The sequence below is a fragment of the Pantoea sp. KPR_PJ genome, assembly GCF_041386365.1.
Lineage (GTDB): Bacteria > Pseudomonadota > Gammaproteobacteria > Enterobacterales > Enterobacteriaceae > Pantoea.
This window is the reverse complement of sequence record NZ_JABMIK010000005.1, coordinates 1-115,343: the sequence shown is the minus strand read 5'-3', so window position 1 is coordinate 115,343 and position 115,343 is coordinate 1. Positions and strand designations below refer to the sequence as shown.

102 protein-coding genes and 1 pseudogene (1 of these 103 running past the window's edge) are annotated in these 115,343 nt (G+C 57.8%); 45 read left to right on the top strand and 58 right to left on the bottom strand.

Going from position 1 to position 115,343, the window contains the following annotated elements; genetic code table 11:
• The 3 genes in view from HP564_RS12710 to rhaM are tightly spaced (at most 9 nt apart) and all read left to right on the top strand, a layout consistent with a single transcriptional unit that may run on beyond the window.
• Positions 1-183, top strand: partial view of an L-rhamnose isomerase gene (locus HP564_RS12710; protein WP_371243555.1) — the final stretch only. The gene continues 1,074 nt to the left of window position 1, outside the view; the window shows 183 of its 1,257 coding nt (coding positions 1,075-1,257); its start codon lies beyond the left edge, outside the window; the stop codon is at positions 181-183.
• Positions 184-192: 9 nt separating this feature from the next.
• Complete coding sequence (rhaD, locus tag HP564_RS12705; RefSeq protein WP_371243553.1) at positions 193-1,035, top strand: rhamnulose-1-phosphate aldolase; 843 nt, start codon at positions 193-195, stop codon at positions 1,033-1,035.
• Positions 1,025-1,339: an L-rhamnose mutarotase gene (gene rhaM, locus HP564_RS12700; protein ID WP_371243552.1), complete on the top strand. Its 315-nt coding sequence runs from the start codon at positions 1,025-1,027 to the stop codon at positions 1,337-1,339. The genes rhaD and rhaM overlap by 11 nt, the downstream gene beginning before the upstream one ends.
• Positions 1,340-1,401: 62 nt before the next feature.
• Here the strand turns inward: rhaM and HP564_RS12695 are convergent, their stop codons facing one another.
• The gene (locus HP564_RS12695) at positions 1,402-2,052 is read right to left on the bottom strand and encodes a TetR/AcrR family transcriptional regulator (RefSeq protein ID WP_371243550.1); all 651 of its coding nucleotides are present in this window, start codon (positions 2,050-2,052) and stop codon (positions 1,402-1,404) included.
• A gap of 291 nt (positions 2,053-2,343) precedes the next feature.
• On the opposite strand from HP564_RS12695, the gene HP564_RS12690 reads away from it, so the two are divergent.
• Both HP564_RS12690 and HP564_RS12685 read left to right on the top strand, forming a co-directional pair.
• The gene (locus HP564_RS12690; RefSeq protein WP_371243548.1) at positions 2,344-2,601 is read left to right on the top strand and encodes a YdgH/BhsA/McbA-like domain containing protein; all 258 of its coding nucleotides are present in this window, start codon (positions 2,344-2,346) and stop codon (positions 2,599-2,601) included.
• Between the two features lie 28 nt (positions 2,602-2,629).
• A complete protein-coding gene (locus HP564_RS12685) occupies positions 2,630-2,887 on the top strand; it encodes a hypothetical protein (RefSeq protein ID WP_371243546.1) in 258 nt (85 codons plus the stop codon).
• A 40-nt stretch (positions 2,888-2,927) separates the two neighbouring features.
• Here the strand turns inward: HP564_RS12685 and HP564_RS12680 are convergent, their stop codons facing one another.
• From HP564_RS12680 to HP564_RS12665, 4 genes are all read right to left on the bottom strand, one after another.
• Positions 2,928-4,112 carry a sugar transporter gene (locus HP564_RS12680; RefSeq protein WP_371243545.1) on the bottom strand — a complete coding sequence of 395 codons (1,185 nt, stop codon included), beginning with the start codon at positions 4,110-4,112 and terminating at the stop codon, positions 2,928-2,930.
• Positions 4,113-4,287: 175 nt separating this feature from the next.
• Positions 4,288-4,824 (bottom strand): cytochrome b561, encoded by a 537-nt coding sequence (gene cybB, locus HP564_RS12675; protein WP_371243543.1) that lies wholly within the window; start codon positions 4,822-4,824, stop codon positions 4,288-4,290.
• A 117-nt stretch (positions 4,825-4,941) separates the two neighbouring features.
• Entirely contained in the window at positions 4,942-5,199 is a 258-nt protein-coding gene (locus HP564_RS12670) for a hypothetical protein (RefSeq protein ID WP_371243541.1), read from the bottom strand.
• A 163-nt stretch (positions 5,200-5,362) separates the two neighbouring features.
• Positions 5,363-6,622, bottom strand: coding sequence for an MFS transporter (locus HP564_RS12665; protein WP_371243539.1), 1,260 nt, complete (start codon positions 6,620-6,622; stop codon positions 5,363-5,365).
• A 92-nt stretch (positions 6,623-6,714) separates the two neighbouring features.
• Between HP564_RS12665 and HP564_RS12660 the strand changes: the two genes are divergently transcribed.
• The 5 genes from HP564_RS12660 to HP564_RS12640 all read left to right on the top strand — a co-directional run bounded on the left by HP564_RS12660 (position 6,715) and on the right by HP564_RS12640 (position 13,357).
• Positions 6,715-7,611 (top strand): LysR family transcriptional regulator, encoded by an 897-nt coding sequence (locus HP564_RS12660; RefSeq protein WP_371243537.1) that lies wholly within the window; start codon positions 6,715-6,717, stop codon positions 7,609-7,611.
• A gap of 137 nt (positions 7,612-7,748) precedes the next feature.
• Entirely contained in the window at positions 7,749-8,966 is a 1,218-nt protein-coding gene (locus tag HP564_RS12655; protein WP_371243535.1) for an ROK family protein, read from the top strand.
• A gap of 104 nt (positions 8,967-9,070) precedes the next feature.
• On the top strand, positions 9,071-9,769 hold the full coding sequence (gene bioD, locus HP564_RS12650) for a dethiobiotin synthase (RefSeq protein WP_371243533.1): 699 nt from the start codon (positions 9,071-9,073) through the stop codon (positions 9,767-9,769).
• Positions 9,770-9,951: 182 nt separating this feature from the next.
• Positions 9,952-11,331, top strand: coding sequence for a nucleobase:cation symporter-2 family protein (locus HP564_RS12645; protein ID WP_371243531.1), 1,380 nt, complete (start codon positions 9,952-9,954; stop codon positions 11,329-11,331).
• Positions 11,332-11,890: 559 nt separating this feature from the next.
• Positions 11,891-13,357 carry an MDR family MFS transporter gene (locus HP564_RS12640; protein WP_371243529.1) on the top strand — a complete coding sequence of 489 codons (1,467 nt, stop codon included), beginning with the start codon at positions 11,891-11,893 and terminating at the stop codon, positions 13,355-13,357.
• 28 nt (positions 13,358-13,385) lie between these two features.
• Here the strand turns inward: HP564_RS12640 and HP564_RS12635 are convergent, their stop codons facing one another.
• Both HP564_RS12635 and HP564_RS12630 read right to left on the bottom strand, forming a co-directional pair.
• A complete protein-coding gene (locus HP564_RS12635; RefSeq protein ID WP_371243527.1) occupies positions 13,386-13,682 on the bottom strand; it encodes a DUF1161 domain-containing protein in 297 nt (98 codons plus the stop codon).
• 55 nt (positions 13,683-13,737) lie between these two features.
• Positions 13,738-14,073 carry a DUF1283 family protein gene (locus HP564_RS12630; RefSeq protein ID WP_371243525.1) on the bottom strand — a complete coding sequence of 112 codons (336 nt, stop codon included), beginning with the start codon at positions 14,071-14,073 and terminating at the stop codon, positions 13,738-13,740.
• A 130-nt stretch (positions 14,074-14,203) separates the two neighbouring features.
• On the opposite strand from HP564_RS12630, the gene HP564_RS12625 reads away from it, so the two are divergent.
• Positions 14,204-14,533 carry a YnfA family protein gene (locus HP564_RS12625; RefSeq protein ID WP_371243523.1) on the top strand — a complete coding sequence of 110 codons (330 nt, stop codon included), beginning with the start codon at positions 14,204-14,206 and terminating at the stop codon, positions 14,531-14,533.
• Between the two features lie 33 nt (positions 14,534-14,566).
• Here HP564_RS12625 and ydfG read toward each other — a convergent pair whose 3' ends face one another.
• Positions 14,567-15,313 carry a bifunctional NADP-dependent 3-hydroxy acid dehydrogenase/3-hydroxypropionate dehydrogenase YdfG gene (gene ydfG / locus HP564_RS12620; RefSeq protein ID WP_371243521.1) on the bottom strand — a complete coding sequence of 249 codons (747 nt, stop codon included), beginning with the start codon at positions 15,311-15,313 and terminating at the stop codon, positions 14,567-14,569.
• Positions 15,314-15,962: 649 nt separating this feature from the next.
• Between ydfG and guaD the strand changes: the two genes are divergently transcribed.
• Together guaD and dcp are read left to right on the top strand one after the other, a co-directional pair.
• Positions 15,963-17,282 (top strand): guanine deaminase, encoded by a 1,320-nt coding sequence (gene guaD, locus HP564_RS12615; RefSeq protein WP_371243519.1) that lies wholly within the window; start codon positions 15,963-15,965, stop codon positions 17,280-17,282.
• 60 nt (positions 17,283-17,342) lie between these two features.
• Positions 17,343-19,391 carry a peptidyl-dipeptidase Dcp gene (gene dcp, locus HP564_RS12610; protein ID WP_371243516.1) on the top strand — a complete coding sequence of 683 codons (2,049 nt, stop codon included), beginning with the start codon at positions 17,343-17,345 and terminating at the stop codon, positions 19,389-19,391.
• Positions 19,392-19,419: 28 nt separating this feature from the next.
• Here dcp and hpxO read toward each other — a convergent pair whose 3' ends face one another.
• A complete protein-coding gene (hpxO, locus tag HP564_RS12605; RefSeq protein ID WP_371243514.1) occupies positions 19,420-20,577 on the bottom strand; it encodes an FAD-dependent urate hydroxylase HpxO in 1,158 nt (385 codons plus the stop codon).
• A 283-nt stretch (positions 20,578-20,860) separates the two neighbouring features.
• Between hpxO and HP564_RS12600 the strand changes: the two genes are divergently transcribed.
• Positions 20,861-21,121 carry a hypothetical protein gene (locus HP564_RS12600; RefSeq protein ID WP_371243512.1) on the top strand — a complete coding sequence of 87 codons (261 nt, stop codon included), beginning with the start codon at positions 20,861-20,863 and terminating at the stop codon, positions 21,119-21,121.
• Positions 21,122-21,279: 158 nt separating this feature from the next.
• Positions 21,280-21,609 carry a multidrug efflux SMR transporter gene (locus HP564_RS12595; protein WP_371243510.1) on the top strand — a complete coding sequence of 110 codons (330 nt, stop codon included), beginning with the start codon at positions 21,280-21,282 and terminating at the stop codon, positions 21,607-21,609.
• Between the two features lie 7 nt (positions 21,610-21,616).
• Here HP564_RS12595 and HP564_RS12590 read toward each other — a convergent pair whose 3' ends face one another.
• Positions 21,617-22,678, bottom strand: coding sequence for an NAD(P)H-dependent flavin oxidoreductase (locus tag HP564_RS12590; RefSeq protein WP_371243508.1), 1,062 nt, complete (start codon positions 22,676-22,678; stop codon positions 21,617-21,619).
• A 474-nt stretch (positions 22,679-23,152) separates the two neighbouring features.
• Between HP564_RS12590 and HP564_RS12585 the strand changes: the two genes are divergently transcribed.
• On the top strand, positions 23,153-24,169 hold the full coding sequence (locus HP564_RS12585; RefSeq protein WP_371243506.1) for an XdhC family protein: 1,017 nt from the start codon (positions 23,153-23,155) through the stop codon (positions 24,167-24,169).
• Positions 24,166-24,750: an NTP transferase domain-containing protein gene (locus HP564_RS12580; RefSeq protein WP_371243505.1), complete on the top strand. Its 585-nt coding sequence runs from the start codon at positions 24,166-24,168 to the stop codon at positions 24,748-24,750. Before HP564_RS12585 ends, HP564_RS12580 begins: the two co-directional genes overlap by 4 nt.
• 61 nt (positions 24,751-24,811) lie before the next feature.
• Here HP564_RS12580 and HP564_RS12575 read toward each other — a convergent pair whose 3' ends face one another.
• Together HP564_RS12575 and HP564_RS12570 are read right to left on the bottom strand one after the other, a co-directional pair.
• Positions 24,812-25,006 (bottom strand): 4-oxalocrotonate tautomerase family protein, encoded by a 195-nt coding sequence (locus tag HP564_RS12575; protein WP_371243503.1) that lies wholly within the window; start codon positions 25,004-25,006, stop codon positions 24,812-24,814.
• Positions 25,007-25,409: 403 nt separating this feature from the next.
• Positions 25,410-26,342, bottom strand: a complete 933-nt coding sequence (locus HP564_RS12570) for a LysR family transcriptional regulator (RefSeq protein ID WP_371243501.1) — start codon at positions 26,340-26,342, stop codon at positions 25,410-25,412.
• A 95-nt stretch (positions 26,343-26,437) separates the two neighbouring features.
• Here HP564_RS12570 and HP564_RS12565 point away from each other — a divergent pair, with 95 nt between their 5' ends.
• A complete protein-coding gene (locus tag HP564_RS12565) occupies positions 26,438-26,926 on the top strand; it encodes an N-acetyltransferase family protein (RefSeq protein ID WP_371243499.1) in 489 nt (162 codons plus the stop codon).
• Positions 26,927-27,062: 136 nt separating this feature from the next.
• Here HP564_RS12565 and HP564_RS12560 read toward each other — a convergent pair whose 3' ends face one another.
• Both HP564_RS12560 and HP564_RS12555 read right to left on the bottom strand, forming a co-directional pair.
• On the bottom strand, positions 27,063-28,688 hold the full coding sequence (locus HP564_RS12560) for an MFS transporter (RefSeq protein WP_371243497.1): 1,626 nt from the start codon (positions 28,686-28,688) through the stop codon (positions 27,063-27,065).
• Complete coding sequence (locus tag HP564_RS12555; RefSeq protein WP_371243495.1) at positions 28,675-29,097, bottom strand: DoxX family protein; 423 nt, start codon at positions 29,095-29,097, stop codon at positions 28,675-28,677. The genes HP564_RS12560 and HP564_RS12555 overlap by 14 nt, the downstream gene beginning before the upstream one ends.
• Positions 29,098-29,518: 421 nt before the next feature.
• On the opposite strand from HP564_RS12555, the gene HP564_RS12550 reads away from it, so the two are divergent.
• From HP564_RS12550 to HP564_RS12535, 4 genes are read left to right on the top strand one after another with little or no spacing between them, the layout of a single operon-like run.
• A complete protein-coding gene (locus HP564_RS12550; protein WP_371243493.1) occupies positions 29,519-29,770 on the top strand; it encodes a DUF1427 family protein in 252 nt (83 codons plus the stop codon).
• A 2-nt stretch (positions 29,771-29,772) separates the two neighbouring features.
• Complete coding sequence (locus HP564_RS12545; protein WP_371243491.1) at positions 29,773-30,027, top strand: DUF1427 family protein; 255 nt, start codon at positions 29,773-29,775, stop codon at positions 30,025-30,027.
• A 44-nt stretch (positions 30,028-30,071) separates the two neighbouring features.
• A complete protein-coding gene (locus tag HP564_RS12540) occupies positions 30,072-30,458 on the top strand; it encodes a response regulator (RefSeq protein WP_371243489.1) in 387 nt (128 codons plus the stop codon).
• Positions 30,455-36,001, top strand: a complete 5,547-nt coding sequence (locus HP564_RS12535; RefSeq protein WP_371243487.1) for an AAA family ATPase — start codon at positions 30,455-30,457, stop codon at positions 35,999-36,001. The genes HP564_RS12540 and HP564_RS12535 overlap by 4 nt, the downstream gene beginning before the upstream one ends.
• Before the next feature lie 761 nt (positions 36,002-36,762).
• Here HP564_RS12535 and HP564_RS12530 read toward each other — a convergent pair.
• The 3 genes from HP564_RS12530 to HP564_RS12520 all read right to left on the bottom strand — a co-directional run bounded on the left by HP564_RS12530 (position 36,763) and on the right by HP564_RS12520 (position 39,932).
• Entirely contained in the window at positions 36,763-37,896 is a 1,134-nt protein-coding gene (locus HP564_RS12530) for a thioredoxin domain-containing protein (protein ID WP_371243485.1), read from the bottom strand.
• 146 nt (positions 37,897-38,042) lie between these two features.
• Complete coding sequence (locus tag HP564_RS12525) at positions 38,043-39,164, bottom strand: lactonase family protein (protein WP_371243483.1); 1,122 nt, start codon at positions 39,162-39,164, stop codon at positions 38,043-38,045.
• 441 nt (positions 39,165-39,605) lie between these two features.
• The gene (locus tag HP564_RS12520; protein WP_371243481.1) at positions 39,606-39,932 is read right to left on the bottom strand and encodes a hypothetical protein; all 327 of its coding nucleotides are present in this window, start codon (positions 39,930-39,932) and stop codon (positions 39,606-39,608) included.
• 712 nt (positions 39,933-40,644) lie between these two features.
• Here HP564_RS12520 and HP564_RS12515 point away from each other — a divergent pair.
• Complete coding sequence (locus tag HP564_RS12515) at positions 40,645-41,385, top strand: nitroreductase family protein (protein WP_371243479.1); 741 nt, start codon at positions 40,645-40,647, stop codon at positions 41,383-41,385.
• Positions 41,386-41,536: 151 nt separating this feature from the next.
• Positions 41,537-43,015: a catalase gene (locus HP564_RS12510; RefSeq protein WP_371243477.1), complete on the top strand. Its 1,479-nt coding sequence runs from the start codon at positions 41,537-41,539 to the stop codon at positions 43,013-43,015.
• Between the two features lie 52 nt (positions 43,016-43,067).
• Here the strand turns inward: HP564_RS12510 and HP564_RS12505 are convergent, their stop codons facing one another.
• Entirely contained in the window at positions 43,068-45,419 is a 2,352-nt protein-coding gene (locus tag HP564_RS12505; RefSeq protein ID WP_371243475.1) for a membrane-bound PQQ-dependent dehydrogenase, glucose/quinate/shikimate family, read from the bottom strand.
• A gap of 617 nt (positions 45,420-46,036) precedes the next feature.
• Between HP564_RS12505 and HP564_RS12500 the strand changes: the two genes are divergently transcribed.
• Positions 46,037-47,356, top strand: a complete 1,320-nt coding sequence (locus HP564_RS12500; protein WP_371243473.1) for an MFS transporter — start codon at positions 46,037-46,039, stop codon at positions 47,354-47,356.
• 751 nt (positions 47,357-48,107) lie between these two features.
• On the opposite strand, the gene HP564_RS12495 is transcribed toward HP564_RS12500, so the two are convergent.
• The 6 genes from HP564_RS12495 to HP564_RS12470 all read right to left on the bottom strand — a co-directional run bounded on the left by HP564_RS12495 (position 48,108) and on the right by HP564_RS12470 (position 52,980).
• Positions 48,108-49,400 (bottom strand): sorbosone dehydrogenase family protein, encoded by a 1,293-nt coding sequence (locus HP564_RS12495; protein WP_371243471.1) that lies wholly within the window; start codon positions 49,398-49,400, stop codon positions 48,108-48,110.
• A gap of 12 nt (positions 49,401-49,412) precedes the next feature.
• Complete coding sequence (locus HP564_RS12490) at positions 49,413-49,820, bottom strand: DUF2231 domain-containing protein (RefSeq protein WP_371243469.1); 408 nt, start codon at positions 49,818-49,820, stop codon at positions 49,413-49,415.
• Between the two features lie 127 nt (positions 49,821-49,947).
• Positions 49,948-51,063: an ABC transporter substrate-binding protein gene (locus tag HP564_RS12485; RefSeq protein WP_371243467.1), complete on the bottom strand. Its 1,116-nt coding sequence runs from the start codon at positions 51,061-51,063 to the stop codon at positions 49,948-49,950.
• Between the two features lie 101 nt (positions 51,064-51,164).
• A complete protein-coding gene (locus tag HP564_RS12480; RefSeq protein WP_371243465.1) occupies positions 51,165-51,488 on the bottom strand; it encodes a hypothetical protein in 324 nt (107 codons plus the stop codon).
• Between the two features lie 15 nt (positions 51,489-51,503).
• Positions 51,504-51,989 (bottom strand): MBL fold metallo-hydrolase, encoded by a 486-nt coding sequence (locus HP564_RS12475; RefSeq protein ID WP_371243463.1) that lies wholly within the window; start codon positions 51,987-51,989, stop codon positions 51,504-51,506.
• Between the two features lie 352 nt (positions 51,990-52,341).
• Complete coding sequence (locus HP564_RS12470) at positions 52,342-52,980, bottom strand: RpiB/LacA/LacB family sugar-phosphate isomerase (protein WP_371243461.1); 639 nt, start codon at positions 52,978-52,980, stop codon at positions 52,342-52,344.
• A 128-nt stretch (positions 52,981-53,108) separates the two neighbouring features.
• Here HP564_RS12470 and HP564_RS12465 point away from each other — a divergent pair, with 128 nt between their 5' ends.
• The gene (locus tag HP564_RS12465) at positions 53,109-53,450 is read left to right on the top strand and encodes a cupin domain-containing protein (RefSeq protein ID WP_371243459.1); all 342 of its coding nucleotides are present in this window, start codon (positions 53,109-53,111) and stop codon (positions 53,448-53,450) included.
• Here the strand turns inward: HP564_RS12465 and HP564_RS12460 are convergent.
• The 11 genes and pseudogenes from HP564_RS12460 to HP564_RS12410 all read right to left on the bottom strand — a co-directional run bounded on the left by HP564_RS12460 (position 53,444) and on the right by HP564_RS12410 (position 63,277).
• Positions 53,444-53,869 carry a thiol-disulfide oxidoreductase DCC family protein gene (locus HP564_RS12460; protein ID WP_371243457.1) on the bottom strand — a complete coding sequence of 142 codons (426 nt, stop codon included), beginning with the start codon at positions 53,867-53,869 and terminating at the stop codon, positions 53,444-53,446. The genes HP564_RS12465 and HP564_RS12460 overlap by 7 nt on opposite strands.
• A gap of 108 nt (positions 53,870-53,977) precedes the next feature.
• Positions 53,978-54,463, bottom strand: a pseudogene (locus HP564_RS12455) (glucokinase); the annotation flags it as partial.
• Positions 54,464-54,472: 9 nt separating this feature from the next.
• Entirely contained in the window at positions 54,473-55,057 is a 585-nt protein-coding gene (locus HP564_RS12450; RefSeq protein WP_371243455.1) for a YceI family protein, read from the bottom strand.
• 132 nt (positions 55,058-55,189) lie between these two features.
• A complete protein-coding gene (gene pqqF / locus HP564_RS12445; RefSeq protein ID WP_371243453.1) occupies positions 55,190-57,484 on the bottom strand; it encodes a pyrroloquinoline quinone biosynthesis protein PqqF in 2,295 nt (764 codons plus the stop codon).
• Between the two features lie 2 nt (positions 57,485-57,486).
• The gene (pqqE, locus tag HP564_RS12440) at positions 57,487-58,629 is read right to left on the bottom strand and encodes a pyrroloquinoline quinone biosynthesis protein PqqE (RefSeq protein WP_371243451.1); all 1,143 of its coding nucleotides are present in this window, start codon (positions 58,627-58,629) and stop codon (positions 57,487-57,489) included.
• Positions 58,616-58,894 carry a pyrroloquinoline quinone biosynthesis peptide chaperone PqqD gene (gene pqqD, locus HP564_RS12435; protein ID WP_371243449.1) on the bottom strand — a complete coding sequence of 93 codons (279 nt, stop codon included), beginning with the start codon at positions 58,892-58,894 and terminating at the stop codon, positions 58,616-58,618. Before pqqD ends, pqqE begins: the two co-directional genes overlap by 14 nt.
• A gap of 4 nt (positions 58,895-58,898) precedes the next feature.
• Complete coding sequence (gene pqqC / locus HP564_RS12430; RefSeq protein ID WP_371243447.1) at positions 58,899-59,654, bottom strand: pyrroloquinoline-quinone synthase PqqC; 756 nt, start codon at positions 59,652-59,654, stop codon at positions 58,899-58,901.
• Positions 59,655-59,657: 3 nt separating this feature from the next.
• The gene (gene pqqB / locus HP564_RS12425) at positions 59,658-60,575 is read right to left on the bottom strand and encodes a pyrroloquinoline quinone biosynthesis protein PqqB (protein WP_371243445.1); all 918 of its coding nucleotides are present in this window, start codon (positions 60,573-60,575) and stop codon (positions 59,658-59,660) included.
• 53 nt (positions 60,576-60,628) lie between these two features.
• Positions 60,629-60,700 (bottom strand): pyrroloquinoline quinone precursor peptide PqqA, encoded by a 72-nt coding sequence (gene pqqA, locus HP564_RS12420; protein WP_010617686.1) that lies wholly within the window; start codon positions 60,698-60,700, stop codon positions 60,629-60,631.
• A gap of 148 nt (positions 60,701-60,848) precedes the next feature.
• Positions 60,849-61,868 (bottom strand): dipeptidase, encoded by a 1,020-nt coding sequence (locus tag HP564_RS12415; protein WP_371243443.1) that lies wholly within the window; start codon positions 61,866-61,868, stop codon positions 60,849-60,851.
• 476 nt (positions 61,869-62,344) lie between these two features.
• Positions 62,345-63,277 carry an ABC transporter substrate-binding protein gene (locus HP564_RS12410; RefSeq protein ID WP_371243441.1) on the bottom strand — a complete coding sequence of 311 codons (933 nt, stop codon included), beginning with the start codon at positions 63,275-63,277 and terminating at the stop codon, positions 62,345-62,347.
• Between the two features lie 184 nt (positions 63,278-63,461).
• On the opposite strand from HP564_RS12410, the gene leuA reads away from it, so the two are divergent.
• Positions 63,462-65,174 (top strand): 2-isopropylmalate synthase, encoded by a 1,713-nt coding sequence (leuA, locus tag HP564_RS12405; RefSeq protein ID WP_371243439.1) that lies wholly within the window; start codon positions 63,462-63,464, stop codon positions 65,172-65,174.
• Here the strand turns inward: leuA and HP564_RS12400 are convergent.
• Together HP564_RS12400 and HP564_RS12395 are read right to left on the bottom strand one after the other, a co-directional pair.
• The gene (locus HP564_RS12400; protein WP_371243437.1) at positions 65,095-65,877 is read right to left on the bottom strand and encodes a helix-turn-helix transcriptional regulator; all 783 of its coding nucleotides are present in this window, start codon (positions 65,875-65,877) and stop codon (positions 65,095-65,097) included. The genes leuA and HP564_RS12400 overlap by 80 nt on opposite strands.
• 2 nt (positions 65,878-65,879) lie before the next feature.
• Positions 65,880-66,809 (bottom strand): NAD(P)-dependent oxidoreductase, encoded by a 930-nt coding sequence (locus HP564_RS12395; RefSeq protein WP_371243839.1) that lies wholly within the window; start codon positions 66,807-66,809, stop codon positions 65,880-65,882.
• Positions 66,810-67,008: 199 nt separating this feature from the next.
• Between HP564_RS12395 and pqqU the strand changes: the two genes are divergently transcribed.
• Positions 67,009-69,117 carry a TonB-dependent receptor PqqU gene (gene pqqU, locus HP564_RS12390; protein ID WP_371243435.1) on the top strand — a complete coding sequence of 703 codons (2,109 nt, stop codon included), beginning with the start codon at positions 67,009-67,011 and terminating at the stop codon, positions 69,115-69,117.
• A gap of 29 nt (positions 69,118-69,146) precedes the next feature.
• Here the strand turns inward: pqqU and HP564_RS12385 are convergent, their stop codons facing one another.
• From HP564_RS12385 to HP564_RS12370, 4 genes are all read right to left on the bottom strand, one after another.
• A complete protein-coding gene (locus tag HP564_RS12385) occupies positions 69,147-70,184 on the bottom strand; it encodes an AbrB family transcriptional regulator (protein ID WP_371243433.1) in 1,038 nt (345 codons plus the stop codon).
• A gap of 25 nt (positions 70,185-70,209) precedes the next feature.
• Positions 70,210-70,767 carry an isochorismatase family protein gene (locus HP564_RS12380; RefSeq protein WP_371243431.1) on the bottom strand — a complete coding sequence of 186 codons (558 nt, stop codon included), beginning with the start codon at positions 70,765-70,767 and terminating at the stop codon, positions 70,210-70,212.
• A gap of 12 nt (positions 70,768-70,779) precedes the next feature.
• Positions 70,780-71,211, bottom strand: a complete 432-nt coding sequence (locus HP564_RS12375) for a MarR family winged helix-turn-helix transcriptional regulator (protein WP_371243429.1) — start codon at positions 71,209-71,211, stop codon at positions 70,780-70,782.
• Between the two features lie 77 nt (positions 71,212-71,288).
• Positions 71,289-71,834, bottom strand: coding sequence for a helix-turn-helix domain-containing protein (locus HP564_RS12370; RefSeq protein ID WP_371243427.1), 546 nt, complete (start codon positions 71,832-71,834; stop codon positions 71,289-71,291).
• Positions 71,835-71,924: 90 nt separating this feature from the next.
• On the opposite strand from HP564_RS12370, the gene HP564_RS12365 reads away from it, so the two are divergent.
• From HP564_RS12365 to HP564_RS12350, 4 genes are all read left to right on the top strand, one after another.
• Entirely contained in the window at positions 71,925-73,100 is a 1,176-nt protein-coding gene (locus HP564_RS12365) for a benzoate/H(+) symporter BenE family transporter (protein ID WP_371243425.1), read from the top strand.
• 163 nt (positions 73,101-73,263) lie between these two features.
• Positions 73,264-74,535 carry an SrfA family protein gene (locus HP564_RS12360; RefSeq protein ID WP_371243423.1) on the top strand — a complete coding sequence of 424 codons (1,272 nt, stop codon included), beginning with the start codon at positions 73,264-73,266 and terminating at the stop codon, positions 74,533-74,535.
• Positions 74,536-74,537: 2 nt separating this feature from the next.
• Positions 74,538-77,501, top strand: a complete 2,964-nt coding sequence (locus HP564_RS12355; RefSeq protein ID WP_371243421.1) for a virulence factor SrfB — start codon at positions 74,538-74,540, stop codon at positions 77,499-77,501.
• Positions 77,498-79,873, top strand: a complete 2,376-nt coding sequence (locus HP564_RS12350) for a virulence factor SrfC family protein (RefSeq protein WP_371243419.1) — start codon at positions 77,498-77,500, stop codon at positions 79,871-79,873. The genes HP564_RS12355 and HP564_RS12350 overlap by 4 nt, the downstream gene beginning before the upstream one ends.
• On the opposite strand, the gene HP564_RS12345 is transcribed toward HP564_RS12350, so the two are convergent.
• From HP564_RS12345 to HP564_RS12335, 3 genes are all read right to left on the bottom strand, one after another.
• Complete coding sequence (locus tag HP564_RS12345) at positions 79,870-80,139, bottom strand: barstar family protein (RefSeq protein ID WP_371243417.1); 270 nt, start codon at positions 80,137-80,139, stop codon at positions 79,870-79,872. The two genes, HP564_RS12350 and HP564_RS12345, sit on opposite strands and share 4 nt — an antisense overlap.
• A 2-nt stretch (positions 80,140-80,141) precedes the next feature.
• Complete coding sequence (locus tag HP564_RS12340) at positions 80,142-80,576, bottom strand: ribonuclease domain-containing protein (protein ID WP_371243415.1); 435 nt, start codon at positions 80,574-80,576, stop codon at positions 80,142-80,144.
• Positions 80,577-80,662: 86 nt separating this feature from the next.
• Positions 80,663-81,007 carry a helix-turn-helix domain-containing protein gene (locus HP564_RS12335; RefSeq protein ID WP_081137479.1) on the bottom strand — a complete coding sequence of 115 codons (345 nt, stop codon included), beginning with the start codon at positions 81,005-81,007 and terminating at the stop codon, positions 80,663-80,665.
• Between the two features lie 309 nt (positions 81,008-81,316).
• Between HP564_RS12335 and HP564_RS12330 the strand changes: the two genes are divergently transcribed.
• Positions 81,317-82,477, top strand: a complete 1,161-nt coding sequence (locus tag HP564_RS12330) for an efflux RND transporter periplasmic adaptor subunit (RefSeq protein WP_371243414.1) — start codon at positions 81,317-81,319, stop codon at positions 82,475-82,477.
• 17 nt (positions 82,478-82,494) lie between these two features.
• On the top strand, positions 82,495-85,647 hold the full coding sequence (gene oqxB, locus HP564_RS12325; RefSeq protein ID WP_371243412.1) for a multidrug efflux RND transporter permease subunit OqxB: 3,153 nt from the start codon (positions 82,495-82,497) through the stop codon (positions 85,645-85,647).
• A gap of 80 nt (positions 85,648-85,727) precedes the next feature.
• Here oqxB and HP564_RS12320 read toward each other — a convergent pair whose 3' ends face one another.
• From HP564_RS12320 to HP564_RS12310, 3 genes are all read right to left on the bottom strand, one after another.
• A complete protein-coding gene (locus HP564_RS12320) occupies positions 85,728-85,871 on the bottom strand; it encodes a hypothetical protein (RefSeq protein WP_371243410.1) in 144 nt (47 codons plus the stop codon).
• Positions 85,872-86,242: 371 nt separating this feature from the next.
• Positions 86,243-86,731, bottom strand: coding sequence for an Rrf2 family transcriptional regulator (locus tag HP564_RS12315; RefSeq protein WP_224481430.1), 489 nt, complete (start codon positions 86,729-86,731; stop codon positions 86,243-86,245).
• Positions 86,732-86,923: 192 nt separating this feature from the next.
• Positions 86,924-88,105, bottom strand: a complete 1,182-nt coding sequence (locus tag HP564_RS12310; RefSeq protein ID WP_371243407.1) for an MFS transporter — start codon at positions 88,103-88,105, stop codon at positions 86,924-86,926.
• A 214-nt stretch (positions 88,106-88,319) separates the two neighbouring features.
• Between HP564_RS12310 and tus the strand changes: the two genes are divergently transcribed.
• Positions 88,320-89,246 (top strand): DNA replication terminus site-binding protein, encoded by a 927-nt coding sequence (tus, locus tag HP564_RS12305; RefSeq protein ID WP_371243405.1) that lies wholly within the window; start codon positions 88,320-88,322, stop codon positions 89,244-89,246.
• A gap of 43 nt (positions 89,247-89,289) precedes the next feature.
• Here tus and fumC read toward each other — a convergent pair whose 3' ends face one another.
• Positions 89,290-90,687 (bottom strand): class II fumarate hydratase, encoded by a 1,398-nt coding sequence (gene fumC, locus HP564_RS12300; RefSeq protein WP_371243403.1) that lies wholly within the window; start codon positions 90,685-90,687, stop codon positions 89,290-89,292.
• 190 nt (positions 90,688-90,877) lie between these two features.
• Between fumC and manA the strand changes: the two genes are divergently transcribed.
• Both manA and HP564_RS12290 read left to right on the top strand, forming a co-directional pair.
• Positions 90,878-92,053: a mannose-6-phosphate isomerase gene (gene manA, locus HP564_RS12295; protein ID WP_371243401.1), complete on the top strand. Its 1,176-nt coding sequence runs from the start codon at positions 90,878-90,880 to the stop codon at positions 92,051-92,053.
• A 129-nt stretch (positions 92,054-92,182) separates the two neighbouring features.
• Positions 92,183-93,682 (top strand): YdgA family protein, encoded by a 1,500-nt coding sequence (locus tag HP564_RS12290; protein WP_371243399.1) that lies wholly within the window; start codon positions 92,183-92,185, stop codon positions 93,680-93,682.
• A gap of 119 nt (positions 93,683-93,801) precedes the next feature.
• Here the strand turns inward: HP564_RS12290 and malI are convergent, their stop codons facing one another.
• The gene (gene malI / locus HP564_RS12285) at positions 93,802-94,818 is read right to left on the bottom strand and encodes a Mal regulon transcriptional regulator MalI (protein WP_371243397.1); all 1,017 of its coding nucleotides are present in this window, start codon (positions 94,816-94,818) and stop codon (positions 93,802-93,804) included.
• A 560-nt stretch (positions 94,819-95,378) separates the two neighbouring features.
• Between malI and add the strand changes: the two genes are divergently transcribed.
• Positions 95,379-96,377: an adenosine deaminase gene (gene add, locus HP564_RS12280; protein ID WP_371243395.1), complete on the top strand. Its 999-nt coding sequence runs from the start codon at positions 95,379-95,381 to the stop codon at positions 96,375-96,377.
• A 57-nt stretch (positions 96,378-96,434) separates the two neighbouring features.
• Here add and HP564_RS12275 read toward each other — a convergent pair whose 3' ends face one another.
• From HP564_RS12275 to HP564_RS12255, 5 genes are all read right to left on the bottom strand, one after another.
• A complete protein-coding gene (locus HP564_RS12275) occupies positions 96,435-97,475 on the bottom strand; it encodes an oxidoreductase (RefSeq protein WP_371243393.1) in 1,041 nt (346 codons plus the stop codon).
• Between the two features lie 78 nt (positions 97,476-97,553).
• Complete coding sequence (gene araC / locus HP564_RS12270; protein WP_371243391.1) at positions 97,554-98,471, bottom strand: arabinose operon transcriptional regulator AraC; 918 nt, start codon at positions 98,469-98,471, stop codon at positions 97,554-97,556.
• Positions 98,472-98,532: 61 nt separating this feature from the next.
• On the bottom strand, positions 98,533-99,519 hold the full coding sequence (gene araH / locus HP564_RS12265; RefSeq protein WP_371243389.1) for an L-arabinose ABC transporter permease AraH: 987 nt from the start codon (positions 99,517-99,519) through the stop codon (positions 98,533-98,535).
• Between the two features lie 14 nt (positions 99,520-99,533).
• Positions 99,534-101,054 carry an L-arabinose ABC transporter ATP-binding protein AraG gene (araG, locus tag HP564_RS12260; protein ID WP_371243387.1) on the bottom strand — a complete coding sequence of 507 codons (1,521 nt, stop codon included), beginning with the start codon at positions 101,052-101,054 and terminating at the stop codon, positions 99,534-99,536.
• Between the two features lie 62 nt (positions 101,055-101,116).
• Positions 101,117-102,100: an arabinose ABC transporter substrate-binding protein gene (locus HP564_RS12255; RefSeq protein WP_371243385.1), complete on the bottom strand. Its 984-nt coding sequence runs from the start codon at positions 102,098-102,100 to the stop codon at positions 101,117-101,119.
• 368 nt (positions 102,101-102,468) lie between these two features.
• On the opposite strand from HP564_RS12255, the gene HP564_RS12250 reads away from it, so the two are divergent.
• On the top strand, positions 102,469-104,154 hold the full coding sequence (locus HP564_RS12250) for a ribulokinase (protein ID WP_371243383.1): 1,686 nt from the start codon (positions 102,469-102,471) through the stop codon (positions 104,152-104,154).
• 11 nt (positions 104,155-104,165) lie between these two features.
• Positions 104,166-105,668, top strand: coding sequence for an L-arabinose isomerase (araA, locus tag HP564_RS12245; RefSeq protein ID WP_371243381.1), 1,503 nt, complete (start codon positions 104,166-104,168; stop codon positions 105,666-105,668).
• A 584-nt stretch (positions 105,669-106,252) separates the two neighbouring features.
• On the opposite strand, the gene yjfF is transcribed toward araA, so the two are convergent.
• Genes yjfF through ytfQ form a run of 4 tightly spaced genes read right to left on the bottom strand, consistent with a single transcriptional unit; the run spans position 106,253 to position 110,769 of the window.
• On the bottom strand, positions 106,253-107,239 hold the full coding sequence (gene yjfF, locus HP564_RS12240; protein ID WP_371243379.1) for a galactofuranose ABC transporter, permease protein YjfF: 987 nt from the start codon (positions 107,237-107,239) through the stop codon (positions 106,253-106,255).
• Entirely contained in the window at positions 107,236-108,246 is a 1,011-nt protein-coding gene (ytfT, locus tag HP564_RS12235; RefSeq protein WP_371243377.1) for a galactofuranose ABC transporter, ATP-binding protein YtfT, read from the bottom strand. Before ytfT ends, yjfF begins: the two co-directional genes overlap by 4 nt.
• Positions 108,239-109,759 (bottom strand): sugar ABC transporter ATP-binding protein, encoded by a 1,521-nt coding sequence (locus HP564_RS12230; protein ID WP_371243375.1) that lies wholly within the window; start codon positions 109,757-109,759, stop codon positions 108,239-108,241. Before HP564_RS12230 ends, ytfT begins: the two co-directional genes overlap by 8 nt.
• Before the next feature lie 53 nt (positions 109,760-109,812).
• Positions 109,813-110,769 carry a galactofuranose ABC transporter, galactofuranose-binding protein YtfQ gene (gene ytfQ, locus HP564_RS12225; protein WP_371243373.1) on the bottom strand — a complete coding sequence of 319 codons (957 nt, stop codon included), beginning with the start codon at positions 110,767-110,769 and terminating at the stop codon, positions 109,813-109,815.
• A 718-nt stretch (positions 110,770-111,487) separates the two neighbouring features.
• On the opposite strand from ytfQ, the gene ydgT reads away from it, so the two are divergent.
• The 5 genes from ydgT to rsxC all read left to right on the top strand — a co-directional run.
• Positions 111,488-111,703, top strand: coding sequence for a transcription modulator YdgT (gene ydgT / locus HP564_RS12220; protein ID WP_371243371.1), 216 nt, complete (start codon positions 111,488-111,490; stop codon positions 111,701-111,703).
• A 95-nt stretch (positions 111,704-111,798) separates the two neighbouring features.
• Positions 111,799-112,242, top strand: coding sequence for a DUF2569 domain-containing protein (locus tag HP564_RS12215; RefSeq protein WP_371243369.1), 444 nt, complete (start codon positions 111,799-111,801; stop codon positions 112,240-112,242).
• A gap of 123 nt (positions 112,243-112,365) precedes the next feature.
• Positions 112,366-112,947: an electron transport complex subunit RsxA gene (gene rsxA, locus HP564_RS12210; protein ID WP_033747388.1), complete on the top strand. Its 582-nt coding sequence runs from the start codon at positions 112,366-112,368 to the stop codon at positions 112,945-112,947.
• A complete protein-coding gene (gene rsxB, locus HP564_RS12205) occupies positions 112,947-113,525 on the top strand; it encodes an electron transport complex subunit RsxB (protein ID WP_371243368.1) in 579 nt (192 codons plus the stop codon). The genes rsxA and rsxB overlap by 1 nt, the downstream gene beginning before the upstream one ends.
• Positions 113,518-115,343 (top strand): electron transport complex subunit RsxC (rsxC, locus tag HP564_RS12200; protein WP_371243367.1); only part of this gene is annotated, 1,826 nt, incomplete at its 3' end. The genes rsxB and rsxC, both read left to right, overlap by 8 nt.

Here is a 115,343-nt window from a genome sequence, read left to right as displayed (position 1 = left end):
CGTCTGCGCGAGGCCGAAGCCGTAGGGGATTACACCACGCGTCTGGCGCTGCTGGAAGAGCAAAAGTCGCTGCCATGGCAGGCGGTGTGGGAAGCCTGGTGTTTGCGCCACGATGTGCCCGCCGACGCCAGCTGGTTAAGCGATGTCCGCCATTACGAACAACAAATTCTGAATCAACGTTAAGGGTTCACTATGCAAAGCATTCTGTCTTCCTGGTTTGTTAAAGGGATGGTTAAAGCCACCAGCGATATGTGGCTGAAGGGCTGGGACGAACGTAACGGCGGCAATGTTACACTGCGCTTGCTTGAGGAGGAGGTCAGGCCTTTCGCCAGCGATTTTTATTCTGAGCCGCGCTGCGTTGAGCTGACTAAACCGGCACCGGCGCTGGCGAACTGCTGGTTTTTGGTGACTGGTTCCGGCAAGTTTTTCCGCAACGTGCAACTCGATCCGGCGGACTGCCTGGCGCTGTTGAAGGTCGATGAAAAGGGGCTCTCCTATACCATTCACTGGGGCCTGAGCAACGGCGGGTTGCCGACCTCAGAGCTGGCGGCCCATTTCCAGTCACACAGCGTGCGCAAAGCCGTTACTCAAGGGGCAGATCGCGTCATTATGCACTGCCATGCGACCCACTTTATGTCGCTGAGTTATGTGGTGGAGCTGGATTCAGCGCGCTTTACCCGGCTGTTGTGGGAAGGCAGCACGGAATGTCTGGTCGTCTTCCCGGATGGCGTCGGAATTCTGCCGTGGATGGTGCCAGGCACGGATGAAATCGGGCAGGCCACCGCTGAGGCGATGGCGTCACACAGCCTGGTGATGTGGCCGTTCCACGGTATCTTTGGTGCCGGCCCAACGCTGGATGAGACCTTTGGGTTGATCGATACCGCTGAAAAATCGTCAGAAGTGATTGTGAACGTGCTGTCGATGGGCGGAATCCGTCAGAGTATCACCACTGAGCAGCTGGTGGCGCTGGGCAAACGTTTTAACGTTAAGCCATGGCAGGCGGCTCTTGATGCAGGGCCTGCCAGTGCTTCGTAAAGCCTTTGTGATGCAGGTGAATGCCGACTGCCATGCCGAATATGAGCGTCGCCATTCACCCATCTGGCCGGAGCTGGCAGCGACGCTGAAAGCCCATGGCGCGCACAATTACGCTATCTGGCTGGATGTGGAACGTAACTTGCTGTTCGCCAGTGTAGAAATTGAGTCGGAGGAGCGCTGGAATGCGGTTGCACAAACGGAGGTGTGCCAGCGCTGGTGGGCGTCAATGCGGGCGTTAATGCTGAGCAATCCCGATAACAGCCCGGTCAGTCAGCCGCTGAAGCCGGTGTTCTTTCTTGAGTAGTGCGGCAGTGATCACCATGGCGGTAACCCTCCGCCATGGTTTTCTTCATTAAGCAAAAATAGTCAGCTTTTTCTCTGGCACTGGCCGGTTAAGACGGGCCACATCGCCATCAGCGTATCAATAATATTATCCAGATCCGCCTTCGGTGCGCCTTCACGCGCCCGCACTGACATACCCTGCAGCAGGCAGGCCAGATAACGCGCCAGCGAGGTAATGTCGGTCTGATCTGCAATATCCCCGCGCTGCTGACGGCTGGTCAGAAAATCAAGCAGGGTTTGTTGCTGGGCAGCATGCTGCTGACGCAACATCTGGGCAATCTCACCCGATGATGATGAAAGCGCCGTTGACGTGCAGATGAAGAAACAGCCAGAAGGGGTATCACAGTTGGTAAAGCAGGCTGCGGAAGCACGAAACCAGCCCTCAATGGCTTCGGAAACGGACTTGCTCTCATCCTGAAGAGCGGCATTGCGGTAAGTGCTAAAACGTTCGATATAGCGCTCCATCGCTGCGCGGAAAAGCCCCTCCTTATTTACAAATTCAGCATAGAGCGTGGGGGCTTTTGCTCCTGTGGCGGCAACCAGATCGGAGAGTGAGGTTCCTTCGTAGCCGTGCGTCCAGAACAGCGTCAGGGCTTTATCCAGTGCAGCATCACGATCAAACGTTTTAGGTCGACCGCGGCATTTTTTCAGGGCTTCATCACAGTGCTGGCTCATAGATCCTCACTTCTGGAAAACACTCCAATAAATTACCGATCATTAATAAAATATGCAAGCCAGTCTGCAGGCCTGTGACAGCAGGTTATCATTTTGTGCCTCGTCGACTGATTATCACCCTAATGGTTAAGTCATCTCGAAGGCTGGAGCCCATAATCACGCCACTTCCGCATTAAAATAACGATCGATAAAAAAATGTTGACGCTTCATCGTACAATGCTCTACCATTTATTTAACGATCGTTAATTAATTTAACGACACTTTTAAAAACCGAACATGAGAGCCGATACCATGAAAACCATCAAACTGACCCTGGCCGCGCTGGCCCTTAGCACCCTGACTTTTGGCGCATTTGCGGCTGACCAGGTTAACAGCGATCCGCTGCATCAAACGGCTGTAGGCACCATCTCTGCACAGGGTGGTTCAAACCTGGATTCGCTGGAAGCACAGCTCAATGCGAAAGCCGATGCGGCAGGTGCAAAATCATTCCGCATTACGTCAACGTCAGGCCAGAACAACCTGCACGGCACCGCAGTGATTTATCAGTAATTCTGTGGTGGCGGTAAGGAGGAGAAAGATGAAAAGCGTGAAATTTGCCGTAGTTGCACTGCTTCTGGGCACGGTTTCGTTTGCTGGCGCGGCGGCGCAATCTTTGGCCGTTGCACCTGATGACCAGGCTATGACCTCTGCGGTCAAGGTCAGCGGCAGCAGCAGTTTAATTTCGCTGGAGCAGCAGCTGTCGGGAAAGCAGGACAACCTGCGCGTAAAGCCTTTCCGCATCACTTCGACTTCTGGAGTCAGCAAGCTGTCTGGCACCGCTACCAGCATTAATTAATAAAACGGGCTTCAGTGACATAACACTGAAGCCCGTTTTTTTATCCGTTACTGCGCAGCTGCGGATATTTACGGAAGCTGTAGATACACCAGAACAGCGCCACCAGCCCCAGCAAACCACCAGTATTTCCCACGTCCGCCATACTGAGGTGGGTGCTGACCTGATTTCCCAGCAGCGCCCCTGCGCCAATGCCAATATTATAAATACCGGACATCAGTGACATTGCCACATCGGTCGCATCCGGCGCCAGCGACAGCACACGTACCTGCATCGCCAGACCGATCATCATCATTGCCATACCCCACAGGATACAGAGCGTGGCAATGGCTGCCGGTCTGACCGCAGCAAACACCAGCAGCCCCATGCAGAGCGTAATCATGGCGATAGCTACAATCAGCAGCGCTGACGGAAATTTATTGCCCAGCGAGCTGAACAGCAGGCTGCCAACGATACCGGCAGAACCAAACAGCAGCAGCAGCAGGGTAGTAAAATTCTCATCAGCGCTGGCGACAAACTGCATAAAGGGTTCGATGTAGCTATAGGCAGTGTAATGCGCCGTAACCACTATCGTTACCAGCAGGTACATACTCACCAGCGCCGGACGGCGGAACAGCATCGGTACGCTGCCGAGCGAACCGGTATGCTCGCTGGGCAGGCGGGGCAGAATACGTGCCAGCAGCACCATCAGGACCAGAGCGGAAAGACCGATCATGCCAAACGTGGTGCGCCAGCCCAGATACTGGCCGACTATGCGGCCAATAGGGACGCCCAGCACCATTGCCAGCGCGGTGCCGGTTGCCAGCATACTCAGCGCCTGCGTTTTTTTCCCGGCAGGCGCTACGCGAATCGCCAGCGAGGCGGTGATCGACCAGAAAACCGCATGCGACAGCGCAATGCCAATTCGCGATATCACCAGCGAGGTAAAACTCCAGGCAAAGGTGGACAGTATGTGGCTGGCAATAAATATCAGGAAGAGCACGGAGAGCAGCATGCGGCGCTCAACGTTGCGCGTCAGTAGCATCAGCGGCAGCGAAAGCAGGGCAACAACCCAGGCATAGATGGTGAGCATAATGCCTACATCGGCGCTTTTCATACTGAAGCTGGCACCAATGTCTGTCAGCAGGCCAACTGGCACAAATTCAGTGGTATTAAACACAAAGGCGGCGATAGCCAGTAGCACCACGCGGAGCCAGGCCGTTTTACGGGAAACAGTAGTCGATTGCATGTCAGTCAGGTCAGTCAGAACAACAAACGGATGCAGCATTAACATCCACGAAAGTGATTTGCGTCACAAATTATCGACTATTGTGAGGGAATTGCACGGTCAGGGGAACGCTGAAACACGGTTTTATTTCGCAAACGGGGTTATCGCTCTGTATCAGAGCGATAACCCGGCAGCGTCAGGACGGTTTGCCCGGCATCATGCGCTTAAGCGTGCTGTCTTTAAGAAAATAGTGGTGGAACAGCGCGGCAGCTGCGTGCAGACCAATCAGCCAGTATCCCATCGGAGCCAGCGTCTCGTGCCAGTCGATCAGACTGTCGGAGAGATCAAAGTCAGGCTCGTCCGCCACGGGCATCGGAATACCAAAAAGCCACCAGTCGCGTCCGCGCAGGTAACGGGAAGTCAGGCCCAGAACAGGCAGGATAATAAATAACGCATAAATTAGCGTATGTACCAGGTGCGCAAGGCCGGTTTGCCAGCGCGGCGCGGCAGGCGTAATCGGCGGTGTGCGATAGCGGGTGCGTAAAAAAAGACGCGCCAGCATCAGTAGCATAACGGTAAATCCCGCGCTGAAGTGGGTCACGATCATCACATAACCCTGCCATGAGCCGCGCTGGGCAAAGCCACGCAGCTCAATGGTGGCGTAGGCCAGGGCAACCAGTAAAAACGTCAGCCAGTGAAGGGCAACTTGTGAGGCGGCATATTTTTCGCGCATAGTCTGCTCATGCAACAGGAGATGAATACCTAATATACCGGAAAACCATGCCTGATTTTAACAAACTGACGCAACGATAAAAACGGCAGCCTGACACAGGTGGACAGGCCAGCATAATCAGAGTGTGGCGATATGTTTTAGCGCCACGCTATTCTGGGTGTTCAGGTTTTTTTTTAACGGCAGTGGGCAGCAGCACTCACAGCCCAGCGCGCTGGCATAGTACTTACGTGCCTGCTGGATAGCCGCATTAGCGGTATAGAAGGTGCCAAGAAAGAGTCTGGCGTCGAGCGGAGGCAAATACTGGCAGCCAGCTGCGTGAACAACATGGTTATCGTTGTAACCTGAATTTTTAGAAACGTAGTAGTAAAGGCCCATAAGGGGCATCCTCATTGCTGTGAATAAACGTGCATTTATTGTTGGAATGGAAGGGATTATAGCGGGGTATTGCGCGTCTGGTTGATATTGGCACTAATTTGTCAGGTAGCCGGAGAGGGAGAGGTAAAAAAGGGCGCAGACGGCCCCTTTTCCCCCCGGGGGGCTATATTTTCTTCCGCTGTAAGCGCCAGCCCACCAGCAGCGCCAGCAACAGCAGGGCAGAAATAAAGCCGGTGATGCCTGCCCAGCCGAAACTGTGCCAGAACAGGCCACCGAGCGTGCCAGCTACGCTGGAGCCCGCGTAATAGCAAAAAAGATAAAGCGAAGAGGCCTGGCCTTTCGCGCGACGCGCACGGGGGCCAATCCAGCCGCTGGCAACCGAGTGCGCCGCGAAGAAACCGGCGGTGAAGAGCATCATCCCCGGCAAAATCAACCACAGCGTGCTGAAGGCGGTGAGCAGCAATCCGGCCAGCATCGCGGCTGTCGCACCCAGCAGCACCGGACCGCGTCCCAGCTTCATGGTCAGCGCCCCTGCTTTTGGCGAACTCCATGAGCCGGTGAGATAGACCACGGACAACAAGCCAACAACAGCCTGACTGAGGTGGTAAGGCGCACTAAGCAGCCGGTAGCCGATGTAGTTAAACAGCGTAACGAATGCGCCCATCAGCAGAAATCCTTCAGCAAACAGAAGCGGCAGACCAGCATCGCGCCAGTGCAGGCGGAAGTTGATAACCAGGCTGCGAGGCTTTAGCGATGCCGGTCGGAAATGGCGCGAAGCCGGTAGTATGCGCCAGAACATCAGCGCCGAGGCGAGTGCGCAGCAGCCGATGGCGGCAATGGCGACACGCCACGAGAAGAAATCAGTCAAAACGCCGCTCAGCAGGCGACCGCTCATCCCGCCAATTGAGTTACCGCTGATATAGAGTCCCATAGAGAAGGCAACGACGCTGGGGTGGATCTCTTCGCTCAGGTAAGTCATGCCGACGGCAGCAACGCCGCTCAGGGCAAGGCCAGTCAGCGCTCGCATGACCAGGATCCCCTGCCAGCTGTCCATGGCCGCAGAAACAAGGGTACAGAGGGCGGCCAGCATCAGCGCTGTCACCATCACATTTTTACGGCCAATGGCGTCGGAAAGCGGGCCGGTGACCAGCAGCCCTAATGCCATCAGTGCGGTTGAGAGTGAGAGTGAGATGCTGCTTTCAGCGGGCGAAATGCCAAACTGCGCTGACAGTACAGGCAAGATGGGCTGGACGCAGTAAAGCAGGGCAAAGGTTGCCAGACCCGCTGAAAACAGCGCCAGAGTAACACGCATAAACTGCGGTGTGCCGCGTTTAATCCTGACGGGTGATGACGCCGTAGAGGCGGCGGGGGATAAGGTTAACGCTTCATCTTTAAGCGCAACCGACTGAGAAGAGTGACGCACATCTAATCCTCACCTGAAACAGTCTGAATACCTTAGGAAAAGGAAAGTATGTTGTCTAATATATTAATCATCTCAATTGATATGTTGAAAATATGAATATTGAACTGCGCCATTTGCGTTACTTTCTGGCGGTTGCGGAAGAACTGCATTTCGGTCGCGCAGCGCAGAAACTGAATATTTCTCAGCCGCCGCTCAGCCAGCAAATTATGCAGCTGGAGCAGGAGATTGAAGCGAAGCTGTTTTTACGCACTAACCGCAGCGTGCAGCTGACGCCAGCCGGTCAGCAGTTTCTCAGCGATGCACGCACGATATTACAGCAGGTGGAACTGGCCGCCGGACGAGCCGCGCGCCTGCAGCGGGGCGAAGAGGGCGAACTGCGCATCGGCTTTACCTCTTCTGCGCCGTTTACCGGGCTGGTCTCAGACGCGCTCTATCAGTTTCGCCAGCGCTGGCCACAGGTGCATATCCAGATGCAGGAGATCAATACTCGCCAGCAGCTGGCGCCGCTGCATGAAGGCCAGCTCGATTTAGGCGTGATGCGCAATACTTTGCTGCCCCCCGATCTGCGCCACCAGCTGCTGCTGCGTGAACCGCTGCGTGCGGTGGTGCACTGGGCACATCCGCTGGCCGATGCGGAAACCATCTCTGTGAGCGCGCTGGCAAACGAGCCTTTTATCTTTTTCGACCCGCAGGGTGGGACAGCGCTACATGGCGAAATTCTCAGCCTGCTGCATCGTTACCATATTCAGCCCTATATCATGCAGGAAGTAGGCGAAGCGATGACCATTCTTGGGCTGGTGGCAACCGGCCTGGGTGTATCAATTTTGCCCGCCTCTTTTGCCCGCGCGCGGCTGGCCGATGTGGTCTGGCTGCCGCTCAAAGAAGAGGATGCGCAATCGGAAGTCTGGCTGGTGTGGTCTGGCGAACGCCAGCCCTCCATGCAGATGCACAATATGATGCAGCTTTTGCAGCCAGTGGTGCACAAATAAGAATCAGACCCGAATCACGGCCCGATTTTTTATGTGCTTCAAATCACATTTCAAATCAAATGTTTGACGCCCGCGCGCAATCTGCATCACCATAGTCGGTGTTTATTTAGAAGCGCGAAAATAACCGGGAGCAGGGTGTGAATCTGGACAATCAGCCTGGCCATATTGACCAGATCAAACAGACCAATGCAGGCGTCGTTTATCGCCTGATCGATCGCCATGGCCCCATCTCGCGTATTGAACTCTCCAGACTGGCGCAGCTCGCGCCTGCCAGCATTACCAAAATCGTGCGTGAAATGCTTGATGCCCATCTGGTACAGGAGACCGAGTTTCAGGAACCCGGCTCGCGCGGCAGGCCGGCAATTGGCCTGATCCTCGATACGCTGGCCTGGCACTATCTGGCCGTTCGCCTGCATCGCGGCGCGCTTACCCTGACGCTTCGTGACCTGAGCAGCCGGGTGTTGGTGGAGGAGTCGCAGCCGCTGCCCAAAGAGGCGCAGCAGCCGCTGCTGACCTCGCTGATTGAACAGGTAGATGCTTTCTTTATACGCCATCAGCACCGGCTGGAGCGGCTGACGGCCATTGCTATCACCCTGCCTGGCCTGATCAATGCCGCTTCCGGCGTGGTGCATCGGCTGCCGGGCTACAGCGTGCGTGAGATGCCGCTGGGAGACACGCTGGCGCACCGTACCGGTGTTCCCGTATTTGTTCAGCACGATATCTCGGCCTGGACGCTGGCGGAGTCACTGTTCGGCGCGTCGCGTGGTGCCCAGGATGTTATTCAGATTGTCATTGACGATACCGTGGGTGCCGGTGTGATCAGCGGCGGCCAGCTGCTGCACAAAAGCGGGCGGGCGCTGGTGGAGATTGGCCACACGCAGATCGATCCCTATGGGCAGCAGTGCTATTGCGGTAACCATGGCTGTCTTGAGACGGTCGCCAGCACTGGCAGTCTGCTGGCGCTGGCGGCACAGCGCCTGACCACCCAGCCGGACAGCATACTGCATCAGCAGCCGCTATCGCTTGAGTCGCTTTGCCTGGCTGCCCAGCAGGGCGATCGGCTGGCGCGCGACGCCATCGCGGGCGTGGGCTATCACGTCGGTCGCATGCTGGCGATGATGGTCAATATCTTTAATCCGCAGCATATTCTTATCGGCTCCCCCCTCAATCAGGCCGCTGAGGTACTCTTTCCCGCCGTCAGCAGCACCATTCGTCAGCAGGCGCTGCCCGCCTACAGCGACATCCTGCAGCTTGCTCCCACTGAATTTCGCGAGCCCGGAACCCTTGGTGCCGCCGCGCTGATCAAGGATGCGCTCTACAGTGGCTATCTGCTGGTCAAACTGTTGCAAGGTTAAGCGCGACTGAACTTTGCGCTAACGCAAGCTGCCCGCTGTCGGCATTCCTTACAATGCGCTTTGCATTTTTGTAAATCAAAAACGTAACGTTGAGGAGGAGTGAAGTGAAAAACCTGTTCATTACCGGCACTGATACCGCAGTGGGGAAGACCATTGTCACACGCGCGCTCCTGCAATACCTCGCACGCGCTGGCCTGAGCGCTGTTGGATTCAAGCCCGTTGCCCGTAACGCCGTCCAGAGTGCAGAGGGCCTGCGCAGCAAAGATGCGCTGATTTTACAGAGCAGCTCAACGCTGTCGCTGCCCTACGATGCCATTAATCCCCTCATTTACGAAGAAGATGAGGTCAGCACCCGGCCACGCGAACCCATGAACTATGCGCTGCTGAATCAGGGGCTACAGCGGCTGGAGCAGCAGGCGGATTGCGTCGTGGTAGAGGGCACCGGCGGCTGGCGCAGCCTGATGAATGATGCAAAGCCGCTGTCAGGCTGGGTGGCGCAACATCAGATCCCGGTTGTGCTGGTGGTGGGTATTAAGCAGGGGTGCCTTAACCACGCCCTGTTGACCGCCGAAGCCATCGCCCGTGATGGTCTGCCGCTGGCAGGCTGGGTCGCCAATCGTATCAATCCCGGTCTGGCGCACTACGCCGAGCTCATTAGCGTACTCAGCAAGCACATTGACGCGCCGCTGCTTGGCGAACTGCCTTATCTTCCGCGCGCCGAACAGCGCGATTTATCTGGCTATATCGATCTCGCCTCGATGGGTATCGCCGCCTTGCCCAGTTCCGGTGCAAAGATTGCCTGATATTGAAACACCGTCTGTCAAAAAGGCCAGGGCTGAATCAATAGTTCCAGGATTCAGCCTGTTCATGTTTAACTTTAAACCCATGCAAATCAGATAATTAAGGTTTACATTTACGCAACAAATTGCTCATGGCGTGATTCATGCATCAGCAGAAATCATTATATCCCTGCCGGAGCACCACCATGTCCCATCCCGAAGAGAAAGCACTGCTGTACGGTCTGGACGAACCCATTCGACCCGCACCTGCCTTTTTTGCCGCGCTTCAGCACGTTCTGGCCAGCGTAGTCGGCATTATTACGCCGCCTTTAATTATTGGTTCGGTGCTTGGGCTCCAGGCGTGGATACCTTACCTCATCAGCATGTCGCTGCTGGTGTCAGGCATGGGGACCTTTATTCAGGCGCGACGCATGGCTGGCATTGGCGCAGGGATGATCTGTTTGCAAGGCACCAGCTTTGCCTTTCTGGGGGTGATCCTTTCAGGCGGAATGATAGTTAAAGCGCGCGGCGGATCACCGGAAGAGATTATGGCGATGATTTTCGGCTGCAACCTGGTTGCTGCACTGATCCCGCTGTTGATTAGCCGTTGTGTCGCGCAGCTTCGTCGTGTGTTGACGCCCGTAGTCACGGGGACGGTGATTACGCTTATCGGCATCAGCCTGATTAAGGTCAGTATTACCGACTGGGCGGGCGGACATAACGCGGCAAATTTTGGTGCACCTGCGAATCTGGCGCTTGGCGCGTTGACCTTGTTAGTGATTATCGCCCTGAACCGCATGCGCAATCGCTGGGCGCGGCTGATTGCGGTTATTGCCGGTATACTGGCGGGCTGCACGGCGGCAGCCTTGAGTGGCAATCTGGTGTTCAAACCATTGCCAGAGACCAGCTGGCTGGTGTTGCCTGCATTCTTCCGCTTTGGGTTTGCCTTCGACTGGACAATTTTCCTGCCAATTGCTCTGGTTTCAGTAATCTCTGTGATTGAGGCCGTTGGCGATTTAACCGCTAACTGTATGCTGTCGCAGCAGCCGATTACCGGGCCTCATTTTCAGCGTCGTTTACAGGGCGGTATCTGCGCTGATGGCGTCAGCTGTGTGCTGGCTGCCATGTTCTCTGCTTTTCCCAACACCACGTTTGCGCAGAACAACGGCGTGATTCAGATGACCGGTGTAGCAAGTCGTTACGTCGGCATGGTGATAGGCATCATGCTGGCGCTGCTGGGCCTGTTCCCGGTAGTGGGCGCGCTGATGCAGCAAATTCCACCACCGGTGCTGGGTGGGGCGACGCTGGTGATGTTTGGCAGCGTGGTGGCAGCGGGTATCCGTGTGATGACGCAGACGCCGCTCGGCCGCCGTGAGATGCTGATTGTGGCAGTGTCGTTTGGCCTCGGGCTGGGTATTGAGGCGGTGCCGGAGGTGCTGAAGCAGTTCCCGCCGCTGGTGAGCCAGATCTTTGGTCATGCGGTGACCACTGGCGGCATACTGGCCATTCTGTTGAATATTCTCTTGCCCAGCGAACAGCGTGCAGTGGCATTGCCGCAGGGTGATGCGGCTGAAAAAGGGCTGTAAGGGCAGGCTGCCGGTTGAAGCCGGCAGCCACCTGCTGGCGCGCTGGTGATTCAGGCAGCGAGCAGCGCCAGCACTGTCATCCTGAAAAATCTCGCTACGATAAGATCCCTCCTTATCAGCGTTCTCAGCTCTCCGCGACTACCCCACGCAGATGCGTCTCTGCGTTGTCCCTTAGCCAAAACGCATACAGCATCGCGTTATCCATGCCAGTAGTGCCGCTGTGCGCCTCATGGCACGCAATGAAACCGGATGCCTTGTCCAGCTTTTCAGGCCTGCCTGTCGCTCATCTGCATGTGAACCATCAGAATAACGGGCAGGCCTGGCGCAGTTGTTACTTATCACCTTCGACACATCAATGTTGCAGACCTGCCTCATCACGCTCTCCAGCTAAACAGTCAGTCGGAAGACAGAGAGCAGGCAGAATGAAACTGCCTGACCATTCAACGGGTCACTGACGCGCGCCTTCAGCAATGGGCAGAGCGTCACGCGGTGAGCGCACAACAGGCACACCGACGCCGCAAATTTAGGCTAGCCTTGCTGGATAACAAAAGGGAGATGTATGACTGAAAGCGCACACCTGAACGTAAGCCACCGGGGCTGGATCCTGATAGCCTGTATGCTCGCCATGTTTATGGCCGCCATTGAGGTCACCATTGTGGCAACGGCGATGCCCACGATCATTGCTGACCTGGGCGGTTTTTCCCAGTTCGGCTGGGTTTTCTCTGTCTATCTGCTCACGCAGGCGGTAAGCGTGCCGCTCTATGGCCGTCTGGCCGATATGTGGGGACGGCGCAAAATGTTTTTTATCGGCACCTCGCTGTTTCTCGTCGGATCGGTACTGTGCGGCTTTGCCCACTCTATGCTGTGGCTGATTTTGTTTCGCGCGTTTCAGGGGCTGGGGGCCGGTGCCATTATGCCGCTCAGCTCGACTATTGTGGCCGATATTTATTCCCCGCGCGAACGCGCCAGCGTTCAGGGCTGGCTTTCCAGCGTCTGGGGCGTGGCGGCGATCGTCGGTCCGTTGACCGGAGCCTGGCTGGTGGAGCATTTTAGCTGGTCGCTGATTTTCTGGGTGAACCTGCCGATAGGGCTGCTCAGCATGGCCATGCTGGCGCGTTTTCTTCCTGCCCACAGCATAGAAGAGAAGCCGCAGCCGCTTAACGTCACGGGCAGCGTCTGGCTGATGCTCTGCGTCAGCGCACTGCTGATGGCGTTGTTGCAGGCAGAGTGGCTGGGGTACTGGCTGATTGCCTTTTTGCTGCTGGCGCTGTTCGCAGGCTGGCAGCTGAAAAAGCATGAGTTGCGCGCCGCTGCGCCGCTGTTTCCGCTGGAAATCTGGCGCAGTCGACTGATTATTGCGGGTAATGCCGGCAACCTGATTATCGGTGCAGCGATGATGGGTATCAGCGCCTTTTTGCCGACCTGGATCCAGGGCATAACCGGCGGCACGCCGCTACAGGCGGGCAGCGCGCTGGCGATGATGTCGATTGGCTGGCCGCTCGCCAGCACCCTGAGTGGCCGCCTGATGCTGCGCACGTCCTATCGTTTCACCGCACAGCTGGGTGCGCTGCTGCTGATTACTGGTAGTGCACTGCTGCTACTGCTGCGCGCTGACAGTTCGCTGATACAGGCGGGCGCCACCGCCTTTGTGATTGGCACCGGCATGGGGATGACCAGCACGACCTTTCTGGTTTCGGTACAGAATCACGCGCACTACGATATTCGCGGTATCTGTACCGCCTCAATCATGTTTAGCCGCATGATGGGATCGGCCATTGGCACAGCGCTAATGGGGGCCGTTTTGAACCTGAATCTGACACGGCGGTTGCCCGATGCGCAGGATCCGGTACAGCAGGTTATGTCTTCTCCGTCGCGCGAAGCACTCTCCAGCGAAACGCTGCATCATATGGTGCTGGCTATTGCCGCCTCGCTGCACTGGGTGTTTATTGTGGCGCTGGTGATTGCGCTATTCGCGCTGGGTGTGGCGTGGATGATGCCGCGTCAGCGGCCGGATCATGCGGAATAGAACAGGGCGACGGTGTCGCCCTTAAACGCTATTGCGCAGGCGCGTCCTGCGAACTGCCTGCACTGTCAGGGACGCTGCTGTCATCGCCGCGACCTACGCGCTTATAAACGATTTTCTGGGTGTCATTTTCGCAGTGGCCCACGACCTGACCACCTGCCTGATCAACCTGATCGTTAGGCACGACATCCAGCGAAAAGCCTGACTCAGGGACGCCATTCTGAATAATTTTCTGGCTGATATCCGCCTTGACTGATTCGCAGGAGGCCTGCGCCAGCATGGGCAGAGCCAGTAAAGTTGCGAGTAACATTCCAGACTGTTTCTTCATCTTCTTCTCCTTTTATACAGTGAACCTTACTGACTATAGCATCCGGCAGGGAAAATCAGGGCGCCACCGCGCGGCCGGTGCGGCGATCCAGACAGCGCAGCGTGTTTGGTTCCCAGTAGGCGTTAACGTTGTAGCTCTTTTCACAGGCGTCGCGGGTATCGAAGGCGGTATCGGCCTTATCAAACTCCTTCTCAACGCGTGAATTGACCTTATGACGCAGGTTGCGCGTGTCGTTCCATTGCTCTTTGCTTTGACGTGCCGCTTCATTGCTGGCGGCGCTGTTGCCATTTTCAATAATCAGGCGGCTGGTGTTCGCGCTTGCCTGAACGGCAGTCAGCATTGTGCTGCCGGCGAGCAGGGTGGCGAGCAGCACAGGAAACAATTTTTTCATGATCTTTTCCTTCAGTTGATACCTGATGCACAGGGAGGATCCGGGTTACGGCAGACGAGGGTTAGTATATCATCGCGCTTTATTTGCTCACCAGTAGCGAGCTCGCTGTTTATCTTTCTGAGAGGAAGCCATGCTGTTCAACACCGTGGTGTTGTTTTTCATTACCGCCATCGCGGAAATCGTCGGCTGCTTTCTGCCCTGGCTGTGGCTAAAAAAGGGCGGTCCCGCCTGGCTGCTGCTCCCGGCCGCGCTGAGCCTGATGACCTTTGTCTGGCTGCTGACGCTGCACCCTGCAGCCAGCGGGCGTGTTTATGCTGCCTACGGTGGGGTTTATGTCGTGACGGCGCTTTTGTGGCTGCGTGTTGTTGAGGGGATCAGGCTGACCGTATGGGACTGGAGCGGGGCGCTGATCGCGCTGTGCGGCATGATGGTCATCGTGGCGGGCTGGGGGCGAGCGTGAAAACAGGCCAGCCGAAGTGGCCGGCCTGCTGCATCAGGGTTTATGCACTTTCAATCCCGCCAGCGTCTGACTGACCGGCATCATTTCAAGGGTATTGATATTGACGTGCTTCGGCAGCGTTGCGACCCAGTAAACCGCCTCGGTGACATCCTCCGCCGTCAGCGCCGTGGCGCCCTCATACACTTTGTCCGCTTTTTCGTCATCGCCCTTAAAGCGCACGTTGGAAAATTCCGTACCGCCAACCAGGCCCGGCTCAATGTCAGTCACACGCAGCGCGGTGCCATGCAGATCGGTACGCAGATTTAAGCTGAACTGGCGCACAAAGGCTTTGGTGGCACCGTAAACGTTGCCGCCCGCATAGGGCCAGCTTCCGGCGATAGAACCAATATTGATGATATGACCGACGTTACGTTCCACCATCGCTGGCAGTACGGCGCGCGTCATATAGACCAGACCTTTGGTATTGGTGTCGATCATGTTTTCCCAGTCTTCAACGCTGGCACGGTGTGCGGGTTCAATCCCGAGCGCCAGGCCCGCATTGTTCACCAGTATGTCGATATTGCGCCACTCAGCAGGCAGTGAGGCGATCGCCTCTTCAATAGCGGCACGGTTGCGCACGTCCAGCTGCACGGTGTAGAGGTTATCGCCAAGTTCCTCTTTCAGCGCTTGCAAACGCTCGGTGCGGCGTCCGCTGGCGATCACTTTGTGGCCTGTTTCAATGAATCGGCGGGTGATACTTTGACCAAAACCGGCGGTGGCGCCAGTAACAAAAATAATCATCTCACTGTTCCTTCAAGAATGTTGGGCTTAAAGTAGCTATTTGATATTACGAGCAAAATTTCAAATATAAAAGGGCTAATCCGTACTTAAAGGACAAAAGCGGACAGGAACGAGAAGGAAGAGTAAATCTTTCTCATACCAGGCTCGCCCTGGCGAGATCTTTTTATTCAGTCAACGCCATGCTCAGGGCTGAGCCATTGAATAAGCGAGGAGTGAACGCTGCCACTGACCGGCACGATCTTAGATCAGGAAGCTACGCCGGTTGATAAGCGGAATGCGCTGGGTATGTTTACGGCATTACGGCATGAATTAATAACTTTCGCCACCTGGCTGGCAGCAAGCGCGGCAGGCCAGGCCAGCGTAATACTGCATAACCGATTGCTGACAAGTTGCGCCATATTGAGGCACATTGCACCAGCACCGGGCAAGGCATCTCAATAAGACGCTGGGGCGGATAACAAGGGCAAGCAGCGCGATAAAAGGTAATCGGTTGCGCATACGATACCTTTTCATCAATCGCCGACGTAATACGTTTTTCATATAACGTATTGAATAACGGTCAGATATGCGGATTTCTGGCACAGGGGTTGCAGAAGAGTAAGCCTGACTCAACGCCAGTCGCGCCTGCCTGCGCGAAAAAAGGAACGCCATGCCATCTGAAATTACCGCGCTTCGCGCCAGCTTTTTTGATTTTACCGGGGTGGTAAGCCGGCCCGAAGAGATTGCCGATCGGGCGCGTTATCTTGAGGATGGCGTGCTGCTGCTCGAAGCCGGGCGCATTGTTGGCTTGTATGCCTGGGACGCGCGCCCGCCACTGCCTGACGAGGTGATCGACCTGCGCGGCAGGCTGATCGTACCGGGTTTTATTGATACCCATATCCATTATCCGCAAACGGAAATGATTGGGGCCTATGGTGAACAGCTACTGGAATGGCTTAATCACTATACCTTTCCGGTAGAGAGCCAGTATCACTGTCCTGACCACGCCGCCACTATGTCTGAATTCTTTCTGCAACAGCTGCTGGCAAACGGGACCACCAGCGCGCTGGTGTTTGGTACTGTCCACCCGCAATCGGTCGACGCGCTGTTTAGCGCCGCCGACGCCATCAATATGCGTATGATTGCTGGCAAGGTGATGATGGATCGCCATGCGCCGGATGCTCTGCTGGAAACGCCTGAGCAGAGCTATGCTGATACCCGCGCACTGATTGCGCGCTGGCACGGACGCGGACGCCTCAGCTATGCGCTGACCCCACGTTTTGCCCCCACTTCAAGCAGCGCGCTGCTTGAAAAGGTCCAGCAGCTGCGACAGGAGTTTCCTGACGTCTGGCTACACACTCACCTGAGCGAGAACCCACAGGAAGTGGCCTGGGTCAAAGCGCTGTTTCCCGAGCGTCAGGGTTATCTTGATGTCTATCACCATCATCAGCTGACCGGTCGGCGCAGCCTGTTTGCGCACTGTCTGCATCTGGACGATCGCGAGTGGCAGTGTTTGCATGAGACCGATTCCGCCATCGCCTTTTGTCCGACCTCTAACCTGTTTCTTGGCAGTGGACTGTTTAACCTGAAACGCAGCTGGGAGCAGGGCGTGAAAACAGGTATCGGGACGGATGTCGGTGCCGGCACCACCTTTAATATGTTGCAGACGCTGGGGGAAGCCTACAAGGTCGGACAGCTGCAACAGTATCGACTCAGCGCGGCTGAGGCGTTTTACCACGCCACGCTTGGCGGTGCCTGCGCGCTCGATCTGCACGACCATATCGGCAATTTCAGTGCAGGTAAAGAGGCGGACTTTGTGGTAATCGATCCCGCCGTCTCGCCTTTGCAGCGGCTGCGTCTCAGTCACAGCAAAGATATCTGGGAGCAGCTTTTTATGCTGATGACCCTGGGCGATGACCGCAATATCGCCCAGACGTGGATCAATGGTCGGGCAGTGTGGTCGCGCGATGCCGGCTGCACGCAGCGCTGAGTTGTCCAGCGCGCCGCAACCTGCCAGGATAGTTTTTTGCACAGCGATCAGGAGCGAGGCATGAACGTCAGACAAAATCCGTTTTTCCAGGCCAGTACGTTGCCCTGTCAGACGCCGCCGTTTGACCAGATTCAGGAACAGGACTTTTTGCCTGCGCTTCAGGCGGGGATTGAGGAGAAGCGCCGGGAGGTGCAGGCGATTGCAAACAGCACCGAGACGCCGACCTTCGCCAATACCTTTGAGGCGCTGGAGCGCAGCGGACAACTGCTGGAACGCGTCAATCTGGTATTTGGCGCAATGACCTCCGCACATACCAGTGATTATCTGCAACAGGTCGATGAAGAGATTGCGCCCCAGCTTACCGCATTAAACGATGAGATCGTGCTGAACAGCGCCCTGTTTGCGCGTCTGGATGCGGTCTATCAGCAGCGCCAGACGCTGAATCTCGATCCGGAGTCGCTACGGCTGGTGGAGGTCACCTGGCAGCATTATCAGCTGTCTGGTGCCCGTCTGGACGAAGAGAGCAGACAGACACTCAAGGCGCTGAACCAGCAGGCGGCCCGCCTGAGCACGCGTTTCACAAACAAACTGCTGGCCGCCACGAAAGCGGGTGGGCTGGTAGTAGAGACGTCAGGTGAGCTGGACGGGCTGAGTCAGGCGGATAGGGCTGTGGCGCAGGCGGCGGCAAAAGCACGTGGGCTGGAGAATGCCTGGCTGCTGGTGCTGCAAAACACCACGCAGCAGCCCGCGCTGCAGGCGCTGCGCTCACGTGAAACGCGTAAGGCGCTGTTTGACGCATCCATCCACCGCAGCGAAAAGGGCGATGAGAACGATACCCGCGCACTGCTGCTTGAGCTGGCGCAGGTTCGTGCGCAGCAGGCGCAGCTACTGGGCTTTGCCACTTTCGCAGAATGGCAGCTCACCGACCAGATGGCTAAAACGCCCGATGCGGCGTTTGCCTTTATGCGCAATATTGTTCCGGCCGCGCGCGCGCGCGCTGAACGCGAGGCGGCGGCGATACAGCAGACGATTGACCAGCAGCAAGGCGATTTCACCCTGGCCGCGTGGGACTGGACCTTTTATGCCGAGCAGGTGCGTAAAGCCCAGTACGATCTCGACGAGAGCCAGATCCGTCCTTATTTCGAGCTGAACAACGTGCTGGAAAAAGGGGTATTCTGGGCGGCGAGTCAGCTTTACGGCATTCGCTTTAGCGAGCGCCACGATCTGCCGGTTTATCATCCGGACGTGCGTGTCTATGAAATTTTTGATGTAGACGACGCTCCGCTGGCGCTGTTTTACACCGACTATTTTAAGCGTGACAACAAGGGTGGCGGTGCCTGGATGAGCAACTTTGTCCATCAGTCAAAGCTGCTGGCGACACGCCCGGTTATTTACAACGTGTGTAACTTCACCCGCCCGCCAGAAGGGGAACCGGCACTGCTTAGCTGGGATGATGTCATTACGCTTTTCCACGAGTTTGGCCACACCCTGCACGGACTGTTCGCCACTCAGCGCTATCCCAGCCTCTCTGGTACGGCAACGCCGCGTGATTTCGTAGAATTCCCCTCACAGTTCAACGAGCACTGGGCGAGCGAGCCGCTGGTATTTCTGAACTACGCGCGCCACTACCAAAGCGGGGAGGTGATGCCTGATGCGCTGCATCAAAAAATCGTGCGCGCCAGCCGCTTCAATAAGGGCTATGACATGAGCGAACTGCTGGCCGCCGCGCTGCTCGATCTGCACTGGCACAGCATTGCCGCCGGGGAAGCACCTCAGTCGGTAGAGGGTTTTGAACAGCAGGCGCTGCAAAGCGATAACCTGGCGCTGGCAGCGGTTCCGCCGCGCTATCGTTCCAGCTATTTTCAGCATATCTGGGGCGGCGGCTACGCAGCCGGTTATTACGCCTACATCTGGACCCAGATGCTGGCTGATGACGGCTATCAGTGGTTTGCAGAAAACGGCGGGCTGTCGCGCGAGAACGGCGATCGCTTCCGTCAGATGATTTTGTCGCGCGGCAACAGCAGCGATCTCAAACAACTGTATGAGAAGTGGCGCGGTGGCGAGCCGCAGCTTGCGCCAATGCTGAAAAATCGCGGTCTTGCCGACTAAGGCTGAGCGGGCGTAGTGCCCGCTTTTTTTATCCCAGCGGGCCGCCTTCAATGGTTTCACACATCCCGGCCAGCACGCGTGCGCCGGTCTCCTGGCGTAGCTCCTGATACCAGGCCGAGGTCGCCTGGGGATCTTTGCCGTGGGTGACATCGCAGCGTTTGCGTGCCTTCAGCACCAGGTCACGCGTGCGTTCTACCCGACGCGCCTCATAGCGTAGCAGCGCATCCTCAATGCTCAGTGAATGGGCAGCCAGGCAGTTGGCCAGCACGACAGCATCCTCCATGGCTGCGCAGCCGCCCTGACCAATATCGGGTGTCGTGCTGTGTGCCGCATCGCCCAGCAGCGCCACGCGGCCCCTGACAAAGCGGCTAAAGGGTTCAATATCATGGATCTCCACGCGGTTAGTGGTAGCGGGATCGAGGGCGTCAATCAGCCGCTGCACCGGATCTGCCCAGCCGTGAAAGTAACGACGCAGATCGGCTTTCACCGTAGTGCGATCTTCCGCCAGACCTTTCGGCAGGGGCACATCAAAGAAGAAATAGAAGCGGTTCTGGCTTACCGGCATCAAGGAGACGCGTTTGCCTTCGCCGACAAAGGTGGTCCACTGATTGGCGGGCGCAAGCGACTCGTCAATCGTCACCAGGCCATTCCAGTTCACATAACCGGCGTAGCGACGTTCAACCTGTTCGCCCAGCACGGCGTGGCGGATCACCGAGTGCGCACCGTCAGCGGCGACCAGAAAATCACCCTGCGCCGTTGAGCCGTCATCAAAATGTGCGGTGATGCCGTCGCACTGTTCTGTCACCTGCGTCACGCGCTTGCCGAAGCTCACGCGTTCACGGCCATAGCTGTCGATCAGCATGGCCTGAAGTTCGGCACGTGCCACCGGGTAGGGGTATTCACCCACCTGTCTGATCAACGGATCCATACTGAAGCGCGTTAACGTCGTACCGCTGGCAAAGTCCTGATAGGCCATATAAGCCATATTGCCACCCAGCGCGCGTAGCTGCGCTTTCAGGCCCAGGGTGTTCAGGCATTTAACGCCATTAGGCCAGACAGAGATGGCCGCGCCTACGGGTTTCATCTCTTTTACGGCTTCAAACACCGCAGTGGTAAAACCCGCCTTTTCCAGTGCAATCGCCGCGCTCATACCGCCGATGCCGCCGCCAATTACAATCGCTTTCATGAGGTGCTCCTCTCCTTGTTTAGACTGTAGAAGCTGCAACTTTTGTACCAACCATGAGAATCCCTCCTGATGCGGTGGTCAGCGTCGATCGCAGATGGAAAGGGGGCGAAAGTGTGCAAGGAGGCGCGTAAGATGCACTACTTTAGTGCGATTTTTCTGGTCTGAATCCTTTGTTTCAGGCCGGGCAAGAGTGTGATGGCTGGAGGCTTTTGCGCAACGCGTTAAGACGTTTAGCGCATTGCCAGCCATACTTAGCCTGTGTTGAATTCGGGGGAGCATCAGAATGAAACTGCCTTATGCCATACTGCTGTTGAGCACCATGCTGCTGGGACACAGCGCAATTGCGCAGCCGACAGCCTCACAAACGATCTTTGCCCAACGGACACCGGTTGCCCAGCTTACGCCGATTGCGGCAAAGTGCGATCTCGCCAGCTGTCAGCAGAATTGTTATGTAGAACGTTCCCACTGCAATACGCGGGGAAACGGTTCCTGTAGCAGTCAGACGCAAATTTGCGTGCAGAATTGTGCCAGCCAGTGTCGGTAAATCTTAAACGGCAGATCGACAGGTTTGCCGTTTTTTGATTCATATCAAACCACTCCCTTGCCGTTTCCCTTTCTTTGATTTCCTCAATTAAAATAGGTCATTCCGTCACCCGTACCGATATAGCTGTGCGGCAATCTCTCTGCTTAAGAATGAGGGTTATGAGTTACGTTTATCTGTTTATCGCCATAGTGGCAGAGGTGATCGCCACCAGCAGCCTTAAAGCCTCCGAGTCTTTTACCCGACTGTGGCCGTCAGTGGTGACGGTGGCGGGGTATATCATCGCGTTCTATTTTCTGACGCTGGTGCTGCGCACCATGCCGACCGGTATTGCCTACGCCATCTGGTCCGGTGTCGGCATTGTGCTGATCTCAGCGGTAGGCTGGATCGTGTTTAAGCAGAAGCTCGATCTGCCCGCCATGCTCGGACTGGCATTGATTATCGCGGGCGTGCTGGTCGTGAATCTGTTTTCTAAAACCGTCGGGCATTGAGTAACAGCTACTGCGCGGCGTGATATTCCGCTTTCAGTGTATTAACCAGCTGATGTGCTGACATCTCCCGCGCCAGCATCGCTCCCTGACCCGCCCACTGCGCGCCGAACCCGTGCGCATTCTGAGCGGCGGCCGCGTCAGCAAGCGCCTTGCCTAACGAGTAGGCCAGCGGATAGGCAGGAATAGCATCAGGACTCACGTCCCGCGTAAACTGACAAAAAGCGTTACTGATGCAGCGCGCAGGTCGTCCTGAAATAGCAGCAGTGAGTTCGGTAAAGGCAGCCGCATCGCTTTTCAGCGCTGAACGCCACGCCTCGCTTGCCGCCGACTCCGGACAAAGAATAAACGCGGTGCCCATCTGGACCCCGGCAACGCCCAGCCGCATCATTGCGGCGATCCCCTGACCATCCATAATGCCGCCGGCGGCAATCACGGCCCTGTGACTATGGCGCTTAATCGCCTGAACCAGCGTCAGGGTACTCATTTGCGCATCCGCCTTTTCCAGATCAAAAAGGCCGCGATGGCCGCCTGCTTCAATGCCCTGTGCAACGATAAAATCGATGCCTGCGGCGGCTATCTGGCGTGCTTCATCCACCGAGGTGGCGCTGGCCAGCGTTACGATGCCGTTTTGTTTCAACTGGTCGATAAACGCCTGCTCAGGCAAACCAAAATGGAAGCTTACCGCCGCAGGTGCAGCATGCAGGATCACTTCAGCCATGGGGGAGCCGGCATGAAAGCAGGGGTATATCTCCTCCAGAGAAGCGGGCGGTGTGGCGCCAAACCGGGCGAACAGCGGTTTGAAGCGTGCGATCCAGGCGTTTTCACGCGCTGCATCGCGCAACGGTGGCGTATGGCAAAAGAGGTTAACGTTAAAGGGTGCACGGGTCAGGGCACGCAGTTGCGTCAGCATGAGTCGCGCCCGGGAGGGATCTGACGCGCCGACGCTAACGGAGCCCAGTGCGCCGCTGTTGCTGACCGCTGCGGCCAGTTCGGGCGTCGATACGCCCGCCATCGGCGCCTGAATCAAAGGAAAGCTCAGCTGAAGCGCCTGGCAGAGGCGGTTGTCCATAATCAGTCCTGCTGGTGGAAATAACCGCAAACAGCATCGCGTCGTGTCAGGCAAAACGCAACACCCGTGCCAGACTTTGCGGCGCTGCCAACAAAACAGCGTTAACGCCTTCAGAGTGATGCCGGTCATTAAGGAGGGAGAGAACGCCTGCCGCGAACCTGTTCTACAACACATCCCTCAAGGAGGGAATGTCATTAGTTACATCATACAGAATAAACCCTAAATTTTCACCGTCAGACTTCGGCGCTGCCATTATTTCAACCAGTTAAAGAGAAAAAGCGCCCGCGAACTGTCACATTTGCGCCAGACGGACTAACTTTTATGATCTGTGTAGCGGGCAGCATAGGGTTATCACACATTGCCGTAACAATAACCAGCCGCCTGTATGCGATTACGCCGGTAAAACAAGCCGGAATTCTGTGTTTTTTGAGCGCCTGAGGTTGCACGGGCGCATGTTGCCGGAGAGAGCAGGTCATGCACAACCTTGATATGCAGGTGTTAAGCGCGGGATTGCAGTGGGTCAGCGCGCATGAGGTGTGGCTCTGCACGGTGCTTTCGACCTATGGATCGTCACCGCGCCCGCCTGGCGCGATGATGGTTATCAGGAAAGGGGGCTACCACTGTGGTTCACTTTCGGGCGGCTGTGTGGAAGAGAGCTTCATTGAGCGTATTCGCCAGGACGCCTTTTCTGCGGCCAGTCAGGTGGTGCGCTACGGTGAGGGCGGTTTTGAGCCGGACAGGGCGCTGCCTTGCGGTGGTGTGCTCGATATTCTGGTAGAGAAACTCCCGCCCGGCGAGGCCAGCATCGCCTACCTGCAACAGATGCACGATGCTCTGACGGCGGCAACGGCGGTTAAAAAGAAAATTATCCTGCCGCATCCCTGCTATTCGATTTCACCGGCGACCTATACCAGCCGCACGCTCACCAGCCGGGACGGCGCAACCGTTACGCTTACGCTCTCAACTGCGCCACGGCTGGTGATTGGCGGACTCTCGAGCGTGGCGCTTTTTTGCGCTAATTTTGCCGTCGCGCTCGGCTTTGAAACCGTGGTGTGCGAACACCGTGAAGACGTTCTGGATAATATGACTGCTTCACTGGACAGCCACGTTATCCTGATTAAACAGTTTCCCGCCGTGTATCTGGAGCGCGAGGGTTGCCACGCCGGCACGGCGATCCTGTCGCTTACTCACGATCCTCGCATTGACGACCTGACCATGATGGAAGCAGTCAATCTGCCCGCTTTTTATATCGGCGCGATGGGGTCAAAAAAGAACAGCATGAGGAGAAAAGCCAGGCTGGGTGAGTATGGTGATTTGCGGCCCGAACAGATTAGCCGCATTCATGCACCGGTTGGCATTGATATTGGCAGTAAAACCCCTGCGGAAATTGCGCTCTCCGTTCTGGCCGACATTGTGCGTCATAAAAATGGCTGCGCGCTCCCGGCCGAAGCGCCGGTGGAGCCGCTGATGGCACAGGAAGGCCTGGGGTGAGGATTGCGATCCTGATGATGACGGCTGGCTTCAGCCGCCGTTTCCGGCAAAACACGGGGAAACATAAGCTGCTGGCGTTGCTGAACGGTAAACCCGTTTTACAACACAGTCTGGAGCAGGCAGCGGCAACAGGACTGGACCTGTTTGTCGTGACCCGGCCAGAGGATGCTGCTATTCATGCACAAATTACCGCTGGCCAGAGGGTGATCTGCGACAGCAAAGGACTGGGTGACTCTATCGCCGCCGGAGTAAAAGCCAGCGCAGCCTATGATGGCTGGCTGATTACGCTGGGCGATATGCCTTTTATCGCCTCAGGAAGTTTGCTGGCCGTGGCTGCCGCACTGCACCATTCACCGCTGGCGCGTGCGGTGGTGCACGGGCAACCCGGTCATCCTGTCGGCTTTCAGCGCGGCTTTTATCAGGCTCTGTCTGAGCTGCAAGGGGACACGGGCGCACGCGCTTTGTTACAGCACACGCTGTGTCATGCCGTTGAGGTAGAGGATACAGGGTGTGTGCAGGATATTGATACCGAGGCCGATTTAATCCGTTTCAACAGCCTGATGGCAGCCGGTAGCCGGTAAGGTCAGGACGCACTGGCGGGTCGGGGGCGGGTATAGCGCACCATCCCCGCCAGTAGCGAAATCACGTCTTATTACGTTCGCTGTAAGGGATGCCACCGCGCGCTTTGTCAGTGGCTTTGGTTTCAATAATAGACACCACCACCACATCGCGATCTACGCCAAAGCTTTCCACCACGGCATCCGTAATCTTTACCATCAGGTTTTTCTTCTGCTCGGCAGAGCGACCCTCTACCGCATGCACCACAATCTCAGGCATCCTGTTATCTCCTTTGTTAGCAATAATCGCAGCTTAGTCTGTCACAGCCGGCCGCGTGTCGCCGGTTTTTACCCGCACAGGGACGTTTCCGGCAAATTCTGATTATCGGCACAGTATCCGATACGTTTCATCCTCGTGTATGACACCAGCAGAAAACGTGACGTCGAGAGACTGAATGGCAACAAACGTGTTGTTCCTGTTCAACAGCCTGTCTCTCTCATCCGTCGCGCCCTTTTTACATTGCTGTAAACAGGGAATGGCTCCCCTCTGGCAAATTCAGTATAACCAGTGATACCGCGACTGTAACTCACGGCGTCAGGCTGGCGCAGGCCGGAGAGCTGAGGGCGAAACCGGTGAGTCTGGCACTGTAGTGACTACCGGCCAGACGCGCTTCTGCACAGGCTCACGCGACCAGGGGGGCAGTGCTTTCCTGCGGCTTAACACACTCGGCGATCACGCCTTTGAGCCAGTCAGCAGAGGCTTTTTTACCACTTCGTTTATGAGAGTAAATTTTTACCGTAAAAGGTGGGGCAGAAAAGGGTAACTGAAAGGTTTTCACCTGCGTTAAATCGGCCATTTTGCCGGCCACAAAGGAAGGGATTGCCATCAGCAGTTCGCTCTCAGCAATGATGTAAGGGGAACTGAGCATTGACGGGGTTTTAATAACGATGCGTCGCTCCAGCCCCAGCTGGGCCAGATGCGGGTCCAGCAAGCCTCTTTTTTCATTCCAGGGCGTGACCACCAGATGGCCTGCGGCAAGATAGTCATCGAGCGTCAGGCTCTGGCGGCGGCCGTTGGCGATCACCACAAATTCATCGCTGAATAGCTCCACTTCATCCAGATCCTGGTGGATGACGTCGTCCGGCTCGCTGAAGCTCAATGCCAGGTCAACCTCACCGGCAAGCAGTTCATTCAGCGCGGGATTATGGGGCAGGTGACAGAGCTCAAAGCGCAGAGCGGGCGCACGGCTTTCGAGCTCTTTCATCAGCGTCGGAAAGATGCAAAAGGCCGTGTAGTCGGTGACGGCGATGCGAAAGGTCTCGCTACTTTTCTGCGGCTCAAAGGGATGTACCGGGCTCAGCCGCTGGTTCAGCGCGCACAGCGTCGCCGCTATCTCAGGGGCAATCTGCTCAGCATAGACGCTGGGGCACATCTTATGTCCTTCGCGGTAAAAAAGGGGATCGTTCAGAAAATCACGCAGGCGCGTCAGCGCATGGCTTAGCGCGGAGGTACTCATTGCAAGCTCTGCTGCTGCCAGCCGCACAGATCGATGACGGTAAACCGCATCAAAGACTGGCAACAGGTTAAGGTCAAGACGTCGCAGAACATGATGCATGAAATTCACCTTTAATTGATTTTATTGCACTTAATTCATTGAAGGATAGCGATTATTATGGCTCTCATCAATCTGCCCTCAACAGAGAAAAACGTATGACGGTTATTATTCGGCAGGCCACCCCGGACGATATGGATGCCATCTATAACATGATTAACGGATTATCCGTCTACAGTGAAACGCCGCAGCAGGCTGCGCCCGATATCGATGAGATCCGACGATCTCTTTTTTCTCAGAAAACCAATGCCGAAGCCTATATCTGCGAAATCGACGGCCACATTGCTGGCTATTGTGTGATTTCCATGAGCTTTTCAACCTGGCTGGGACGCCACAGCCTGAACATGGAAGATCTCTATTTTACGCCTGATTATCGCGGGCGCGGCGCCGGCAAGGCGATACTGCAGTATATTGCGCAGCTGGCCGTCAGCCGCTGCTGTAGCCGTATTGAATGGAATGCGCTGGAGTGGGATACGTCGGCGAAAGCGTTTTATCACAGTATCGATGCGCTTCCGCTGAGCGAGTGGGTACGCTATCGCCTTGATGGACCGGCACTGGAGCGGTTCGCGTCGCGCGAACTCAGCTGATCGCCAGGCCCGACGTGCTGGCGACGCCAAATATCGACAGGTATGGCCAGCGTGTCGGAGAGACTACAGGCGCGGTTCGGATAAAAGGTCATCAAAAAGGCTGCCCGCAGGCAGCCTTTTATCAGGGGACATGACATTACTCCGGGGCGACCAGGTAGCGTGCTACTGGCATGTCCGGCTTCTGGTGAAAGGCATAAACGCGTGTCTGTATCTTCTGATCATTCATGGTGTAGCGTTCAATCTGGCGCAGATGCTCCATCCAGGATCCCACCACAAACGTCTCTACAAATATGCCGGGTTGCAGAATATCTTCATAAACAGCCCAGTTGATGGCACCGCCGCGTCGGCGAACGCGACGCATATCCTGCATACAGAGAATGAAATCATGCGCGTCCTGCTGACGGATATGATACTCATAGCTCACCCGAACCGGCCCACGATCGTGATCGATATCCAGCGTCGGAACGGGCTCGCCGCTCTCGCTGACATCAAGATTCAGATCGGGATCCTTATCCAGGCGCCAGCGCAACACGGTCAGCGAGCCCAGCACCATACCCACGGTCGCCACGCAGAGTGACACCGGAATGCCATAGTGAGAGGCAAGCTGCCCCCAGATGGCACTGCCCACGGTCATTGAGCCAAAAAACACCGTCAGGTAAACCGCCAGCGCACGCGCTTTCACCCATCTGGCGGCGCTGCGCTGCGCGCCGAGGTTCAGGGTTGAGAGGACCGCAATCCAGGCGAAACCGGTGAAAAACTCAAACGCATTGAGCAGCCAGATATGCCGCACAAACGCCAGCGCGAGCAGGGTGGCAGCAAACAGCAGGCTTGCCAGCACCATCAGTTGGTCAGCGTTAAAGCGTTTGCGCAGACGAGGCAACAGCACCGCTCCGCAGATCGCGCCTACGCCGATAAAGGCCAGCATAATGCCGTATCCACCAGGGCCTAAGCCAAGCTCCCGGCGGGCAACCAGCGGCAGAAGCGCCCAGCCAGCGCTGCCGAATATAAAAAAGGCGAGGGTACGAACCAGAACGTTGCGCAGCACCGGGGCCGCGTGCACGTAGCGAATACCGGCCCGTACCGCCGAAAAAAAATGCTCGGGCGGCAGACGCTGCACGCTGGGCGCTTCTTTCCAGCGATAGAGTACCCACGCCACCCCCAGCACAGAGAGGGCATTAAGCAGGAAAACCATCCAGGGACCCGCGAAAGAGAGGATCAGTCCCCCCAGTGCAGGACCAATGGCGCGGCTGATATTAATGCCCAGTGAGTTCAGGGCGATCGCCGGGCCCAGCTCCCGCTTTTCCACCAGCTCCGGCACAATCGCCTGAAACGGCGGTGAACTCATGGCAGCACCTGCACTCATCAGGAAGGCGGCAATGAGCAGCACCAGCGGCGTCACGTGCCCGGTAAAAGAGAGCAGCGTCAGACCCGCCGCCGCGATAAACACCCACAGCTGCGAAAAGAGCAGGTATTTTCGTCGGTCAATGATGTCAGCCAGTACGCCAGAAGGCAGGGCAAACAGGAACATAGGCAGGCTGCTGGCCGCCTGCACCAGCGCCACGCTGAGCGGATCGGCGCTGAGCGTCAGCATCGTCCAGTTAATGCCGACGTCATTCATCCACGAGCCGATATTGGATACTACCGTGGCGATCCAGAGCAGGCGAAAAACCGGCTGCCGTAGCGGCTGCCAGGGTGAGGCGGTCACAGCGGGCAGGCTCTCTTTTTCCGGGGTGACGTCGTGAATATCGTTAACCTGCGCCATAGCGTACCTCGCGGGACTGGCTTGCACCGACTCGCCACCGGCCTGGCCCGGCGATCGCCAGCGTGGTAAAGATAATTAACAGCAGCCAGCCAAACTGGCCCTCTGCAATACTCCAGTCGGGATGCACAAACAGCATCGCGACCAGCAGTACGGCAATAATGGGCAGGCAGGCCAGGCGGGTAAATGCGCCAACCAGGATAAACAGCGGGCAGATGACCTCAGCAACAATGGCGGACAGTAAACTCACCCAGGGGCCGAGACCAAACGGATCCTCAATATGTGTCAGCTCTTCGCTGAAGTGGAATATTTTTGGCAGACCGTGCACGTGCAATAACAGCAGGCAGCCGGTAAAACGCAGGAAAAATAACCCTGCATCAATGCGGGGCGGCTGAGAGTAGAGACGCGTCATGATCGCTTTCCCTCCCGACGTTGCCTCGATACGCTGCGCGCGATCCCTGCGATCTGCGCTTGCATTCGGTCGGCTTTACCAGATGTCACCATACATTCTCCTGAGACAAGGGACCTGACACGGCCATCAGCGCCGTGGACAGATCATTGTCCTGCTGGGTCAGCAGGATAGCGGAATGGCAGGATTATGATCAGGCGGATCGGGAAGCGTCTAGTTATACAAAGGGATAGGTATACCTTCGTATAGTTATCCCTGAAGATAATAGTCTGAAAACGGAAAGATTCTTACACTGTGCTCAGACAGTGACCCTCGCAACAGCCACAGCAGCAGGGTGCTGCTCAGCGGACAGGGCGTCTGTTAACGCCATTATTCAGTTTACTCTCTGGCCTTCGGTGCCGGACGGCTATTTCCAGGAGATGCGATGCATCCATTACTTATTTCTCTCGGTGCAGGCATGCTGATTGGCCTGATCTATGCGCTGCTGAAGATTCAGTCACCCGCACCGCCGGCGGTTGCGCTGGTTGGGCTATTGGGGATGGTAATTGGCAGTTCGTTAGGCGGTAAGCTGCTGCACACGGCATCATCCGCCGCCATTCCGTCACACGATCAGACGCAGGCGGTGGTAACGCAGCAACCCGTTTCGCTCTCCCCGGCAACGAAAGAGGCGGGCTGACCATGTTGAAGCGCTACTCCCTTTCGCTGGCCGCTGGCGTACTGGCTGGCGTGATTTATGCCATCCTCGACGTCAACTCCCCGGCACCGCCGGTAATTGCTCTGGTAGGCCTGCTGGGTATGCAGGCTGGTGAACACCTTATTCCGCTCATCAAATGCCTGATCGCGCGCCAGCCGGTCAGCCTGCGCTGGTTTCGTCATGAATATCACCATAAGATTGGTGATACCTCCTCAACCTCAGGAGACAGACCCTCCTGAAGACATGCCTGATCCAGGCCTGAGTTTTATGTAAGGAAAACCGCATGCAGCTGTCGCAGCGCATTGTCGTCGTTGATGACGAACGTTCTGTCCGCAGTGGGCTGACCAATCTGCTTCAGTCCGAAGGCTATCTGACCGACGCCTTTGAATCGGCGGAATCTCTGCTCTGCGATGAAGCAGCGATGGCGAATGCCGCGCTTTTTATCATTGATGTGCAGCTCAAGGGCATGAATGGTTTTGAGCTGTTCATCAATCTTACCCGTCGAATCGAAAACCCACTGGGTATCATCATTTCCGGAAACGGTGATGAGGCCATGCTGCGCTATGCCATCAACCTGGGGGCCATCGCCTTTTTATCAAAGCCCGTTGAAATTGACACCCTGTTTGAGCATATCCGCCAGCAGTTCTTGCTTAAGGCGGCACATCCATGACGGACTCAACGCTGGCGCAGGAGAGCAGGCAGACCGATGAGCTTTTGCTCTCCGGAGAAATGACGTTTACGTTGCTGGCGCAGGAAAGCGATACCGACTGGCTGCTGTGTCGGCATACCGTTACCGGTGAAACCTTTGTGCTGACCACCGCCTGTAATGAGGCCTCAATTTTACCCGTGACACAGCGGCTGAAAAATGAATTTGCACTGCGCGATCGGCTGGCCGCCAGTGGGTCACTTACGCCGCTGAAGTACAGCAGTTATCAGGGGCGCTATGCGCTGATTTACAGCACGTTCACCTGGCGTACGCTGGCAGACGTGCTCGCTGAGCCACCCGGCACCCTGGCTGATTTTCTTTTGCTGGCTGCCCGGCTCTGCGCCTCGCTTAGCCGGGTGCATCAGCAGGGACTGGTGCATGGGGATATCAAGCCTGCGCACCTCTTTCTTTCCGATGACGGCTGCGTGCAGCTGGGCGGTTTCGGTCTGTCAATACTTCATAACCCTTTGCAGCAGCCGCGCCTGCCGGTAGCGGGCGGAACGCTGGCCTATATGTCGCCAGAGCATACGTCACGTTCGACGCATCCGGTCAGCCGCGTCAGTGACTTATACAGTATGGGGATTGTGCTGTACGAGCTGCTAACCGGCAGGCTGCCTTACGGGAACCTTGAGGGCAGCTACGCAGAGTGGGTTCATCACCACATCGCTTCAGAAGCGGTACCGCCGCATCTTATACGACAGGATGTCCCGCAGGTGCTTTCCTCCCTGATACTCAAGCTGCTGACTAAATCGCCTGAGCAGCGCTATCAGAGTGCGGAGGGTGTGGTGGCCGATCTGCGTCGCTGCGCTGCAAATCTGATGCCGGACGGCACGATCGCAGCGTTCCCTTTGGGGACGCAGGATATGCAGCCTGAGCATCACGCTACCGATGCGCTCTTCAGCGAGCATCCTCAGGCGAGTGAGATAGTGGCTGCTTTTGATGAGGTCAGCCTGAGCGGTAAACACCGTCTGGTCGCGATAGCCGGCGTGCCAGGGGCAGGGAAGTCATCGCTGATCGCGTCGTCGCTCCGACTGCTACGCAATAAAAACGCGCTGCTTACGCTGGTAAAGGCGGACCCGTACTCGCCCGTGTTACCCTATGCCATTTTTACCGCCGCGTTCAGAACGCTGACGCTTCAGGTGCTGGGTCGACCGGCGGAGGAGATGGCGCGCTGGAAATCGCATATTCTACGCCTGCTGGGCGATCACGCAGGGCTGGCCGTGAGTCTGGTTCCCGAGCTGGGCATATTGCTTGAACAGAAAGCCGCCGTACAGGCACATTCTCGTGCCCTGGATGCCAGAGAGCGTGTCAATCAGGTCGCCTGCAACCTGGTCAGGGCATTTACCGCGCCAGGGCGGCCACTGGTCATGTTGATTGACGATCTTCACTGGGCCGATCAGGCGACGCTGAATCTGCTACAGAACCTGCTGGGCCTGAGCGAAGAGATCCCCATGCTGCTGGTGATCACACATCGAGATCACGATTCTTTAGCCTGCGCCGCGATGGCTACCCACCTGAACCAGCTACGCACTCGCGCTGCGCGTATCACCGACATTACCCCGCAACCGCTGTCCGAAAAGCGCATTGCTGACTGGCTGGCAGGGCGGTTTCACACCCGCAGCGCGGCGACGGCCGATCTGGCGAAGCTGATCCATGAAAAAACCGACGGGAACCCCCTGGCGACCTTTGAGTTTTTCCGGCAGGCGGTGAGCGATGGCCTGATCACGTACAGTGCCTCATCCCGATGGAGCTGTGATTTGCGCGCGCTGGAAAACAGCCACTATACTGCCAACGTCGCGGCCAGCGTGTTGCTGAACCTCTCTTCACTGCCGCATCGCACCCGACAGATGCTGGGCCAGCTCGCACTCCTGGGAAGCACGGGGGAGCTGGAGACCCTTAACGGCATCACTGGGGACGACGTGGCGGCGATCGCGCTGTCACTGTTGCCAGCCGTCACCGCCAGGTTTATCACGCTGAACAAGGCGGGGTATGCGTTCAGGCACGACAGCATGCATGAGGCCGCGCTCAGGCTTCCTGATGAAAATGAGCAGGAGGCGTTTCACTATGCAGCGGCCTGCTATTTTATGCGTGAGTCCACACGCGATCACGCCAGCACGCTGCTCTTCAGGGCTGCTCACCATCTGCTCTCTGTGAAAAACGGTGCCCGCCTGATGCACGACAGATCAGGATTCAGTCAGCTGATGCTTCGTGCCAGCCAGCGGGCAAAAGCCAGTGGTGACTATGTCTCTGCGTTACGCTATCTGCAGACGGCCCGCGCGATCCTTGCTGAAGCGGAGCAGGATGAAACCGCCCTGTTTTTGCTGGAAGAGGCGGAGTGTGTGTTTCTTAACGGGGATCTGCCTCTGGCTTTGGCACTCTGCGCCCGCATTCACGCATCGCCGGGCGAGGTAGCAGATAAAGCCGGTGCCGCCTGCCTGATTGCAGAAATTCATCTGCGCCAGTCTGACAGCCAGCTGGCGCTGGAAACGGCGCTGGCGTGGCTCGCCGCATTGGGTATTCACCTCAATCGTCATCCGACCCAGCAAGAATGCGACGCGGCCAGAATCGCCCTCAAAAAAGACGTAGGCAAAAATCCCTACGTCCGTTTCCGCTCACTGGGCCCGGTGGACTCTAAAAATACGGAAGCGGTGATGAACCTGCTGGCAAGCGCCAGCACCTTTGCAGCATTTATCCATCCCCGCCTGCACTTTATGATCCTCTGCAAGCTGCTGCACCTGTCGATGGCGCATGGCCTGAGCGGCGCCTCTACGCTGGCGCTCGCATGGTATGGCGTGGTTTGCGGCGACCAGTATGCGGAGTACAGCCGCGGCTTCGCCAGTTCGTTACTGGCGCGCGAACTGGTTTATAAACATAACTTTGTCAGCTTCAAAGCGCGCACGCTGCTGCCGCTCGATCAGGTCAGTGTCTGGACCATGCCGCTGAGCTACGCCATTGAGCGGGCAAAAGCCGCCTTTGACGTTGGCGTCGAAACGGGCGATCGAACCTCCGCCTGTCTGGCACTGCGCCATATGATCATGAATTTTCTTGCCAGAGGCGATCATCTTGACGGCGTCCACACCGCAATCACGCGCGGGCTGCTGTTCGTCAGAAAGGCACAGTATCGGGATGTTGAGGCGATCCTGAGCATGCAACAGGACTATGTGCAGTTTCTGCGTAAACCGCACGGGAACACCTTTAGCGGCGACAACTTCACGCCGCCTGTGCTGGAGCCAGAACTGACCGTCGAGCCCATGTTCCTGATGCAGTTCTGGTCGCGGCTTTACAAAGCCATGGCTTACTTTTTTGCTGGTGAATATGCTGTTGCCTGCCGAGGGTTCGAGGAGGCAGGGCGATTTACTGCATTCATCCCCGGGCATATTCATATGCTCGATTACCATCTTTACAGCGCGCTCGCTCTGACGGTGCCACGCGCCGCCGGGAGCATGACCCGCGATTTACGACTGGCGCTGCAACCTCACCTTGACCGAATCGCTCTCTGGTCCAGTGAAAACAGCAACACTTTTGCTGACAAGGAGGCGCTGCTGCGTGCTGAGCTTTGTCGCCTTGAAGGAGAGGATACGGCACAGGCACTCGAACTGTTTGAAAAAGCGATTGCGCTGTCACGTGAGGGGCAGTTCCCGCATATCAACGGGCTAGCCTGTGAGCTGGCTGCGCGTCTGGCCTATGCAAGAGGTATGGCTTTTGCCGGAGATGCCTATATTAAAGGGGCCATCACCGCATGGGAACGCTGGGGCGCAAAGGCAAAAGTTCACCAGCTGGAATCGGACTATCCAGCCCTGGCAAGCCATAGCATGCAAACAGCGCTGAGTACCGTGTCGTTTGAGCAAAGTCCGGTGACGGGCGATCTGCAAAGCATGATGACCGTTATGCGCGCGCTGACAGAGGAGATCAATCTCGATCGGCTGATCCACATACTGATGATGATGCTGGTCGAGCGGGCCGGGGCGCAGCACTGCATGCTGATACGCCTGACAGAGGGCAATGTCCCTGAAATTCAGGCCAGAGCCTCTACCACCGCGGAAGGCGTCAAGGTAAAAATCGTGCGCGAACTGCCTGTGGCGACCGATCTTCCTCTTTCGGTGCTCTCTGCGGTGATCCGCACCGGGCAGGAGATCCGCACCGGGAAGCCAGATGAATTCAGCCCGTTCAGTCAGGATAACTATCTTGTTGCATCCGGTGCTGCGGTGATGTGCGTGCCCATGTTCAGGCAGGCGCAAATGGTCGGGGTACTTTATCTGGAAAATCGTCTGATGCCCGATGTGTTTACCGCCGATCACTCCAGAATTGTTGCCATGCTGGGCGCACAGGCTGCCGTCTCACTGGAGACGGCTCGTTTATACGCCGAACTGGTGGAAGAAAACATCCAGCGGCGCAATATAGAGAAGCAGCTTCGCGCCAGTCAGACATCGCTGATGCTCGGCGAAAAAATCAGCCATACCGGCACCTGGCACTGGCTCATTGAACCCGACATTCAGTATATCTCTGATGAATATAAACGCATTATGGGGTTGCCCGATCACCAGTTGACGACCTCGATGGCCGAGTTTCAGCGCCGCGTGCATCCGGACGATCTTCCCTGTCTGAAAGCGCAGATAGACGACTGGGCACGCAAGGGAGAGGTGATGCAGGCGGAGTTTCGCATCATCCGCGATGATGGCGAATGCCGGTATATTAAAGGGATTGGCGAACCCAATGAAAACTGGCCGGACGTAGCCGAATACTTTGGCACACTGACGGATATCACCGCACAGCGACAGGCGGAGGATGCCGTCAGGATCGCCCAGGCGGACCTTGCCCGCGTAGCCCGCGCCACCACCGTTGGCCAGCTGACCTCATCCATTGCTCATGAGATTAATCAGCCGCTGATGTCGATCGTGGCCAACGCCGGTGCAAGCCAGCGCTGGCTAAAGCGCGATCCTGCGCACCTGGAAAATGCCTGCCACAGCCTGGATGAGATTATTCGCGAAGGACAGCGCGCCGGGAATATTATTCGCAGCCTCCAGTCGCTCACACGTAACCAGAACAATGCGTTTGCATCGGCAAAACTTCATCTTATTGCCCGGGAGATCATTGTGCTGTCGCGTCTGGAACTGGAGCGGCGCTCGGTGTCGCTGGAGCTGGATTTAGCGGCAAAAGAGGATGGCGTGTTTTGCGAGAGCGTGCAGATTCAGCAGGTGCTGCTTAACCTGGTGATTAACGCGATTGAGGCGATGGCAGATAATCCGGGTCCCCGCATGCTGCGGATTGCCTCATCTCATCCTGCGTCAAACCTGATTCGTATTGAGGTCGCGGATAACGGCACTGGACTCTCTGAAGAGGTCATCGGCAAAATCTTTGATTCGTTCTACACCACAAAAGCACAAGGCATGGGAATGGGACTGACCATCAGCAATGAAATCATCAAGCGGCATGGCGGTGTGCTCAGTGCAGAAAACCGCACGCACGGGGGCAGTCTGTTCTGGTTTACGTTGCCCCTGGAGAGCTGAACCCGATCTCGCCATCCGATTCCGACGCGGTCAGAAAACAACAGAGAGCAGGGTGCGTACCGGTGTTACGGCCAGTTGACCGCAACGCGACTGGCGTCTGCATCTGGTTTCTCCGGGGATGTAAAGCCCAATAAACAGGCCTGGACGATCAGAGTGAAACCGTTTGGTCAATTTACGGCAATCTGTTTATCCAGCGGCGACGGGCCTGACGGGACCTGACGTCTGCTGAAACCACAGGTTGATGCCATTATTGCAGCGGCGCAGGCAACAATAATGTCGGTTGAGTCCCGGCAGTCACGCATTTTCTGCTGGCTCACGGCAGAGACCGATCGCCGAACCTCAGCGAGGCGCTTTGTAATGCAATGCTGAAGCCTCAGACCGATCGTCAACGCAGACGCGGTATGTGCGCCGTTTTTGGCAAGGCACAATCGGAAGGAGGTTTGCAGCTAAAGACGAGGCGTGATCAATCCGTCCACCATCGGCAACCGATCTGTCAGCGCCTGGAAAAGACGGGACCAGGTTTGTCAGCAATCAGTCAGGCGCATCGTTGTGTCAGCGTCACGCCAGAAAAAGGGATAACGGAAATGCGTAGCGTCAGGCCATGATTTTAGATGATCTTTCCGGCGGCCACCTTGGTTCGCATAATGTATATTATGTTAAATAAGATATCGGCGTGGCAAGGACGCCATGATATTCTGGCTTCAGGTTCACCATCTTGCCTGCCCTGTCTGAACCTGAAGCCTGTGAGGAAATAAAAGCGGTTAACTACCGGTGCCTGCTGCTTTGGTGATAGCGGCCTCAAGCGCTGGCTGGTTCACGCCCCCCGGGAAAACCGTGACGTTATGCGCACCAGCGCCCGTGGCTGGCATCACGATAATGCCTGGCGTGCCCATGAAACCCAGGTTTTGCGCCAGCGCGTCGGTTCGCGCAATCACATCCAGCATCGTCTGTGCTTTGCCCTTTAGCTTACCCGCCGCTTTTTTAATATCTGCCTGCGTCAGCTTGCCTTCCTGGTGTCCCGTTGCAAACAGAGCGTGATGATAAGCCAGGTAGGCTTCTGCCCCTTTTTGCTGCCAGACCATCAGGCCGGTCTCCGCTGCTGTCAACGATGTCTCCCAGCGTGAAGCAAAGATGGGCCACTCCATAAAGATGTAACGTACCTCTGGATGGGCTTGCATAAGTGAGTTGACGATCGGTGCCTGCCTTGCACAAACGATGCACTGATAATCGAAGAATTCGATCACCGCGACTTTTGCCTCTGCCGGACCTGCCGTGGGTATGGCTTTGTCGTTGAGCAGCGCGTCCTGATGTTCAATCACCGCAGCGGTAATCCTTTCAATCTGTTTTTCATGCTGCAATGCATCGAGCTTCTCACCCGCTTCCATAAGCACCTCTGGGTGAGCCAGCAGATAGGCTTTTGCAATCTGACCGATGCGCGCCTCCTGCTCAGGAGTAAACATGCGCGACTCTGCGGAATTTTCTGGCGAAGTCATTTGCTTTTCAGTGGCTGGCTGAGCGGCAGCTGTCTCAGCGGTTCTGGCCGGTGCCTCCGCCTGGGCTGGCTGAGCCGCAGCCGTCTCTGCGGTTCTGGCTGATGTTTCCGCCTGTTCTGCCTTCTGGACAGCGTTCTCACTCTCTTGTGCAGCGGCTTTTGCTGGCAGGTTTGAAGGTGTAGCTTTGCTTTCTGACCCGCTCTTTACCTCTTTTACGCCTGCGGCCATCTCCTGATGTTGTGCACTTTGCGCAGCCTCATCTGGCATCGCAATGCTCGCGTTTCTCTCTGCCGAGATAACCGGCACGGCGCCCGGCGCTGAATGATCTGTTGCATTTTCTTCTGCGGCGCCAGCAATCCCGGCTGTCAGCACCAGGGCCAGAGCAAGATTATGTCTTTTCACTACGTAGTATGATCCTTTGAAAACAGATGAAGCCTGCCAGCAGGCAGGCCGTGAACACCCATTATCACTGGCTCACATTTGCGCAGGTTTGACTGACGTCATTTGCAGACTGCGTTTATGACGAAAACCACTCTTATTTGCCAGCGCTAATCCCTGCTGACGATGGTAACCCAGTTGGCATCTTTGCCTGCCGGAGCCTCAGCCATACGTTGCAGGTCACCGCTCTTTTTAGCTATCGCATAGCTACCGATCACCCCGCTCTTTTCACCGCTGACAATCAGCCAGCGCCCGTCTGGCGAAACGGCGATGCCACGCGGCTGTTTCTCTACCGGCCAGCTGTTAATCAGCCTGAGCCTGCCCTCTGTGCCGACGCGATAGCCGGACACCGTGCTGCTGGTACGTTCGGACACATAGAGAAAGCGGCCGTCAGGCGTAAGCGTAATATCCGCAGCCCAGATGCGCGGCGTGGGATCGCTGTAGTGGGCTGTACGCTCTACGCCGTGCTGCAAATGAAAGGTGTCGGCCACCGGGCTCGGGTAGTCCGCAACCTGTTGTAGCGCACCGTCTTTCTGGCGAGCAAACTGAGTAATCTTGCCGTTCATTTCGCCAATGTTGTACAGGTAGCGATTGTCCGGTGACATAACCGAGTGGCGCGCGCCGCCCTTTTCTTCCGTCGTGGCAAAGCCCTTACCAACAGGCGTGAGCTGACCATCAGGGTGAAGGCTGAGCTGCAATACGCGATCGCGCCCCAGCACGCCCACATAAACTGACTGTCCGGTTGCATCGGTGATCACCGAGTGCGCCGCGTGACCTGTCTGCACCTCCGCGATAAACGGCGTAATCACCTTACCCGCAGCGCCCAGCCGGTAAACGTGTACCACGCCACCGTCATAGGACGCTGCCAGTAAAAAACGTCCTTGCCTGTCAAGACTGATATAGGGATAGCTGGCGGCGGCGCTGCTTTCAGAGACAGGCGTAAGCGCCCCACTTTTTCCGTTGATCGACCAGCTGAGCAGTCGCACTGGCTGGCTACGTACCGCCGCATAAAGCGTCTGTTTGTCTGGGCTGACAGCCATTGGCATTACTTTGCCGCCCGCTGCGGTATCCCCCAGATGGGTCAGCGCGCCGGTTTGTTCATTGAGCGCATAGCGGCCGATATTGCCATCCTCTGCCGCTGAAACGTAGACAAACGTCTGCGCCAGCAGCGTACTGCTGAAGGCCATTCCCAGCAGCAGTACCGACTGACGCAGCGCCAGATGTATATTCATTATTACCTCAGGATGAAAGGTGACCCGCGGCTTCAGGTATACACAGCCGAATACGGCGGCGCGATCTGTTTTTGCCTGAGGGCTCTGTAATTTTGCACAAAAGGTTATTGCGATCATATTGTTACACAATTGTTTCACTTTGGCACGGGTTCGGAAAGGTGTGCTGGCTTATTGCGCTGCTGTTAGTCAGAGGCGAGCAACAGGCAGGAGAAGAAGACAGGTATGCGCGACCGCGAGCGTCCGGCAGAAAGCAGACGGTAATTTGCGGGCTCACGCAATCAATCGATTCGGTCAAAACGCTTATAGCACCGACGCGCAGAAGAAAGAGAATGGAAAATGCCGCACATTAAATTTCCCCTGTGCGGCCTGAAACGCTGTGTATATGGATTTCGTTATTAACGCAAAAACATCCTGTTAAGAGAATCCTTTTATCTGTTTTTCTTATTGCCAGCAGTTTAAATGCTTCACTGGCACATAGCCTTTTTTGGCTTTTCCTTTTGTCGGCCTTGAGGCCGGCTCTAATATGAATTCCTTTTTCTTTATTATTTTTTCTTTAACAGCTGGCGTTGCATTTTCTTTTGTACAGAGGGGACATGGCGTAACGTCGCTGAACTGAGAAGCAGAAACCGTTAACGCCTGCCTGACCGTATAGCAACTGCCAATAAACGCGCGGCTGGTTATATCGGGTAAATGTTTGCAGCGGGCGCTGTGCAGCAGCAGCCCCTGCAAATGATGATTGCTGACGTAATATTTTACTGCCTTATACATACAATTCCTTATGGCGTTACCAGGGCGTAATTTTTGCGAATAACATAGCTGCTAACTGATAAAGATTATCAGTCTCATTCTTGATTGTAATATTAAGATGTTTGCTGTGGTGCAGTCCTTAATTCTCTTGCTGTGAAGATTATCACTGATAACGTAGATGAAAAGTAGTATTGCGCCACACCTAAAGTTAGCAGTTGCATTAAAAGAAATATTTATCTGGCAATGATTAGCAAATCAGATATAACTAAATTACTGATTAACCAGCAACAAACTTATTTCGTTTTAAAAATGAATTCATTTCACTAAGAAAGTCCTTAATGAGAAAAAATCCATTTTCTTCTGAGTGAAAAATTTTCTCTTAGGACTTAATTAACGCTCTTTCAAATTTTATGGTGTTAAATTCGATTGCTCGTTGAAATAAACTGAAACACTCCTCTTGTCGGCATTGATGTCACATCGTGACACCCGATAATACTCCCCTCAGAACGCCCTTTTCTTTCACGACCTGCAGAGAGGCTGTCCCCTTCTTTAATCTGTCGGTCACAGGCCTGCCGATGCTGAACGCAGAAGCCCGCCAGACTCACTCTGCAGAGAGTTCGGCGAGCTTCTCCCGGCAGGCAGAATCTGACATTGCGAATACACCAATGACCAATCCGGTTAAATCTGGCCCTGCCGATTACTGCTACTCTTATCCTCCTTACCAGGAGGATGCATGAATTCAATTATTGATATTTTCACCAGCCACAAAAGTGAACGCAGCTTTACCGAACAAGCCGTGGAGGATGCAAAGCTGGATCGCATCATCAGCACCGCCTATCGCGCGCCGACGTCGGTCAACTCGCAGCAGGTCTCTGTGGTCGTGACGCGCGATGCGGCGAAGCGCGCGCAGATTTCACAGATCGCGGGTGGGCAACCGTGGATTGCGAAAGCGCCGGTCTTTCTGACCTTTGTCCTGGATATGCATAAATCCCGCGTTGCGATGGAAGCCATCGATCGCGAGCAGATTGCGCAGCAGAGCATCGAGAGCATTGTTTCCGGCGCAACCGACGTCGGAATTGCGCTCGGCTCGGTTATGGCCGCTGCGCGCGCAGAGGGCCTGGGCATTGTCCCTATTGGCGGTATTCGCCGCGATCCAGAGGCGCTAATCAGCCTGCTGTCGCTGCCGGAATACACCTTTCCGGTTGCTGGCGTGGTGATTGGCTACGTAGATGAGCCGTCACACCAGAAGCCGCGTTTGCCGCTGGAAACCTTCCGCCATGAGGAAACGTACAAAACGACGGGACTGGAAGCGCAGATCGCCCGTTATAACCAGGAGATGGTGCAGCACTGGCAGAACATCGGTCGTGCTGACGGCGAGAGCTGGAGCGAAAGCGTCAGCGGCTATTATCAGCATATTTATTTCCCGCACGTGCTGGGCGCGCTGAAAAAGCAGGGTTTCGGCACGGACAAATAACCGTTTTTACGCTCAGGCATTCTGTCTGGGCGTCTCTCCTCGCTTTTTTCTTGCCCTTCCTTTCGTCATCATCGTCAATCTGCTACGGCAGAGCCGCAATTCTTAACTACGCTTAATGGTTGCTATATCCCTATAAAAATGGAGAGAACCCATGAGCAATGATGAGCGTAAACCGACAACCACGGATGCCGGCATTCCTGTTGCCAGCGATGAAAATTCACTGTCGGTTGGCCCGGATGGCCCGCTGGTGTTGCACGACCACTATCTCATTGAGCAGATGGCTAATTTTAACCGCGAACGTATTCCTGAACGTCAGCCGCACGCCAAAGGCAGCGGCGCGTTCGGCTACTTTCTGGTGACCGATGACGTCAGTAAATATACCAAAGCCGCCGTGTTTCAGCCCGGCACGCGCACCGACGTGCTGATGCGCTTTTCCACAGTAGCGGGTGAACGCGGCAGCCCTGATACCTGGCGCGATCCGCGTGGTTTCGCGATGAAGTTCTATACCACCGAAGGCAATTACGACATGGTGGGCAATAACACGCCGGTATTCTTTATTCGCGACCCGATGAAATTTCAGCACTTTATTCGCTCGCAAAAGCGCCGTGCCGATAACAACCTGCGCGATAACGATATGCAGTGGGATTTCTGGACGCTTTCACCTGAATCTTCGCATCAGGTCACCTGGCTGATGGGCGATCGCGGCATCCCGAAAACCTGGCGTCATATGAACGGCTACTCCAGCCACACCTACATGTGGGTCAACGCAGCGGGCGAGAAGTTCTGGGTGAAATATCACTTCCATACCGATCAGGGGGTCGAATGCCTGACGCAGGAAGAAGCCGATACGCTGGCCGGTCAGGATGGCGACCATCATACCCGCGATCTCTACTTCTCTATCAAAGAAGGCAACTTCCCGAGCTGGACGCTCTACATGCAGATCATGCCGTTTGCAGAGGCTGAGACCTATCGCTTCAACCCGTTTGACCTGACCAAAGTCTGGCCGCACAGCGACTATCCGCTGATTAAAGTGGGCAAGCTGGTACTGGATCGCAACCCGACTGATAACCATGCACAGATCGAACAGGCCGCCTTTGAGCCAAATAACCTGGTGCCCGGTATCGGTCTGAGTCCCGACAAAATGCTGCTGGGTCGCGTCTTCTCCTATGCTGACGCACACCGCCACCGTCTTGGCGTCAACTACAAGCAAATCCCGGTCAACGCGCCGCAGTCGCCGGTTAACAGCTACAGCAAAGATGGCGCGATGCGTATCCATCCGGTTTCGGATCCGGTTTATGCGCCAAACAGCAAGGGCGGCCCGGTGGCGGACGGCGAACGCTATCCGACCGACTCCACCTGGCCCGCCAGCGGCGATATGGTGCGCTCAGCTTATACACTGCGTCAGGACGACGACGATGTGGGCCAGGCGAATACGCTGATCAATAAAGTCATGGACGAGGCCGCGCGCGAGCGGCTGGTGAACAACGCCAGCGGCCATCTGCTGAATGGTGTTGAAGAGCCGGTGCTGTCACGTGCGTTTGAGTACTGGCGCAATATCGATAAGGCTGTCGGTGACAAGATTGCGCTAAAGGTGCTGGAAGAGCGGTCTAAACGTCAGACACAGGCCTGAGCGCCATCAAAAAAAAAGCGCCCGAATGGGCGCTTTGTTATGCGAGTTAGCGTTACTTCAGGCGGAACGCTACCACAGCGTCACCGCTTTTGGTGCCCATCGAACCGTGACCACCGGCTGCTATCACCACATACTGCTTGCCATCTTTCCCCATAAAGGTCGATGGTGTGGCCTGTGCGCCTGCGCCCAGCTCGGTTTGCCACAGCAGCGCGCCGGTGCTGCTGTCATAGGCACGGAAGAAGTTATCTGCCGTGGCACCGTGGAACACTACGTCGCCTGCGGTAACCAGCGGGCCACCGTGCGCCACCATGCCCATCGGGAAACCAATCGGGAAGCGACCTGGCAGGAAGCTGGTACTCAGGTTTTTCGTGGTTCCAGTGCGGCGCAGCCATTCCGTTTTGCCGGTCTTCAAATCGACCCCTGCCATGCGGCCCCAGGGCGGCGCAATACAGGGGATCCCCAGCGCTGACGCGAACTGCTGAATATGGATAGCGTAATCGCCGTGGAAATTCTCATTCCAGTATGGCGTGCCATCTTTGGTAAACAGACGCTCCGTGGCGGTATCCGGCGTCCGCTTGATCAGGTTGTATTTATAGGCAAGGCGCACCGGCGCGGCAATCAGCAGCTGACGTTCAGGATCGACAGCCACCGACCCCCAGTTAAAGACGCCAATGTTACCTGGAAAAATCAGCGATCCTTTTTCCGTTGCGGGTGTCCAGGGGTTGCCGTCATAACGCAATTCGTGAAAGCCAATACGGCAGCTCATCTGATCAAACGGCGAGATACCCCACATCGCCTTTTCCGTCAGCGGTTGCGGAATAAAGTTGAGGCTGGAAACCGGCTGTGTGGCAGCTAACGCCTCGCCCTCAACGCCGCCTTCTGTTGAGACCTTTACCTGGCTGACCGGATACACGGGTTGCCCGGTCAGCCGATTCAACACAAACAGGTTGCCGGTTTTGGTCGGCAGGATCACCGTCGGCTGCGGTTTCCCCTGGTAGTCGATATCAACCAGTGATGGCTGAGACGGATTATCGCGGTCCCAGAGATCGTGATTAGCACTCTGGTAGCGCCATTTAAAGGCACCTGTTTTCAGATCCAGCGCCACCAGCGCATCGCGAAACTTTTCGGTATTGCTGGCGGGATCGCGCTCAGTTCCTACCTCGTCCGGTGAGGCATTACCAAAGGGGACATAGACCAGACCGTTTTTCAGATCGGCGCTTAGCGTCGCCCAGGCAACCGGCGTATCCTGCGGATAGGCTGAATCCGCTGCAATCGGTTGGGTATTGTCAGGATTCGCCGGATCGAAATTCCACACCAGGCGGCCTGTGGTCGCATCCCAGGCGCGGATCACGCCGGAGGGATTACCGCGGTTAAAGCCGTTATCCATCACCGAGCCGCCGACGATGACCAGATCGCCCGCCACCAGCGGTGCAGACGTTTGCATCAGCGCGTGCGGGCGCACCTCCCCCATATTGACATGCAGATCGACCACGCCATTTTGACCGAAGTCGGCGCACGGCTTGCCGCTGTCAGCATCAAGCGCCACCAGCTTTGCATCTGTCGTCGCGTTAAAGATGCGCTTACGGCAAAGCGCAGGCTGGCCTGTACGGTCTGTGGCGGCGTCACGACGTTCATAAAAGCTCACGCCGCGGCAGGTCTGATGCTGCTGCATGTAGGTGCGTGTCTGCTGCGGAACATATTTCCATTTCACCGCTCCCGTTTCGGGATTGAGCGCGTGCACTTCGTTATGTGGCGTACAGAAGTAAAGCATGTCGTTGACTTTCAGTGGCGTCGCCTCGAAGGTGTACTCTGTGGCATCGTCGCTCTGGCGTAAATCGCCGGTGTGATAAGTCCAGGCCACTTCCAGCTGGTTTACGTTCTCCCGGGTGATCTGATTCAGCGAGGAGAAACGCAGTGCATTATCGGAGCCGCCATAGGCTGTCCAGTCGTTACCTGCACCGGTCGAGGCGGACGGCGTACGCGCCGTTGCAATGGTGCCCTGTTGCGGCAGCGGATCGTAAAAGCACAGGCCGATAACCAGTGCGATGATGACGATCACCGTTGAACCCAGGAAGGGATGAAACCTGCGCTGCGTCAGAGGGCGAACCACCCAGGGCAATGCCAGCCAGACGCCGAACAGACCCACCAGGTCGCCGCGCGGGATCCACTGCCATTTATCGAAGCCAACTTCATAGATTGTCCAGAACAGGGTAATCCACATCAGGAGTGCATAGAGCGTCAAGGCGCTGCGTTGCTTTAAAAACAGCAGGATAGCCGTGAGCAGCAGCCCTGCCGCCATCAGCGCATAAAATGCACTGCCGCCCAGCAGCAGAAGCTTGCCGCCCATATACAGCATCGCGACGGCGACCATTGCCATCGCGATACTGGTTATTTTGTTAACCATAATCCCTTGCTTCCTTATTCACCGTTAAAATAAATAAACACAACTTCAACGTTATTTTAACTTAAGTAAACATTTCTTAAAAACATGAGGTTATTATGGCTTTAACCCGGCTAACCAATAGCGTTGTCTGCATGCCTGTTATCAAGGGGGCTCAATCTTAAACCGCCGAAAATGGCCCAGCTGGCTTTAACAGGAACGCGAATTGACCGCATCTTTTGTGCAAATCTGTGACAATTCATCATCGCAGACAGAGCGGCGCTTTTTCAGCCACACACTAACGCCAGAAAGGCTGGCAAAGGGCTTACCTCTTCTTTCAGCGGGCACAGCAAACCGGAAACAGATTAGCCGAGGGGAACAACAGGCCATATTTCAGTCAGCTGAAACGCTTTCACAAACCGCCTCACTAAGTGGTAGTCCTCCGCACCCGCCAGAACCCTCTGCGCCCCCCCACAGGGTACGCGTCTGCCCCTGCTCTGCACCCAAATGATGCGCAGGCTCATTATTTGCCCGATCACGACATAGCGTGTTACGGGCCTGCTGCGCGCTGTCGCCCTTCTCTGCTTCTGGCATCCATCTTGCTTGGTTGTTGCAGACCTTTCAGATGCAGGAGAAGCAGTATGCAGCCGAGTCGCTATCGTTATGTGATTTTTTCCCTTTTATTCCTTGTTGCGCTAATTAACTACATTGACCGCGGTGCGCTGTCGTTTGCCGCCAACGCTATTTCGCTGGAGTATCACTTCAGTAAAGTGCAGCTGGGCGCGGTGCTGGGTTATTTTGGCTTTGGCTATCTGTTTGGCTCGCTGTGCGGCGGCTTCCTCGCCGACCGGCTCGGTACAAAAAAAGTGTGGCTGATGGCTGGCGTGCTCTGGTCCGTTCTGGAGATCGCCACCGCCTGGGCGGGCAATCTGGGCATGGCGCTGTTTGGCGGCTCTGCCATTATGGGGTTTGCCGCCCTGCGCATTCTGTTTGGTTTTTCAGAAGGTCCCGCCTATGCGCTGATGAATAAGGCGATTGCTCACTGGGCACCCGATAACGAGCGTGGCTTTGCGCTGGGCATTGGGCTGCTCTCGACCCAGGTCGGCTCACTGCTGACCGCGCCCATTGCGGTCGGTCTGCTGCTGCTGACCAACGACTGGCGCATGATGTTTATCCTTTTGGGGGCGTTTTCACTGCTGGCGATGCTGCTGTTTGCGCGTACCTTCAGCGATACGCCGGATAATCACGCCGCCGCCAACGCCGCTGAACGTGCGCTGATCCGCAACGGGCAACAGCATGAGGCACAGGTTGATACGCCGCTGCCCTGGTGGCGCTTTTTCACCAGCCGAACGCTGGTGTGCAACGCTCTGGGTTACTTCTCGTTTCTCTACATCACCTTTACGCTGGTGACCTGGCTACCCAAATACCTGCAGGATAACTTTCATTACGACCTGCATTCGCTATGGTATGTGGCAATGATCCCCTGGAGCGGTGCCTGCATTACCGTGCTGCTCGGTGGCCGTATCGCCGATCGTCTGCTGGCACGCTTTAACAATCTACGCCTGGCGCGCAACGTATTTGCCGCCGTAACGCTGCTGGGTACGGCCTGCTGCTTTATGGCGATCCCCTATGCCGGATCGGCGGCCGCCATTATTGCCCTGATGACGCTGGGCAACGCCCTCAATGCGCTGGTGAACAACGTCTACTGGTCAGTGGTCATTGACGTCACTCCCAAAGCCTCCGTCGGGGCCTTTAGCGGCATGACGCTGGCCATCGCCAATCTCGCCTCTGTCATTTCCCCGATGCTGTGCGGCTGGCTGGCTGAATACTATGGCTATAACGCGATGTTTACCGTCACCGCGGTGATTGCGCTGGGGAGTATGCTGGCAATGACGCTGCTCCAGCCTGAGAAACGGCTGCAGCCGCAGGCGACGACCCGCGTCGCGCAGCAGGCAATCTGACGTCCGGGCGCGCTACAGACTGTTGCGCGCCACCACGATTTGCAGCTCTTTCCTTCGCTTCACACGCTGGGCAATCGCCCACAGCGCTGGCGTGCAGGCCTGAAACCGGCCTCACGCGGCTGCCACACAGCCATAATGCGCAGATGGCACCCATCCCCCCACCAGGCTGCAGGGTGTGACATTCAGATCGTGGGCTGAGATGGCAGGCGTGTGGCAGAGGCAAGCCCACGAAAAAGGCGGAGTGGTTAGCTCCGCCTTTGTTCAAGTTCCGGCTAGTGATGCTCACCGGTCAGTTGCAAAAGGGCAACGATGATCTGCAGGATGATCCGGACAATATCCAGGATCACTCTAATCAGCTCCATCACTTTCCTTCTCCTTACACAGGAGCGCGCTGTTCGGCCACCGAGGCTTTGACTCTACCCGCCGGGTGCCTAAGCACATCTTGTGGAGAGCGCTGAGCGGCACTCGTTGCTAAAGCCACAGGCCAGCACCACCTGATGCCTGCCGGGATTTTTAAACCGCGCCCCTGGGAGCAACCAGTCAGCAAGAGGGAATCGCTGCACGCCCAACACATGTATAAACATACAGTATTTTGGCGAAACTTGAAATATTTCTCGCGGCTATTTAGAATCCCAGATGTGGAGAGTGCTGAGCACCCCGTTCGTGGCGCGGTCACCAGCCGCTAAGCGAACATAAAAAAAAGGATTTGGCCGTAACGCCAAATCCTTTTTTTATGCCCGGCAGTTAGGCGCTATTGTGCGCTAACGCGCCATATCGTGTTACCGGCGTCATCCGCAATCAGCAGCGCACCCTGGCGATCCGCCGTCAGACCCACCGGCAACCCCCGAACCTGTTTCTGATCGTCCGTCAGAAAGCCGGTGACCACCGGCTGCGGCAGCCCAACCGGCTTACCGTTTTCAAATTTCACCCAGACGACCTGATAGCCATTTAGCGGCGTGCGGTTCCAGCTACCGTGCTCGCTGACAAAGGCTCCACCGCGATACTGCGGCATATTTTCCCCCTGATAGAAGAAAAGCCCCAGCGGAGCAACGTGTGAGCTCAGTGCATAATCCGGCTTGATCGCCTTCTCGACCAGATCGGGACGCTGCGGCTGGGCACGCGTATCCACATGCTGACCGAAATAGCTGTAGGGCCAGCCATAGAAGCCGTTCTCCTGCACTGAGGTCATATAATCGGGCACCAGGTCAGAGCCGATTTCGTCGCGCTCATTGACGATAGCCCACAGCCGGTTGCTCTGCGGCTCCCACTGCAAACCCGTTGGATTGCGCAGGCCGGTTGCGTACAGGCGCGTCGCGCCGCTGGCGGTGTCCACTTCCAGCACCACCGCGCGATGGTACTCCGCGCCAATGCCGTTTTCCGTGATATTGCTGTTAGAGCCAATACCCACATAGAGTTTGCTCCCGTCGGGGCTGGCCACCAGCGCTTTGGTCCAGTGATGGTTAATTGGGCCGCCCGGCAGATCGGTCACCTGCTGCGGTGGCGTGCGAATTTCGGTTTCGCCCTCCTGATAGGGGAACTTCACCAGGCTGTCGGCGTTGGCCACATAGAGGGTATTGCCAATAAGCTGCATACCGAACGGCGAAAAGAGATTTTCAATAAAGGTGTGCTGTTCCCATTTACCGTTGACGTTGCGCAGCAGCGTGATGCGGTTGCCGCCCTCGCCGCCTTTGCCAGAGGCTTTTTGTACGATCCCCATAATCAGCTGCTTCGGCCGCGTGGTCGGTTTGGCTGGGCCGTTAGCCTCGGCCACCAGAATGTCGCCGTTTGGCAGCGTCAGCAGCTGGCGCGGATGCTTCAGGTTTTCAGCAATTTTTTCAATCTTCAGCCCCTGCGCCACTTTGGGCATTTCACCCTGTTTCCACGCGACGCCCTCCGGCACCTGCATCGGCGGCATAAAGAAGTTTTTCGCCTGAGGTAGTTCCGGATTGGGACCCGTCTGCTTTTGCGGATCGAGCTGTGCGCCGCTGTCACAGCCAGCCAGTAGCGCAGTCAGCGCCACGGCAATAAGCGTTTGCTTTTTCATCGGTGCTTCTCCTTAAGCCGTGCGCTGACGCAGCGCAAGCTGGACATTGGCGATCAGCATCAGCGCCACCACGATAGTTGACAGCGTCACGCCAGACGGCACCACGGCCCAGGCGTCGCGACTGTGCACAAAGGCATTTACGATCGCCAGCACAATCGCCAGCAGCGTGATCCAGAAATGCACCTTCTCTGCACGGCTGCTGCCGCGGAAGAGATAAATCAGTGCGATAAGCCGCGGCAGAATGGCGATGACCAGCCCAATGGCGATCAGCCAGCTGGCGGCGTGCGTCCACTCCACGACATAACTGTTGAGGTAAATGATGTCGAAGATCCATGCCGCCACAAAAAAGCCGAGCGGAACAGGTTCGAACAGCGTGTAAAGCGCCACGGCAAAGGGCGATCGTCCCGGGGTTCTGGTCATTCTCATCTCCATATCGTTAAGCGTTACAGCGCATAAAACGCGCTGCGCCTGTAAAATATTAGTAAATATGAATAAAGATGAGGGAAAGATTCAGGCAATGACGCGGCATCCCTGCCGCAGAAGACGCTTAACCCTTATCCGCTGGCAGGGTAACCCAGTAGCCAGGCTGGTAAGGCAGGGGTAAAAATTTCTCATGGAACGCCCGGAACGTCGCGTCGGGATCGAGATCGGCGAACAGTTCGGGATGCAGCCACTTAGCCAGCACCTGAATGGCAACAAACTGATAGGGACTGTCGTAAAACTGATGCCAGATAGCGTGCGCATGGCCATTATGCGCCACCGGCAGCGTTTTAAAGGCGTCACGCATCATCAGCTTTTGCAGGCGATTTTCTGCTTCCTTTCGGTCAGCACCCGGTCCGACACCTACCCATTTACCCACGGTGTTGTAGTTTTTCCAGTTGGCCCCGGTCACCACCACGACATCAGGACGGCTGGCAATAATCTGCTCTGGATTAAGCGTACCGAAGGTGCCGGGAATAAGATCTCTGGCGATATTGTGGCCACCCGCCAGCTCAACCATCTGACCGAAGTTCTCGTTACCAAATGACATGCAGCACTCATCGGTGTAGCCGCCTGCACGGTCAATCATCACATTCGGACGCGCACCGTGAAACGCTTTCAGCCGCGAGGTAACGCGTTCAATCTGCTGGCGGCGGAAGTCGATGATCGCCTGCGCGCGTTCCGGCTTGTTGACCAGCTCGCCCATAATGCGAATGCTCTTTTCTGCATTCACCATCGGTGCTTCGCGGAAGTCGATAAACACCACGGGAATACCAACCGCCTGGAGTTTCTCCATCAGCTTGCCTTCATCGGTGGCCGCCTTTGACTCCAGGTTCATCAGCACCAGATCGGGCTTCAGCGTCAGCGCCTGTTCAACGTTGAAGGTGCCATCTTTTGCGCCGCCAAAGGTCGGCAGTGCCTTAATTTGTGGGTAACGTTTCTCATAAGCCTGATAACCATCCCAGTCCGCCTTGTGCAGATCATCGCGCCAGCCCACCACACGCTGGAAGGGAGCGTCGGTGTCGAACGCCGCCAGCAGATAGATTTGCCGCCCTTCCCCTAAAATAATGCGTTTTGACTCTGTCGCGACCTCCACCTGACGGCCCGCTACATCGGTAATGGTTTTGGCCGCCGTTGTCCCCGCCACGCACAGCATCCCCAGCGCTAACATCCATTTTTTCATTGAATTAACCCATACAAATGATAATGATAACCATTAATGTAAAGCGCCGTTACTATCACGCAAAATGGGTCAAAGGAGAAGGGGTCAGGCAAAAAGTTTTTTCACCGATCCAGCAGACCCAGCTCGCGCCGGTCATGGCTGCAAAACAGCGTGACGTTTGCATCGGCCTGCAGCGAAAGCGCACGCAGCCGCTGCTGATTGTTACGCCAGGCAGTGCGGTCGCTGCACATCATCCACTGGTAGAAGCGCAGCCCTGGCGTGCAGTGCCGCTGCGCATGGCGCATCTCTTCACGATAGAACCAGGCGTCGCCGCCGTGCAGCAGCCAGCCATCGCCCTGGCGCACAGCGATTCCCGCATGTCCCAGCGTGTGTCCGGGTAGCGGTACCAGCAGCACCTCGTCGCTGAGATCGTCCAGCGCCCTCACTGCGTCAAAGCCGAACTAGCGTTCTCCACCGCTGGCATACCCGCGCCAGCCGCTGTGATGGCCCCACTGCTGAGGACGAAAACGCTGCCGTTGCAGCCAGCTCTGCCGCACGGGCGCGGTGTCGAGCTCTCGCTGGAGCAGGTGCACGCGCGCCTGCGGAAAATCGCTGATGCCCCCTGCATGGTCAAAATCGAGATGCGTCAGAATAATGTGGCGGACATCTTCCGGACGGAAGCCGAGATCGACAATCTGCTGCCAGGCGCTGAGCCTGCGCTCAAGCTGGATATTGTTAAACAGCCGGAAGAAACCCGACAGGCGCTGGCCGGGATGCGCCATGTCCTGAAGGCCAATCCCGGTATCCACCAGCACCAGGCCCTGCGATGCCGTCTCCAGCAGCAGGCAGTGGCAGCTGAGGTGCGCCAGCGGCGAGCGGCTAAAGCCATCGTAGAGCGCGCCACCTAAGGGGCACATACAGCCGCAGTTGAGGTGATGAATACGCATATCTCCTCCTTGCCTGTCGCCGAATCGGCTCTGGGCCGGTTAATGATGAACGGGTCAAACATCAATAATGGCCAGCTCTGCTGCGTCTGCAAGCGTGAGCGGCACAATCACTGTGAATAACTGACCGGGCAGTCATGCCCGCCGGATGCCGTGGGCGGTCAGTGACTCGGCAGAACACGCCGACGCAGCGTGGGAGGGGGGGACGGGCAGCGCGATCCATACTGCTTTTTGCGGGGGAGTCCTGTGCAAAGCTGGTCAGGCTGAGGAAGAGGCGTAAGACTGTGATGCAGCCTTGCTGCCGCCGTGTGGCGATGCCGAAGCAGGCGCGCGGAGGGCCGCGCGCAAAAAGGGGTTATTGCGTCATCTGGCGGGCGAAGTCGGCGATTTCAGGCACCTGACCGTGCTCAAACAGGCAGTGTTGCAGACGCGGGCCGCTCAGTGCAGTGCGCACCAGCTCAGGATCCAGCGCGCGCAGGGTGTCGAGATAGTTTTCTTTCAGCATGGCGGCTTTCACCTGGTTAAGAATGCCGGCGTTACGCACCTGCGGCTCTTTACGCTCTGGCGGGTAACCCAGTCCTTTTTCGCCGGTAAACGCTTTTTCAAAGATAAAGCGCAGGTTCAGCTCTGCGCCCCAGCCAAAGCCTTTAGCGAACGGCAGCGACAGCGCATTGCCGTTGTTGATCTGGGCGAAGAGGTAGGCATCGGCCGGATCGATGCAGTAGCCGCAGATCACGCCCGGATGCAGGTTGAGTGACATCAGCGCGCCCTGCCCGGTACCGCAACCGGCGACCACAAAATCGACCGCTTTGCTGTTAAGCAGCACGCTGGCCATGATACCCAGGTGAATATAGGTCAGATGGTGATCCTGTTCGTCGCTCATGCCCACGTTGAAGACCTGATGACCCAACGGCTGCGCGACACTTTCCAGTTCCCTGCGCACCACGGCGTTTTTGGCGGCCTGGCTGTTTTCCATCATTAATGCAATTTTCATGATCTGCCCTTAACTATTTATGAAACACCGTTTCATTTTAATCAAAAGCCGCTAAAGTGCATGGGGAAATCACGTTTCGGGCGTGAGTAAGGTCACAAAAACCGTAGCGACTTGAATCAGGAGCAGACATGTTTATCTTTCGGACAGACACCGAGCAGGAAGACGCAGGTGATGGCGTAACGCGGCGCGTTCTTGCACACGGCGGTACGATGATGGCAGTGGAGGTCACGTTTGCAGAGGGTGCAGTTGGGCCGCTACACCAGCATCCGCATGAGCAACTGACCTGTGTCCTGAGTGGGCGCTTTGCCTTTACAATCGATGGCGTTACCCGTCACGTCGGCGCGGGTGATACGCTCTACATGGCCCCCGACGTCGTTCACGGCTGCCTTTGTCTGGAGGCCGGTACGCTGCTTGATACCTTTACTCCGCAGCGGGACGATTTTTTGCCCGCCCGAGAAAACGATCACTGATGCAAAAAACGTCCGGGATAATCAGGTGATACCGGGTGCTGCACATCGTAACGGCCAAACAAGCGATAGCGGTTAACCGCAATGCGGTTGTAAATAAAGTTGCTGATAAAGTGAGGAAAAAAGCGCAACAAGGAGAGTAGTCCCCATGGAAACGGCAGCCGCCGCATAACGTGCAGGATCGCCTGAGCGCGCACCCAGTGGCGATGACCTTCGATCAGAACGATGGTACGGATGTTTTCATCCGGCAGGCCGGCAAATCGCAGCAAGGCCTTGCCCTCCTCGCTTTGCACTGCCGCAAAGCGGACGTGGCGGTCAAGCTTGCGCCGCAGCAAAAAATTGACCCAGCTGTTGCAGAGTTTACAGACGCCGTCATAGAGCACGACTTTTTCTCCGGGCTGGATAAAAGGGGGTGTTGGCATAATCCTCTCCTTACGCGGGTGGTTTAATGATTAAGTACGGTCATTAATCACCCGAACGTCAAGCGATGCGGAATGTGAAAAAAAACCGGCGCGGCGGCCGGTTATCAGTTAACGCTGTTGATACAGAGGCTTATCTGCCTCATCGCTTCTGGCATAAGAAGGTTGTAACTGCTGCAACAGCCAGCGTTCAGCGGCATGGAGATGCGCATCGCCTGTCTCGACGCGCAGCACCGGACCCACGGCCATCGGCTACGCCTGCTCCGCCAGCCGATAGAGTTCGGGCAGATATTCCGCGCCGGGATGATCGGGCATCCGGTTCGACAGCCGCGCCTGATAGCGCGCCACCGCCTCTTCGGGGGAGACAGCCAGCCACCGCTCCAGCGGACGACTGACGCCCGCCCTCGCCAGCCCCTGTTCAAGCTCGCTTTTGGGCTGAAAGCCAAACCAGGCATCAATCAGATAGACGCAGCCGGCAGGTGCCTGACCGACAATTGTCCAGATCGCCTGGTAGGCGGCGCAGCCCAGCTGACGGTTGCGCTGACGATCAATCGGCGCAAAACTCGCCATAACACGCTCTCCCGTTGAGGAGAGAGTGTGACGCTATTATTTAGCGTAAGCTTCGGTAGAAATTGTCAGCGTCACGTCATCGCCAACGGCCGGAACATATTTGTCCAGCTTAAAGTCAGAACGTTTGATGGTGCCGGTGGCATCAAACCCAATCGCCTGCTTTTTGACCATCGGATGCTCGCCCTGCTTATTCAGCGTCGCGTGCAGCGTAACCGGTTTGGTGATGCCTTTCAGCGTCAGATTACCCTCGACATCAAACTTGTTGTCGCCTTTTGCAACCACTTTGGTGCTGTGGAAGGTCGCCGTGGGGTATTTCGCCGTATCGAAGTATTCCGGACCTTTAAACTCTTTGGTCAGCGCCGCCACGTGGCTGTCGATATGCGTAATCGGCAGGGTAACGTCAACGCGTGAAGCGGCCGGGTTTTCGCTGTCAAACACCAGGGTTCCTTTGGTGTCAGCGATATCTGCGGTGGGGTGCGAAAAGCCAAAGTGGGTCCAGGTCATAATAACGGAGGTATGAGCCGGATCGAGTTCATACTGCTGAGCAGCAGCCTGCGACAGCGGGACGTAAAGAGCGGTAACAGCCAGCAGCGGCAGAGCAAGACGTTTGAAATTTTTCACTTCAGGTTCCTTTTAAAATAGCTGAATCCATTTGAGTGTGGCTGAAAGCGGCGCGCAGATATAGTGAAGAGTTTTGGCCTTAATTTTCAAATAAATTCAGCAATATCCTGAGGTGACTATTTGCAAACCAGGCTACCGGGTTCGTAACACAATGCTATGGTGCCATTCGTGCAGAAGCTGCGCCCGCGCCTGATGCAGCGCCGCCGGGGTCAGGGCGTCGATCGCGGAGGCATCGAGATCGCGCATCCCCTGCGCGTGACGCAGCGCCCGCTGCAGCCTGCTATCCGCCTGCGATGATGCACTCAGTGCCGCATGCAGGCGTGCCTGCCCCGTCTTCAGCGTATCTGCATCGTCGGGAAGGGCCAGCTGATGAACAAAGATCTGGCACTGCGTCAGCAGCGCCTCGGATGCAATATCGGGCGACTGAAGCGCAAACAGTATGCCATCGCGATCGGCACAGCGGTGATAGCGGCAGCTGGCGACATAGCCAGTCTGCTGCTCTACGCGCATACGCTGGAAGAAGCGCGGCTCCATCAACAGCGCCAGCGCACGCAGCGCTGCCAGTGACACGTTTGCGGGGCACGGCAAAAAAAGCAGCAGCGCATGGTCCGCGCTGTGATGGTCCAGCATGACGGTTTTGCCGCCGGGATCGGGCTGCGCAACGCGGCCGCAACCCGCCACAACCGGCGCGAGCCACCTGGCGACAGTGGCGTGCTGCTGTGTCGAGCCGCCATACAGCGCTGCCCGCCAGTAGCCACTGTCGGATAACGTGCTGACGGCCAGCGGCAGCTGGCGCAGCAGTTCGCGGATCGCAACATCCTCAGCCGGAGGCGCAGCATTACCTTTACCCTCAGCGCGTAAGGCATCGGGCAGCGATGCCAGCCAGGATTCGTCACCGGCGGGCAGCTGCGCTAACAGCTGCCAGCTACCCTGCTTTTCCTGCCAGTTTGCCGCCCCGCCCTGATGCCGCAGCAGCGCGAAGAGCGGCCGCAGCTGCCGATCGAAGTGCGCTGCCGTGGCGGGAGAAAGTGAGGTAAAAAAGTCGGGGCGCAGCAGTAGCGTGGCGGGTGTATCACCCGCAGCACAGTGCAGCAGCGGCGCGCGGGCGTCTGGCGGCGTCAGCGTTTTACCGGCGGGTGCCAGCGGGTGAAAGCGCAATTCCGGCAGCGCCGCGCCGCGCCAGGGCTCTGCTCTCCAGGGGCGCAGTGACAGCCTGAATCCCTGGGTGTCAACCGTTGTGCCCTGCACGCTGGCGGCACTCCAGAGCCGCACCTGTGGTGCCTTTGCCAGCCGGTGCAGCAGCGGCACAAATTCGCTGATATGCTCTGGCGGAACAAAGCCAAAGGCGCGTTCGCGCAGCTGATCAAGCGGCGTGAGTAAGGCAAAACGCTGCTGCGCTAAATGCAGGTAGTGACGCTGCTGCTGTGGTGTGGTGTGCATCAGCGCATACAACACCTGAGAAAACGCGGCACAGACGGCATCGGGCTGCGAGGTTGCAAACTGCCACGCCAGCCAGCCGCCTGAACGATCCAGGCTCAGCCATTTACCCTCAAGCGCCTGCGCCCAGTGGCGCTGACGCAGCGTCGCCATCACGCCTTCAGGGGCTTCATCCAGCAAAAACTCACGCAAAATCGTGACACTGTCACGAAAGGATCCAGCATCACCCCGCAGATAATGGGTGATCCAGAGCTGATCTTCTGCCTGGGTTTCAAGCGCCACGTCGGGAGCGGCGACAAAGCGCACCGGTTCTGAAGGGCCGGCCGGATTGTCAGCTGCGCCTGGCAAAAACCGCTGGCTAAAATCCTGCGCCAGCTGTTCAAGCTCGTCCAGCGGCTGCGGCCCCTGTAGCCACAGCGTCATCTGACCGGCGACAAAAAAGCGCTGGTGAAACTGATGTAGCGCCTGTTTCAGTGCCCCACTGTCTGACCCGAAGGCCGCGCGGCTGCCGACGTGAAAACGCTGAAAAGCGTCCGGCGTGCTGACGCGCGAAAACAGCGCGGCTTCCCGGCGCGACGGCGTATGCTGTTGAATCAGGCGATATTCGGCATCAATCACCCTCGTCTCCTGCGCGATGGCCTCAGGAGAAAACTGTGGCGCAGCCAGCATATCCGCCAGCCGCGCGACACCGTCGCCCAGCAGACCAGCTTCCACCTCAAAGAACCAGGCACTGCTGCGCAGCAGGGTTGTGGCGTTCAGCCGTCCACCCGCCGCCTGCACCCAGGGCATCAGGCGCTCACTCTCGCGATAGCCTTCACTGTCGCTGAACAGCAAGTGTTCCAGCAGGTGCGCCAGCCCCGGCCAGGCGTCAGGCTCATCATGGCTGCCCGCCGCAACCTGAGCCAGTGCCGCCGCCTGTGACGCATCAGGCTGGTGGATCAGCGTGACGTGCAGGCCATCTGGCAACCGTCGCTGACGCATCTCAGTCATGGTCAGAAGGTCCGGGTTTTGTAGATCAGCTGTGAGTTGGTGCGGTTACGGAACTGCAGCTGGCCAATTTTTACGTCGCTGCATGCCGCTTCGCGTCTTGCTTCAAGGATGACGTCATGATGCGGAGATTTGCTGCACACCGGATCGGTATTGTCGGCGTTGCCGGTCAGCATAAAGGCCTGACAGCGACAGCCGCCAAAATCCTTCTCTTTTTCATCACACGAGCGGCAAGGCTCAGGCATCCAGTCAAAACCGCGGTAGCGGTTAAAGCCAAAGGAGTGATACCAGATATCCTCCAGCGACTGCTCCAGCACCGACGGAAACTGCACCGGCAGCTGGCGCGCACTGTGGCAAGGCAGCGCGGTGCCTTCCGGCGTCACGCTAAGGAAAATGGCCCCCCAGCCACCCATGCAGGGTTTGGGGCGCTCTTCATAATAGTCCGGCGTCACAAACAGCAGGTTAGTCAGGTTGCCGCTGCCGCGCATGCGCTCGCGGTAGCGGCTCACCACCGCTTCCGCCTCGGCAATCTGCTCGCGCGTGGGCAGCAGCCCCTGGCGGTTAAGCTGCGCCCAGCCGTAAAACTGGCAGGTCGCCAGCTCTACGTCATCCGCTTCCAGCTCAATGCACAGGTCAATGATTTTGTCGATTTGGCCAATATTGTGACGGTGTAACACAAAGTTCAGCACCATCGGATAGCCCTGTTTCTTCACCGCACGCGCCATCTCCAGCTTCTGCTGAAAGGCTTTTTTTGAGCCGGCCAGCGCAGCGTTGAGCGTCTCATCGCTGGCCTGAAAGCTGATCTGAATATGGTCCAGACCGGCGTCAGCAAAGGCATCAAGCTTCTTCTCGGTCAGACCAATCCCTGACGTGATCAGGTTGGTGTAGAAGCCGAGATCGCGCGCGGCGCGGATCAGCTCCGGCAAATCTTTGCGCGTCAGGGGTTCTCCGCCGGAAAAGCCGAGCTGCACGCTGCCCATGGCGCGTGCCTGACGGAAGACCTCTATCCACTGCGCGGTGGTCAGCTCTTTCTCCTGCTGGGCAAAATCGAGCGGATTTGAGCAGTAAGGGCACTGGAGCGGACAGCGGTAGGTCAGCTCCGCCAGCAGCCAGAGCGGCGGATTGACAGCGGGTTTATTCTGGGTCACGAAACATTATCCACTTTTGTTCATACGCGGCGCGCAGGAACGCTTTCACATCTTCGCCGACGCCGCCCGCTTCCGGGAAGCGCGCGTCCAGCGTGGCAACAATCGCCGCCACGCTCTCTTTACCGTTAACCAGCTCCAGAATGGCAGCAGCAGTTTCATTCAGCTTCGCCATGCCCTCGGGATAGAGCACCACATGGCTATCCTGCGCCGCTTCCCACTGCAGACGGTAGCCACGGCGAAAAACGGGGATGGTGTTGTCATTCATATCGTTATACCAGTCGTGTGGTGTGCCAGGCCGCCTTGTCGGTGACCGTATGATAGGGCGGGCGTTTCAGCTCATACGCCATGGTCATGGCGTCCAGCATCGTCCACAAAATATCGAGCTTGAACTGCAGGATCTCCAGCATACGGTTCTGCTTCTCCGCCGTCGTGCAGAACGCCAGCGCCAGCGCCAGGCCGTGCTCGACATCGCGGTTCGCCTGGCTCAGGCGGCTGCGGAAATAGAAGTAGCCCTCTTCTTTGATCCAGGGGTAGTGCTGTGGCCAGCTGTCGAGGCGCGACTGATGGATCTGCGGTGCAAAAAGCTCGGTTAAGGAGCTGCAAGCCGCCTCCTGCCAGTTCGCGCGGCGCGCAAAGTTAACATAGGCGTCCACAGCAAAGCGCACGCCCGGCAGCACATGCTGCTCCGACAGCAGCGCGTCACGCGTCAGCCCTACCGCTTCCCCCAGCTGCAGCCAGGCTTCAATACCGCCCTCCTGACCGTTGCTGCCGTCATGATCGAGGATGCGCTGCACCCACTTACGGCGCGTGGCCGGATCGGGGCAGTTCGCCATAATCGCTGCGTCCTTGAGCGGGATAGTTGTCTGATAGTAAAAACGGTTGGCTACCCAGCCCTGGATCTGCTCGCGCGTCGCGTCGCCGTTGTGCATCGCGATATGGTAGGGATGATGAATATGGTAGTAAGCGCCTTTATCGCGCAGCGCCTGTTCAAACGCCTGAGGCGTCAGCGTCTCGGTTATCTGCATCACTCAGTCCTGAAGGTGAATCGCCATGCCGTCCCAGCTCACTTCAATGCCCTGCTGCGTCAAAAACTGACGCTGCGGCGACTGCTCATTAAGGATCGGATTGGTGTTGTTGATATGGATTAGAATTTTGCGTTTCGCTGGCAGCGACGCCAGCAGTGCCATCAGCCCCTGCTCTTCCGAGAGTGCCAGATGCCCCATCGCCTTGCCGGTGTTGGTGCCGACCCCGGTAGCCTGTAGCTCATCATCTTTCCAGACGGTGCCGTCAATCAACAGGCAATCAGCCTTTTCCAGCCAGGGCATAATCACCGCATCGGGTTCGCCGAGGCCTGGCGCATAGAGCAGTGTCTGCCCGCTGGCGCGGTTCTCGATAAACAGCGCTACGTTATGGCCCGGTAGCGGGCGATCGCGATAAGGCGAGTAAGGCGGTGCGTTGCTGAGGATCGGAATGGCGGTAAAGCGCAGGTTCGGGCAGACGTCGACGCTAAACGGCGTCAGCGGGGCAACTGGTCGATGCTGCAACCCGCCGTTCCAGTGTTTCAGCATGGTGAATACCGGGAAACCGCTGGTGAGATCGGCATGCACCTCCGGAGTGCACCAGACCTGGTGAGGACACCCTTCACGCAGGCTCAGCAGCCCGGTCGTGTGGTCGATCTGGCTGTCGGTAAGAATAATGGCGCCGATAGCCGTACCGCGCAGCGCCCCTTTTTTAACCAGCTCTGGCGTGTGGGCAATCTGCTGGCTGATATCCGGTGAGGCGTTACACAACACCCAGTTTTCGCCATCGTCGCTGAGAATAATGGAGGACTGAGTACGGGCGCTGGCCTGAATTGTGCCGTTGCGCACGCCGTGACAGTTGGCACAGTTACAGTTCCACTGAGGAAAGCCCCCCCCCGCGGCGGAACCAAGAACTTTGATAAACATAGAGGAAACCCGGCGTTGAAACAAAATGCCCGCACAGCTGGCGGGCATGAATATTAACGGTTGGAAATGTACAGCGTCACTTCCAGGCCGAGACGTAAATCAACAAATTCAGGTTTTTTCCACATAATAGTTTTCCTCTAAGGTGAATAAACAACGCGATACCCGTCAGGTATCATTACGTAAACAATCCAGTGATTATGCACGTAATTTTAAGCGGGCTGATGGTGCGCTAAGCGCGAGCCAATATCAACCTGCAAATGTTAAGGAAATGAATCAGGCCTGCCAGACCTGATGCAACACGCGCTGCCAGTTGCGCGAAGCCAGTTTCTCCTGCTGCTCTTGATCATAGTCCGCCTCGCGAAAAGCGGCGAACAGACGCGGCAATCCTGAAACATCTTTTAGCGCCTTTGGCGTGGAGATGCCGTCGAAATCGGATCCTAACCCCACACAATCCTCACCCATTATCATTTTGAGCCGTTCATAATGCTGAACAATAACGCGCAGCGGCGTGTTGTCGTCGCGCTGACCGTCGGCGCGTAAAAAGGCGTTGCCGAAATTAATGCCCACCATGCCGCCGCTGTCGCGGATAGCGGCCAGCTGAGCGTCGGTGAGATTTCGCGGCTGAGCGCAGAGCGCATGGGCGTTAGAGTGCGTGGCAACCAGCGGCGAGGTCGAATATTTGGCTGTGTCCCAGAACGCCTTTTCGTTCATATGCGATACATCGATCAGCATATTCAGCGCGTTAGCCTGTCGGATAAGTGCCTTGCCCGCCTCGGTCAGGCCCGGGCCGCTGTCGGGTGAGCCGGGAAAAGCACCGGTAACGCCAGCGCCGAAGCGGTTGGGCAGGTTCCAGAAGGGGCCAATGCTGCGCACGCCCGCGTCATAAAACGCCTGAAGCTGCTCGCCCTCGGCGTCGAGCGCATCCGCACCTTCAATATGCGCGACCAGAGCCAGTACGCCTTCTGCGCGGCAGGCAGCAATGTCGGCAGCGCTGTAACAGAGTCGGGCGCGGCCGCGTGACTCATCGGCAATCTGGTGCAAAATGGCCAGCTGCTGCCACATAATCTCCAGCGGCTGCCAGGGCTCATCGCGGCGGTGCGGCACCATTTTGCTGATATAGGCCTGCGGCGGCACAAAGATAGCAAACAGGCCACCGATAAATCCGCCTTGCTGCATACGCGGAAAATCGAGATGCCCCTGCGCAATGCCATTGAAAAACGCGTCGACCGGCGCATCGCGGTGATGAAGCCACAGGTTGAGCAGCAGATCGTTATGGCCATCAAAAGTTAACATCGGGGAAATGAGCGCTTAAAGAAACCAACATGGCGCTATGCTACGCGCCCGCCGTTTAAACGCCAAATCAGAGGGCACAAATCGTTACTCAGGCGATGCCAGGCTAAAAAACAGGTCACAGATTTTACCGCGGGGGACGCTGAACAGCCAAAGCGTCTCAACCTCTTCCACTGAAACAGGCGGTGCCAGAGACGCAGGCTGAACGGCGCATATCAGGCGGTGACAGTCTGCGCCAGAGCATGTTGGTCGTCTGGTGCTGCTGGCAACAGTGCAGCCTCTGATGATCACGGTAGCCGCCAAGAGAGAGGATCAGCGGCAGGTGCTGCGTGTGCCGGTGTGTCACCTGCGGCGCGGCAATGTTGCCACGCCTGGCCGGGCGCGCTGTCAGCGTCACACCTTGCGCCTCGCTTCCGCTCACCGCTGGAGCAGCCGCAGCGCCAGACCGCCTTTCCCGATTTACGCCACTGCGCCCGAATTTAATTGCCCTGCGCCACTGTCAGACCGCGATAGAAAGTAGGCTTCACCGCCAGGGTTTTCTGTATCAGGCCCTGTTTCTGATAAAAATCGGCGGTCTCCTGCTGCTGCTGTACCGTGTGGTCGTCGATGCCCTGCCAGTGCGACTGGCGACGCGAGAAGGACTTTTCTGCGGCGGCGGCCGGAAACCCGATGATTTTCGCCAGCGTCTGGGCGTAGTCGCCGACGTGGCTGTTAGCCCAGCGATCCGCGGCGGCCAGCCGGTTAACATAATCCTGTAGCGCGGCGCGTTTCTCGCTGTCGCCGATGGCGGCATCCGTGGCGGCAAGGAAGCTGTTGCCGGTGGCAAGCCCGACACCGTTCACCAGCACGCGACCCGTCTGCGTCACTTCTGCCAGCGCGGTATAGGGATCCCAGGTCGCCCAGGCATCCACCGAATGATTGCTCAGGGCGATACGCGCATCGGCGGGCTGCAGGAAGCGCCAGGTCACGTCTTTATCACTCAGGCCCGCCTGCTCCAGCGTTTTCAGCGCCTGAAAATGACCAATTGAGCCGCGGCCCGTCGCAATGCTTTTGCCTTTGAGATCGGCCGCGGTCTTAATCGACGAGTCGGGCCGCACCAGCACCGCCAGCCCCTCCGGCACCGATTTGCTGACGGCAACCGCTTTTATCTGCGAACCGGCCGCCAGCGAGAAAAGCAGCGGCGCGTCACCTATAATGCCCGCATCCACTGCGCCCGCATTAAGTGCCTCCGCCAGCGGCGCGGCGGCCGGAAACTCTGCCCACTCGATGGTGTAGCTGAGGTGATCGAGCTGATGCGCCGCTTCCATCTCGGCGCGCATATTACCTTTCTGATCGGCAATGCGCAGCGTAACGGCCTGCGCAGAGGAAAGACTGGCCAGCGCCAGCGCAATAACCAGAGCGTGATATTTCATACCGCCTTCTCCTGAGGCAAAAAAACCAGAGTAAACCGGGCGTTGAAAATCACCGATGCCGATTCCGCATGAGGTTAGCCGGTCAGCGCATAAGCTGTCGCGTTTGCGTTATCGGTTGTCACTTTTGCGTGCGCCGCGCCCTGACCTGTCGGGGCAGACTGAGGGCCAGTAATCAGGAGGCTCTATGTTGACTCAACCCGCTGAGAAGTACCGTGCTTTTCCCGTCATCGCCCTGCCCGATCGCCAGTGGCCCAGTCGCCAGCTGACAGCGGCGCCGCGCTGGCTTTCCACCGACTTACGCGACGGCAATCAGGCGCTGGCCGAACCGATGGACGCAGAACGCAAGCTGGCGTTCTGGGATCTGCTGCTGGCGTGCGGTTTTAAAGAGATTGAAGTGGCTTTTCCCGCCGCCTCACAGACCGATTTCCAGTTTGTCCGTCAGCTGATCGAACAGCAGCGCATTCCCGACGACGTCACCATCCAGGTGCTGACGCAGGCGCGTGAAACGCTGATTACCCGAACCTTTGACGCGCTGCAGGGTGCACCGCGCGCCATCCTGCACCTTTATAACGCCACGGCGCCGCTGTTCCGCGAAAGGGTCTTTAACCAGAGTAAGGCGGAGATTGTCGCTCTGGCCTGCGAAGGCGCGCGCCATATTCGCGACGGCTGCGAGAAACGGCCCGAAACAGCCTGGACCTTTGAGTATTCACCTGAAACCTTCTGCTTTACCGAACCAGACTTTGCGCTGGAAATCTGTGAGGCGGTGGCAGATATCTGGCAACCCTGTGCTGCGCGCCCGATGATCGTTAATCTGCCGGCTACCGTAGAGGTCAACACGCCCAACGTCTATGCCGATCAGATCGAATATTTTTGCCGCCACTTCAGCCGTCGTGAGGCCGTCTGTATCAGCGTGCATCCGCATAACGATCGCGGCACCGGCACCGCCTGCGCCGAACTGGCGCTGCTGGCCGGTGCCGATCGCGTTGAGGGCTGTTTGTTCGGCAATGGCGAACGCACCGGCAACGTTGATCTCGTCACGCTGGCGCTCAATCTCTACAGCCAGGGTATTTCGCCGCAGCTCGACTTCAGCGACATCAGCCGGGTGGTCGATGTGGTAACCCGCTGCAATCAGCTGCCGGTGCATCCGCGCCATCCCTATGCAGGCGAGCTGGTATTTACCGCCTTTTCAGGCTCCCATCAGGATGCCATCCGTAAAGGCTTCGCCATTCGTCAGCAGCAGCAGGAAAAGCTCTGGCAGATGCCCTACCTGCCGCTCGATCCCGCCGATATCGGCTGTAGCTATGAAGCGGTGATCCGCGTGAACAGCCAGTCAGGTAAAAGCGGGGCCGCCTGGCTGCTGGAGCAGAATCACGGCCTGTCGCTGCCGCGCGCGCTGATGCAGGATTTCAGTCAGCATATACAGCAGGAAGCAGACCGCGATGGCAAAGAGATGACGCAGCGTGCCGTCTGGCAGTGTTTTTGTCAGCATTACGGCGTGGAGCATCCCGTCATCAGGCTGCTGCAAGCCGACAGCCGCAGCGATGGCGAGCTGACGCAGCTGGATGCCAGCCTGTCACTGCACGGCAGGACACGCCCTCTGCGTGGTCGCGGCAATGGGCTGCTCTCGGCGGCGGTGGATGCGCTGCAACAGACGCTGGCGCTGAACCTGACGATTGGGGACTACCACGAGCATACGCTGGGTAAACGCAGCGACAGCCGCTCGGTCGCTTATCTCTGCTGCGTGAACAGCGAGGGCAAACGCGCCTGGGGCGTGAGCATCGACAGCGATATCGCCCGTGCGTCGCTTCAGGCGCTGTTTAACGCAGCGACAGCGTTTCTTCCGGCGCAAACCAGGCCCCAGGCGCAACGCCCAGAAGACGGCGAAACATCGCGCTAAAGGCGCTCGGGCTTTCATAGCCGAGATCGAGCGCCACGCTCAGCACCGGGTCGCCCTGCGCCAGCCGCGTCAGGGCGATGGCCAGACGCGCGCGCCGCACCCAGTCGCTGAAATGCAGCCCGGTCTCACGTAAAAAATGGCGCGCCAGCGTGCGCCCGGAAAGATTAAGCTGCGCTGCTGCCCCCTCCAGCGTCCAGCAGTCGCCTGGCGACTGCTGAATGGCGCGGCAAAGTTTTTGCAGCCGGGCGCTCTGTGGCTCAGGCAGACTAAATGGCAGGACGTCCATGCTGCGCAGCTCATCCAGAATAAGCTCATAGATGCGCTCGCTGCGGCTGCCGGGCGTATAGTGTTCCGACAGCGACAGCGAACTCACGATCAGCTCGCGCAGCAGCGGCGAGATCTGTACCACCTGACAGCCTGCGGGCAGATCGGCTCGCGCCAGCGGGTCAACGAACAGCGTGCGTGCGGCAACCTTACCGGTGATGTGGAGCGCGTGACGGGTAAAAGCGGGCAGCCAGACGCCGCGGCTCGGCGGCACGATCCAGCTCCCCTGCGCGGTGTCGACGCGCACCACGCCGCTCAGCGTGTGGATCAGCTGCGCGCAGCTGTGATGATGCCAGGGCTCGCTCTCACCGTGCGCATAATCATGCGCGTAGGGCACCAGCGGGCGCACGGTAAAATCGAAGGTCAGCCGCGACGACACGCTTACGCCTTCAGATACGAGTAGATCGCCGCCAGATCCTGCTCACCGTAGCCCGCGTCAACCGCCTGCTGCCATAGCCCGGCGATATTTTCCAGCGCGGGCAGCTTTGCGTCTCCCTTCGCGTCCAGCGCCAGCTTCGCATCTTTCAGCGCCCAGACCAGCTGCATCTGCGGCGTAAAATCCTCACTGGCGATGGTGGCGAGTTTAACTTTAGCGTAGGGCGCAGCCAGCGGGCCGCCGTCCAGCACCTTCCACAGGTCATCGGTGGTAAAACCAAACGCTTCCGCCAGGCGCGTGCTCTCCGCCAGGCTCTGCATCAGGCCAATCAGCCAGCTGTTTACCACCAGCTTCATGCGTGAGGATTTTCCCGCCTCGCCGAGCCACTGCGTGCCTTTACCGATGGCAGCAAACACCGTTTCAGCTGCCTGCGCGCGCGCCTGGTCGCCGCTGGCCATGATCAGAATCTGTGCATTTTCAGCCGGTGCCTTGGTGCCGGAAACCGGTGCATCGATAAACACCACGTCAGCGCGCTGCGCCGCAAACCAGCCCGCCAGCGCATCGGTTTTCTCGACACCGATGGTGCCCATCTGGGCGAGGGTTGCGCCCTGCTTCAGCGCATCTTTAACCTGATGCAGCGTTTTTTCCGTGGTCTCCCCGTCCGAAAGCATGGCAATGACCACATCTGCCGACCGCACCGCCTCTTCCGGGCTGTCGCTCAGGCGCAGACCCGCGGAAACCAGATCCTCGCCGCGCGTGCGGGTACGGTTCCAGCCATAAACGGTAAAGCCTTTCTTCAGCAGGTTGGTGGCAAAAGCGTGTCCCATTGCGCCCAGACCCAAAACGGCAACAGCAGGTTGTTGACTCATAGTGATTTTCCTTGTTGTGGTCACGGTGTGGTTATGTTTGCGGCGCTGCGCCCTGTCGCGCGGCAGGTCGGACGCATTCCGCCAGTGAAACGATTAACACTGAAGGGAATGTCAGCAAAAATCCAGTCAGGAAAACATTTTTCGCCGCTGAATGACGCAGGGATCCGCCTTATTATTTACGCTTTTCAAATAATCGTAAAAAAACGTAACATACGCACCCTCTGTTCCAGATGGTTCATTTGCTTATTATTACGGTCTTTCACCTATGAAAATTGCATCACTGCGTCAAATCAGCGTGCTGCTGCCCGCCATCCTGCCGCTACCGCTGCTGGCGGCTGAGGGGGCCGGCAACACCATGGTAGTGAGCGCAGCCCCTGCGCAAACCGGCCTTTCGGCGCTGGATACCCCCGCTGCCGTGAGCGTGGTCAGCGGAGAGGATATGCGCCAGGCTGCGCCGCGCGTTAACCTGTCAGAAAATCTCGGCCCAGTTCCAGGCCTGCAAATTCAGAACCGGCAAAACTACGCCCAGGATCTGCAGCTGTCGGTGCGTGGCTTTGGTGCCCGCTCTACCTATGGCGTGCGTGGACTGCGCATCTACGTTGACGGCATTCCTGCTACCATGCCCGATGGTCAGGGACAAACTTCAAACATCGATATCGGCTCAGTTGACCATATTGAAGTACTGCGCGGCCCCTTCTCTGCGCTCTATGGTAACGCCTCAGGCGGAGTGATCAACGTCGAGACCCAGACCGGCCAGCAGCCACCGACGCTGGAAGCGAGCAGCTGGTACGGCAGCTACGGCAGCTGGCGCAACAGCCTCAAGGCGACCGGCGCGACCGGCGACGGCACGCACGCGGGCGACGTTAACTACAGCGTTTCTGCTTCGCGCTTCACGACCCACGGCTATCGCGATCACAGTGAGGCACAGAAGAATCTTGGCAACGCAAAGCTCGGCGTTCGCATCAACGATGTCAGCACCCTGACGCTGCTGTTCAACAGCGTACATATTGAGGCGCAGGATCCCGGCGGCCTGACCCCGGACCAGTGGCGCGACAATCCACGCCAGGTGGTAAGCAACGTCACGCGTTATAACACGCGCAAAACCGTCGATCAGACGCAGGGCGGCCTGCACTATCAGCGTCAGATGGGCGAAAACGACGATCTCAGCGTTATGATGTATGCCGGTATGCGCGAAACCACGCAGTATCAGTCGATTCCGGCCGCCGTCCAGGCTAACCCCACCCATCCGGGCGGTGTGATTGATCTGACGCGTCACTATCAGGGTATTGATACCCGCTGGACGCACCGCGACACCCTGTTCAGCATGCCGGTCACGCTCACCGGCGGCATCGATTATGAAACCATGACCGAACGCCGTAAGGGTTTCGAGAATTTCACCGCCGCCGGGTATGGTGAAAAAGGAGCGCTGCGCCGCAACGAACGCAACCTGATGTGGAACCTCGATCCCTACCTGCAAACCGCCTGGCAACTGACAGACAAATGGTCTCTTGACGCGGGCCTGCGCTACAGCACGGTGAATTTCGATTCTGACGATCGCTACATTACTCCTCGCAACGGCGATGACAGCGGCGACGCCCGTTACCATAAGTGGCTACCCGCGGCGTCGCTGAAGTACGCCATCGATAATAGCTGGAACGCCTACCTCTCTGCCGGGCGCGGCGTTGAAACGCCGACCATTAACGAGCTTTCTTATCGTGCCGACGGCGCAACCGGCCTGAACACCGGGCTGAAGCCCGCCACCAGCGATACCGTTGAGCTCGGCAGCAAAAAGCGCATTGGCTATGGTCTGATCACCGCCGCGCTGTTCCAGACCGACACCAAAAACGAGATTGTCACCGACACCAGCCTCGGCGGCCGGACCACCTATAAAAATGCCGGGGAAACCCGCCGACGCGGACTGGAGCTGGGGCTTGATCAACAGTTTGCGGATAACTGGCGCGTGAAGGCAGCCTGGACGCTGTTAGACGCACGCTATCGCAGTAACGCCTGCGGCAGCGAGAGCTGCGATGGTAACCGCATTCCTGGTATTGCACGCAACATGGTCTATACCGGACTGGCATATGCGCCAGAACAGGGCTTTTATGCCGGTGCGGAGCTGCGCTACATGAGCAATATCGCCGCCAGCGATGACAATGCGGTGAAAGCGCCCGCTTATACCGTGACGGCGCTGAACGGTGGCTACAAATGGCAGGTACAGAACTGGACGCTGGACCTGTTTAGCCGCGTCGACAATCTTTTCGACCGCCACTACGTAGGATCGGTTATCGTCAACGAGGGCAACGGACGCTATTTCGAACCGGCACCCGGACGCAATTACAGCGTCGGGCTGACGATGAGCTACGCGTTTCAGTAAATAAAAACCCCGGCCTGGCGCCGGGGTTTTTATGCTGAGCGACGCGCCATCCAGTTCGCTATCCAGCGCGACAGTATCGGCCCGGTAAACATCACCACAATAAAGCGTCCGGTCTGCATCGCCATCACAAACGGCATATCGACGTTGCTCGATGCCGCAATAATGGCGACCGAATCCGCCCCACCGGGGCTGGTCGCCAGGTATGCGGTCAGCGGATCGATACCGGCAAACTCGACCAGCAGAAAAGCAAATCCGCCGCAGATCGCTACCAGCGTCAGCACTGACAGCAGCACGCGCGGAAAGGCGTGGGCGGCATAGCGGATAATTTCGGCGCTGAAGCGCAGACCAATTCCCCAGCCGACAAAGGCATACGCCAGCGCCAGCAGCCATTGCGGCAGCGTCAGAGTTACCCAGCCGACATCCTGCACCACCGAGGCGATAATCAACGCCATCAGCATCGGACCGGCAGAAATACGCAGCAGCCGCGCCGCCAGCACGCCTGCGGCGATCGTCAGCAAGGTAAAAAGAAACGAAGAGAGAGCAACAGGCGCAAAAAAATCGAGCGCGGGCGAGGCGTTGCCGCTGTCACCCGTCCAGATGCGCGTCACCAGCGTGGCGACCAGCGCCACCACCATGACGCGCAAATACTGCATAAAGGCAACAAGACGCACATCTGCGCCAAAGCTCTCCGCCATCAGCGTCATGGCGGTCGCTGCGCCAGGCGACGACCCCCAGATGGCGGTTGAGCCGGGCAGCACGCGAAAACGCGCCAGCACACCACCCAGCAGCAGGCTGGCGACAATCACCGAGCCTACGCACAGTACAAACAGCGGCCAGTCGCGGGCAATTTCCTGGAAGATCGAGGCGGGGATGGCGGAGGCGATCATGGTACCGACCGTTGCCTGTGCACAGTTAAACAGCGGGCGCGACAGCTTCAGCGTGCGGCCAGAGGCGGCGAACCCGATGCCAGCAAACATCGGGCCAAGCAGCAGCGCCGCCGGAATATGTATCCCTTCCAGCACGGCAACCAGTGCGGCCGAACTCAGTATCAGTCCGATCCAGCGCATTAACCCAGCCCGCATCAATACCACCTCAGCGCGCGTTAACCAGCGCCAGCACGTCAGCGGCAGAGCCGGTTTCGCCCAGGCGCGGGAAAATCCGCTCCACGCTGTTGATATGCGTGTCGAGGTTCAGATCGGTCATGGCATCGGTGGCCAGCGTGACGTTGTAACCTAATGCATAGGCCTGACGCGCGGTGGATTCCACCCCAATGCTGGTGGCGATGCCGCATATCACCACCTGGGTGACGCCGCGCTGTTGCAGCTCATCGTGCAGTCCGGTGTGGTGAAACGCTCCCCAGGTTTTCTTGGTCACGGTGATATCACCAGGCTGTGGCGTCATCTCTGGCACCAGTGTGGCCCAGTCCGCAGGCAGATCGCCGCTGTGCCGCGCCTGCTCGTTACGTCCAGGCGCGCCCCCTGCGACGTTGACCAGCACAACCGGCAGCTGCTGTGCACGGAAGCCATCAGCAAGTTGAGCACAGAGGTCAATCACCGGCTGCGGCTCGTGCACAACCGGCAAACCAACGATGCCGTGTTGCAGGTCGATAATAATCAGTGCGGTTTGGGTATCAAGGGTGGTCAGAGCCATCTAAATGTCCTCTCAGGATGCGTTGTCGGCGAGTCGTTGCAGTAAGGGGAGCACTCTGAGCAACTGCTGCTGCTCCTCGGCGCTGAGCTGCGTATTGATCGCGCGCACCAGCCAGTCGTCGCGCAGGGCCCGGTTGGCGGTCACGCGCGCACGCGCAGCAGACGTTGCCGTGTAGCGGGTTTTACGTCCGTCGCAGGGATCGGCTTCGCCCTGCACCATACCGGCCGACAGCAGGCTGGCAACAGTAGCCCCCATTGACTGAGTGCGGACACCTTCTGCCGCCGCCAGGTCGGTGACGGTCATGGCCCCATCGCGTATCAGATAGCCCAGCACGGAAACCTGTGACCAGGTCAGATCGCCCGGCGGCGCAGATTCGCGTAGCCGACGCCCCAGCTTGCCGACCAGCATGCGCAGCAGGGTGGCAGATTCGTTCAGTTCGCTCATTGCCCTCTCCTTACGGTTATCAAGTATAGAGATACGAAGGTAAACTGTGTAGTTTGCCTTCGTATCAATTTGTAAGGTCAGGGACGCTTCAGATAGTGGATCAGACTGTGGAATCGCAGCGGCGTGGCGAGTGGATTACGGTAGCTGTGCGGCACGTCAGCAGCAAACTGCCACGCCTCGCCCGTCGCTAAACGTCGCCAGACGCCCCCCATACCGAGCAGCAGTTCGCCCTCAATCACCACAACCTGCTCAACGCAGCCCACCTCATGAGCCGAAGAGTCGCTCTGCGCGCCGGCCGCCAGCTCGACCGACAGCAGATCGAAACGCAGCTGCGCGTCATAAGGCAGTAGCGGTCGCACCATCATCTGCGCGTTAGGCTGACTAAAGCGCGCTGTTTCGCCAGACGGCAGAGGCGTTGCCTGAATGAAAAAGGAGAACGGGACGTTAAAGCCGGTGGCAATTTTCCACAGCGTCGCCACCGTCGGGCTGGACTCACCGCGCTCAATCTGGCCAAGCATCGCTTTGCTGACGCCGGTGCGCTCCGCGGCCAGCGTCAGGCTCCAGCCGTTTGCCTGACGCAGCTGTTTTAGCGCGTCGCTGAGATGCTGATGAAGGTTTTCCATGGATTCTCCTGAAATCGTCACGGCATTGTAGCACTTGAGCGTTATAACGCACACTGGTAGGATGTGCGCTATAACGCACAAGGAGCTTTTATGCTGAGTCAAACCGGGCGAAGCGCCCTCACTTTTCCTATGCTGGTCTCTGGTTTTGTCGCCGTGCTGGTTGGCTACAGCAGTTCGGCAGCCATTATTTTTCAGGCGGCCCAGGCGGCGGGTGCCTCTGCTGCACTCACGGGCGGCTGGCTGGCGATGCTGGGCATCGCGATGGGGATCTGTTCGCTGGGACTGTCACTCTGGACGCGCATGCCGATCCTTTGCGCCTGGTCGACACCCGGCGCGGCACTGCTGGCAACCAGCCTGCACGGCCTTTCAATAAACGAGGCAGTGGGCGTGTTTATCTTTGCGAACGCGTTGATCCTGCTGAGCGGCGTCACCGGTCTGTTTGCGCGCATCATGCATATTATTCCGCCAGCGCTGGCGTCAGCGATGCTGGCAGGCATACTGCTGCGTTTCGGGCTGGATGCCTTTACCGGATTGCAGAGCGACGTTGCGCTCTGCGGTGCCATGTGCCTGACCTGGCTACTGGCGCGACGCTGGCTGCCGCGCTACGCCATTCTGGCCACTCTGGCCGCAGGCGTGGCGGTTGCACTGGCGCGACATGCCATCCATTTTCCTGCAGACGCTGCCCGTTTTGCACTGCCTCAGGCCATCATGCCGCACTTCAGCCTGACCGCGCTGCTGGGTGTCGGTGTGCCCTTTTTCCTGGTAACAATGGCCTCCCAGAATGCGCCCGGCATTGCCACCCTGCACGCGCATGGCTATCGGCCATCGATCTCTGCGCTGATGAGCTGGACAGGCCTGGTGGCGCTGCTGCTGTCGCCGTTTGGCGGTTTCTCTGTCTGTATCGCGGCGATTACTGCGGCAATCTGCATGGGCGAGGAGGTGGATGCCGATCCACAGCGCCGCTGGATCGCTGCCGCGCTGGCAGGCCTGTTTTATCTGCTGGCCGGGTTTTCCGGCGCCCTGATTGCCACCCTGTTTGTGGCGTTACCCGCACCGCTGATCGCCACGCTTGCCGGGCTGGCGCTGCTCTCAACCTTTAGCGGCAGCCTGACGCGCGCGCTGGCGGATGCCGACACGCGCGATACCGCCGTTATCACTTTTCTGGTCACCGCCTCCGGCATCACCCTGCTGGGTATCGGCGCGGCATTCTGGGGGCTGGTAGCGGGTCTGATTGCACACCTGATCCTGACCCCGCGCCGGGGATAAAAGACGTCGCGCGCCACAGGTTTTTTTTCTGCAGCGCGCGATAAACGCCCTTATTCACCGTTTTTTCCGCCGTTTGATTTGCCCTTGCTCCGCCTAATATCACCCCAATCGCCGATAACACACGATTTTCTGCCTCAGACTTCGACCGATAAGGGCCCAACAGGTGGCAAAAACTTTTCTGCGCAGCGGTAATCTCGACGCGGTGCTGGCGCTGGGTGAAAACGGCCAGCCGGTCTACGCATCCGCCCTGCAAATACGTGAAACCCTGCGTCTGCGTCGTCAGACCGTGCTGGCAAACTGCCTGGCTATCCCGCAGCCCAACGAGCGCGGTGACCGTCTTGACTGGTATGCGCCATTCAGCGGCAAAGTAAAATCCTGGCTTGCAGCCAGCGACTATGAGCGCCGTCAGGCGCTGGATCAGCTCACCGCGACGCAGCAGGAGATGCAGGATCTGAGCGCGCGCGCGCGCGAAGCGGAGAACCCGTCGATGCGGCTGTTTGGCGCACTGCTGGCGAAGAGCCTGCAGTTTCCCGATCAGCAGTATGTCTACCTGGTGGATGGCAAACCCGTGATTACCTTCTGGGGCTTTGTTGACGCACAGGCGCGCACGCGCGATGACGCGCTGGTTTGCCTGCGCGATACGCTGGATGAATCTCTGCCGACGCTGCTGCCGGAGCCGATAGCGGCTGAGCCAGAAACGCTGCCCTTCACTCCCGAACCTGAACCGCTGCCCGAGCAGAAACCAGCCGTGCAGCCTGATGTGCCTGCTGTGACCCCCGCCGCGCCGCGCCGCGCCTTCTCCTTGTGGTATCTGGCCCCGGCGGCGCTGGCGATGGCCGCCGCAGGCGCTTTCTGGCTGCATCAGCCGCGGCTCACCACCGTGCCGCAGCCCGTTACGCCGGTTACTGCCGTCGCGCCGCCTGCGGCGCTGGTCGCCGTACAGCGCCTCGCCCTTACTCTGCCGCAGGCGCCCGCCAGCGTTACGGTGACGGCCGAGACGCCTGCCCCGTCTGCGCCCCTGGCCAGCGTCGTCATCCCCGCCGTGCCCGCCCTGGATGAGCCGCTGAAGATGAGCAGTGACGACGTGCGCAACGGTGCCATTAGCGTGGTGGACGGCCACTGGCGCGTGGTGATGCAGAACTCACTGCCGGGCGGCGCGTCGCCGGTGCTGCACTATGAGCTCAGTGTGGGCAAAGGCAGCGCCACGGTTACCCAGGGCAATAACCTGCACTGTAGCGCCGACGAGGTTTCTGCCGCCATGCTTGGCAGCGGCCAGCTGTCGATTCGCAGCCGCTACACCGCAAAATGCAGTGATGGTTCACGCTACCGGATGCCACAGCTGATATGTAAACCGGGTGAAGGCGTCGCCGTGTGCGAAGCGCTGTTCAGCGACAACAAATCTTTCCCGATGACGATTAAGCGCGAGAGTAAATAACCATGTTGGCTCCCCTGATCGATGACAAACAAAAAATCACGCTGATCGAAGAGAGCGGCGTGCAGTTTCTGGATTTTGGTCTGCGCCTCGCCGCGGGCCAGGCGCGCCGCCAGTTTGTGCGCCAGACGGCAAACGGCCCGCTGCTGCGTCTGAACGTGGACGGCAACAGCGGCAAATTTTTGCTCTATCCGCAGGATGGCGGCGCGGCGGAAGTGGTGCGCCCGGAATCAGACGTGGCGCTGGCCGATTCGCTGACGCTGCTGGCAAACTGCTGGCTACCGCTGCCGATGCTGCGCTGCGCCAGCGGACGCCGGTTTATCGGCGGGCCGGAAAACTGGGCGCGCCTGCGTCTGACCGCGCTGGCGCAACCCGATGCAGCAGGCAATACCCACCGCGTCACGCTGGCATTTGACACGCGCTGTGTCGCGGAACAGGACGGCGGCGAACGGCTCGGCCTGACCCCTGCGGACGCGCAAAACGGCGTCACCTTTTCTCTCGCCTGGCACAATTACGAGCTGGGCGAGTTTCTCGATCACACCTGGGTCGACGGCTGGCTGCGTGAAGCTTTCAGCGAGCGCGTGACCGATCGCCGCGAACAGGCCGTTGCGCAGGCGCTGCGCGAATTTGAGTATCAGGCACATTACCTTAATCTGCTGGAGCTGCTCGGCGAGCAGCTTAACCTCAGCGACATTCATCTTCAGGCCGCTACCCAGCAGACACCCGCGGTTAACGTCGACATTATTCTCGACGTCGGCAATTCGCACACCTGCGGCATTCTGGTCGAGGACCATCCTGAAGAGAGCAACGGCCTGAAGCAGACCTATGAACTGCAGCTGCGCGACCTCTCTGAGCCACACCAGGTCTATAACGAACTGTTTGACAGCCGCCTGGAGTTCGCTGAAACGCGTTTTGGCAAAGCCAGCTTCTCGCTGCAGAGCGGCCGCGAAAACGCCTTTATGTGGCCGTCGCTGACGCGTGTGGGCCGCGAAGCGAGTCGCCTGGCGCTACAGCGCGCTGGCCTGGAGGGCAGTACCGGCCTCTCCAGTCCGCGGCGCTATCTGTGGGATGAAGCGCGCTATCAGCCAGGCTGGCGCTTTAACCAGCCACACGGCGGCAGCGAGCCACAGGCTAACGCCGCCCCTTTTACCTTTTTGCTGAATGATGAGGGCGAACCGCTGCACGCGCTGGCTGCCGACGCGCGTCTGCCGGTCTTCTCGGCGCACTACAGCCGCAGCTCGCTGATGACTTTTATGCTGTGTGAGCTGCTGGCGCAGGCGCTGATGCAAATGAACAGCGCTGCACAGCGCCAGCGCATGCCGCAGAGTCATGCGCCGCGTCAACTGCGTCACGTTATCCTTACGCTGCCGTCGGCGATGCCGAAACCAGAGCGCGAAATTTTTCGTCGTCGCATGCAGGAGGCGATCGCGCTGGTGTGGAAAGCTGAAGGCTGGCACGGCGCCGACGAGCCATTCAGTGCCGAAGCGCCGCCGGTTTGCCGCAAGCCGGTGCCGGATGTGCAGATGGAGTGGGACGAGGCCACCTGCGGCCAGATGGTATGGCTGTTCAACGAGACCCAGGTCAACTTTGCCGGCCGCGCACAGGACTTCTTCAGCAGTACCGCCCGTCCGGATCGTCCGCGTGAAGTAGACGAGGCGCCGGGCAAAAACCTGCGTATCGCCTCAATTGATATTGGCGGCGGCACCACCGACCTGGCGATTACGCACTATCGCCTCGATGACGGCCAGGGCAATAACGTCAAGATCACCCCGCGCCTGCTGTTTCGTGAAGGCTTTAAAGTGGCAGGTGACGATATTCTGCTCGATGTGATCCAGCTGTGGATCCTGCCTGCGCTTCAGCAAAGCCTGCAAAAAGCGGGCCTCGCGCTGGCTGAACCGCTGCTGAACAAACTGTTCGGTCACGACAGCCGTCTCGACGGTCAGGCGACGCTGCGCCAGCAGGCCACGCTCCAGCTGTTTATTCCGCTGGCGCAGGCGGTGCTTGAGCGCTATGAAAGCTGGGACCCGCTGGAAAGCCATGCCGAGATCAACGCCCTGTTTGGTGAACTGGTCGAGCACCGGCCTGCCGACGCGGTGCTGGCCTTTATCAACGGTGAGATCCAGCGTGCGCTGGGTGGCGAGAGTCGTTTCGATTTGCTGGAAGTGCCGCTGATTGTCAGCCTGTCACAGCTGCACGCCGAGTTTATGCAGCACCGAATGGCCATTATTCCGGCGCTGCGATCGATGTGCGAGGTGGTATCACTCTATCAGTGCGATGTGCTCCTGCTGACCGGACGCCCGTCGCGCTTCCCCGGCATTCAGGCGCTGGTGCGCCATCTGCAGCCGCTGCCGGGCAGCCGTATTCTCTCGCTGGAGGGTTACCACACCAGTGACTGGTATCCGTTCAACAAGCACGGGCGCATCGACAACCCGAAATCCACCGCGGCGGTAGGTGCGATGCTCTGCCTGCTGGCGCTGGATCTGCGCCTCAGCAGCTTCTGGTTCCGCGCAGGTGACTTTGAACCCTACTCGACCATCCGCTATCTTGGCGTACTGGATGAGAACCAGGCGCTGACCAACGACAATCTGTGCTACAGCGATATCGATCTCGACGATCCCGGTTTCGCGCTGGATCGTAAAAGCAGCTTTCGCATTCGCGGCAATGTTTGCCTGGGGTTCCGCCAGCTGGATAACGACCGCTGGCCCGCCTCGCCGCTCTACAGCCTGACGCTCAACGACGCCCAGCTGGCGCGTAAAGTCGCCGGGGAGAGCGTGCTGCGCGTGAAGCTGGCCGTTGCCCCGGGCCCGGCACTGCCCGGCCCGGAGCGGCTGGTACTGGTCGATGCGCGTCTTGATGACGGAACGCGCGTGCCGCCAGAGCAGCTTAGCCTGAAGCTCAATACCCTCTCGCCGACGGGCAATGCCCACGCCCAGTACTGGATCGACAGCGGAAGCCTGTGTAAACGATGAGAACGCTAAAACCGCGCCAGCCGCAGACGCTGGCAAAACGCCTTGGCCTGTTACAGGAGGCGCTAAACGCCAGCCTTAGCTGGATTGAGGATCACCGCGCCGCCTCGCCTCGCCTGGCGCTGGAGGCAGAGACCCTGACGCGCCAGCTGCGCCGCGCCCGCGCGCAGAGCGAGGCGCTGGCACATCAGGTGGCACGTCCCGTCACGCTGGCGCTGTTTGGCCAGTCGCAGGCTGGCAAAGCCTGGCTACTGGGCGAAATGGTTGCCGATGCGCAGGGGCAAATGCTGACGCGCCTCGGTGACAAGAGCCTCAACCTGTTTCAGCATATCAATCCAGGCAATCTCGATTTTGCTACCGCCACCCGCTACTGCCATCAGCGTGAGCCCCTTTCTGGCGAATGGCCGGTTGAACTGGCGCTGCTGAGCGAGGCGGAGCTGCTGCGCCTGGTGCTGAGCTGCCGCGCGGACAGTCCACCGCCGGAGAAAACCCATCTTGACCAGCAGCTACAGCGTTTACAGTGCCAGCGTCTCAGCACGCCCGCAGGCGGCCTCGATAGTGACGCGCTGGTAACGCTCTGGGCCTGGAGCCGTCGCCATCGCTGCCACGATGCGCACCTTGACCGCCATTTCTGGCCGCAGGCCGTTGAACTGGCACCCGCGCTGAGCGTGGACGACCGGGTACAGCTCTTTTCGCTGCTGTGGCCCGCCCAGCCAGCGCTGAGCGACGTGCTGCGCCATCTGCTACACCTGCGCCATCAGCTGCGCAACGCCAGCCGTGTGCTGGCACCGCTCAGCCTGCTGGTTGACGACGCGCTGTTACCGAGCGAACAGCTTATCGCCTGCGCCAGCGAGCAGGAACGTCAACGGCTGGTTGAGGTCTGCCCGCTGAACGGTAACCGCATCGGCAAGCCGCAGCAGGTGCCGCTGGGCTGGCTGGCGCTGCTGACGCTGGAGCTGGTCATCCCGCTCAGCTCGACGCCGCGCACGGCACTTTATGACGAGGCAGATATGCTCGATCTCCCCGCGCCGGGCACGCCAGCTGACGCCACGGCGCAGGAGGAGCGCCAGCGGCTGCAACAGATCGATCCGCTGCGCGCCCTGCTGCTGGAGCAGAAACGCGCCCTGCTTCCCGGCCTCTATGCGGCCCGCCAGGGCATTGACTTAATGCTGATCTGCACCGCCGCCAGTCAGCGTCAGGATAGCGATGTTGCCAGCCGCACGCTGCGCGAATGGCAGCTGCATCAGCCAGTGCGGGAAAGCGGTGAAAAACCGCGCCTGATCTGGGCCATTACCCCTTATGATGCGCGCCATCAGCTGAGCAACGTGGATGAAGCGGTACAGCGCCAGATGGGTCAGCCGGGCCAGCGCTGGGGATCGATGCTGGCGCTCGATCGCGCAGGCGTCGATCGCATGGCCGAGTGGTTACAGCAGGAGATGCAGCCCGATGCGCGCCGCGAGCGGCTGGTAAGTGAACTGCGTGTTTTGCAAAGCAGCGTGCTGGAGCGTCGACTGCTGCCCTGGCGCGAAGCCCGCGCCAGCGACGAGCAGGCGGCACGCAAACAAACTATCGCCGATACGCTGCTGAAGTGTCTGCAACACCGCACCGGCCTGCACGGGGAGCTACTGGAACGTTTGCAGCCGCCGCGCGACGTGCTGCGCCAGCTCTGGCTCAGCCAGCACGACGCGCCCGCCTCCGCTGCCGCACGTCGTCCCGACGCGCCTGCGCAGCATTTTGGCGTTGGCTTTGAGTTTGACCTGTTCAGCGACACGCCGCTGGCCGAGCCTGCCGCCGTTCAGCATCCCACGCATGCGGCAGGCCAGAGTTTTGCCCGCCAGGTGATGGCGCTGTGGCTTGATCATTTACGCGAACTGCCGGAAAACCGCAGCCTGTTGACCCTGCTGAACGTGGATCGCGCCACCCTGGAGTGGCTGGTTGAGGAGCTGATTGTCGCCAGTTTCCGTCTGGATATGCTGACGATGCTGGAACAGGTGCTGCACGAGCCGGACAACCCGTCCGTCACGCATGAGTCGCGCGCCGATCGACAGGTTTCCCGCGCCATGACGGTGCTGGGCGACTTTGTTGCCTGGCTGGGCTTTTTGCAGCGAGATGAGGCCGGGCGGCCGCTAAGTCGCGTTAACCGCGGCCAGCCAATCTTTGCGCGCCCACCCGCCCCAAGCGTGAACTTCTCCAGCGGAAAGCGCCTGACGCGTCTCTCGGCCGCGCCCGCTAACCATACGGCCTACTACATTTATGACTGGCTGGTTGGGCTCAACGCACTGATCCTGGAAAACAACGGTTATGCGGGTGGTCGCGATGTGACGCCCGCCGCGCGCGAGGGGCTGGAGCAGATTCTGGCCACGCTGCGCAGCTAATCCCGCACCAGGTGCAGGTCGCCCTCCAGCGCCTGCGCCGCCTCTTCCAGTAGCGCCAGCACGTCGGCAAACTCATCGCTGTCTTCCAGCCCCACTGCGTGGCGCAGACAGATACGTGCCGGCAGCGCCATGCCGCCCGTCAGCCAGTCCCACAGCGCGTCCAGATTATTGCCGAAGGGAAACGGACAGTGGCTCTGCTGAGCCAGCGTCTGGTAGAGCGCAGGGCGATCCGCCAGGTGGCGGAAATCAAGCGTAATCGTCAGCATAATCAGGGCACCTGCTTAAAACTGCGGTAGTGATCGGTGGTGATATAGACCAGGCCGTCTGAGGAATAGACCAGCCGGTCCGCCTCGCGGTGGCCACAGCGGTAGTTCACATCGGCCTCATACCATAAGCGCCCGCTGCGCTGCGGCAGACGTTTCTCGCGGTTGCCAAAGCGGTCCCCGCCAATTGCCTTGCCCGGCAGCACCTCACACAGGTTTCCTTTTGCCGGATCCCAGCCGCGACGGCGCGCGTCGTTTTTACTGATGTAATAGTCGGGTAACTGCTGATGTTGCAGCAGATAGCGCGTGACGGTACGGGCATCGGTCAGCGAGTGGATATCACTGGCGCTGGAGGAAGATGAAGGGCTCAGATGGGGTTTCAGACCGGCCCAGGCGGCCGCAAGCACAACAAGCAGGGCAATTAACAGTTTTTTTGACATGATGGCATCCCAGACAACAGGACGCTGATGATATCAGCTTTGACGACCAGATACAGCGCGGGCCAGCATTGCTGGCCCTGCGGGAGTCACTGCATCACTTGCATCTGCGCTCCGTGACGACGCCAGGCGCCGGGCGCAACGCCATACTGGCGTTTAAAGCTGCGGTTGAAGGACTGCTGGGAATCAAAGCCCAGGGAGATCGCCACGTTGAGGATCGGCTCATTGGTCGTGGTCAGACGATCCGCTGATTTTTTGAGTTTCTTCATGCGGATGTATTCGCCCAGCGGATAACCGGTGTGCTCTTTAAACATGCGCTGCAGATGCCATTTGGAATAGCCGGCGCGCTCAGATACGGTGTCCAGATCCAGGCGTGCTTCAATATTGTTATCGATCCAGTCGATCAGATCGTGAATAAATGCGTCGCTCATCATCCTATTCTCTCCCGTCGCCGTTGCGAACAGTATCAGTATCAGTTGCAATTACACTTTAAGGGTGACTGACTTTGCCATTTAATGCAAGTTGGATTGATACATTAAATGCCGCACTCGCCGTAGGGTCATTGCCCTGCCCCGCTACATCTGCTTTTCGTTGCGCTCAAAACCGCACATAAAGTGTATCAGATATTCTTGCAGTTGCAGGATGCACGAGCCTACACTCCTCGCGATAAATTGCAATCTTAAAAGTTGCAAATATTGGCCCGCCCTTGTGGGCTGTTTTTAACGCTATGCGGAATAATAAAAATGAACAGACAAACGAAGTGGGTTCGTCAGGGTTTCACCCTTCTGGGCGCGGTATGGCTGACCAGCATACTGAGCGGATGCGACAACGGGGTAGCGCAAAACGCCCCGCCGCCGCCGCCCCAGGTGAGCGTCGCCGATGTGGTAGTAAAGCCGGTAAGTCAGTGGGACAGCTTTAATGGACGCATTGAGGCGGTGCAGAGCGTCCAGCTGCGCCCACGCGTCTCTGGCTATATCGATGCGGTGAACTATCGCGAAGGCGACGAGGTGAAAAAAGGTCAGGTGCTGTTTACCATCGACGATCGCACCTATCGCGCAGCGCTGGAACAGGCGAAAGCTGAGCTGGCGCGCGCGCGCAGCCAGGCCGCGCTGGCGCGCAGCGAATCCGCGCGCACCGAAAAACTGATCGGCACGCAGGCAGTATCACGCGAGCAGTGGGAACAGCGTCGCTCGGCGGCCAGCCAGGCGCAGGCCGATGTCCTGTCTGCCGAAGCAGCCGTGGATATGGCGCAGCTGAATCTCGATTTTACCCGCGTAACCGCCCCGATTGACGGGCGTGCCAGCCGCGCCATGATCACCACCGGCAACCTGGTGACCGCCGGGGACAGCGCCAGCGTTCTGACTTCGCTGGTGTCGCAGGATCGCATGTATGTCTACTTTGACGTCGATGAAGCAACTTACCTGCACTACCAGGCTATGGCGCGCCAGGGCCAGCAGCGCGGCTCACTGCCGGTTGAAATCGGCCTCGCGGGTGAAAGCGGTTATCCGCATCGCGGCACGGTTGACTTTACCGATAACCAGCTCACCGCCAGCACCGGCACGATTCGCATGCGCGCCCTGCTCGACAATCAGCAGCGACAGTTCACGCCGGGCCTCTTCTCTCGCGTGCGGCTCCCAGGCAGTGCGGAGTTTCAGGCGCTGCTGGTTGACGATAAAGCCGTACTGACCGACCAGGATCGCAAATTTGTCTATGTGGTAGATAAAGACGGCAAAGCGCAGCGTCGTGATATCCAGCCCGGCGCGCTGGCTGACGGCTTACGTATTGTCAAAAGCGGTCTGCAGCCAGGCGATCGGGTAATTGTTGATGGCCTGCAAAAAGTGTTTATGCCAGGAATGCCGGTAACGGCCCAGCAGGTCGCGATGCGCGCGGCTAACGCCAACTAACTGAGGCTATTGCCGCTATGGATTTCTCCCGCTTTTTTATCGACCGGCCGATTTTTGCCGCCGTTCTGTCAATTCTGATTTTTGTTACCGGGCTGATTGCGATTCCGCTGCTGCCGATCAGCGAATATCCGGACGTGGTGCCGCCCAGCGTGCAGGTGCGCGCTGAGTATCCCGGTGCCAACCCGAAAGTAATCGCCGATTCGGTTGCCACGCCGCTGGAAGAAGCGATCAACGGCGTTGAAAACATGATGTATATGAAATCGGTAGCCGGTTCCGACGGCGTGCTGGTCACGACGGTGACCTTCCGCCCGGGCACCGATCCCGATCAGGCGCAGGTACAGGTACAGAACCGCGTTGCGCAGGCGGAGGCTCGCCTGCCGGAAGATGTGCGTCGTCTGGGGATCACCACCCAGAAAATGTCGCCCACGCTGACGCTGGTGGTACATATGTTCTCGCCCCACGGCAAATATGACTCGCTCTACCTGCGCAACTACGCCACGCTGAAAGTGAAAGATGAGCTGGCCCGCCTGCCGGGCGTAGGTCAGATTCAGATTTTCGGCGCGGGCGAGTATGCCATGCGCGTCTGGCTCGATCCTGACAAAGTGGCCGCACGCGGCCTGACCGCAGCCGACGTAGTGACCGCGATGCAGGAGCAGAACGTGCAGGTCTCTGCCGGTCAGCTCGGCGCTGAGCCGCTGAAAAAACAGTCTGACTTTCTGCTCTCTATTAACACGGCGGGTCGCCTGGAGAATGAGCAGCAGTTTGGCAATATCATTCTGAAAACCTCCGATGATGGCTCGCTGGTACGACTGCGCGACGTGGCACGTATTGAGATGGGCTCCGGCAGCTATGCCCTGCGCTCGCAGCTCAACAACAAAGACGCAGTCGGCATCGGTATCTTTCAGGCACCGGGTGCCAACGCTATCGATCTCTCTAACGCGGTGCGCGCCAAAATGGATGAGCTGGCTACGCGCTTCCCCGATGATGTGAAATGGGCTGCACCTTACGATCCCACGGTATTTGTGCGTGATTCCATCAGCGCCGTGGTGCACACGCTGCTGGAAGCGGTCGCGCTGGTTGTGCTGGTCGTTATCCTCTTTTTGCAGACGTGGCGCGCCTCAATTATTCCGCTGCTGGCGGTGCCGGTATCGGTGGTAGGTACCTTTAGCGTGCTCTATCTGCTCGGCTTCTCACTCAATACTCTGAGCCTGTTCGGGCTGGTGCTGGCTATCGGCATCGTGGTGGATGACGCCATTGTGGTGGTGGAAAACGTTGAGCGTAATATCTCGCTGGGTCTCTCGCCTCAGGCGGCGGCGCATCAGGCGATGCGTGAGGTATCCGGCCCGATTATCGCCATTGCGCTGGTGCTGTGCGCCGTGTTTGTGCCGATGGCCTTTCTCTCAGGTGTAACTGGCCAGTTCTATAAGCAGTTTGCGGTGACCATCGCCATTTCCACGGTGATTTCGGCGATCAACTCGCTGACGCTGTCGCCTGCACTGGCGGCAAAGCTGCTCAAGGATCACCACGCACCAAAAGATATGCCAACGCGCATTATCGATCGCCTGCTTGGCTGGTTGTTCCGTCCGTTTAACCGCTTCTTTAACCGCAGCGCACATGGCTATGAAGGTCTGGTGGGCAAAACGCTGCGCCGTCGCGGTGCGGTGTTCGGGGTGTATGTGCTGCTGCTGGCGGGCGCAGGCTTTATGTTCCACGCCGTGCCGGGCGGCTTTATCCCCACGCAAGATAAGCTTTACCTGATCGGCGGCGTGAAAATGCCAGAGGGCTCGTCGCTGGAGCGAACGGATGAAATGATCCGCAAGATGAGTGAGATCGGTATGAATACCGAAGGCGTCGCCTATTCGGTCGCCTTCCCCGGCCTGAATGCCTTGCAGTTCACCAACACGCCCAATACCGGCACGGTGTTCTTCGGCCTGAAACCATTCAGCGAGCGCAAGCACAGCGCGGCGGAGATCAACGCTGAGATTAATGCGAAGATTGCTCAGCTACAGCAGGGCTTCGGTTTCTCCATCATGCCCCCGCCGATTCTGGGTCTGGGCCAGGGTTCCGGCTATTCGCTCTATGTGCAGGATCGTGCGGGCCTGGGTTACGGTGCGTTGCAGACGGCGATCAATACCCTTTCCGGTGCAGTCATGCAGACGCCCGGTATGCACTATCCTATCTCATCCTATCAGGCGAATGTGCCTCAGCTCGATGTGCAGGTCGATCGTGATAAAGCGAAAGCACAGGGCGTGTCGCTGACCGATCTGTTCAGCACGCTGCAAACCTATCTTGGCTCATCCTACGTTAACGACTTTAACCGCTTTGGCCGCACCTGGCGCGTAATGGCGCAGGCTGACGGGGAGTTCCGCGACAGCGTGGAGGATATTGCGAACCTGCGTACCCGAAACAATCGCGGCGAGATGGTGCCGATAGGCAGCATGGTTCATATCACTACCACCTACGGTCCCGATCCGGTGATCCGCTACAACGGCTACCCGGCAGCAGATTTGATTGGCGATGCGGACCCGCGCGTGCTCTCTTCCGCACAGGCAATGACGCAGCTGGAATCGATGTCCGGTCAGCTATTGCCCAACGGCATGAACATCGAATGGACCGACCTCAGCTACCAGCAGGCGACACAGGGTAACACCGCTTTTATCGTCTTCCCGGTGGCGGTACTGCTGGCGTTTCTGGTGCTGGCTGCCCTCTATGAAAGCTGGACGTTACCGCTGGCGGTGATCCTGATTGTGCCGGTGACAATGCTGTCAGCGCTGGTTGGCGTCTGGCTCACGGGCGGGGATAACAATGTCTTTGTTCAGGTTGGCCTGGTGGTACTGATGGGGCTGGCGTGTAAGAACGCGATTCTTATCGTCGAGTTTGCGCGCGAGCTGGAGATGCAGGGCAAAGGCATTGTGGAAGCAGCGCTGGAAGCCTGTCGCCTGCGTTTGCGCCCTATCGTCATGACCTCAATCGCCTTTATCGCAGGTACTGTCCCGTTGATTCTGGGTGAAGGCGCTGGCGCTGAAGTGCGTGGTGTGACCGGTATTACCGTTTTTGCCGGGATGCTGGGCGTCACGCTGTTTGGACTGTTTCTCACGCCGGTGTTCTATGTCACCCTGCGCAAGCTGGTGACGCGTAAGGCGCCGAAAGAGGCGATGCAGACAGCGTAAACAGTCAGGGCGGTCAGCGACCGCGCGTTATGATCAAAGCCGCGTTTAGCGGCTTTTTTATTATCACAACGCCATTAATATCAGGCTTTGGGACGCGTCAGAAAGACCAGCGTGCCGATAATGATATCGCCCACGCCCCAGACGATCCCCAGCATCATCGCACCCATGCCCGTGCCTGACGCCGCGCCAGCGCGGTCTGCATCGGAAGCCGCATGATTGATCACGCTCCGCTCGCGCCCATACCGGCAAAAATGGAATAGATCATCAGCAGGTTAAACAGAATAAATACGATCTTAACGATTTTCCCAAACAGCGTTCGCTTTGATTTTTTTACCTGTTGTTCGCATGAGGGGCATTTGAAAGCAGCATCGCTGATGTCCACTTTATATTTTGGACAGTTGATTAAGGCCCTTTCTCTCCATAGAGATAAAATCATCAGACGGAATAATACGCTTTTCCATTTTTATCAATGAGATGAAAACCCCTTTATTTCGCCGGGTACTTTTGCTAAAGCGTGGGATTCGTCCGCAAGGGCCGGAGAGAAAAACCTTATGGAAGGTGTCAGATGCACGGCAGAGCATAAAAAAAGCCGCTGTTAGCGGCTTTTTTTGCACAGGTCTTCGATGGCATCCGGTTCCAGCACCGGCGCGCACTCGGTTTCATTGCCTTTTTTCAGCTCTTCAAGCGCGTCGGCCACGGTGCGTTTTTCCAGCACTTCCAGCGAGGCCTGTTCAGCTTCATCGGCGATCGATTTAAAGTACCAGCAGAGATTGGCGCTGACCAGACAGCGAGGCGCAACATCCGGACGCGACGCCCAGAGCTTTTTGTCCTCAATCACCGAGGTATAAATATCGCGCAGTGTGATTTCGCTGGCCGGACGCCCCAGATGGATCGAGCCAGTGCGGCCAAGCGTCGAGACGATAATGCCGTCGCGAGTAAGCGGAACCATCAGTTTGCGGATGAAACTGGGATTCGCTTCAAGGCCGTATGCCAGAATGGCGCTGGTTGAGCGTTTACCCATTTGCTCCGCCATCGCTACGCTAAGAACCATTTGCAAAGCTGTCGGGAAGCGGTAATCAAGCATTTCGTTATCCTGAGTTGCGGTGCATCTTATTGTTTTATTGCCGCGTAAATGAACATTCAGTGAGCAATAAATATAACAAACACTGTTGCTTTTTAGAAGCAAGGCGACTGCGCCAGGGCACGTATTCATTAAAACCCGGCAGCCAACAGCACAAGCTGTTCAGCCCGCAGCAGAGCGGCCTCTGCCCCACGCTTACTGCGTCGCGGGCGGCAGCCGCATTTTCAGCAGCATTACCAGCCAGACGTTGATCAGCGCCAGCGCGCAAAGCAGCCACAGCGTAGCGGAAGCGCCGAAGGTTTCAAACACATACCCGCCCACCAGCGGTGTCAGCGCCTGGCCAGTCAGCGCCGGACGCGCCATGCGCCCCACCACGACGGCATACGCCTCCGGTTTGACCATTGCCAGCGGTAAAGTTCCCCTGACGATAGCGCGTAAGCCATTTCCCGCACCGTAAAGCACCATACTGAGCAGCGCAAACTGCGGCAACAGCGCCAGCGCCAGCAGTCCGAGCGCCACCAGTCCCACGGAAAAAAACGCGGTCCAGACAGGATGGCCGCGTTTAAACAGAATATCGACGATGCGTGAGGCTACCTGACACGGCCCCAGAATGGCGCTGAGCGCCAGCGCGGAAGCCAGCGTGTAACCGCTCGCCTGTAGCAAAGCGATCAGCTGCACCGATATCGCCGTCATGATCACTGAGGCCAAAGTAAAAATGGCGCACAGCAGCCAGAACAGTGACGGCGCGATATCGCTCTCCGCCGCAGGTGCGATGGCTACTTTCACTTTCGGCTTTAAGGTCACCGCATTACCCGGCAGCGCGTAAAAATAGGCAGGTAACACCAGCACCAGCAGCATCAGAGCAATGGCGAAGCAGGCCCCGCGCCACTCCAGCAGATGAATGAGCAGTGCAGTGCCAGGCCACACCAGCGTGGTACAAAAGCCAGAAATAAGCGTAATGCTGGTAATCGCACTACGTGCCTGCCCACCATAGCGCGTGCCCAGCGTCGCGAAAAGCGCATCGTATAGCCCCATCGCCATCCCGACGCCCATAATCACCCAGGCAGCAAGAAACATCGGCAGCGCGTGGCTGAGACCCATCAACACCAGCCCCGCGGCCATCACGGCCCCACTCAGGGCCAGCAGTAGCCGACCGCCGGTTCGCGCAATAATGCGCCCACTCAGCGGTGCCAGCAGGCCAGAAACCAGAATGCCAAGCGACAAAGCGCCATAGACCCACTGCTGCGACCATCCGGTTTCAGCGACGACAGGAGCCGCCATGACCGCCATCAGATAAAAGGAGCCGCCCCACGACAGTATCTGCACCAGACCCAGTACCACGACCGCCAGCACGCCTGGTTTATTGCGTTGATTCACATCCGTCACTCTGTTGTACAGGTTACGCCCTTTATAACATGCTATGAGATAAGGAAAAAACTGTAACCGTATGCTGTTCCCCCTTTTTTCTGGATGGCCCGCTGGCCGCACGATTTTGTTTAATACCTAATTTGTATGTTGTAACTAATAAAGCCATTTGCACCAGAGGATGCTTTCTGCCAGATTAAGGCATGTTGTAACTATGGAGAGAGCGATGCGCTATGATTTAATTTCTGACCTTCATGACTGCGCCAACCGCCTTGAGAGCTCGCTGAGCGAGTTACGCGACATGATTTTGGCGCAGCCGCTGCTGGTTGCACGGGTGTTCTCACTTCCGCCGGTTGAAAAAGGTCACGAGCACGACGCCGTCACTGAGATTGCCGTCGAGCAGCATCTGGGCACAGCCGCGCGCGATATGGCGCTGGCCCACTTCTGCCGGTTATTTATGCAGCATCAGTCCGAGAAGCTCAGCACCAAAGCGGCCGTTCGCCTGCCCGGTGCCATCTGTATTGAAGCCAGCGGCGAGCAGGAGACCGCCCTCCTCGACCAGATAGCACTGGTTAATCAATTCAAGGCGCGACTTGAACAGATCATTACGGTGGAATCGGGCCTGCCGAGCGAGGCACGCTTTGAGTTTGTGCATCAGCACCTGCGCGGTCTGATTACCCTTAATGCCTATCGCACGATTACCCTGCTACAGGCCCCCGACAGCCTGCGTTTCGGCTGGGCCAACAAGCATGTGATCAAGAATGTGAAGCGTGAGGAGATCATCGCCCAGCTGGAAAAGAGCCTGAGTGCCAACCGCGCTCAGGCGCCCTGGACGCGCGAGCAGTGGGCTGAAAAAGTGCAGGAGGAGCTGGAGAGCGTCCGCGCCCTGCCTGCCACCGCGCGGCTGAAGATCAAGCGACCGGTAAAAGTGCAACCCATTGCCCGCGTCTGGCGTGCCGATGAAAAGAAACAGACACAGCTCGCCTGCCCGTCGCCCATTGTGGTGTTATGCCGCGATCGCACGCAGGTGCCCGTGCTGGGTGAGCTGCTGAACTATCACGCGGATAAGGTGCAGCATCGCTATAAGCCTGCGGCAGAGCCGCTTAACCTGCTGATCCCGCGGCTGCACCTCTGGGTTGACTGCCCGGAATAAGCCAAAGGGCCAGCTGCGCTGGCCCTTTTATCGTCACGATGGTTCAGGCCTTCATGCTGCCAACCATCTCTTCCGGACGAACCCAGGCATCGAACTCCTCTTCGGTCAGATAGCCCAGCTTCAGCGTCGAGCCTTTCAGCGTCAGCCCTTCTTTATGCGCCTTTTTGGCGATTTCCGCTGCTTTGTCGTAGCCGATGTGAGTATTAAGCGCGGTCACCAGCATCAGCGATTCATTGAGCAGCTGCGTGATGCGATCGCGATTCGGCTCGATACCCACCGCGCAGTGGTGGTTAAAGCTGTCGATGCCGTCAGCCAGCAAACGCACCGATTGCAGGAAGTTATGAATCACCATGGGCCGGAAGACGTTCAGCTCGAAGTTGCCCGATGCCCCACCTATGTTGATGGCTACATCGTTGCCCATGACCTGGCAACAGAGCATGGTCATCGCTTCACACTGGGTCGGATTCACTTTGCCTGGCATAATTGAGCTGCCCGGTTCATTCTCAGGAATAGAGAGCTCACCGATGCCGCAGCGCGGACCTGACGCCAGCCATCGCACGTCGTTAGCGATCTTCATCAGCGAGGCGGCCAGCCCTTTTAGTGCACCATGCGCGTGCACCAGCGCATCAGTGGTCGCCAGCGCTTCAAATTTATTTGGCGCCGTAACAAACGGCTGCCCGGTGAGATCCGCCAGCGCTTCAGCCACCCGCACCGCATATTCAGGATGGGTATTCAGCCCGGTACCGACGGCGGTGCCGCCCAGCGCCAGCTCGGCCACATGAGGAATATTTTGTTCAATATGCTTCAGGTTATGCTCCAGCATGGCTACCCAGCCAGAGATCTCCTGACCCAGGGTAAGCGGTGTGGCATCCTGCAGGTGGGTGCGGCCTATTTTGACGATATCTTTAAACGACGCAGACTTTTCACTCAGGGTCTGCTTCAGGACCTGAATTTGCGGGATCAGCGTCTCACGCAGCGCGATCACCGCAGCCACATGCATGGCCGTCGGGAACACATCGTTGGAACTCTGACTTTTGTTCACATCGTCATTAGGATGAACCAGCCGAGCCATACCACGTTCACCGCCAAGAATTTCACTGGCGCGGTTTGCCAGCACCTCATTCATGTTCATATTGGTCTGGGTACCGGAGCCGGTCTGCCAGATCGCCAGCGGGAATTCGCCGCTGTGCTGCCCCGCCAGCACCTCATCAGCGGCTTTCACAATGGCCTCCGCACGTTCAGCAGGCAGCAAGCCCAGATCGCGATTAACCGTCGCGGCGGCCCGCTTGGTTTGCGCCAGCGCATAGACCAGCTCAACAGGCATTTTTTCAGTCGATATACGGAAATGCTCCAGCGAGCGCTGCGTTTGCGCGCCCCATAACTTGTCTGCGGGTACATCAATGGGCCCCATTGAATCTTTTTCAATGCGATTGGCTGCCATGTCTACGTCTCCTTAGCACAGGTTGTGGTCATTGCTTCCCCGGCGCGAGCCTGCACCGAGTTTGCAGAATGCTTTCCTACAATAATTTAACATTATGGAAGCCTGACGCTTTGTTTGCACTTGATATGTATTCATTGCCCCCTTTTCTGCTTTAATAGGCGCCATTACTTCCCGTGATAAAGGCGTAATCATGCAAAAAATGGTCAATTCATTGCAAAACTACGCGTGGGGTAGCAAAACTGCCTTAACAGATCTTTATGGAATAGCTAATCCTGCGGATGTGCCGATGGCCGAATTATGGATGGGCGCGCATCCTAAAAGCCCCTCTCTGATTAACGTAAACGGTGAGCGTCGCTCGCTGCGCGAAATCATTGACGCGGCACCTGAGGCCACGCTGGGCTACGCAGTGGCGAAACGCTTTGGCGAGCTGCCTTTCCTGTTCAAGGTATTATGCGCTGACCAGCCGTTGTCCATTCAGGTGCATCCCAGTAAAAACGCAGCTGAAGAGGGTTTTGCACGTGAGAACGCAGCCGGGATCCCTCTCAGCGCGGCGGAGCGTAACTACAAGGATGCCAACCATAAGCCTGAGCTGGTCTATGCGCTAACGCCTTTTCAGGCGATGAACGGCTTTCGCGAACTCACTGACATTGTCTCACTGCTACAGCCGATAGCTGGCGCACATCCGCACATTGCCCACTTTTTACAGCAGCCTGACAGCACACGCCTGGCGACGCTGTTTACCCGCCTGCTCTCCCTTGAAAATGAGGAAAAAGCCCGTGCGCTTGCCCTGCTGAAGTCAACCTGCGACGCGCGTGAAGGCCAGCCCTGGGCAACCATTAAGGCCATTGCAGAGCATTACCCTGACGACAGCGGTCTCTTCTCACCGCTGCTGCTCAATGTAATTACGCTACAGCCGGGCGAAGCGATGTTTCTCTATGCTGAAACCCCACACGCCTATCTGAACGGCGTGGCGCTGGAGGTCATGGCCAACTCCGACAATGTGCTGCGTGCCGGACTGACACCAAAATACATTGATATTCCAGAGCTGCTCGCTAACGTCAAATTCGAGCCTAAACCGGCATCACAGCTGCTGACGCAGCCGCAGATGCAGGATGGCGTCCTCCACTTCCCGATCCCGGTGGAGGACTTTGCTTTTGCGATCCACACTCTGCTGCCTGAGCCGCAATCGCTTTCACAGGAGAGTGCCGCCATTCTTTTCTGTATTGAGGGTGAAGCCACGCTGACGCTGGGTCAGCAGCAACAGCACCTCAGGCCAGGCGAATCCTGCTTCGTTCCCGCCAGTGACGGTACGCTGAGGGCCTCCGGCAGCGGCCGCCTGGCGCGCGTTTTTAACACGTTGCGCTGAAACGGCTGACGAATCTGGCCCTAACTGCTATTATTTCAATCTATTAGCAAAAACGCCTGCGGGCGTTTCTTCGGGCGCCGGGCGACGGGCAGCGGCGTAAGCGGACATAAGGATAAGGACGACTCAGCAATGAAAAAAACCAACGTTGCCGTAGGTGTGATTATCGCCCTGGGCGTGGTCTGGACCGGCGCGGCATGGTTTACCGGTAAACAGCTGGAAAGCCATATGGATGAACTGGTGCAGAACGCCAACACACAGCTCAATGCTTACGCGCCCAACAGCCGACTGAAAGTCAGTTATCAGGATTATCAGCGCGGCGTATTTAGCAGCAAAGCGAAGCTGATTGTTCAGGCCAGCTCACAGACCGAAGATAACGCCCTTCTGAAACCGGGGCAGAGCATCGTCCTCAACGAAACTATCGATCATGGTCCTTTTCCGTTCGCCCAGCTACGCCGCTTTAATCTGATGCCCAGCATGGCGTCGGTGCACAGCGAACTGGAAAACAGTGATGCGCTGAAAACGCTGTTTGCCCTGACTGACAATCAGTCGCCGGCCAGTGCGGATACCCGCATCGGTTACAGCGGTGCCACTGATACCGCTCTGCACTTTTTGCCGGTCAACTATCTGAATGCCCAGACCGGCCAGCGCATCGCGACCAATGGTGGCAGCCTGAACGTCAGCGCTGACAGTAAAGGCGATAAAATCGCCGTTGACAGCGATATCGACAGCCTGGCGATCACCAGTAAAAATGAGATGGGCGTACCGGTGCTCTTCACCGCCAATGGCGTGAAGCTCAGCGGTAACTCTCACCTGACGCCAGAGGGTGTGCGCATCGGCGATCAAAAGGTCAAGCTGGAAAAGCTGACCGCCAGTCTCAACGGCAAAGAGGCACTGATGCTGCAACAGCTGAACGGCACCTCTTCGTTTGATAATAAAGGCGGCAAGATCAGCGGCGATATCAACTATCAGGTTGAGCATGTGCATCTGCAAAACAATGATTTTGGTGAAGCAAAGCTGATCATGAAGCTGTCGCAGTTTGATGCACAGGCGGTCAAAACCTTTTCAGACAATTACAACGCCCAGATGCAGGACCTGCTCAATCAGCCGGGGCTGGCCAGCGATCCGATTCGCTATCAGGCCGGTGCTAATACCATCCTGTTAAATAACCTGCCCACGCTGCTGAAAGGTTCACCGATGGTGAGCATTGCCCCGCTGAGCTGGAAAAATGACAAAGGCGAAAGCACTTTCAACCTCACCGCCAACTTTAACGACCCGGCCACCGTTACCGGCCAGCCACAAAATCTGGCGGGCATGGTGGATCGCGTGCTGAAGTCGCTCTCTGCGAAGCTGGTGATTAATATGCCTATGGCGACAGAAGTCATGCGCAACGTCGGGCTGGCAGAAGGGTATACCGGTGATGACGCGCAGAAGCTGGCCGATCAGCAGGTGAAAGGCCTGGCGGCAATGGGCCAGATGTTTCGTCTGACCCAGCAGCAGGACAACAATATCGTGACCAGCCTGCAATATAACGGCGGTCAGGTGAACATGAACGGCGATACCATGGCGCTTGAGCAGTTTATGTCCCGCTATATGCTCGGCCTGCCCACCAGCGAAGGCATGCCGCAGTAACCTCCCTTAACGAAGGCTGGTCACCGCAGTGATCGGCCTTAATCCCCTGCATCGCTTCGCCACAATCCTCTGGTCAGCCTGCCTCACGTTCTCCCGACTGCCGGTCGCGGCCTGTTATTTTACTGCCCGCTGCTGCCGATCAGCTGCGGCGGCATAATCACATGCTGTACAGGAGCGTCTGGCGTACTGAGCCGTAAAAGCGTGCGGGCGGCCGCTGCCCGTCCTATTGCGCGCGCCGGATTACAGATAAAGGTCAGTGAGGGATCGGTCAGATTTGCCTGTAACTCATCACTGAACCCCACCAGCGCCATCGGCTGGACTCCATTGCTGTCAACGGCGGCTTGACGCAGCGCGTGTTCGCGGCGCAGCAGAGCAAGACAGCAACCCAGCGCCACGGGCGGGCTGCTGGCAATCACTGCCGTCAGGTGTGGATAGCGCTGTTGCAGGCGTGTGATGGCTGTACCCGCCGCCTGCGGGCTCTCGTCGCATTCAATAATCCACTCGGGATTAAAGGGCAAACCGTGCTGTATCAGCGTGGCGCAGTAGCCGCCGATACGCTCGGCGCGCGTCAGCGATGCGCCGCAGCCCCCCAGCCAGGCAATATGCTGATGCCCCTGACGGAGCAGGAATTCCGTTGCCATACGGCCGCCCAGCGCGTTATCCGGCCGAAGGCTGTCCGCGCCCTCCAGATAGCTGGCGCGCGAGGCGCAAATCAGCGGCACGCCCGGTGCCAGCGCGGCAGCATTGCGCGCATCGCCGCCCAGCACCACCGCGTCAACGCCCTGCGCTATCAGCGAGTCAAAGCAGCGCGTCAGGTGCTGCCCGTGGGCACCACTTTGCGTGAGAAGAACCGTTTTACCCTGTGCTTCCAGCGCTTCGCTCAGCCCGGCCGTCAATTCAGCATAGAAGCGCTGACTCAGATCCCGCACGATCACCCCGATCGTACCGCTGCTACCGCCACGCAGCGCGGCGGCGGATCGGTTGCGAACATAACCCAGCTGCGTAATGGCCTGATTCACGCGTTCAACTGTCGCTGAGGAGATGCGGCCTTTGCCCGACAGCACCAGCGATACCGTGGTGACAGAGACGCCGGCAGCGCTGGCGACCTCATTAATCGTGATTTTCTGCTGGGTCATGCTTAATGCCTGCGTAGTGAAATCCGGTAAGGTAAACACAAGGATAAAACGTTTAACCTGTTTGTAAATCTGAATCTTTCTGCTTAACAAATACCCTGCATAAAAATATAAAATCAGGTTAAACGTTTTATCAAAGACTTTACCTGGTAACACTCGCGGGCGCCTGATGAGCGCTGAGCCTCCTGACTTTCGCGTAATCTCTGGTCGACTAGGCTGACTGAAAGCGCCCGGGAGCAACCTGAGTTGAGTTGTGATTTGTGCAAACGCCCTCTCTCTCCCTGTCCGGCACGCCTGGATTTAATGCTGTGCAATTGCACAATCCGTGCCTGACGCGTCGCGCCTCTTCTGCGGACGGTGGATGCATGTAACATTGCTCAACGGTGCTCACATCGAACGAAGTGCCCTGCTGTGAGTGATGGCTCTCATGGCAAAAGGCCTGGACTGGCTGCGCTTTCGCTTAAAATCCCGGCAGAGGGGCCATGGCTTGCGCAAAGCGCTCGCTATGTTGCGCAAGATGTTTCTATAATGTTCTGCACTTTTATCCTGTCAGAGAGTGCAGCATGTTCGATTCCAGCCTTCCCGTTACCGATATTCACCGTCACCTTGATGGCAACATCCGCGCGCAAACCATTCTGGATTTAGGTCGCCAGTTTAATCTTGCCCTGCCCGCCTCCACGCTGGAGTCGCTGCGCCCGCACGTACAGGTAGTGGAAAACGAGCCCGATCTGGTGAGCTTTCTTAACAAGCTCGACTGGGGTGTTAAAGTGCTGGGCGATCTGGATGCCTGCCGCCGTATCGCGCTGGAGAATGTGGAGGATGCGGCGCGTGCCGGTATCCACTACGCCGAGCTGCGTTTTTCGCCAGGCTACATGGCGATGACCCACAATCTGCCGGTTGCCGGTGTGGTCGAAGCGGTGATCGACGGCATCAAGGCGGGCTGCCAGAAATATAATGTCGACGTGCGTCTGATTGGCATTATGAGTCGAACTTTCGGCGACGAAGCCTGCCTGCGCGAACTGGAGGGATTACTGGCGCACCGCGATCATATCACTGCGGTTGATCTGGCGGGCGATGAGCTGGGTTTCCCCGGCAGCGAGTTCCTCAGCCACTTTAACCAGGCACGCGATGCCGGTTTTCGCGTGACGGTCCATGCCGGAGAAGCAGCCGGTCCAGAGAGCATCTGGCAGGCTATTCGCGAGCTGGGAGCAGAGCGTATTGGCCATGGCGTAAAGGCAATTGAAGACCGCGCGCTGATGGATTTTCTCGCCGAGCACCGCATCGGCATTGAATCCTGCCTGACCTCCAATATCCAGACCAGCACCGTCTCCTCGCTGGCGCACCATCCGCTGAAGCAGTTCCTCGAGCACGGTATTCTGGCGACGCTCAACACCGACGACCCGGCGGTTCAGGGCATCGAACTGGCGCACGAATACCAGCACGCTGCACCGGCTGCCGGGCTGAGCGCGGCGCAGATCCGTCAGGCGCAGGAAAATGGCCTGACGATCGCCTTCCTGAGCGATGCGGAAAAAACCGCTATTCGTAATAAAGTTAAGGCGTAAAAAAGGCCGCTAATGCGGCCTCATCAACAAAAAGCCAGCCTGGTGCTGGCTTTTTGATTACTTCAGCGACAGCGTCTGACGCTTCTCGGCTGACTGCAGGCCCAGCTCGATCAGTTCCATTACCTGGATAGCCTCTTCCGCCGTAACGGGGTTATTACCGCGCCCGCTGACCGCATCACGGATCGCTGCATAGTAGGCGGGATAGTTACCCGGCTGCGTCATCAGCGTCTCTTCTTTGACGCCTTCCCCTTCTGCCAGCGTTAACACGCCGTCGCGCATGTCGTAGCCCCACTCTTCGCCCGGCGGAAAGTCACCCGCTTTGAGCCGATCTTCCTGCGGGTCGAGACCATATTTGACGTAGCTGCCGCGCGTGCCGTGCACGATGTAACGCGCAGACTCGGCGGCCACCAGCATGCTGGCATGCAACACAACACGGCGCTGCGGATAGGTCAGCGTGGCGTGGAAATAGTCTGTGGTCTGCGCACCCGGGCGCATCTCAGCCAAATCCACATTTATTGCCACCGGCGTACCAAACAGCTGCAATGCCTGATCCAGCAGGTGCGGGCCAAGATCGTACCAGATACCGCTGCCTGCGCCTTTCATTTCACGCCAGCGCTGACGCACTTCCGGGCGGAAGCGATCAAAATGTGACTCGAAATAGCGCACGTCACCCAGCGTGCCCTCTTTCAGCAGCTGTTTCAGCGTGAGGAAATCGCTGTCCCAGCGGCGATTGTGGAACACTGACAGCAGCAGACCTTTGGCCTTAGCCAACGCATCCAGCTCGCGCGCCTGTGACAACGTCACGGTAAAGGGTTTATCCACCACCACATGTTTACCGGCATTGAGTGCCGCTTTGGCCAGCGGGAAGTGGGTATCGTTAGGGGTAGGGATAACGATCAGATGAAGAGAAGGATCGTCTAACAGCGCCTGAGGCTCGGCCTCCACCTTGACCTGCGGCCAGTCGGCATGCACTTTCGCGGCGTCGCTGCTGGAGATAGCGGCCAGCTCAACGTCTGACGTACCGGCAATCAGCGGCGCGTGGAACGTCTTGCTGGCAAAGCCATACCCGATTAATCCAACACGAAGTTTGTCGCTCATTCTCACTCCTCTTATTCATATACCCGACTGATTTAAGACTATAGCCTGGGTTAGAACAAGCAGGAATCTCCCGAAAAATCAGGAGATAGCACTCTGTGTCAGTGCCCAGCCGGGTCCGGCCAGCAAGGTGTCCTGCGCATCCTGATTACGGCGGCGAAAGTCGCTGGGGCTGACGCCGACGCGTTTGCGAAACACCCGCGAAAAGTAGAGCTGATCGTCATAGCCCACCTCGCGCCCGACGCTGGCGATCGGTTCCTGCGTGGTTTGCAGCAGCAGCTTGGCACGGATCACGCGCTGGTCTTCGCGCCAGCGCAGCAGGTTAACCCCCATCTGTTCACGGAACAGGTGCGCAAGACGCGACGGTGACAAACAGACGTGACGCGCCACCTCTTCAATTTTCACTTCACTGGCCAGATGGTTGGTAACGTACTGACAGGCTTCGATGATCCGTGGATCGCGCACCTGCTGGTGGCTGCGCGGATCTTCCTCTACCGCGCGCAGTAGCAGGCGTTCCAGCAGGTTCATCGCCAGCTCTTCGGCAAAACGGCGGCCAGAGTTGTGAGTCTGTTCAATGCTGGCGAACAGACGGTCAAACTCGGCGCGCAGCGTATCATTAAGGTGCAGTCGTCCGACGCCTTCACGCGCATCCTGCCATTGTAGCCAGTCGTTCCAGTAGGCGCGCGGGCGAAAATAAACCCAGCGGTGGTGCCACTCCGGGCTGTCAGACGCGCGGCCATAGTAGTGCGGCGTTTTGGGCTGGAACAGCAGCATATCTCCCGGCAGACAGTCAAAGCCGTTCTCACCGTCGAACACCCGCCCTTTTCCTTTAATCGTGAGATTGAGAATAAAGCCTTTCATGCCGTGCGGACGATCGATAAAGAAATCGAGCGGGCCATCGGCAGAGATGGGTGTCAGCCCGGCGACCAGCCAGGCATTAAAGGGATAACCGGGCAACAGAGGATTTTGCTGCGCCGCTGTGGATTCACGGTGGTACATAACGTCCTCACTCAGTCTAAATAAGGGGACGCGCGGTGCCGGGCACCGCGCGTGGTTGACATCAGGCCTTATGCTTTTGCTTGTAGCGGTCGAAAATCACCGCCGCTAACAGTATCAGACCGCGTACGACGTACTGTGAGAATGGCGAGATATTCAATAAATTCATCGCATTTTCCACAGTGCCAAGGATCAGCACACCGGCTACCACATAGGAGATTTTGCCAATACCGCCTTTCAGCGACACGCCGCCCAGCACACAGGCAGAAATCACCACCAGCTCGTAGCCCAGGGAGGTCATCGGCTGGCCGCTGGTCATGCGCGAGGCCAGAATGATGCCCGCTGCCGCAGAGACCAGCCCGGAGAGAATAAAGATAATGATTCGGGTACGCACCACCGGCACCCCTGCCAGCCGCGCCGCTTCTTCATTCCCCCCTATAGCCAGCGTGTTGCGACCAAAGGTGGTTTTGTTCAGCAGGAAGCCAAAGATCAGCATGGTGGCGATAGTCAGCCAGATGGGTGCCGGTACGCCCAGCCAGTTAGCGAAGCCGAGGGTGAAAAAGCGCTCATCTTCGATACCCACCGCTTTGCCGTCGGAGAAGATATAGGCCAGGCCACGCACAATCTGCATGGTTGCCAGCGTGGTGATCAGGGCGTTGATTTTCAGACGCGCAATTACAAAGCCGTTAACAAAGCCGGTTGCGACACCAATCAGCAGACCGGCGAAGACGCCAATCCACAGGCTCTCGGTCATGTTGATCACCACGGCAGTGACGACGCCAGCGCAGGCGATAACCGACGCCACCGACAGGTCGAAATCGCCTGAGGCGAGACAGAACAACATGCCGCACGCGACCATACCGGACATCGACATCGCCAGGCCCAATCCTTTCATATTGATAAAGGAGCCAAAGTTAGGCACAAAAACGGCGCAGGCGATAAACAGCAGCGCGAACACCACCAGCATGCCAAAGTTATCCCAGATACGCCCAAAGCGCAGGCCGCTGCGCTGCTGAACCGGTGGCGTACCCGATGTGGTGGATGAAGACATAATTTACTCCTCGGTCAGGCCACAGCGGCCGCTTGGGTGATTTTGGGCATCGCCAGGCTCAGCGTCTGCTGCTCCGTGGCATCGTCATGCAGCAGTTCGCCTGCAATGGCACCTTCACGCATCACCACGATGCGATCGGCTAGCCCCATTACTTCGGGCAGGTCGCTGGAGGCAAACAGTACGGCAATTCCGTTGCTCGCCAGTTGATAGATCAGGTTGTAGATTTCATGTTTCGCGCCAACGTCAATGCCACGCGTCGGCTCATCCAGCAGGATCACTTTCATCTCTTCCGACAGCCAGCGGCCCAGAATCGCCTTCTGCTGGTTACCGCCTGACAGGTTCATGATCAGTTGTTCCGCATGAGGCGTCTTGATATTAAGCGAGCGAATGTGGCGGTCGGCGTTACGCGTCTCCCACTGGTTTTGGATCAGGCAGCCCGCGGTCAGGTTGTGCCGTCGTGCGCTGATGTTGATGTTGTCGCGCACCGAATGCACGGGAATGATCCCCTCCGACTTGCGGTCTTCCGGGCAGAGCATCACGCCTGCACGAATCGCATCAATCGGCTCACGCAGCTTCAGCACCTCGCCGTCGAGCAAAATTCGGCCGCCGCGCAGACGGGTCGCGCCAAAAATGCCTTTCATCAGTTCGCTGCGCCCGGCCCCCACCAGCCCAAACAGGCCCACAATTTCACCGGCGCGCACCTCCAGCGAAATCGGTTCACGTACGCCCTTCGCCTCTACTTTTTCCAGCACCAGACGCACCGGCCCGTGTGGACGCGGCGCATAACCATAGATGTCGCCGAGATTGCGTCCCACCATTGCCTGCACCAGATCGTCGTGGTGGGTCTGGGCCATATCGGTAAAGGTGCGCACGTAGCGACCATCTTTGAATACGGTGATGGCGTCGCTGAGAGCGAAGATCTCCTCCATGCGGTGTGACACATAGAGCACCACGCGGCCTTCCGCGCGCAGCTGGCGGATTACGCGGAACAGGTTGTCAATTTCACGCGCAGAGAGCGAACTGGTTGGCTCATCAAAAGCGATAATGCGTGCATTGCGCGCCAGCGCTTTAGCAATCTCCACCATCTGCCACTGCCCAAGCGACAAATATTTCAGCGGCATATCGGGATCGATATCCATGCCGAGATTTTTCAGCTGCAGACCCGCCTCATAACGCAGCAGCCTGCGATTCACCAGGCCGCGCCTGTGCGGGATCTGGCCGAGGTAGATATTCTCCGCCACGCTCATCTCCGGCACCAGGTGTAGCTCCTGATAGATAATGGCGACGCCCGCATCCAGCGCATCCCCGGTATTCTGGAAGCTGACCGGCTGGTTTTTGATGCGGATCTCCCCCCCGCTGGGCTGGTAGCTGCCGCTGAGGATCTTCAGCAGCGTGGATTTGCCCGCGCCATTCTCGCCCATCAGGGCATGTACTTCGCCACCGCGACACTCAAACGAGATATCCTGTAGCGCTTTTACGCCAGGAAAGGTTTTGCTGATGCCATGAAACGACAGAAAGGTTGGCTCGCTATTCATGGTAACTCCTCTGGGTTTACCGATAAGGTGCCACCGCAGACGCGGCGGCACGGTACGCGGGTTTACATCAACCCTTTCTTCGCCAGTTCAGTTTTAAAGTTGTCGCGGGTAATCAGCACCACGTCGGTGACTTCGGTGAATTTCGGCGGTTCTGCGCCTTTGCTCACCCACTCATAGAGCATCTGGCTGCTCTTGTAGCCATGCACGTCCGGGCTAGGCAGCAGCGAACCATAGAAACCGGTAGCCTTGTCTTTTGAAAGTTCGCTCACCGCGTCAACGCCGTTGATGCCAATGCCGATAACGTCAGCGGCCTTAAAGCCCTGACCTTCTGTGGCGCGTACGCCGCCCAGAACGGTGTTGTCATTCATGCCGACAATCAGCCAGTGTTTTACTTCAGGGTGCTGAACCAGCAGCGAGTTGCCTGCGTCAAACGCACCGGGGATGTCGTTGGATTTGGTGGGAACCTGATAAATCTGCGCTGCCGGGAAGCCCGCCGCTTTCAGTGCCTCCATCGAGCCGCCGGTACGACGACGCGCGGTGTCCAGTTCGTTGGCGGTAATCGCCATTACACCGGTCTCTTTGGCATTCCAGCCGCGTTTCTGCATCTCTTTATACAGCTCCTGCCCCTGGCGCTCGCCGATTTTGGTCGCAGCCATCATCACCAGCGGCACGCTCTCCATCGGCTTGCCTTTGGCATTAACAAACTGGTCATCGACGGCAATCACTTTCAGATCGTAACCACGCGCTTTCGCGACGATCGCGGAGCCGAGTTTTGGATCGGGCGTACAGATAACAAAACCTTTCGCGCCGCTGGCGGCCAGGCTGTCGATGGCGTTCAGGGTTTTTTCCCCATCGGGAATGGCGATTTTAATCACGTCAAAGCCCAGTTCCTTCCCGGCTTTATCGGCGAATTTCCATTCAGTCTGAAACCAGGGCTCTTCAGGCTGCTTGACCAGAAATCCCAGTTTCATGGTTTCGGCGATAGCGGAATGTGACATAACCGCTGCCAGGCCGATGGCCGCGAACGCTTTAGTGAATTTATGCATGATGCTCTCCGGAGCCAGGGTATTTTTCCCTGCTGTTAACGAATCGGTGTAAACGCTACCAGTCAATTTTCTTTTTTAGGTACAGATGAAAATCAGCGCGTTAGCACACCGAGTGAACAAAGGGTGCGCAAACGCTGGGCTAGTTGTAGCGGGAATAAGAGGGAAAAATGTAGAGCGGTATCACACCCTGAAATCACGGCAATTTGTTCCATATATTCAGCAATTTTAACCGCCGCTTAACTTCTGCCAGGGATCACAAAATCGCTGCCTATGGCAGAAAAGTGCATATTCTCAGCTATCGGGGAATAACGTTTCCTGCGTCGCCGCCACAGGATAAGGCGACGACTATTGATAACAGGAGATTTCCGATGCGTGCTGGAGCCATCACTCTGGGCCTCGACTTTGGCAGTGATTCGGTGCGTGCGCTGGCGGTAGAGTGCGACAGCGGCAGCGAGCTGAAAACCGCCGTGGTGAACTATTCGCGGTGGCAGCAGGGACTGTATAGCGATGCGCACAGCAACCGCTTTCGCCACCATCCCCTTGACTATATTGAGGCAATGGAACAGGCGCTGTCTGAGGTACTTAACGCGCTGACGCCAGCACAACGTGACAACGTCACTGGAATAGGCGTAGATACCACCGGTTCTACGCCGGCACCTGTTGATCGTGACGGCAACGTACTGGCGCTGCGACCTGAATTTGCTGATAACCCCAACGCGATGTTTGTTCTGTGGAAAGATCATACAGCGATTGAAGAAGCCGAAGCGATCAACCGGCTGTGCCGCAGCGGGCGCTTTACGGACTACAGCCGTTACATTGGCGGCATCTATTCCTCGGAATGGTTTTGGGCAAAAATTCTGCACATTTCACGCGCTGACGCTGCGGTGCGCGACGCTGCCGTCTCCTGGGTTGAGCTCTGCGACTGGGTGCCTGCCCTTCTGAGCGGCACCACTGCCCCCGCCAGCCTGCGCCGCAGCCGCTGTGCCGCAGGCCACAAGGCATTGTGGCACCCCGACTGGCAGGGCTTACCCGATCCCGACTTTCTAAATGCGCTGGACCCGCTGCTGACGCAGCAGCTTGACTCTCCACTGTTTACGGAGACCTGGACCGCCGACGTGCCGGTCGGCACGCTGAGCCCAGAATGGGCGCAACGCCTTGGCCTGACGCAGCGCGTCACCATTGCCGGTGGTGCATTTGACTGCCACATGGGCGCGGTGGGCGCAGGCGCGCAGCCCTATACGCTGGTCAAGGTGATCGGCACCTCAACCTGCGACATTTTGATAGCCGATGCGCAACGGGTGGGCGACCGCGCCATCAATGGCATTTGCGGGCAGGTCGACGGCAGCGTTATGCCGGGCGCGATCGGCTGTGAAGCGGGCCAGTCGGCGTTTGGCGACATCTATGCCTGGTTCAGCCGCCTGCTCGCCTGGCCGCTGCAGCAGGCGGCGGCACAGCACCCTGAGCTACAGCCCCAGCTGGCTGAACTGCAGCGCAGCCTGATCCGCCAGCTCACCGAAGCCTGGGCCGCCGATCCGCAGCTGGATCACCTGCCGGTGGTACTTGACTGGTTTAACGGACGTCGCACCCCTAACGCTAACCAGCGTCTGAAAGGGGTGATCACCGACCTCAATCTCGGCACCGACGCGCCCGCGCTGTTCGGCGGCCTGATCGCCGCCACCGCCTTCGGCGCGCGCGCCATTATGGAGTGCTTCGAACAGCAGCAGATCCCGGTAGAGAACATCCTGACGCTGGGTGGCATCGCGCGCAAATCACCCGCCATCATGCAGGCGTGCTGCGACGTGATGAACCGTCCACTGGATATTGTCGCCTCCGATGAGTGCTGCGCGTTAGGCGCGGCGATCTTCGCCGCCGTTGCCGCGGGCGTTTACCCCTCGGTGCCTGACGCGCAGAAAGCCATGGCCAGCCCGATTGCCGTCACGCTACAGCCCGACGCCACGCGCGTCGCGCGCTATCAGCAGCTTTACGAACGTTATCAATTCTGGTGCGCGGCGGCTGAGCCGCAGTATGCGTCGCGCCCCGCCAACGCTAATTGAGGAGTGGTTTTATGGATCAGTACAACGCGCACAGCGTATGGTTTGTGATCGGCACCCAGCATCTTTACGGCGCGGAGACCCTGCGTCAGGTGGAAGAGCACGCACGCCAGGTGGTTGAAGGGCTGAACGCCTCTTCCGCCTTACCGTTAAAGCTTATTGCCAAACCGCTGGTGAAATCACCGGATGAGGCGCTGGCGCTCTGCCGCGACGCCAGCCACGACGACAGCTGCGTCGGCATTATCACCTGGCTCCACACCTTCTCGCCCGCCAAAATGTGGATTGGCGGGCTCAGCGTGCTTAATAAGCCGCTGCTGCAGTTCCATACCCAGTTCAACGCCGAGATCCCGTGGGACGGCATCGATATGGACTTTATGAACCTCAACCAGACCGCGCACGGCGGCCGCGAGTTCGGCTTTATCGGCGCGCGCATGGGGCTACAGCACAGCGTCATCACCGGTCACTGGCAGGATGCGGCGAGCCAGCAGCGCATCGGCAACTGGATGCGCGCCGCCTTCGCGAAGCAGAGTAGCCAGCAGCTGAAGGTGGCGCGCTTCGGCGACAATATGCGCGAAGTGGCCGTTACCGAAGGGGATAAAGTCGCGGCGCAGATCCAGTTCGGCTACGCAGTGAACGGCTGGGGCGTCGGCGATCTGGTCGAGGTGATTAATCAGGTAAGCGACGGCGAGGTCAACGCGCTGATTGATGAGTATGAAAGCCTCTACCGCTTTAGCGATGTGGCGGCCAGCGGCGGCGAGAAGCGCCAGAACGTGCTCGACGCGGCGCGTATCGAGATTGGCATCAAGCGCTTCCTTGACGGCGAAGGCTGTAAAGCCTTTACCACCAACTTTCAGACGCTGCACGGAATGACGCAGCTTCCCGGTCTGGCGGTGCAGCGCCTGATGGGTCAGGGCTACGGTTTCGCCGGCGAAGGCGACTGGAAAACCGCTGCGCTGCTGCGCATTTTCAAAGTACTGGCAGGCGATCGTCCCGGCGGGACCTCTTTTATGGAGGATTACACCTACCACTTCTCGCCCGGCAACGATCTGGTATTAGGCTCGCACATGCTGGAAGTCTGCCCCTCTATCGCCAGGGAGGAGAAGCCGCTGATCGACGTGCAGTTCCTCGGCATCGGCGGCAAAGCCGATCCGGCGCGCCTGATTTTCTCTACGCCAGCCGGTCGTGCGGTAAATGCCAGCGTGATCGATATGGGCGATCGTTTCCGCCTGCTGGTAAACGTGGTGGATGCGATTGAGCAGCCGAAGCCGCTGCCGAAGCTGCCGGTTGCACGCGCGCTGTGGCGCGCCCAGCCGTCGCTGGCCACCGCGTCGGAGGCCTGGATTCTGGGCGGCGGCGCGCACCATACGGTGTTCAGCCAGGCGCTGACGCTGGAGGATATGTATCTCTACGGCGAAATGAACGATATCGAAGTACTGGTGATTGACGAGCATACGCGGCTGCCGGCGTTCAAGGACGCGCTGCGCTGGAACGAGGTGTATTACCGCTCGAAACGCTAGGCTGTGGTTTGAGAGAGATGCGCCGACTTTTACAGTCGGCGTTTCTTTTTTATGCCTGAGCTGCCGGGTCGGGAAGATGGGCAGTTTCGGAGGGACGCCGTAAAGACATCCCTGGCACCTTGCCTCACCGCATTCCGGGGACTCGCCCGCAAGCGGGCCAGGGCTATGCACCGTTCAAAACGTTCCCGGCGTTTTCGTCCATGGCTCCAGCACGTCACTCCACTGCTCATCCCGCCTCCTTAATGAAATGCTGTCTGGTTTGTTTAAGCCGCCATGAAAAGGCTCACACCTGCAGGTAAGTTCAGCCTGAAGAGCAGAGTGCCCGAGCCAGGATAGCGAGGCCGATGCGCTATCAGGCACTGAGCGCTATTCACACAGCGCTACCGTAGCCCGCAAGGGAAAGAGGGTATTGCTCGAAGAGCAACGCGTTCAGGCAAGGATGGCGAGGCCGATGTGCAGGGATGCGGGCATTCTTTGCGATCGGGCAATACCCTCTTTTACAGGGCACAGCATCACAGCCATGACGCTATCCCTTTTCACCCAACAAAAAAGCCGCCCGCAGGCGGCTTAGTCGAATCAAACCCTCAGGTCACTACCCGCTTCACCGGCGCATTTTTCTGCCGATCCCACATCACCGTCAGCAAACGCTGCAGCGCGATAAAGGCAAACAGCAGAATACCGATTGCGATCTTGGTCCACCAGGAGCTCAGCGTGCCGTCAAAGTTAATCCAGGTCTGAATCAGCCCCTGAATCAGCACGCCAAACAGCGTACCTAGCACGGTACCGACGCCGCCGGACAGCAGCGTACCGCCAATCACCACTGAGGCGATAGCATCCAGCTCCACGCCGAGCCCCGCCAGCGCATAGCCTGCCGAGGTATAAACAGAAAAGACAATGCCAGCCAGCGTTGCCAGCGTCGTCGACAGCATATAAATACGGATGGTTGTGGCACGCGTAGACACCCCCATTAACTGCGCCGACGTTACGCTGCCGCCGATGGCATAAACCTGATTACCAAAACGCGTGCGGTGCGCCAGAATGATGCCACCCACCACCACCAGCAGCATCACCAGCGCCAGCAGACTTAACCGCCCACCACCCGGTATCTTCCATGCCAGGCTGGAAAGCGTGGCATAAAGAGGATGATCGATCGGGATAGAGTTTTCCGACACCAGATAACTACAGCCGCGCAGGAAAAACATCCCGGCCAGCGTAATGATAAACGCCGGGATCTTCAGCGCGTCGATCAGCCAGCCCATCATGGCCCCGAACAGCGCGCCCGCCACCAGAATAATGGCAAACGCCAGCAGCGGATGAATATGAAGGTCGCCGATGACGCGCGCCAGAAACACGCCGGTAAAGGCAATAACTGCCCCCACCGACAGATCAATGCCACCGGAGAGAATGACAAAGGTCATGCCAACAGCAATAATGCCCAGGAAAGCGTTATCGGTCAGAATATTGCAGATGACTCGCGTGGAGGCGAAGCCAGGAAACTGACTCAGACAGAACAGGTAACCCGCGATAAACACCAGTAGCGTAATCATCAGGGGAAGATGACGTTTAATCATTGAGAGCCTCTCCGTTTCAACAGCGCCAGAAAGCGCGGTGACTGGATCAAAAGCACGCACATCACCACAATCGCCTTCACCACCTGATTGAGCTCTGGCGGAAAGCCCGACAGCAAAATCCCGGTATTCATCGCCTGAATAATCAGTGCGCCAATCAGCGACAGCACCAGATTGAAGCGTCCCCCCATCAGCGAAGCCCCACCAATGACCACGGCCAGAATCGCGTCCAGCTCCAGCCATAACCCGGCGTTATTAGCATCCGCGCCGCGAATATCAGCCGTGACGATTAATCCGGCCACCGCCGCGCATAGCCCGCTTATCACATAGGTGGACATCACCACCAGCCAGCCGTTAACGCCCGCATTGCGCGCCGCACGCAGGTTAATCCCCACCGCCTCAATAAAAAGCCCAAGCGCCGTCTTGCGCGTCAGCAGCCACACCAGCACAGCGACGGCCAGAGTAATCCATACCGGCACCGGCAGCAGCCAGAGCGAACCGCTGCCCAGTCTTGCCAGCGTCGCACTGTCAAAGGTGACGATTTGCCCCTGAGTGATCAGCTGCGCTATACCGCGCCCCGCCACCATCAAAATCAGCGTGGCGACAAACGGCTGGATGCGCAACAGCGCCACCAGCACGCCGTTCCATAGCCCACACAGCAGCCCCGCGCCGAGCGCCGACATGATTACCACGATCGGACTGTGTCCCGCCACGGTCAGCGTAGCCGCCGTCGCACCGGCAATCGCCATCACCGCGCCCACAGAGAGATCGATACCGCCAGTGGCGATCACCAGCGTCATCCCTGTTGCCAGCAGCGCAACCGGCGCAGCGCGGTTAAGAATATCGATTGGGCTGCCAAACAGTCGCCCATCCTGTAGATGCACCGCAAAAAAATTACTGGCGACCAGGCTGTCTACCAGCAGCACCAGAATCAGCGCAGCGATCTGGGGCAAACCTGAGGGTAGCCGAAATTTACGTCGCTCAGACTTAGTCATATGGGATTCAAGCATGTTGTGCCCCTCCGTCCGCAATGGCGTTAACAATCGAAGCCACTGAGAGCTGCTCAAGCGGGATCTCGGCCACCTGCTTCAGGTCACGCATAATCAGCACGCGATCGGCGTAGCCCACCAGCTCTTCCAGCTCAGAAGAGATGACCAGCAGCGCCAGCCCGTCGGCGCACAAGGACTCAATCAGGCGAATGATTTCGGCGTGTGCGCCCACATCAATACCGCGCGTCGGCTCGTCGAGGATAAGAAACTGAGGTTTGGTGACCAGCCAGCGCGACAGCAGCACCTTCTGCTGGTTACCACCGGACAGCAGCTCAATCGGCTGCTCGGCATGCGGTGTACGAATGCCGAGGCTTTTAATAAAACGCTCGGCTATCGCCTGCTGCTCGCGGCGCTTAATCGGCCGCAGCCAGCCGCGCTGCGCCTGAAGCGCCAGGATAATGTTTTCACGCACCGAGGCCGCACCAATAATTCCGTCGGTTTTACGATCCTCCGGACAGAAGCCAATACCAAGACGCGACGCCTTTGCCGGGGAGCGAATCGTCTGCGGTTTTCCTTTGATGGTGGCCGTTCCGCGATCGGGACGACGAACGCCAAACAGCACCTCAGCCATTTCAGTACGGCCAGAGCCAAGCAGCCCCGCCAGCCCCACCACTTCACCTGGGCGAACCTCAAGGCTAAAAGGCTCAATGGTGCCCTTTTTACCGTAGTCGTGAAACGCAGCCACCGGCTGATTGCTACGCAGCGTGCTGCCCTGGCGTTGCAGCGCCGTTTCCAGCAGCTCACGGCCCAGCATCAGCTTGATAAGCTCAATCTGCGGCAGCGTCGCGGTCTCACGCGTGGCGATAAACTGGCCGTTGCGCAGAACCGTAATACGATCGGTAATGCGGTAGACCTGGTCGAGGAAGTGGGTCACGAAAATCAGGCTCATTCCTTTGGCTTTGAGCTGTGCCATCAGGGTAAACAGCATCTCCACTTCGCTGGCGTCAAGGCTGGCGGTGGGCTCATCCAGGATCAGCACCTGCGCCGAGAGGTCGACTGCACGGCAGATAGCGATGATTTGCTGCATCGCCACCGAATAGTGTCCCAGGGGGCGCGTGACGTCGAGGATAAACCCGTAGTTGCGCATCAGCGCATCGGCATCGCGTACCATACGCCGCCGATCGATCATACCGAAGCGGCGCGGCTCACGTCCGATAAACAGGTTATCGGCTACCGACATATTCGGCAGCATATTAACTTCCTGATAAACCGTACCGATGCCCATCTCTTGCGCATCGGCGGTGCTGCGCGGCGCGATAGTTTTGCCGTTGAGCATCAGCGTTCCCGCATCGCGGCTGTAGACCCCGGTCAGCACCTTAATCAGCGTCGATTTACCTGCGCCATTCTCGCCCAGCAGCGCCATAATCTCTCCCTTGCGCACGCTAAACGACACGTTATCCAGGGCTTTGACGCCGGGAAAGCCTTTACTGACGCCGCTGATGGTTAGCAGCGCATCGTCGTTGTGCCTGATCATCTTGTCAGCTCCGCCTTAACTATAAAAAGCCGCTCCGGAGAGCGGCCTGCGGCTCAGTAACCCATACCTTTTTTGGTGTCCAGCTGTGCCTGCGCATCGGCAGGCAGATAGAGCCGGGATTCCGTTTTGGTGATCTTCGGCGGCAGCGTGCCGTCTTTTTTGAATTTCTCCAGGGCATCAAAGGCCGGGCCTGCCATGTCAGGCGTCAGCTCAACGTTGGCATTGGCTTCGCCCGCCAGCATCGCTTTATAAATGTCCGGCACGCCGTCGATAGAGCCGGTCAGAATATCTTTGCCCGGTTTCAGGCCGGCTTCCTTGATGGCCTGGATGGCACCGATGGCCATATCGTCGTTATGCGCATAAACCATGCAGATGTTCTTGCCGTTGTTTTCGGCCTTGATAAAGCTCTCCATCACCTCTTTACCCTTACTGCGGGTAAAGTCTCCGGACTGCGAGCGGATCACTTTAATGTTCGGATGGCCCGCGATCGCTTCAGCGAAACCTTTTTTACGGTCAATAGCGACGCTGGCACCTACCGTGCCCTGCAGTTCAACGACGTTACACGGTTTGTTACCGACGGTTTTAACCAGCCAGTCACCGATCAACTTGCCTTCCAGCACGTTATCTGCGGTCACCACTGTCATATAGAGCGATTTGTCTTTCACCACGATGGCGCGGTCGAGGAGGAACACCGGGATCTTCGCATCTTTGGCTTCTTCCAGTACCGGTTCCCAGCCCGTCTGCACGACCGGCGCAATAAAAATGGCATCGACACCCTGAGCAATAAACGAGCGAACCGCCTTGATCTGGTTCTCCTGTTTCTGCTGGCCGTCAGCAATTTTCAGCGTGATGCCACGCTTCGCCGCTTCACTTTTTGCTACGTTAGTTTCTGCTGAACGCCAGCCGGATTCAGAACCAACCTGAGAGAAGCCGACGGTCAGATCGGCGGCGATAACCGGCGCGGTGAACGCGGTGCTGACCAGGGTGGCCAAAAGTAAACGTTTCCACATAGTTTGCATTCCTCTGAAGGGCGTTTGCGAGTAAGGGTAAAGAGCCCGTTTAGCCTGGCGTAAAAACGGTAAAATAAGGGCGACGCGCTTCACAAATTAGTTAAAATTAAAGGAGTTACGTGAAAGCAAACGCGAAGATTAAGGTATCATGCATGGACAAAATAACTGTCTTTTAAAATAAGGCTGGTTAAATAAATGTAATAAAGAGAATCGCTTATGAAATATAACCCTGAAAGCGATTACAGTAATACGCACTCAATGGTCATTCTCCGGCCACATACAGGAAATAATAAAACTGTGACTACCCGCACAATCGCCTTCACCTGACAGCCAGCCCTGATGAATGTGCTCCTGATGCCGGTATTTCGCATGCACCTGTTTCGATTCATTGGCCGCCCTGGCACCAAAACAGACTTCACCACCGAGGTTAATAACGCTTAATGACCTTAAACCCGGCCATTTTTGAGCAGTTAACCAGGGAAAATGTTCAGCCGTGATTTGGATAACGTGTAATGCTGTCACCGCCTGTTTTCAGCAGTGACAGGAGCAGCCAGTGCTGAGGCAGCGAAAAAATTATTATCAACAAAACCAAAAGTGCTGTTTTTACTCTTTTCGCTGCGTGATGATAGAAATTTCGCCACTTTATTCATAAGTCACTAGACAGTATGCGGCGGCTCCCTATACTGGGCGCTTCTTTGTACTTTTATTCATGACAACTATGACCGCGCAAGATTACCTGCTTAAATTTCGCAAAGTGAATAATCTGGAAAGCCTCGAAAAACTTTACGACCACCTCAACTACTCCATCAACGATGACAAAGACCTGATCAATATGTACCGTGCGGCCGATCATCGCCGTGCAGAGCTGGCGTCCGGTGGTCGGTTGTTTGATCTCGGCTGCGTGCCCAAAACGGTATGGCATTACGTCGTGTGATCCTGCGTGATTAACGGGCCTTCTCAGGATGCGAGCAGGCCTGAACCAGACATGATATCCTCTTCCGCTTTCCTTGCTGCAACAGGAACATCTCGATGAATCAACTGGATACCGCCCCGCGCCTTGGCGGCTGGCTGCTTGTTCCGCTCGCCTGGCTAATTATGACTATGCTGACCAGCGCCATGCTGCTGGCCATGTATCTCAGCCCGCTGTTCAACTCGGAATGGCGTACCACGCTGTTTTCGCACCAGGGTATGCTGGTGACCAACTGGGCGATCTCCCTGCTGACGGCGCTCGCGGTCTGGCTCTATAGCCTGTGGGTCTGCTGGATTTTCTGTAAGCGGTCGCGTCGACTGCCCCGCCACTACATTATCTGGCTGCTGGTTACGCTGCTGCTGGCGCTAAAGACGTTTGCTTTGACGCCGGTTTCTGACGGCAAGGCGGTACAGACGCTGCTGCTGACGCTGCTGGCCGCTGCGGTTTTCGTGCCCTACTTCAAGCGTTCTCAGCGGGTAAAAGCGACCTTCACTCAGCCCTAACGCTGTGAGTTTCGTCAATAATTTAATTCTGAGTGCGATAGCGCCCACTGTCGTTCGTACAGTGGTTGAGATAGTGGCACAGATCACAGATAATGGGCCGCTTTCCAAATCAATGGCGAAAAAATGACCGATTATCTGCTGCTGTTTGTTGGCACTGTGCTGGTGAACAACTTTGTTCTGGTGAAGTTTCTTGGCCTTTGCCCCTTTATGGGCGTTTCCAAAAAACTGGAGACGGCAATTGGCATGGGTCTCGCTACCACATTTGTGATCACCCTGGCCTCGATTTGCGCCTGGCTGGTCAATCACCTGATTCTTGTGCCGCTGGATCTGGTTTATCTGCGTACGATGGCTTATATCCTGGTGATTGCCGTTGTCGTGCAGTTCACTGAAATGGTGGTGCGCAAAACCAGCCCGTCGCTCTATCGTCTGCTCGGCATCTTTTTGCCCTTGATTACCACTAACTGTGCGGTACTCGGCGTGCCACTGCTGAGCGTTAACCTCAACCACACGTTTTTGCAGGCGGCCCTTTATGGCTTCAGTGCCTCGCTGGGCTTTTCACTGGTAATGGTGTTATTCGCCGGTATGCGTGAGCGCCTGGTGCTGGCTAACGTCCCTGCCCCGTTCAAAGGCTCTTCCATTGCGCTGGTCACGGCTGGCCTGATGGCGCTGGCATTTATGGGCTTTACCGGTCTGGTGAAATTCTGATGAGTGCGATCTGGATTGCTATTATCGTATTGAGCGCGCTGAGCCTGGTGTTCGGCGCGCTGCTTGGCTATGCCTCACGCCGTTTTGAAGTCGAAGAAGACCCCATCGTTGAGCAGATCGATGAGTTGCTGCCGCAAAGTCAGTGTGGCCAGTGCGGCTACCCTGGCTGTCGCCCCTATGCAGATGCCGTAGGCAACAACGGCGAGGCGATCAACAAATGTGCGCCAGGTGGCGAACAGACCATGCTGAAGCTGGCAGCGCTGCTTAACGTCGATCCCCAGCCGATTGACGGTGACGAAACGGCAAAAGAGCCGGTGCGCACCGTCGCCTGGATAGATGAAGAGAACTGCATCGGCTGCACCAAATGTATTCAGGCCTGTCCGGTTGATGCCATCGTCGGGGCAACGCGCGCGATGCACACCGTTTTGAGTGACGTCTGTACCGGGTGCGATCTCTGTGTGGCGCCCTGTCCTACCGACTGCATTGAGATGCGTCCAGTGGCCACCACAACGGCGAACTGGAAATGGAATCTCGACACTATTCCTGTACGGGTGATCCCGGTAGAAAGTCATGCTTAATCTGTTAAATATCTTTCGTAAAGAGAAGCTGTGGGATTTCCAGGGCGGCATCCATCCGCCGGAAATGAAAACTCAGTCTAACGGCACACCGCTGAGCCAGCTGCCGCTGCCCGACCGTTTTATTATTCCGCTGAAGCAGCACATCGGCCATGAAGGCGAGATCTGCGTGGCACCGGGCGATCGCGTGCTGCGCGGCCAGCCGCTGACCTTTGGTAACGGCCGGATGCTGCCCGTTCATGCGCCCACGTCCGGCACCATTGACGCGATTGCGCAGCATATGACTGCGCATCCATCCGGTCTGTCAGAGCTCTGCATCTTTATGTCTCCTGATGGCGAAGATCGCTGGCAGACGCTGGCACCAATGGTAGATTACCGCCAGCGCGAGCGCAGCGAAATTGTTCAGCGCATCCATGATGCAGGCGTTGCCGGTCTCGGCGGCGCAGGCTTTCCGACCGGCACAAAACTGCGCGGCGGACTGCGCGGCGTGAAGACCCTGATAATCAATGCCGCCGAGTGCGAGCCCTATATCACCGCTGACGACCGCCTGATGCAGGATTACGCTGCAGAGGTGCTGGAAGGGAGCCGTATTCTTGCCTGGGTACTGCAGGCGGAACGGGTGCTGATTGGCATCGAAGATAACAAGCCGGAGGCGATTGCCGCGCTGAAGCAGGCGCTGGGCGGTGAACGCGATCTGCATATCCGCGTGATCCCCACGAAATACCCCTCCGGCGGCGCAAAACAGCTGACAAAAATTCTTACCGGAATGGAAGTACCGCATGGCGGACGCTCCACCGACATTGGCGTACTGATGCAGAATGTGGGAACCGCCTGGGCAGTTAAACGCGCCGTGATCGACGGCGAGCCGCTGACCGAACGCGTGGTCACCCTGACCGGCGAGGCGATTGCACAGCCGCGCAACGTCTGGAGCCGAATCGGTACGCCCATCAGCCACCTGCTGCATCAGGTTGGCTTTACGCCCGCTGCACGTCAGATGGTGATTATGGGTGGCCCGCTGATGGGCTTTACCCTGCCGTCGCTTGACGTGCCGGTTGTCAAAATCACCAACTGTATTCTTGCTCCCTCCGCCAGCGAAATGGGCAACAACGATGAGGAGCAGCCCTGCATTCGCTGCTCCGCCTGCGCGGATGCCTGCCCGGCGAAGCTGCTGCCGCAGCAGCTTTACTGGTACAGCCAGGGGGGCGATCACGATAAAGCACGTGCGCACCATATCGATGACTGCATAGAGTGCGGCGCCTGTGCCTATGTCTGTCCCAGCAATATTCCGCTGGTGCAGTACTATCGCCAGGAGAAAGCGGAGCTGCGCGCCATCGACCTGGAGGCGAAGCGAACCGCTGAGGCCAAGGCGCGTTTCGAGGCGCGCCAGGCGCGTCTGGAGCGAGAAAAGCTGGCGCGCGAAGCCAAACATGAACAGGCGAAGCAGCGCGTTGCGCGCAGCGACGAAGGTGAGCTGGCGGCTGCACGCGCACGCGTGATGGCGAAGCGACAGGCAGCAGGCGAAGTGGATCCTGCGGTAGAGGAAGCCCAGCGTGAGGCTCGTCATGCTCAGGCGCATTTACGTCAGGCTGAAGCGCAGTCGGAAACCCAGGCGCTAAGCCGTCAGGCTACCGATCCGCGCAAAGCGGCTGTTGAAGCAGCGATTGCACGCGCCAGAGCGAAGAAAACCGTGCCGGCGCAGGCAGCGGCCCCGCAGCCTGAAACGGAAACATCGCAGCCTGCGGATGCCGCGGTTGAAGCCGCCATCGCCCGCGCTAAAGCGAAGAAAGCCGCCGCGGCGCAGGCAGCGGCCCCGCAGCCTGA

What these genes read in the sequence shown, in the direction of transcription:
- pqqC (WP_371243447.1), bottom strand. Translation starts at nt 59,654, where the DNA reads ATGCAGATAACCGAGACGCTGACGCCTCAGGCGTTTGAACAGGCGCTG.
- HP564_RS12335 (WP_081137479.1), bottom strand. Translation starts at nt 81,007, where the DNA reads ATGATGAGCGACGCATTTATTCACGATCTGATCGACTGGATCGATAAC.
- HP564_RS12625 (WP_371243523.1), top strand. Translation starts at nt 14,204, where the DNA reads ATGCTGTTCAACACCGTGGTGTTGTTTTTCATTACCGCCATCGCGGAA.
- yjfF (WP_371243379.1), bottom strand. Translation starts at nt 107,239, where the DNA reads ATGATTAAACGTCATCTTCCCCTGATGATTACGCTACTGGTGTTTATC.
- HP564_RS12500 (WP_371243473.1), top strand. Translation starts at nt 46,037, where the DNA reads ATGCAGCCGAGTCGCTATCGTTATGTGATTTTTTCCCTTTTATTCCTT.
- pqqD (WP_371243449.1), bottom strand. Translation starts at nt 58,894, where the DNA reads ATGAATGACAACACCATCCCCGTTTTTCGCCGTGGCTACCGTCTGCAG.
- oqxB (WP_371243412.1), top strand. Translation starts at nt 82,495, where the DNA reads ATGGATTTCTCCCGCTTTTTTATCGACCGGCCGATTTTTGCCGCCGTT.
- ydfG (WP_371243521.1), bottom strand. Translation starts at nt 15,313, where the DNA reads ATGATTATTTTTGTTACTGGCGCCACCGCCGGTTTTGGTCAAAGTATC.
- HP564_RS12275 (WP_371243393.1), bottom strand. Translation starts at nt 97,475, where the DNA reads ATGAGCGACAAACTTCGTGTTGGATTAATCGGGTATGGCTTTGCCAGC.
- HP564_RS12515 (WP_371243479.1), top strand. Translation starts at nt 40,645, where the DNA reads ATGAATTCAATTATTGATATTTTCACCAGCCACAAAAGTGAACGCAGC.
- HP564_RS12340 (WP_371243415.1), bottom strand. Translation starts at nt 80,576, where the DNA reads ATGTCAAAAAAACTGTTAATTGCCCTGCTTGTTGTGCTTGCGGCCGCC.
- ydgT (WP_371243371.1), top strand. Translation starts at nt 111,488, where the DNA reads ATGACCGCGCAAGATTACCTGCTTAAATTTCGCAAAGTGAATAATCTG.
- guaD (WP_371243519.1), top strand. Translation starts at nt 15,963, where the DNA reads ATGCCATCTGAAATTACCGCGCTTCGCGCCAGCTTTTTTGATTTTACC.
- HP564_RS12685 (WP_371243546.1), top strand. Translation starts at nt 2,630, where the DNA reads ATGAAAAGCGTGAAATTTGCCGTAGTTGCACTGCTTCTGGGCACGGTT.
- HP564_RS12505 (WP_371243475.1), bottom strand. Translation starts at nt 45,419, where the DNA reads ATGGTTAACAAAATAACCAGTATCGCGATGGCAATGGTCGCCGTCGCG.
- HP564_RS12520 (WP_371243481.1), bottom strand. Translation starts at nt 39,932, where the DNA reads ATGTATAAGGCAGTAAAATATTACGTCAGCAATCATCATTTGCAGGGG.
- HP564_RS12375 (WP_371243429.1), bottom strand. Translation starts at nt 71,211, where the DNA reads ATGAGCGAACTGAACGAATCTGCCACCCTGCTGCGCATGCTGGTCGGC.
- HP564_RS12370 (WP_371243427.1), bottom strand. Translation starts at nt 71,834, where the DNA reads ATGGAAAACCTTCATCAGCATCTCAGCGACGCGCTAAAACAGCTGCGT.
- HP564_RS12250 (WP_371243383.1), top strand. Translation starts at nt 102,469, where the DNA reads ATGCGTGCTGGAGCCATCACTCTGGGCCTCGACTTTGGCAGTGATTCG.
- HP564_RS12695 (WP_371243550.1), bottom strand. Translation starts at nt 2,052, where the DNA reads ATGAGCCAGCACTGTGATGAAGCCCTGAAAAAATGCCGCGGTCGACCT.
- rsxA (WP_033747388.1), top strand. Translation starts at nt 112,366, where the DNA reads ATGACCGATTATCTGCTGCTGTTTGTTGGCACTGTGCTGGTGAACAAC.
- HP564_RS12550 (WP_371243493.1), top strand. Translation starts at nt 29,519, where the DNA reads ATGCATCCATTACTTATTTCTCTCGGTGCAGGCATGCTGATTGGCCTG.
- HP564_RS12545 (WP_371243491.1), top strand. Translation starts at nt 29,773, where the DNA reads ATGTTGAAGCGCTACTCCCTTTCGCTGGCCGCTGGCGTACTGGCTGGC.
- HP564_RS12645 (WP_371243531.1), top strand. Translation starts at nt 9,952, where the DNA reads ATGTCCCATCCCGAAGAGAAAGCACTGCTGTACGGTCTGGACGAACCC.
- HP564_RS12485 (WP_371243467.1), bottom strand. Translation starts at nt 51,063, where the DNA reads ATGAAAAAATGGATGTTAGCGCTGGGGATGCTGTGCGTGGCGGGGACA.
- HP564_RS12660 (WP_371243537.1), top strand. Translation starts at nt 6,715, where the DNA reads ATGAATATTGAACTGCGCCATTTGCGTTACTTTCTGGCGGTTGCGGAA.
- HP564_RS12630 (WP_371243525.1), bottom strand. Translation starts at nt 14,073, where the DNA reads ATGAAAAAATTGTTTCCTGTGCTGCTCGCCACCCTGCTCGCCGGCAGC.
- HP564_RS12410 (WP_371243441.1), bottom strand. Translation starts at nt 63,277, where the DNA reads ATGAAATATCACGCTCTGGTTATTGCGCTGGCGCTGGCCAGTCTTTCC.
- araA (WP_371243381.1), top strand. Translation starts at nt 104,166, where the DNA reads ATGGATCAGTACAACGCGCACAGCGTATGGTTTGTGATCGGCACCCAG.
- ytfT (WP_371243377.1), bottom strand. Translation starts at nt 108,246, where the DNA reads ATGCTTGAATCCCATATGACTAAGTCTGAGCGACGTAAATTTCGGCTA.
- fumC (WP_371243403.1), bottom strand. Translation starts at nt 90,687, where the DNA reads ATGGCAGCCAATCGCATTGAAAAAGATTCAATGGGGCCCATTGATGTA.
- pqqB (WP_371243445.1), bottom strand. Translation starts at nt 60,575, where the DNA reads ATGTTTATCAAAGTTCTTGGTTCCGCCGCGGGGGGGGGCTTTCCTCAG.
- HP564_RS12570 (WP_371243501.1), bottom strand. Translation starts at nt 26,342, where the DNA reads ATGCATCATGTTCTGCGACGTCTTGACCTTAACCTGTTGCCAGTCTTT.
- HP564_RS12525 (WP_371243483.1), bottom strand. Translation starts at nt 39,164, where the DNA reads ATGAATATACATCTGGCGCTGCGTCAGTCGGTACTGCTGCTGGGAATG.
- malI (WP_371243397.1), bottom strand. Translation starts at nt 94,818, where the DNA reads ATGACCCAGCAGAAAATCACGATTAATGAGGTCGCCAGCGCTGCCGGC.
- HP564_RS12215 (WP_371243369.1), top strand. Translation starts at nt 111,799, where the DNA reads ATGAATCAACTGGATACCGCCCCGCGCCTTGGCGGCTGGCTGCTTGTT.
- HP564_RS12635 (WP_371243527.1), bottom strand. Translation starts at nt 13,682, where the DNA reads ATGAAGAAACAGTCTGGAATGTTACTCGCAACTTTACTGGCTCTGCCC.
- dcp (WP_371243516.1), top strand. Translation starts at nt 17,343, where the DNA reads ATGAACGTCAGACAAAATCCGTTTTTCCAGGCCAGTACGTTGCCCTGT.
- leuA (WP_371243439.1), top strand. Translation starts at nt 63,462, where the DNA reads ATGTTGACTCAACCCGCTGAGAAGTACCGTGCTTTTCCCGTCATCGCC.
- HP564_RS12465 (WP_371243459.1), top strand. Translation starts at nt 53,109, where the DNA reads ATGTTTATCTTTCGGACAGACACCGAGCAGGAAGACGCAGGTGATGGC.
- add (WP_371243395.1), top strand. Translation starts at nt 95,379, where the DNA reads ATGTTCGATTCCAGCCTTCCCGTTACCGATATTCACCGTCACCTTGAT.
- pqqF (WP_371243453.1), bottom strand. Translation starts at nt 57,484, where the DNA reads ATGACTGAGATGCGTCAGCGACGGTTGCCAGATGGCCTGCACGTCACG.
- HP564_RS12290 (WP_371243399.1), top strand. Translation starts at nt 92,183, where the DNA reads ATGAAAAAAACCAACGTTGCCGTAGGTGTGATTATCGCCCTGGGCGTG.
- HP564_RS12565 (WP_371243499.1), top strand. Translation starts at nt 26,438, where the DNA reads ATGACGGTTATTATTCGGCAGGCCACCCCGGACGATATGGATGCCATC.
- araG (WP_371243387.1), bottom strand. Translation starts at nt 101,054, where the DNA reads ATGAATAGCGAGCCAACCTTTCTGTCGTTTCATGGCATCAGCAAAACC.
- tus (WP_371243405.1), top strand. Translation starts at nt 88,320, where the DNA reads ATGCGCTATGATTTAATTTCTGACCTTCATGACTGCGCCAACCGCCTT.
- HP564_RS12575 (WP_371243503.1), bottom strand. Translation starts at nt 25,006, where the DNA reads ATGCCTGAGATTGTGGTGCATGCGGTAGAGGGTCGCTCTGCCGAGCAG.
- HP564_RS12330 (WP_371243414.1), top strand. Translation starts at nt 81,317, where the DNA reads ATGAACAGACAAACGAAGTGGGTTCGTCAGGGTTTCACCCTTCTGGGC.
- HP564_RS12540 (WP_371243489.1), top strand. Translation starts at nt 30,072, where the DNA reads ATGCAGCTGTCGCAGCGCATTGTCGTCGTTGATGACGAACGTTCTGTC.
- HP564_RS12385 (WP_371243433.1), bottom strand. Translation starts at nt 70,184, where the DNA reads ATGCGCTGGATCGGACTGATACTGAGTTCGGCCGCACTGGTTGCCGTG.
- HP564_RS12475 (WP_371243463.1), bottom strand. Translation starts at nt 51,989, where the DNA reads ATGCGTATTCATCACCTCAACTGCGGCTGTATGTGCCCCTTAGGTGGC.
- hpxO (WP_371243514.1), bottom strand. Translation starts at nt 20,577, where the DNA reads ATGAAAGCGATTGTAATTGGCGGCGGCATCGGCGGTATGAGCGCGGCG.
- HP564_RS12355 (WP_371243421.1), top strand. Translation starts at nt 74,538, where the DNA reads ATGTTGGCTCCCCTGATCGATGACAAACAAAAAATCACGCTGATCGAA.
- pqqU (WP_371243435.1), top strand. Translation starts at nt 67,009, where the DNA reads ATGAAAATTGCATCACTGCGTCAAATCAGCGTGCTGCTGCCCGCCATC.
- HP564_RS12595 (WP_371243510.1), top strand. Translation starts at nt 21,280, where the DNA reads ATGAGTTACGTTTATCTGTTTATCGCCATAGTGGCAGAGGTGATCGCC.
- HP564_RS12560 (WP_371243497.1), bottom strand. Translation starts at nt 28,688, where the DNA reads ATGGCGCAGGTTAACGATATTCACGACGTCACCCCGGAAAAAGAGAGC.
- HP564_RS12415 (WP_371243443.1), bottom strand. Translation starts at nt 61,868, where the DNA reads ATGTTAACTTTTGATGGCCATAACGATCTGCTGCTCAACCTGTGGCTT.
- HP564_RS12600 (WP_371243512.1), top strand. Translation starts at nt 20,861, where the DNA reads ATGAAACTGCCTTATGCCATACTGCTGTTGAGCACCATGCTGCTGGGA.
- HP564_RS12640 (WP_371243529.1), top strand. Translation starts at nt 11,891, where the DNA reads ATGACTGAAAGCGCACACCTGAACGTAAGCCACCGGGGCTGGATCCTG.
- HP564_RS12495 (WP_371243471.1), bottom strand. Translation starts at nt 49,400, where the DNA reads ATGAAAAAGCAAACGCTTATTGCCGTGGCGCTGACTGCGCTACTGGCT.
- rhaD (WP_371243553.1), top strand. Translation starts at nt 193, where the DNA reads ATGCAAAGCATTCTGTCTTCCTGGTTTGTTAAAGGGATGGTTAAAGCC.
- araC (WP_371243391.1), bottom strand. Translation starts at nt 98,471, where the DNA reads ATGTACCACCGTGAATCCACAGCGGCGCAGCAAAATCCTCTGTTGCCC.
- HP564_RS12585 (WP_371243506.1), top strand. Translation starts at nt 23,153, where the DNA reads ATGCACAACCTTGATATGCAGGTGTTAAGCGCGGGATTGCAGTGGGTC.
- HP564_RS12460 (WP_371243457.1), bottom strand. Translation starts at nt 53,869, where the DNA reads ATGCCAACACCCCCTTTTATCCAGCCCGGAGAAAAAGTCGTGCTCTAT.
- ytfQ (WP_371243373.1), bottom strand. Translation starts at nt 110,769, where the DNA reads ATGTGGAAACGTTTACTTTTGGCCACCCTGGTCAGCACCGCGTTCACC.
- HP564_RS12510 (WP_371243477.1), top strand. Translation starts at nt 41,537, where the DNA reads ATGAGCAATGATGAGCGTAAACCGACAACCACGGATGCCGGCATTCCT.
- cybB (WP_371243543.1), bottom strand. Translation starts at nt 4,824, where the DNA reads ATGCGCGAAAAATATGCCGCCTCACAAGTTGCCCTTCACTGGCTGACG.
- HP564_RS12555 (WP_371243495.1), bottom strand. Translation starts at nt 29,097, where the DNA reads ATGACGCGTCTCTACTCTCAGCCGCCCCGCATTGATGCAGGGTTATTT.
- HP564_RS12470 (WP_371243461.1), bottom strand. Translation starts at nt 52,980, where the DNA reads ATGAAAATTGCATTAATGATGGAAAACAGCCAGGCCGCCAAAAACGCC.
- HP564_RS12690 (WP_371243548.1), top strand. Translation starts at nt 2,344, where the DNA reads ATGAAAACCATCAAACTGACCCTGGCCGCGCTGGCCCTTAGCACCCTG.
- araH (WP_371243389.1), bottom strand. Translation starts at nt 99,519, where the DNA reads ATGTCTTCATCCACCACATCGGGTACGCCACCGGTTCAGCAGCGCAGC.
- HP564_RS12680 (WP_371243545.1), bottom strand. Translation starts at nt 4,112, where the DNA reads ATGCAATCGACTACTGTTTCCCGTAAAACGGCCTGGCTCCGCGTGGTG.
- HP564_RS12255 (WP_371243385.1), bottom strand. Translation starts at nt 102,100, where the DNA reads ATGCATAAATTCACTAAAGCGTTCGCGGCCATCGGCCTGGCAGCGGTT.
- HP564_RS12230 (WP_371243375.1), bottom strand. Translation starts at nt 109,759, where the DNA reads ATGATCAGGCACAACGACGATGCGCTGCTAACCATCAGCGGCGTCAGT.
- manA (WP_371243401.1), top strand. Translation starts at nt 90,878, where the DNA reads ATGCAAAAAATGGTCAATTCATTGCAAAACTACGCGTGGGGTAGCAAA.
- HP564_RS12490 (WP_371243469.1), bottom strand. Translation starts at nt 49,820, where the DNA reads ATGACCAGAACCCCGGGACGATCGCCCTTTGCCGTGGCGCTTTACACG.
- HP564_RS12350 (WP_371243419.1), top strand. Translation starts at nt 77,498, where the DNA reads ATGAGAACGCTAAAACCGCGCCAGCCGCAGACGCTGGCAAAACGCCTT.
- HP564_RS12315 (WP_224481430.1), bottom strand. Translation starts at nt 86,731, where the DNA reads ATGCTTGATTACCGCTTCCCGACAGCTTTGCAAATGGTTCTTAGCGTA.
- HP564_RS12345 (WP_371243417.1), bottom strand. Translation starts at nt 80,139, where the DNA reads ATGCTGACGATTACGCTTGATTTCCGCCACCTGGCGGATCGCCCTGCG.
- HP564_RS12590 (WP_371243508.1), bottom strand. Translation starts at nt 22,678, where the DNA reads ATGGACAACCGCCTCTGCCAGGCGCTTCAGCTGAGCTTTCCTTTGATT.
- HP564_RS12670 (WP_371243541.1), bottom strand. Translation starts at nt 5,199, where the DNA reads ATGGGCCTTTACTACTACGTTTCTAAAAATTCAGGTTACAACGATAAC.
- HP564_RS12380 (WP_371243431.1), bottom strand. Translation starts at nt 70,767, where the DNA reads ATGGCTCTGACCACCCTTGATACCCAAACCGCACTGATTATTATCGAC.
- HP564_RS12365 (WP_371243425.1), top strand. Translation starts at nt 71,925, where the DNA reads ATGCTGAGTCAAACCGGGCGAAGCGCCCTCACTTTTCCTATGCTGGTC.
- rsxB (WP_371243368.1), top strand. Translation starts at nt 112,947, where the DNA reads ATGAGTGCGATCTGGATTGCTATTATCGTATTGAGCGCGCTGAGCCTG.
- HP564_RS12535 (WP_371243487.1), top strand. Translation starts at nt 30,455, where the DNA reads ATGACGGACTCAACGCTGGCGCAGGAGAGCAGGCAGACCGATGAGCTT.